The sequence below is a fragment of the Maritimibacter sp. 55A14 genome, assembly GCF_003122205.1.
Classification (GTDB): Bacteria; Pseudomonadota; Alphaproteobacteria; order Rhodobacterales; family Rhodobacteraceae; genus QEYE01.
Window position 1 is genome coordinate 54,372 of sequence record NZ_QEYE01000011.1, and the last position, 98,047, is coordinate 152,418.

The 98,047-nt window shown below is 67.1% G+C and carries 103 protein-coding genes, 1 other RNA gene and 2 pseudogenes (1 of these 106 running past the window's edge); 51 read left to right on the forward strand and 55 right to left on the reverse strand.

Annotated features, from left to right (window positions below; all coding sequences use genetic code 11):
* From DDZ14_RS11010 to DDZ14_RS11050, 9 genes are all read left to right on the forward strand, one after another.
* Positions 1-510, forward strand: the end of a protein-coding gene (locus DDZ14_RS11010) for a DUF4159 domain-containing protein (protein WP_109425030.1). Its footprint begins 2,256 nt before the window's first position; only the last 510 of its 2,766 coding nucleotides appear in the window; its start codon lies beyond the left edge, outside the window; its stop codon occupies positions 508-510.
* 2 nt (positions 511-512) lie between these two features.
* Complete coding sequence (locus tag DDZ14_RS11015; protein WP_109425031.1) at positions 513-2,591, forward strand: hypothetical protein; 2,079 nt, start codon at positions 513-515, stop codon at positions 2,589-2,591.
* A 91-nt stretch (positions 2,592-2,682) separates the two neighbouring features.
* On the forward strand, positions 2,683-4,131 hold the full coding sequence (locus tag DDZ14_RS11020) for an FAD-linked oxidase C-terminal domain-containing protein (RefSeq protein WP_109425127.1): 1,449 nt from the start codon (positions 2,683-2,685) through the stop codon (positions 4,129-4,131).
* Between the two features lie 96 nt (positions 4,132-4,227).
* Entirely contained in the window at positions 4,228-5,352 is a 1,125-nt protein-coding gene (locus tag DDZ14_RS11025; RefSeq protein ID WP_109425128.1) for an FAD-binding protein, read from the forward strand.
* 31 nt (positions 5,353-5,383) lie between these two features.
* Positions 5,384-6,667, forward strand: a complete 1,284-nt coding sequence (gene glcF, locus DDZ14_RS11030) for a glycolate oxidase subunit GlcF (RefSeq protein WP_109425032.1) — start codon at positions 5,384-5,386, stop codon at positions 6,665-6,667.
* 98 nt (positions 6,668-6,765) lie between these two features.
* The gene (locus DDZ14_RS11035) at positions 6,766-7,584 is read left to right on the forward strand and encodes a serine protease (protein ID WP_233252554.1); all 819 of its coding nucleotides are present in this window, start codon (positions 6,766-6,768) and stop codon (positions 7,582-7,584) included.
* A gap of 16 nt (positions 7,585-7,600) precedes the next feature.
* A complete protein-coding gene (locus tag DDZ14_RS11040; RefSeq protein WP_158275512.1) occupies positions 7,601-8,434 on the forward strand; it encodes a serine protease in 834 nt (277 codons plus the stop codon).
* A gap of 140 nt (positions 8,435-8,574) precedes the next feature.
* The gene (locus tag DDZ14_RS11045; protein WP_109425034.1) at positions 8,575-9,039 is read left to right on the forward strand and encodes an Hsp20 family protein; all 465 of its coding nucleotides are present in this window, start codon (positions 8,575-8,577) and stop codon (positions 9,037-9,039) included.
* 234 nt (positions 9,040-9,273) lie between these two features.
* Entirely contained in the window at positions 9,274-9,666 is a 393-nt protein-coding gene (locus DDZ14_RS11050) for a GFA family protein (protein WP_109425035.1), read from the forward strand.
* Between the two features lie 94 nt (positions 9,667-9,760).
* Here the strand turns inward: DDZ14_RS11050 and DDZ14_RS11055 are convergent, their stop codons facing one another.
* From DDZ14_RS11055 to ccoN, 10 genes are all read right to left on the reverse strand, one after another.
* Positions 9,761-11,236 carry an NAD-dependent succinate-semialdehyde dehydrogenase gene (locus DDZ14_RS11055; protein WP_109425036.1) on the reverse strand — a complete coding sequence of 492 codons (1,476 nt, stop codon included), beginning with the start codon at positions 11,234-11,236 and terminating at the stop codon, positions 9,761-9,763.
* Between the two features lie 75 nt (positions 11,237-11,311).
* Positions 11,312-11,473 carry a cbb3-type cytochrome oxidase assembly protein CcoS gene (gene ccoS, locus DDZ14_RS11060; RefSeq protein WP_109425037.1) on the reverse strand — a complete coding sequence of 54 codons (162 nt, stop codon included), beginning with the start codon at positions 11,471-11,473 and terminating at the stop codon, positions 11,312-11,314.
* 9 nt (positions 11,474-11,482) lie between these two features.
* Complete coding sequence (locus DDZ14_RS11065) at positions 11,483-13,663, reverse strand: heavy metal translocating P-type ATPase (RefSeq protein WP_109425038.1); 2,181 nt, start codon at positions 13,661-13,663, stop codon at positions 11,483-11,485.
* Between the two features lies 1 nt (position 13,664).
* Positions 13,665-14,129 (reverse strand): FixH family protein, encoded by a 465-nt coding sequence (locus tag DDZ14_RS11070; RefSeq protein WP_109425039.1) that lies wholly within the window; start codon positions 14,127-14,129, stop codon positions 13,665-13,667.
* On the reverse strand, positions 14,126-15,556 hold the full coding sequence (gene ccoG, locus DDZ14_RS11075) for a cytochrome c oxidase accessory protein CcoG (protein WP_109425130.1): 1,431 nt from the start codon (positions 15,554-15,556) through the stop codon (positions 14,126-14,128). The genes DDZ14_RS11070 and ccoG overlap by 4 nt, the downstream gene beginning before the upstream one ends.
* 100 nt (positions 15,557-15,656) lie before the next feature.
* Entirely contained in the window at positions 15,657-16,535 is an 879-nt protein-coding gene (locus tag DDZ14_RS11080) for a LysR family transcriptional regulator (RefSeq protein WP_109425040.1), read from the reverse strand.
* A gap of 363 nt (positions 16,536-16,898) precedes the next feature.
* The gene (gene ccoP, locus DDZ14_RS11085; RefSeq protein WP_109425041.1) at positions 16,899-17,771 is read right to left on the reverse strand and encodes a cytochrome-c oxidase, cbb3-type subunit III; all 873 of its coding nucleotides are present in this window, start codon (positions 17,769-17,771) and stop codon (positions 16,899-16,901) included.
* The gene (locus DDZ14_RS11090; protein ID WP_109425042.1) at positions 17,768-17,968 is read right to left on the reverse strand and encodes a cbb3-type cytochrome c oxidase subunit 3; all 201 of its coding nucleotides are present in this window, start codon (positions 17,966-17,968) and stop codon (positions 17,768-17,770) included. The genes ccoP and DDZ14_RS11090 overlap by 4 nt, the downstream gene beginning before the upstream one ends.
* 12 nt (positions 17,969-17,980) lie before the next feature.
* Positions 17,981-18,706: a cytochrome-c oxidase, cbb3-type subunit II gene (gene ccoO / locus DDZ14_RS11095; RefSeq protein WP_109425043.1), complete on the reverse strand. Its 726-nt coding sequence runs from the start codon at positions 18,704-18,706 to the stop codon at positions 17,981-17,983.
* Positions 18,707-18,717: 11 nt separating this feature from the next.
* The gene (gene ccoN / locus DDZ14_RS11100; RefSeq protein ID WP_109425044.1) at positions 18,718-20,319 is read right to left on the reverse strand and encodes a cytochrome-c oxidase, cbb3-type subunit I; all 1,602 of its coding nucleotides are present in this window, start codon (positions 20,317-20,319) and stop codon (positions 18,718-18,720) included.
* Between the two features lie 204 nt (positions 20,320-20,523).
* Between ccoN and DDZ14_RS11105 the strand changes: the two genes are divergently transcribed.
* Complete coding sequence (locus DDZ14_RS11105; RefSeq protein ID WP_109425045.1) at positions 20,524-21,363, forward strand: universal stress protein; 840 nt, start codon at positions 20,524-20,526, stop codon at positions 21,361-21,363.
* A gap of 339 nt (positions 21,364-21,702) precedes the next feature.
* Here the strand turns inward: DDZ14_RS11105 and fnrL are convergent, their stop codons facing one another.
* Positions 21,703-22,443, reverse strand: a complete 741-nt coding sequence (fnrL, locus tag DDZ14_RS11110) for a transcriptional regulator FnrL (RefSeq protein ID WP_109425046.1) — start codon at positions 22,441-22,443, stop codon at positions 21,703-21,705.
* A 61-nt stretch (positions 22,444-22,504) separates the two neighbouring features.
* Here fnrL and hemN point away from each other — a divergent pair, with 61 nt between their 5' ends.
* Positions 22,505-23,860: an oxygen-independent coproporphyrinogen III oxidase gene (gene hemN / locus DDZ14_RS11115; RefSeq protein WP_109425047.1), complete on the forward strand. Its 1,356-nt coding sequence runs from the start codon at positions 22,505-22,507 to the stop codon at positions 23,858-23,860.
* 11 nt (positions 23,861-23,871) lie between these two features.
* On the opposite strand, the gene DDZ14_RS11120 is transcribed toward hemN, so the two are convergent.
* The 5 genes from DDZ14_RS11120 to DDZ14_RS11140 all read right to left on the reverse strand — a co-directional run bounded on the left by DDZ14_RS11120 (position 23,872) and on the right by DDZ14_RS11140 (position 30,848).
* Positions 23,872-25,497, reverse strand: coding sequence for an ABC transporter ATP-binding protein (locus DDZ14_RS11120; protein ID WP_109425048.1), 1,626 nt, complete (start codon positions 25,495-25,497; stop codon positions 23,872-23,874).
* The gene (locus tag DDZ14_RS11125) at positions 25,494-26,606 is read right to left on the reverse strand and encodes an ABC transporter permease (protein ID WP_109425049.1); all 1,113 of its coding nucleotides are present in this window, start codon (positions 26,604-26,606) and stop codon (positions 25,494-25,496) included. Before DDZ14_RS11125 ends, DDZ14_RS11120 begins: the two co-directional genes overlap by 4 nt.
* Complete coding sequence (locus DDZ14_RS11130) at positions 26,603-27,694, reverse strand: microcin C ABC transporter permease YejB (RefSeq protein ID WP_109425050.1); 1,092 nt, start codon at positions 27,692-27,694, stop codon at positions 26,603-26,605. The genes DDZ14_RS11125 and DDZ14_RS11130 overlap by 4 nt, the downstream gene beginning before the upstream one ends.
* Positions 27,695-27,698: 4 nt before the next feature.
* Positions 27,699-29,585 (reverse strand): extracellular solute-binding protein, encoded by a 1,887-nt coding sequence (locus DDZ14_RS11135; RefSeq protein ID WP_369914913.1) that lies wholly within the window; start codon positions 29,583-29,585, stop codon positions 27,699-27,701.
* Between the two features lie 207 nt (positions 29,586-29,792).
* A complete protein-coding gene (locus DDZ14_RS11140) occupies positions 29,793-30,848 on the reverse strand; it encodes a cytochrome c family protein (protein WP_109425052.1) in 1,056 nt (351 codons plus the stop codon).
* Between the two features lie 140 nt (positions 30,849-30,988).
* Between DDZ14_RS11140 and DDZ14_RS11145 the strand changes: the two genes are divergently transcribed.
* Positions 30,989-31,822, forward strand: coding sequence for a prephenate dehydratase (locus DDZ14_RS11145; protein ID WP_109425053.1), 834 nt, complete (start codon positions 30,989-30,991; stop codon positions 31,820-31,822).
* Positions 31,823-31,828: 6 nt separating this feature from the next.
* Here DDZ14_RS11145 and DDZ14_RS11150 read toward each other — a convergent pair whose 3' ends face one another.
* Positions 31,829-32,305, reverse strand: a complete 477-nt coding sequence (locus DDZ14_RS11150) for an SRPBCC family protein (protein WP_109425054.1) — start codon at positions 32,303-32,305, stop codon at positions 31,829-31,831.
* Between the two features lie 39 nt (positions 32,306-32,344).
* The gene (nudC, locus tag DDZ14_RS11155) at positions 32,345-33,307 is read right to left on the reverse strand and encodes an NAD(+) diphosphatase (RefSeq protein WP_109425055.1); all 963 of its coding nucleotides are present in this window, start codon (positions 33,305-33,307) and stop codon (positions 32,345-32,347) included.
* A gap of 144 nt (positions 33,308-33,451) precedes the next feature.
* On the opposite strand from nudC, the gene DDZ14_RS11160 reads away from it, so the two are divergent.
* The gene (locus tag DDZ14_RS11160; protein ID WP_109425056.1) at positions 33,452-35,362 is read left to right on the forward strand and encodes a bifunctional 2',3'-cyclic-nucleotide 2'-phosphodiesterase/3'-nucleotidase; all 1,911 of its coding nucleotides are present in this window, start codon (positions 33,452-33,454) and stop codon (positions 35,360-35,362) included.
* A 4-nt stretch (positions 35,363-35,366) separates the two neighbouring features.
* On the opposite strand, the gene DDZ14_RS11165 is transcribed toward DDZ14_RS11160, so the two are convergent.
* Positions 35,367-36,242, reverse strand: coding sequence for an alpha/beta fold hydrolase (locus DDZ14_RS11165; protein ID WP_109425057.1), 876 nt, complete (start codon positions 36,240-36,242; stop codon positions 35,367-35,369).
* A gap of 176 nt (positions 36,243-36,418) precedes the next feature.
* Here DDZ14_RS11165 and ffs point away from each other — a divergent pair.
* The 5 genes from ffs (at position 36,419) to recR (ending at position 40,662) form a co-directional block, all read left to right on the forward strand.
* Positions 36,419-36,517, forward strand: an RNA gene (ffs, locus tag DDZ14_RS11170) — signal recognition particle sRNA small type.
* Between the two features lie 255 nt (positions 36,518-36,772).
* Positions 36,773-37,789, forward strand: coding sequence for a Hint domain-containing protein (locus tag DDZ14_RS11175; RefSeq protein WP_109425058.1), 1,017 nt, complete (start codon positions 36,773-36,775; stop codon positions 37,787-37,789).
* A gap of 105 nt (positions 37,790-37,894) precedes the next feature.
* Positions 37,895-39,670 carry a DNA polymerase III subunit gamma/tau gene (locus DDZ14_RS11180; RefSeq protein ID WP_109425059.1) on the forward strand — a complete coding sequence of 592 codons (1,776 nt, stop codon included), beginning with the start codon at positions 37,895-37,897 and terminating at the stop codon, positions 39,668-39,670.
* Between the two features lie 28 nt (positions 39,671-39,698).
* The gene (locus DDZ14_RS11185) at positions 39,699-40,043 is read left to right on the forward strand and encodes a YbaB/EbfC family nucleoid-associated protein (RefSeq protein ID WP_109425131.1); all 345 of its coding nucleotides are present in this window, start codon (positions 39,699-39,701) and stop codon (positions 40,041-40,043) included.
* Positions 40,044-40,062: 19 nt separating this feature from the next.
* Positions 40,063-40,662, forward strand: coding sequence for a recombination mediator RecR (gene recR, locus DDZ14_RS11190; protein WP_109425060.1), 600 nt, complete (start codon positions 40,063-40,065; stop codon positions 40,660-40,662).
* On the opposite strand, the gene DDZ14_RS11195 is transcribed toward recR, so the two are convergent.
* Positions 40,663-41,058: a hypothetical protein gene (locus DDZ14_RS11195; protein WP_109425061.1), complete on the reverse strand. Its 396-nt coding sequence runs from the start codon at positions 41,056-41,058 to the stop codon at positions 40,663-40,665.
* Positions 41,059-41,220: 162 nt separating this feature from the next.
* Between DDZ14_RS11195 and hemF the strand changes: the two genes are divergently transcribed.
* The 4 genes from hemF to DDZ14_RS11215 all read left to right on the forward strand — a co-directional run bounded on the left by hemF (position 41,221) and on the right by DDZ14_RS11215 (position 43,536).
* On the forward strand, positions 41,221-42,114 hold the full coding sequence (gene hemF / locus DDZ14_RS11200; protein ID WP_109425132.1) for an oxygen-dependent coproporphyrinogen oxidase: 894 nt from the start codon (positions 41,221-41,223) through the stop codon (positions 42,112-42,114).
* 68 nt (positions 42,115-42,182) lie between these two features.
* Entirely contained in the window at positions 42,183-42,842 is a 660-nt protein-coding gene (gene pgsA / locus DDZ14_RS11205) for a CDP-diacylglycerol--glycerol-3-phosphate 3-phosphatidyltransferase (RefSeq protein WP_109425062.1), read from the forward strand.
* 3 nt (positions 42,843-42,845) lie between these two features.
* Positions 42,846-43,091 carry a molybdopterin converting factor subunit 1 gene (gene moaD / locus DDZ14_RS11210; RefSeq protein WP_109425063.1) on the forward strand — a complete coding sequence of 82 codons (246 nt, stop codon included), beginning with the start codon at positions 42,846-42,848 and terminating at the stop codon, positions 43,089-43,091.
* 1 nt (position 43,092) lies between these two features.
* Positions 43,093-43,536, forward strand: coding sequence for a molybdenum cofactor biosynthesis protein MoaE (locus DDZ14_RS11215; RefSeq protein ID WP_109425064.1), 444 nt, complete (start codon positions 43,093-43,095; stop codon positions 43,534-43,536).
* 15 nt (positions 43,537-43,551) lie between these two features.
* Here DDZ14_RS11215 and DDZ14_RS11220 read toward each other — a convergent pair whose 3' ends face one another.
* From DDZ14_RS11220 to ubiA, 3 genes are all read right to left on the reverse strand, one after another.
* Positions 43,552-43,878, reverse strand: coding sequence for a hypothetical protein (locus tag DDZ14_RS11220; RefSeq protein ID WP_109425065.1), 327 nt, complete (start codon positions 43,876-43,878; stop codon positions 43,552-43,554).
* Positions 43,865-45,781, reverse strand: coding sequence for an OmpA family protein (locus tag DDZ14_RS11225; RefSeq protein WP_109425066.1), 1,917 nt, complete (start codon positions 45,779-45,781; stop codon positions 43,865-43,867). Before DDZ14_RS11225 ends, DDZ14_RS11220 begins: the two co-directional genes overlap by 14 nt.
* A 65-nt stretch (positions 45,782-45,846) precedes the next feature.
* Positions 45,847-46,827 (reverse strand): 4-hydroxybenzoate octaprenyltransferase, encoded by a 981-nt coding sequence (gene ubiA, locus DDZ14_RS11230; RefSeq protein WP_109425067.1) that lies wholly within the window; start codon positions 46,825-46,827, stop codon positions 45,847-45,849.
* A gap of 12 nt (positions 46,828-46,839) precedes the next feature.
* Between ubiA and DDZ14_RS11235 the strand changes: the two genes are divergently transcribed.
* The 3 genes from DDZ14_RS11235 to DDZ14_RS11245 all read left to right on the forward strand — a co-directional run bounded on the left by DDZ14_RS11235 (position 46,840) and on the right by DDZ14_RS11245 (position 49,519).
* Complete coding sequence (locus DDZ14_RS11235; RefSeq protein ID WP_109425068.1) at positions 46,840-47,571, forward strand: 16S rRNA (uracil(1498)-N(3))-methyltransferase; 732 nt, start codon at positions 46,840-46,842, stop codon at positions 47,569-47,571.
* Positions 47,568-48,083 carry a hypothetical protein gene (locus DDZ14_RS11240; RefSeq protein ID WP_146193127.1) on the forward strand — a complete coding sequence of 172 codons (516 nt, stop codon included), beginning with the start codon at positions 47,568-47,570 and terminating at the stop codon, positions 48,081-48,083. Before DDZ14_RS11235 ends, DDZ14_RS11240 begins: the two co-directional genes overlap by 4 nt.
* A gap of 65 nt (positions 48,084-48,148) precedes the next feature.
* On the forward strand, positions 48,149-49,519 hold the full coding sequence (locus DDZ14_RS11245; protein WP_109425070.1) for a glutamate--cysteine ligase: 1,371 nt from the start codon (positions 48,149-48,151) through the stop codon (positions 49,517-49,519).
* A 34-nt stretch (positions 49,520-49,553) separates the two neighbouring features.
* On the opposite strand, the gene DDZ14_RS11250 is transcribed toward DDZ14_RS11245, so the two are convergent.
* The 8 genes from DDZ14_RS11250 to DDZ14_RS11280 all read right to left on the reverse strand — a co-directional run bounded on the left by DDZ14_RS11250 (position 49,554) and on the right by DDZ14_RS11280 (position 54,864).
* Complete coding sequence (locus DDZ14_RS11250) at positions 49,554-49,916, reverse strand: DUF805 domain-containing protein (RefSeq protein WP_158275513.1); 363 nt, start codon at positions 49,914-49,916, stop codon at positions 49,554-49,556.
* Positions 49,917-49,983: 67 nt separating this feature from the next.
* Complete coding sequence (locus DDZ14_RS11255; protein ID WP_109425072.1) at positions 49,984-50,421, reverse strand: DUF805 domain-containing protein; 438 nt, start codon at positions 50,419-50,421, stop codon at positions 49,984-49,986.
* Between the two features lie 224 nt (positions 50,422-50,645).
* A complete protein-coding gene (plsY, locus tag DDZ14_RS11260; RefSeq protein WP_109425073.1) occupies positions 50,646-51,254 on the reverse strand; it encodes a glycerol-3-phosphate 1-O-acyltransferase PlsY in 609 nt (202 codons plus the stop codon).
* A 3-nt stretch (positions 51,255-51,257) separates the two neighbouring features.
* On the reverse strand, positions 51,258-52,538 hold the full coding sequence (gene pyrC / locus DDZ14_RS11265; protein WP_109425074.1) for a dihydroorotase: 1,281 nt from the start codon (positions 52,536-52,538) through the stop codon (positions 51,258-51,260).
* Between the two features lie 106 nt (positions 52,539-52,644).
* Complete coding sequence (locus DDZ14_RS19380; RefSeq protein ID WP_146193128.1) at positions 52,645-52,845, reverse strand: hypothetical protein; 201 nt, start codon at positions 52,843-52,845, stop codon at positions 52,645-52,647.
* Between the two features lie 101 nt (positions 52,846-52,946).
* Positions 52,947-53,399, reverse strand: a complete 453-nt coding sequence (locus DDZ14_RS11270) for a hypothetical protein (protein ID WP_109425075.1) — start codon at positions 53,397-53,399, stop codon at positions 52,947-52,949.
* On the reverse strand, positions 53,396-53,926 hold the full coding sequence (locus tag DDZ14_RS11275) for a hypothetical protein (RefSeq protein ID WP_109425076.1): 531 nt from the start codon (positions 53,924-53,926) through the stop codon (positions 53,396-53,398). Before DDZ14_RS11275 ends, DDZ14_RS11270 begins: the two co-directional genes overlap by 4 nt.
* Positions 53,923-54,864, reverse strand: a complete 942-nt coding sequence (locus DDZ14_RS11280) for an aspartate carbamoyltransferase catalytic subunit (RefSeq protein ID WP_109425077.1) — start codon at positions 54,862-54,864, stop codon at positions 53,923-53,925. The genes DDZ14_RS11275 and DDZ14_RS11280 overlap by 4 nt, the downstream gene beginning before the upstream one ends.
* 159 nt (positions 54,865-55,023) lie before the next feature.
* On the opposite strand from DDZ14_RS11280, the gene DDZ14_RS11285 reads away from it, so the two are divergent.
* The 6 genes from DDZ14_RS11285 (at position 55,024) to DDZ14_RS11310 (ending at position 62,412) form a co-directional block, all read left to right on the forward strand.
* Positions 55,024-55,809, forward strand: a complete 786-nt coding sequence (locus DDZ14_RS11285) for a uracil-DNA glycosylase family protein (RefSeq protein ID WP_109425078.1) — start codon at positions 55,024-55,026, stop codon at positions 55,807-55,809.
* Positions 55,806-56,441: a LysE family translocator gene (locus DDZ14_RS11290; RefSeq protein ID WP_109425079.1), complete on the forward strand. Its 636-nt coding sequence runs from the start codon at positions 55,806-55,808 to the stop codon at positions 56,439-56,441. The genes DDZ14_RS11285 and DDZ14_RS11290 overlap by 4 nt, the downstream gene beginning before the upstream one ends.
* A gap of 6 nt (positions 56,442-56,447) precedes the next feature.
* The gene (gene moaB / locus DDZ14_RS11295; RefSeq protein ID WP_109425080.1) at positions 56,448-56,990 is read left to right on the forward strand and encodes a molybdenum cofactor biosynthesis protein B; all 543 of its coding nucleotides are present in this window, start codon (positions 56,448-56,450) and stop codon (positions 56,988-56,990) included.
* Entirely contained in the window at positions 56,987-57,448 is a 462-nt protein-coding gene (locus DDZ14_RS11300; RefSeq protein ID WP_109425081.1) for an NUDIX domain-containing protein, read from the forward strand. Before moaB ends, DDZ14_RS11300 begins: the two co-directional genes overlap by 4 nt.
* 88 nt (positions 57,449-57,536) lie before the next feature.
* Positions 57,537-59,000: an efflux RND transporter periplasmic adaptor subunit gene (locus DDZ14_RS11305; protein WP_109425082.1), complete on the forward strand. Its 1,464-nt coding sequence runs from the start codon at positions 57,537-57,539 to the stop codon at positions 58,998-59,000.
* A gap of 1 nt (position 59,001) precedes the next feature.
* Entirely contained in the window at positions 59,002-62,412 is a 3,411-nt protein-coding gene (locus DDZ14_RS11310; protein WP_109425083.1) for an efflux RND transporter permease subunit, read from the forward strand.
* Here DDZ14_RS11310 and DDZ14_RS11315 read toward each other — a convergent pair.
* The gene (locus DDZ14_RS11315) at positions 62,391-63,218 is read right to left on the reverse strand and encodes a protein-disulfide reductase DsbD domain-containing protein (RefSeq protein WP_109425084.1); all 828 of its coding nucleotides are present in this window, start codon (positions 63,216-63,218) and stop codon (positions 62,391-62,393) included. The genes DDZ14_RS11310 and DDZ14_RS11315 overlap by 22 nt on opposite strands.
* A gap of 113 nt (positions 63,219-63,331) precedes the next feature.
* Between DDZ14_RS11315 and DDZ14_RS11320 the strand changes: the two genes are divergently transcribed.
* Entirely contained in the window at positions 63,332-63,907 is a 576-nt protein-coding gene (locus tag DDZ14_RS11320) for a YqgE/AlgH family protein (RefSeq protein ID WP_109425085.1), read from the forward strand.
* Positions 63,908-63,943: 36 nt separating this feature from the next.
* Here DDZ14_RS11320 and DDZ14_RS11325 read toward each other — a convergent pair whose 3' ends face one another.
* Complete coding sequence (locus DDZ14_RS11325; RefSeq protein ID WP_109425086.1) at positions 63,944-64,936, reverse strand: L-threonylcarbamoyladenylate synthase; 993 nt, start codon at positions 64,934-64,936, stop codon at positions 63,944-63,946.
* Between the two features lie 109 nt (positions 64,937-65,045).
* Between DDZ14_RS11325 and DDZ14_RS11330 the strand changes: the two genes are divergently transcribed.
* From DDZ14_RS11330 to DDZ14_RS11350, 5 genes are all read left to right on the forward strand, one after another.
* Complete coding sequence (locus DDZ14_RS11330; protein WP_109425087.1) at positions 65,046-66,761, forward strand: acyl-CoA dehydrogenase; 1,716 nt, start codon at positions 65,046-65,048, stop codon at positions 66,759-66,761.
* Positions 66,761-67,807 carry an MBL fold metallo-hydrolase gene (locus DDZ14_RS11335; protein WP_109425088.1) on the forward strand — a complete coding sequence of 349 codons (1,047 nt, stop codon included), beginning with the start codon at positions 66,761-66,763 and terminating at the stop codon, positions 67,805-67,807. Before DDZ14_RS11330 ends, DDZ14_RS11335 begins: the two co-directional genes overlap by 1 nt.
* Position 67,808: 1 nt before the next feature.
* Positions 67,809-68,246 (forward strand): DUF6173 family protein, encoded by a 438-nt coding sequence (locus tag DDZ14_RS11340; protein ID WP_109425089.1) that lies wholly within the window; start codon positions 67,809-67,811, stop codon positions 68,244-68,246.
* 93 nt (positions 68,247-68,339) lie between these two features.
* Entirely contained in the window at positions 68,340-68,474 is a 135-nt protein-coding gene (locus DDZ14_RS11345) for an aa3-type cytochrome c oxidase subunit IV (RefSeq protein ID WP_109425133.1), read from the forward strand.
* A 57-nt stretch (positions 68,475-68,531) separates the two neighbouring features.
* Positions 68,532-69,137: a hypothetical protein gene (locus DDZ14_RS11350; RefSeq protein ID WP_233252556.1), complete on the forward strand. Its 606-nt coding sequence runs from the start codon at positions 68,532-68,534 to the stop codon at positions 69,135-69,137.
* Positions 69,138-69,299: 162 nt separating this feature from the next.
* Here the strand turns inward: DDZ14_RS11350 and rpsU are convergent, their stop codons facing one another.
* Positions 69,300-69,506 carry a 30S ribosomal protein S21 gene (gene rpsU, locus DDZ14_RS11355; RefSeq protein WP_109425090.1) on the reverse strand — a complete coding sequence of 69 codons (207 nt, stop codon included), beginning with the start codon at positions 69,504-69,506 and terminating at the stop codon, positions 69,300-69,302.
* A 112-nt stretch (positions 69,507-69,618) separates the two neighbouring features.
* Between rpsU and DDZ14_RS11360 the strand changes: the two genes are divergently transcribed.
* The 3 genes from DDZ14_RS11360 to DDZ14_RS11370 are packed head-to-tail and all read left to right on the forward strand — an operon-like array spanning position 69,619 to position 72,130.
* Positions 69,619-70,329, forward strand: a complete 711-nt coding sequence (locus DDZ14_RS11360; RefSeq protein WP_109425091.1) for a COQ9 family protein — start codon at positions 69,619-69,621, stop codon at positions 70,327-70,329.
* Between the two features lie 18 nt (positions 70,330-70,347).
* On the forward strand, positions 70,348-71,205 hold the full coding sequence (locus tag DDZ14_RS11365) for a branched-chain amino acid aminotransferase (protein WP_109425092.1): 858 nt from the start codon (positions 70,348-70,350) through the stop codon (positions 71,203-71,205).
* 10 nt (positions 71,206-71,215) lie between these two features.
* Positions 71,216-72,130 (forward strand): NAD(P)H-quinone oxidoreductase, encoded by a 915-nt coding sequence (locus DDZ14_RS11370; protein ID WP_109425093.1) that lies wholly within the window; start codon positions 71,216-71,218, stop codon positions 72,128-72,130.
* A 20-nt stretch (positions 72,131-72,150) separates the two neighbouring features.
* Here the strand turns inward: DDZ14_RS11370 and DDZ14_RS11375 are convergent, their stop codons facing one another.
* A complete protein-coding gene (locus tag DDZ14_RS11375; protein WP_109425094.1) occupies positions 72,151-72,780 on the reverse strand; it encodes a ribonuclease T2 in 630 nt (209 codons plus the stop codon).
* Positions 72,781-72,912: 132 nt separating this feature from the next.
* Here DDZ14_RS11375 and DDZ14_RS11380 point away from each other — a divergent pair, with 132 nt between their 5' ends.
* Complete coding sequence (locus DDZ14_RS11380; protein ID WP_109425135.1) at positions 72,913-73,683, forward strand: DUF1013 domain-containing protein; 771 nt, start codon at positions 72,913-72,915, stop codon at positions 73,681-73,683.
* Positions 73,684-73,692: 9 nt separating this feature from the next.
* Here DDZ14_RS11380 and DDZ14_RS11385 read toward each other — a convergent pair whose 3' ends face one another.
* A complete protein-coding gene (locus tag DDZ14_RS11385) occupies positions 73,693-74,706 on the reverse strand; it encodes a hypothetical protein (protein WP_109425095.1) in 1,014 nt (337 codons plus the stop codon).
* Positions 74,707-74,801: 95 nt separating this feature from the next.
* Positions 74,802-76,430 (reverse strand): AMP-binding protein, encoded by a 1,629-nt coding sequence (locus DDZ14_RS11390; RefSeq protein WP_109425096.1) that lies wholly within the window; start codon positions 76,428-76,430, stop codon positions 74,802-74,804.
* A gap of 99 nt (positions 76,431-76,529) precedes the next feature.
* On the opposite strand from DDZ14_RS11390, the gene DDZ14_RS11395 reads away from it, so the two are divergent.
* The gene (locus tag DDZ14_RS11395; RefSeq protein ID WP_109425097.1) at positions 76,530-77,462 is read left to right on the forward strand and encodes a DMT family transporter; all 933 of its coding nucleotides are present in this window, start codon (positions 76,530-76,532) and stop codon (positions 77,460-77,462) included.
* Positions 77,459-78,112 carry a sulfotransferase family 2 domain-containing protein gene (locus DDZ14_RS11400; RefSeq protein WP_109425098.1) on the forward strand — a complete coding sequence of 218 codons (654 nt, stop codon included), beginning with the start codon at positions 77,459-77,461 and terminating at the stop codon, positions 78,110-78,112. The genes DDZ14_RS11395 and DDZ14_RS11400 overlap by 4 nt, the downstream gene beginning before the upstream one ends.
* A gap of 75 nt (positions 78,113-78,187) precedes the next feature.
* Here DDZ14_RS11400 and DDZ14_RS11405 read toward each other — a convergent pair whose 3' ends face one another.
* The 8 genes from DDZ14_RS11405 to DDZ14_RS11440 all read right to left on the reverse strand — a co-directional run bounded on the left by DDZ14_RS11405 (position 78,188) and on the right by DDZ14_RS11440 (position 86,539).
* Positions 78,188-80,383, reverse strand: coding sequence for a 3-hydroxyacyl-CoA dehydrogenase NAD-binding domain-containing protein (locus DDZ14_RS11405; RefSeq protein ID WP_109425099.1), 2,196 nt, complete (start codon positions 80,381-80,383; stop codon positions 78,188-78,190).
* Between the two features lie 15 nt (positions 80,384-80,398).
* A complete protein-coding gene (locus DDZ14_RS11410; protein ID WP_109425100.1) occupies positions 80,399-81,610 on the reverse strand; it encodes an acetyl-CoA C-acetyltransferase in 1,212 nt (403 codons plus the stop codon).
* Between the two features lie 33 nt (positions 81,611-81,643).
* Entirely contained in the window at positions 81,644-82,279 is a 636-nt protein-coding gene (locus DDZ14_RS11415; RefSeq protein WP_109425101.1) for a glutathione S-transferase family protein, read from the reverse strand.
* A 1-nt stretch (position 82,280) separates the two neighbouring features.
* A complete protein-coding gene (locus DDZ14_RS11420) occupies positions 82,281-82,493 on the reverse strand; it encodes a hypothetical protein (protein WP_109425102.1) in 213 nt (70 codons plus the stop codon).
* 73 nt (positions 82,494-82,566) lie between these two features.
* Positions 82,567-84,345, reverse strand: a complete 1,779-nt coding sequence (locus tag DDZ14_RS11425) for an acyl-CoA dehydrogenase C-terminal domain-containing protein (protein ID WP_109425103.1) — start codon at positions 84,343-84,345, stop codon at positions 82,567-82,569.
* 25 nt (positions 84,346-84,370) lie between these two features.
* Positions 84,371-84,769: a MerR family DNA-binding transcriptional regulator gene (locus tag DDZ14_RS11430; RefSeq protein ID WP_109425104.1), complete on the reverse strand. Its 399-nt coding sequence runs from the start codon at positions 84,767-84,769 to the stop codon at positions 84,371-84,373.
* Positions 84,770-84,918: 149 nt separating this feature from the next.
* Entirely contained in the window at positions 84,919-85,299 is a 381-nt protein-coding gene (locus tag DDZ14_RS11435) for a MerR family DNA-binding transcriptional regulator (RefSeq protein ID WP_109425105.1), read from the reverse strand.
* 76 nt (positions 85,300-85,375) lie between these two features.
* Positions 85,376-86,539 (reverse strand): putative manganese transporter, encoded by a 1,164-nt coding sequence (locus DDZ14_RS11440; RefSeq protein WP_109425106.1) that lies wholly within the window; start codon positions 86,537-86,539, stop codon positions 85,376-85,378.
* Positions 86,540-86,654: 115 nt separating this feature from the next.
* Between DDZ14_RS11440 and DDZ14_RS11445 the strand changes: the two genes are divergently transcribed.
* From DDZ14_RS11445 to DDZ14_RS11455, 3 genes are read left to right on the forward strand one after another with little or no spacing between them, the layout of a single operon-like run.
* Positions 86,655-87,110: a PaaI family thioesterase gene (locus tag DDZ14_RS11445; protein WP_109425107.1), complete on the forward strand. Its 456-nt coding sequence runs from the start codon at positions 86,655-86,657 to the stop codon at positions 87,108-87,110.
* Entirely contained in the window at positions 87,107-87,616 is a 510-nt protein-coding gene (locus tag DDZ14_RS11450) for a PaaI family thioesterase (RefSeq protein WP_109425108.1), read from the forward strand. Before DDZ14_RS11445 ends, DDZ14_RS11450 begins: the two co-directional genes overlap by 4 nt.
* The gene (locus tag DDZ14_RS11455; protein ID WP_109425109.1) at positions 87,609-88,955 is read left to right on the forward strand and encodes an MATE family efflux transporter; all 1,347 of its coding nucleotides are present in this window, start codon (positions 87,609-87,611) and stop codon (positions 88,953-88,955) included. Before DDZ14_RS11450 ends, DDZ14_RS11455 begins: the two co-directional genes overlap by 8 nt.
* Positions 88,956-88,966: 11 nt before the next feature.
* On the opposite strand, the gene arsC is transcribed toward DDZ14_RS11455, so the two are convergent.
* The 4 genes from arsC to DDZ14_RS11475 are packed head-to-tail and all read right to left on the reverse strand — an operon-like array spanning position 88,967 to position 91,161.
* A complete protein-coding gene (arsC, locus tag DDZ14_RS11460) occupies positions 88,967-89,320 on the reverse strand; it encodes an arsenate reductase (glutaredoxin) (RefSeq protein WP_199221334.1) in 354 nt (117 codons plus the stop codon).
* A complete protein-coding gene (locus DDZ14_RS11465) occupies positions 89,311-90,369 on the reverse strand; it encodes a quinone-dependent dihydroorotate dehydrogenase (RefSeq protein WP_109425110.1) in 1,059 nt (352 codons plus the stop codon). The genes arsC and DDZ14_RS11465 overlap by 10 nt, the downstream gene beginning before the upstream one ends.
* Positions 90,366-90,704: a DUF952 domain-containing protein gene (locus tag DDZ14_RS11470; protein WP_109425111.1), complete on the reverse strand. Its 339-nt coding sequence runs from the start codon at positions 90,702-90,704 to the stop codon at positions 90,366-90,368. The genes DDZ14_RS11465 and DDZ14_RS11470 overlap by 4 nt, the downstream gene beginning before the upstream one ends.
* A 31-nt stretch (positions 90,705-90,735) precedes the next feature.
* Positions 90,736-91,161, reverse strand: coding sequence for a hypothetical protein (locus DDZ14_RS11475; protein ID WP_109425112.1), 426 nt, complete (start codon positions 91,159-91,161; stop codon positions 90,736-90,738).
* Positions 91,162-91,264: 103 nt separating this feature from the next.
* Here DDZ14_RS11475 and DDZ14_RS11480 point away from each other — a divergent pair, with 103 nt between their 5' ends.
* Positions 91,265-92,035, forward strand: coding sequence for a helix-turn-helix domain-containing protein (locus DDZ14_RS11480; protein WP_109425113.1), 771 nt, complete (start codon positions 91,265-91,267; stop codon positions 92,033-92,035).
* A 7-nt stretch (positions 92,036-92,042) separates the two neighbouring features.
* Here the strand turns inward: DDZ14_RS11480 and DDZ14_RS11485 are convergent, their stop codons facing one another.
* A complete protein-coding gene (locus DDZ14_RS11485; RefSeq protein WP_109425114.1) occupies positions 92,043-92,369 on the reverse strand; it encodes an antibiotic biosynthesis monooxygenase in 327 nt (108 codons plus the stop codon).
* Positions 92,370-92,466: 97 nt separating this feature from the next.
* On the opposite strand from DDZ14_RS11485, the gene DDZ14_RS11490 reads away from it, so the two are divergent.
* On the forward strand, positions 92,467-93,045 hold the full coding sequence (locus DDZ14_RS11490) for an SOS response-associated peptidase (protein ID WP_369914908.1): 579 nt from the start codon (positions 92,467-92,469) through the stop codon (positions 93,043-93,045).
* Between the two features lie 129 nt (positions 93,046-93,174).
* On the opposite strand, the gene DDZ14_RS11495 is transcribed toward DDZ14_RS11490, so the two are convergent.
* Complete coding sequence (locus DDZ14_RS11495) at positions 93,175-94,041, reverse strand: halocarboxylic acid dehydrogenase DehI family protein (protein WP_109425115.1); 867 nt, start codon at positions 94,039-94,041, stop codon at positions 93,175-93,177.
* Positions 94,042-94,622: 581 nt separating this feature from the next.
* Here DDZ14_RS11495 and DDZ14_RS20140 point away from each other — a divergent pair.
* Together DDZ14_RS20140 and DDZ14_RS11505 are read left to right on the forward strand one after the other, a co-directional pair.
* Entirely contained in the window at positions 94,623-94,745 is a 123-nt protein-coding gene (locus DDZ14_RS20140) for a hypothetical protein (protein WP_255417503.1), read from the forward strand.
* Between the two features lie 32 nt (positions 94,746-94,777).
* Positions 94,778-95,683: a ketopantoate reductase family protein gene (locus tag DDZ14_RS11505; RefSeq protein WP_233252557.1), complete on the forward strand. Its 906-nt coding sequence runs from the start codon at positions 94,778-94,780 to the stop codon at positions 95,681-95,683.
* A 244-nt stretch (positions 95,684-95,927) separates the two neighbouring features.
* Here DDZ14_RS11505 and DDZ14_RS20260 read toward each other — a convergent pair.
* A pseudogene (locus DDZ14_RS20260) lies at positions 95,928-96,303 on the reverse strand (fumarate hydratase); the annotation flags it as partial.
* Here DDZ14_RS20260 and DDZ14_RS19695 point away from each other — a divergent pair.
* On the forward strand, positions 96,259-96,402 hold the full coding sequence (locus tag DDZ14_RS19695; RefSeq protein ID WP_158275514.1) for a hypothetical protein: 144 nt from the start codon (positions 96,259-96,261) through the stop codon (positions 96,400-96,402). The pseudogene DDZ14_RS20260 and the gene DDZ14_RS19695 overlap by 45 nt on opposite strands.
* Positions 96,403-96,499: 97 nt before the next feature.
* Here DDZ14_RS19695 and DDZ14_RS11515 read toward each other — a convergent pair whose 3' ends face one another.
* The 3 genes and pseudogenes from DDZ14_RS11515 to DDZ14_RS11525 all read right to left on the reverse strand — a co-directional run.
* Positions 96,500-96,751 (reverse strand): hypothetical protein, encoded by a 252-nt coding sequence (locus DDZ14_RS11515; protein WP_109425118.1) that lies wholly within the window; start codon positions 96,749-96,751, stop codon positions 96,500-96,502.
* A 152-nt stretch (positions 96,752-96,903) separates the two neighbouring features.
* Complete coding sequence (locus tag DDZ14_RS11520) at positions 96,904-97,122, reverse strand: hypothetical protein (protein WP_109425119.1); 219 nt, start codon at positions 97,120-97,122, stop codon at positions 96,904-96,906.
* Between the two features lie 5 nt (positions 97,123-97,127).
* Positions 97,128-97,877: pseudogene (locus tag DDZ14_RS11525) on the reverse strand (formylglycine-generating enzyme family protein); the annotation flags it as partial.
* Positions 97,878-98,047: the final 170 nt, after the last annotated feature.

Genomic DNA, 98,047 nt, shown 5'->3' on the forward strand with positions numbered 1-98,047 from the left:
GCGCGGCTCAACGCCTATCTGCGCACTGGTGGCATGATTCTCTTCGATACGCGGGACGCCAACATCGCCGGGGTGGGGAGCGGATCGCCGAATGGCCGGCGGTTGCAGGCGCTGGCCGCGCCGCTCGACATCCCGCCGCTGGAGCCGGTGCCGGGCGACCACGTCCTGACCCGCACCTTCTATCTGCTGCAGGAGTTTCCGGGCCGCTACAACGGCGCCGTCTGGGTGGAGGCCGCACCGCCGGACGCCGCCCGCGCCGAGGGCATGCCGTTCCGCGATCTCAATGACGGGGTGACGCCGGTGGTGATCGGCGGCAACGACTGGGCGGCGGCCTGGGCCGTGGACGAAAGCGGCCAGCCGAATTTTCCGGTCGGCCGCGGCTTCGCGGGTGAGCGGCAGCGCGAGTTCGCGCTGCGGTTCGGCGTCAATCTTGTGATGCATGTGCTGACGGGTAACTACAAATCCGACCAGGTGCATGTCCCCGCTCTGCTCGACCGGCTGGGGCAGTAGCGATGACGCGCGAGATCATATTCGATCCGCTTCTGGACCCGGTCGTTCTGGCTGCCGTGGTGCTGCTGGTGGCCGCGGGGATCGGTGTCGCGCTCTGGCGCGGGCTGCCGGGCTGGTGGCTGCGCGGGCTTGCCGGGGTGGCGCTGCTCGCCGCGCTGGCCAATCCGGCGCTGAAGGAGGAAGCCCGCGAGCCGCTTTCCGACATCGTGCTGGCGGTCGTGGATGAAAGCGCCAGCCAGGGCCTGTCGGACCGCCCGGACCAGACCGCCCGCGCCGTGGCAGATCTGGAGCGCCGGATCGCGGCGCGCGGCAATACCGAGTTGCGCCTGATCCGGGTGGGCGACGCGCCGCAGGGCACCGACGAGGGCACCTTGCTGATGTCGGCGCTGGCCGAGGCGCTGGCCGAGGAGCCGCATTCGCGAATCGCCGGCGCGCTTCTGATCACCGACGGGCATATCCACGATCTGGACCGCGCTCCCGAAATGCCCGCGCCGCTCCACGCGCTGCTGACCGGGCGCGAGGGCGACTGGGACCGGCGGCTGGTGGTGAAAAACGCCCCGGCCTTCGCGATCATCGGCGAGCCGGTCACGCTGACACTGCGGCTGGAGGATCAGGGCGCGGCACCGGCGGGCGGCGACGGCACGGCGGAGCTTTCCATCGCCATCGACGGACAGGAGCCGCAGGTCTTCACCGTGCCGGTGGGCCGCGACATGGATCTGCCGCTGACCCTGCCGCATGGCGGCATGAACGTGATCCAGTTTTCCACACCGGAAGCCCAGGACGAGCTGACCGCGCGCAACAATGCCGCCGTCGTCTCGATCAACGGGGTGCGCGACCGGCTGCGCGTGCTTCTGGTTTCAGGCGAGCCCCATGCCGGCGAACGGACCTGGCGCAACCTGCTGAAGTCCGACAGTTCCGTCGATCTGGTACATTTCACCATCCTGCGCCCGCCGATGAAGCAGGACGGCGTGCCGGTGGACGAGTTGTCGTTGATCGCCTTCCCCACGCGGGAGCTTTTCCTGGAAAAGGTGGATGAGTTCGACCTGATCATCTTCGACCGTTATCGGCAGCGCGGCATCCTGCCGATGATCTATCTCGACAGCGTCCGCAGCTATGTCGAGAAGGGCGGCGCGGTGCTGCTCTCGGCCGGGCCTGAATTTGCCGGGGCCGAAAGCCTCTGGCGCTCGCCACTATCTGAGGTGCTTCCCGCCGCGCCGACCGCCAATGTGGTGGAACGCGGCTTCCTGCCGCGCGTCTCGGATATCGGGGCGCGCCACCCGGTCACGTCGGGGCTGGAGGACTTCGCCCCGCGCGAGAGCGCTGCGGACGGCACGCCCGGCTGGGGCCGATGGCTGCGGCAGATCGAAGTCACGCCGGAGTCCGGCCATACCGTGATGACCGGTGCCGGCGAGCGTCCGCTCCTGCAACTCGACCGGGTGGGCGAGGGACGCATCGCGCTGCTGGCCTCCGACCACGCGTGGCTCTGGAACCGCGGCTACGAGGGCGGCGGGCCGCAGCTTGAACTGCTGCGCCGCCTGGCGCACTGGATGATGGGCGAGCCGGAACTGGAGGAGGAGGCGCTGCGCGCGACCGCGCAGGGCGGCATGATCACGATCACCCGCCGGTCGCTGGAGGACGGCGCGCGCAGCGTCACCCTGACCGCACCCGACGGCACCGAGCGCGAGCTGGCGCTGCGCGAGGAGGCGCCGGGGCGCCACTCGGCCACCTACGAGGCGCCGCAGATGGGGCTCTACCGCCTGGCCGACGAGACCCGCGAGACGGTGGTGGCCGTCGGTCCCGCCGCGCCGCGCGAATATGCCGAGACCATCGCGAGCGGCGCGCGGCTGGAACCGGTGCTGGACGCCGCGGGCGGCGGCATCCTGCGGCTCGAGGACGGCTTCCCGCAGTTGCGCGACGTGCGCGAAGGGCGCGTCGCGGCCGGGCGCGGATGGCTGGGCCTGACTCCGCGCGACGCCTATGTGACGGCGGATATCCGGGTCAGCCCGCTGCTGCCCGCGATCCTCTTCCTGCTCATGATTGCGGCGCTCAGCATCGCGGCCTGGCTGCGCGAAGGGCGCTGAGCGCGGCGCGAGTGCCGCCGCGCTCGCCCGAAATGGCTTGCCTTCTCATAATTGGTAATATAATTTTACCAAATATAGAAAGGAGCCGATGATGGACATGCCCGCCCCCGATCCCGCGATCCTGGCCCGGAAGGCCGAGATCGTGGAGCGTCTGAGCGCCCTCCTTCCCTCCGACGCCGTGATCCACGATCCCACCGAGACGCGCGCCTATGAATGCGACGCGCTGACCGCGTATCGCTGCCCGCCGCTGGCGGTGGTGCTGCCCGGCTCGACCGAAGAAGTCTCGAAGGTTCTGGCGGCCTGCCACGCGATGGGCGTGCCGGTGGTGCCGCGCGGGTCGGGCACGTCGCTGGCGGGCGGGGCGCTGCCCACCGCCGACAGCGTCATCCTGGGCGTGGCACGGCTGGCCGAGGTGCTGGAGACCGATTACGAGAATCGCTTCATCCGGGTCCAGACCGGGCGCACCAACCTCAGCGTCACCGGCGCGGTGGAAGAAGACGGCTTCTTCTACGCGCCCGACCCGTCCTCGCAGCTCGCCTGCGCCATCGCCGGCAATATCGCGATGAATTCCGGCGGCGCGCATTGCCTGAAATACGGCGTGACCACCAACAACCTGCTGGGCGTGACGATGGTACTGATGGACGGCACGGTGGTGGAAATGGGCGGCGCGCATCTGGATGCCGCGGGGCTCGATCTGCTGGGCGTGGTCTGCGGCTCGGAAGGGCAGCTCGGCGTAGTGACCGAGGCGACGCTGCGCATCCTGCGCAAGCCCGAAGGCGCGCGCCCCGTGCTGATGGGCTTCGATTCCTCGGAAGTGGCAGGCGCCTGCGTGTCGGACATCATCAAGGCCGGTGTCCTGCCGGTGGCGATCGAGTTCATGGACCGTCCCTGCATCCGTGCCTGCGAGGATTTCGCCCATGCCGGCTATCCGGATGTCGAGGCGCTGCTGATCGTGGAGGTCGAAGGCAGCGAGGCGGAGATCGATGCGCAGCTTGGCATGATCATGGAGATCGCCCGTCGCCACGATCCCGCGGAACTGCGCGAGAGCGGCTCGGCCGAAGAATCCGCCGCGATCTGGAAAGGCCGGAAATCGGCCTTCGGGGCGATGGGGCAGATCAACGACTATATCTGCCTCGACGGCACGATCCCGGTCTCCGAACTGCCCAGGGTGCTGACGGGTATCGGGGAGATGTCGCGGAAATACGGGCTGGGCGTGGCCAATGTGTTTCATGCCGGCGACGGCAACATGCATCCGCTGATCCTCTTCGATGCCAATGCGCCGGGCGATCTGGAAAAGGCCGAGGCGCTGGGCGCCGACATCCTGACGCTCTGCGTCGAGGTGGGCGGCTGCCTGACCGGCGAACACGGCGTGGGGGTGGAGAAGCGCGACCTGATGGGGACGCAATACGCACCGGCGGACATGGAGGCGCAGATGCGCGTGAAGGACGTGTTCGATCCGCGCTGGCTGCTCAACCCGCTCAAGGTCTTTCCGCTGGAGGCGAGTGCGTCGCGGCGCGCGGGTCTGCAGGACGCCGCGTGAACGCGGCGGCCCCGGGCGGGGGGCGCTGCCCCCCGGTCCCCGCCGAGGCGGGGCCTCCCCCCGGAGTATTTTCGGAAAGATGAAGGACAGGCGATGTTGAGCCCGGAAAGCGAAACGGATTTGGCGGAGGCGGTACGCGCGGCCAAAGGACCGCTGGCGATCCGCGGCGGCGGCACGCGGCGGCACGCGCCCGAGGGCTGCGATCCGCTCGAGACGCGCGGGCTGTCGGGCATCCGTCTTTACGAACCCGGTGCCTTGACCATGGTTGCCGGGGCGGGCACGCCGCTGGCCGAGATCGAAGCGATGCTGGAGGCCGAAGGACAGCGCCTGGCCTTCGAGCCGATGGACCATCGCGGGCTCCTGGACACCGAAGGCGTGCCCACCATCGGCGGCGTGGTGGCGGGAAATGTGTCGGGACCGCGCCGCATTCAGGTCGGTGCCTGCCGGGATTTCATGCTGGGTGTGCGTTTCGTCGACGGTACCGGCGCGGTGGTCAAGAATGGCGGGCGGGTGATGAAGAACGTCACCGGCTACGATCTGGTCAAGCTCATGACCGGAAGCCACGGCACACTGGGCGTTCTGAGCGAGGTGGCATTCAAGGTCCTGCCCGCGACAGAGATGACCGGTGTGCTTTTGCTGGAGGGACTGGACGACGACGGGGCGGTGAAGGCGCTTGGCGCGGCGCTCGGCTCGCCATTCGAGGTCACGGGTGCGGCGCATTTGCAAAAGGGAACGGACGGCGCGCCGGTGACCATGATCCGCCTGGAGGGGTTCGAGAAATCGGTGGCCTACCGAGCCGGTAAGCTGCAAGAGCTGCTTTCGGCGTTTGGCGATTTTACCGTCGAGACGGACCCCGAGCGTACCACCGCCGGGTGGAGATACATCCGCGACGTGGTCCCGTTCCACAACCGCGAGGGCGATGTCTGGCGGTTCTCGGTGAAGCCTTCGGATGCACCCGTGATCGGGGCTCGGCTGGGCGCGGCGGAGCTGATTTATGACTGGGGTGGCGGGCTGATCTGGGCCCTGTCCGAGCGCGGCGCGGATCTGCGCGCCGCGGCGGCGCCCTTCGAGGGCCACGCCACGCTGGTGCGCGCCGGGGCAGAGACGCGCGCGCGGCTGCCGGTCTTCCAGCCCGAACCCGCACCGCTGGCCGCGATCAGCGCGAGGCTGCGCACCCGCTTCGATCCGCGCGGCATTCTCAATCCCGGACTGATGGGCTGAGCCCCGCTGCCGCAACGACCAAGGAAAAGCGATGCAGACGAATTTCTCCCCCGAGCAGCTCAAAGACCCGGCCACCGCGCGGTCCAACGAGATCCTGCGCTCCTGCGTGCATTGCGGCTTCTGCACGGCGACTTGCCCGACCTACCAGGTGCTGGGCGACGAACTCGACAGTCCGCGCGGACGCATCTACCTGATCAAGGACATGCTGGAGAACGGCCGCCCCGCCGATGAGAAGACCGTCAAGCATATCGACCGTTGCCTGAGCTGCCTGGCCTGCATGACGACCTGCCCCTCGGGCGTGCATTACATGCACCTGGTCGATCACGCGCGCGAATATATCGAAGAGACCTATAAACGGCCCTGGAGCGACCGCGCGCTGCGCTGGCTGCTGGCGCGCATCCTGCCCTATCCCGCGCGCTTCCGCTTGGCGCTGCTGGGCGCCAAAATCGGCCGGCCCTTCGCGCAGATCATGCCCGATGCGCGGCTGCGCTCGATGCTGGAGATGGCGCCGAATACGATCCCGCCGGTCAGCCGCAACGACGATCCGCAGGTCTTTCCCGCCGAGGGAGAACGGCGGATGCGCGTGGCCTTGATGACCGGCTGCGCGCAGCGCGCGCTCAACACCGATATCAACGATGCCACGATCCGGCTTCTGCGCCGGCTGGGCTGCGACGTGGTCATCGCCGAAGGGCAGGGCTGCTGCGGGGCGCTGACCCATCACATGGGCAAGACGCGCGAGAGCCACGCGACCGCCGCGAAGAACATCCGCGCCTGGCATCGTGAACTGACCGGCGATGGGCTCGACGCGGTGGTCATCAACACCTCGGGCTGCGGCACCACGGTCAAGGATTACGGGCATATGTTCCGCAACGAGCCGCTGGCCGGGGAAGCGCGGGCGGTCGCGGAGATCGCGGTCGATGTGTCTGAGCTTCTGATTCGGCTCGACTTTCCCGAGGGTCCGGCGCGCGGCGTGCGGGTGGCCTATCATGCCGCCTGTTCGCTGCAACACGGCCAGCAGATCAAGAGCTATCCCAAGGACTTGCTGAAGCGCGCGGGTTTCGAAGTGGTGGAGCCCACGGATTCGCATCTCTGCTGCGGCAGCGCGGGCACCTACAACCTGATGCAACCCGCGATTTCCAGCCAGCTCAAGACCCGCAAGATCGAGACGTTGGTGGCAAAGGCGCCCGACGTGATCGCGGCCGGAAACATCGGCTGCATGATGCAGATCGGCGGCGGCACCGAGGTGCCGGTCGTGCATACCGTGGAGCTCCTGGACTGGGCCACGGGCGGGCCGCGGCCGCCGGCTCTGGGCTGACCCCGGCCCGCTCATTTTCACGACAGGGCCACAAAATGGCCAGATGATCCGTCTACCCCGGATGTCTGGTGGGCGCGCAGTATCATGGGGTAGGCGGCATGCGATTCATCGCGCTTCTGGTGGTGGGCATCTGGATGTACGCGGCGATCGGCCCCCTGCCCGCGGGCGAGGTTTCGGCCCTGCGCAAGCTCTCGACAGCCGACGACACGCGCGGCTGGGAAGGCGTTGGGCGCGTGGATATCGGCCGGCGCGGCTTCTGCACCGGCACCCTGATCGAGCCTTCGCTGGTGCTGACCGCCGCGCATTGCATGTATGACCGCGACAGCGGCAACCGCATCGACGACGCCGACATCACCTTCAAGGCAGGGTTCCGCGACGGCCGCGCCGAAGCGTATCGCGGCGCGCGGCGCGTGACGATCCATCCCGATTACGACTTCACCGGGTTCGACGACATCTCCCGTTCGGCCCGCGATCTGGCGTTGATCGAACTCGACCAGCCGATCCGCCAGCACGGCATCCCGCCCTTCGGCACCAGTGCCGCGGACCTGGGGATCGGCGCGAAGGTGGAGCTTGTGTCCTATGCGATGGAACGCGCCGAGGCGCCCTCGCTGCAGGAGGAATGCCATGTGGTCGGCCTCCAGCCGGGGCTTCTCATCCTCGATTGCGACGTGAATTTCGGCTCTTCCGGCTCTCCCGTCTTCGTGCGCCAGGGCGGTTTCAGCGAGGTGGTATCCGTCGTTTCCGCCAAGGGGGAGTGGCGCGACCGCAAGGTGGCGCTGGCCACCACCGTGACCGGGCCGCTTCAGGACCTGATGAAACTCCGCGAAAATCAGAGCGGGCTCCTGCATTCCGCGCGGCCGGGACGGGATGGGTTGTCGGGCCGGACGCAGAACGGCGCGAAGTTCATACGGCCGTGACCGCGGGGGGCTTGCGATGCAATTCGGATTCCTGATAGCGGCCGGCCTGTCCCTGGGCCTTCTGGCGGGCGGCATGGCGCGCGCTCAATCCGACGACACACTGCGCCGCATGACCTTGCGCCAGGATACGGCCGGCTGGGAGGCGATCGGCTATCTCGACCTCGCGGGCAAGGGCTTCTGCACCGGTGCGCTGGTGGCCAGCGACATCGTGCTGACCGCCGCCCATTGCCTGATGGACAGCCGCACCGGCAAGCGGGTCGATCCGACCGCGGTGAAATTCATGGCCGGCTGGCGCGATGGCGAGGCGATCGCCACGCGGCAGGGACGCGCCGCGGTGATCCATGCACGCTATGCGCCCGATAGCGGCACGATGATCGAGCGTGTGCGCCACGATGTGGCGCTGCTGCACCTCGCGGAACCTATCTCGGTCGCGCAGGCGGCGCCTCTGAGCCCCGAGGGCGGCGTGAGCCCGGGCGACAGTGTGACCGTGATTTCCTATGCCAAGGGGCGCGCGAAGGCGCCGTCGATGCAGCGCCGTTGCCGCGTGCTCGAGCGCCGGTCCGGCGTGATGGCAATGTCATGCGATGCCTATTTCGGCTCCTCCGGCGCGCCCGTCCTGTCGCTTCGCGGCGGCCGGGTGCGGGTCGTCGGCGTTATGTCGATGATCGCCCAGACCGCGCAGGGGCGACTTTCCTTCGGGATGGACGTGGAGCGCCCGCTGAGGGAGCTGCTTGCGGCGCTGCGCAGCGGGCGTGGCGTCTTCCCCGAAACTACCGCACCGGCAGCCAAACGGGTCAATCTGGACGGCGGCGCGAGGTCCAGTGGCGCGAAATTCCTGCGCCCTGAGTAGATGCCTCCGGGATCTTGAAATCGGAAAAATCCAACCCCAAATCAAGGCTGTCCGGGCGCCGCATAGGCGGGTCCGGGTGTCATACGGGCCCTGCCTTCGGGAGGGTCGCACATCACATCGCTCAAGAGGAGGATGCAAAAATGCGTACCGTTGATCTGTCACCGCTTTACCGCTCGACCGTGGGTTTCGACCAGTTCGCCGATCTTCTGGATCGGGTCTTCTCGAACGAGATTTCCCAGCCGAGCTATCCGCCCTTCAACATCGAGAAGACCGCCGATGATGCCTATCGCATTTCCATCGCGGTAGCCGGGTTCTCCGACGAGGATCTGAATGTCGAAGTGCGGGAAAACGCGCTGATCGTGTCGGCCCGGAAGACCGGCGAGGAGCAGGAGCGGACCTATCTGCACCGCGGCATCGCGGAGCGCGGGTTCGAGAAGCGCTTCCAGCTTGCCGATCATGTGAAGGTGACCGGCGCCCTGCATGAGAACGGGATGCTCCATATCGACCTCGCGCGCGAGATCCCCGAGGCGCTCAAGCCGCGCCAGATCGAAATCGCGTCCGCGAACGGGAGCAAGCGAAAGGCGCTGGGGTCCGCAGCTGCCTGAGCGGCCCCCATTCCGGGTGAAAGAGGTGACGCGCGGGGAAGCCCCCCGCGCGTTTTTGCGTCGTTGCCGCGTGTCCCACCCGGTCCCGCTGGGTCGGCACGATCGCCGGTAGGAAAACACGTCCGAAAAGAGGCCGGGCAGGTTTACTGAACGCCGTGAGCGTGCCGCACATTTGCAATGACCGTGCTGTTTGATGTTACCTTTCCGACCGCTTGATTCCGGAGGGGATGCAACATGGATCGGTTCACCGGCGGTTGCCTGTGCGGCAATGTCAGACTTGTGGCGTCGGGCCTCCCATACCGGGTCGGGCTCTGTCACTGCCTCGACTGCCGCAAGCATCACGGCGCGCTATTCTATGCGTCCGCTGTGTTCCCACGGGATGTGGTGACGATCGAGGGAGAAACACGCGACTACGCCGGGCGGTTCTTCTGCCCCCGCTGCGGCTCGTCCGTATTTGCGTGTAGCGGCGATGAGATCGAGGTGCATCTGGGCGCGCTGGATGCCCCGGATCGGCTGATGCCAACCTATGAGTGCTGGACGGTCCGCCGCGAGTCCTGGTTGCCGCCGTTTTCGCTCAGGCGGCGATACGACCGTGATCGCGACGCCACGGGTCGGTTCGAGGAGTAGGCCCTGATCGGGCGGCACCCGGTTCTCCCGCACATCCACGCGGGAGAACCTGATCTTGGTAAAGTCACTGAGATCGCGATGAAATTCCGCTATCTCAGATCGAGATGCAGAGATACTTCATCTCGGTGAACTCGTCGATGCCGTGGGTGGAGCCTTCGCGGCCCAGTCCGGACTGCTTGACGCCGCCGAAGGGCGCGACTTCGGTTGAGATCAATCCGGTATTGATGCCGACCATGCCGTATTCCAGCGCCTCGGCCACGCGCCAGACGCGGCTCAGGTCGCGGGCGTAGAAATAGCTCGCCAGCCCGAAGATCGTGTCGTTGGCCTGCTGGATCACGTCCTCTTCGGTGTCGAAGCGGAAGAGCGGCGCGACCGGGCCGAATGTCTCGTCATTGGTGACCATCATCTCGCGGGTGACGCCTGTCAGCACCGTGGGCTGGAAGAAGGTTCCGCCCTTCTCGTGCCGCTGCCCGCCGGTGACGAGCTTCGCGCCCTTCTCCAGCGCGTCGGCGATATGTTCCTCGACCTTCTTGACCGCGTCCTCGGTGATGAGAGGTCCGGCCGTCACGCCTTCCTCGAACCCGTCGCCGACCTTCATCTTTTGCACCGCGGCGGCCAGTTTCTCGGCGAAGGCGTCATAGACGCCCGCCTGAACGTAGATGCGGTTGGCGCAGACGCAGGTCTGCCCGTTGTTGCGGTATTTCGAGATCATTGCGCCTTCCACCGCGGCGTCGAGATCGGCGTCGTCGAAGACGATGAAGGGCGCGTTGCCGCCCAGTTCCATCGATGCCTTCATGATCTGGTCGGCGGATTGGCGCATCAGGATGCGGCCCACTTCGGTGGAGCCGGTGAAGGTGATCTTGCGCACCGCGGGATTGGAGCAGAACTCCTTGCCGATATCCGAGGATTTGGTGGAGGTGATGACCGAGAAGACGCCCTTGGGCACGCCCGCGCGTTCGGCCAGCACCGCCATTGCCAGCGCCGAGAGCGGCGTTTCGGCGGCGGGGCGCGCGACGAAGGTGCAGCCGGCGGCCAGCGCCGGGGCGACCTTGCGCGCGATCATCGCGTTGGGGAAGTTCCAGGGCGTGATCGAGGCGACGACGCCGATGGGTTGGCGCAGCACGACGATGCGCTTGTCGGGCTGGTGGCCGGGAATCGTCTCGCCATTGACGCGCTTGGCCTCCTCGCCGAACCATTCCACGAAGGACGCGCCATAGAGCACCTCGCCCTTCGCCTCGGCCAGCGGCTTGCCCATTTCGGCGGTCAGGATCGCGGCCAGGTCGTCGGCGTTCTCCACCATCAGCTCGTACCATTTTCGCAGGATCGCGGCGCGGTCCTTGCCGGTCCGGGCGGCCCAGCCCTTCTGGGCGTCGCGGGCGGCCTCGATGGCGCGGCGGGTTTCGGTCACGCCCATATCGGCGATCTCGATCAGCACGTCGCCGCGGGCGGGGTTGGTGACGGCAAAGCGGGCGCCGTCATCGGCATCGGCCCATTCGCCGCCCAGGAAGGCCTGCGCGCGCAGCAGGTCCGGGTCTTTCAGAAGTCCGGTAAGATCGGTCGAATCGAGCATGTGCAGTCCTCCCAGATAAGTTGGCGCATAAGTCCCATATCGGGTGGGAAGCTGCAAGCGGGCGCGCCCGGCGGCTCAGTCCTGCTTCGGTGCGTCGTCGTAGTCGGTGCGCAGGATGCGCTGCGCATCGCCGTCGGGATCGTCGAACTGGCGCGTGCGCAGCGCCCAGAAGAAGGCTGCCAGCCCGGCGCCGCCCAGCAGCAGCGATATGGGAATCAGGTAGCTCAGGATATCCATACAGCCATCCTAACGCAGACGCAGGGCGTTGAGCGAGACGGTGATCGAACTGGCCGACATCGCCAGAGCCGCGATCAGCGGCGTGGCCAGCCCGGCCAGCGCGATGGGCACCGCGATCACGTTGTAAAGCGCGGAGAGGGTGAAGTTCTCCTTGATGCGCGCCCGCGCCTGCCGCGCGGTGGTTAGGCAATCGGCCAGCGCGTCGAGGTCGCGGCCCAGGAGTACGATGTCGGAGGCCACGCGCGCCGCGTCGAGCGCGGAGGCCGGCGAGATCGAGACATGCGCGGCGGCCAGCGCTCCGGTATCGTTGAGCCCGTCGCCCACCATCAGCACCTTGTGGCCCTCGGCCTCGAGCGCCTGGACACGGGCGACCTTGTCCTTGGGCAGGGCGCCGGACTCGGCGATAGCGATGCCGAGCGCCTTTGCCGTCGCCTCGACCGCGGGCGCGCTGTCGCCGGAGATCAGCATCACCCGGCACCCGGCCGCGCGCAGCGCCGCGACGGCCTCTGCCGCGCCGGGCCGCAACGCGTCGGTGAAGTCGAAGCGCACCGGGTCGCGGTCGCCGATGCGCAGGAAGCTGGCGGTGCCCGGCCCGTCGGCGCCCCCGGTCCAGGCGGCGCGCCCGAAGCGCACGGGATGGTCGCCCCAGCGGCCCTCCACGCCATAACCCGGCACTTCGCGCAGCCCCGCGATTGCGGCGGGCGCCACGCCTTCGGCTTCGGCGGCGCGCCGCAGCGCCTGCGCCAGCGGGTGTGCGGATGCGGATGCCAGCCCCGCCGCGACCGCCAGATCGGTGCGCGCGTGATCCGCCGCACCCTGCATCTCCGGCTGGCCCAGCGTCAGCGTGCCGGTCTTGTCGAAAACCACCGTGTCGACTTCGGCGAGGCGTTCCAGTGCAGTGCCTGACTTGAGTAGCACGCCGCGGCGGAAGAGCCGCCCCGACGCGGCGGTGACGACCGCGGGCACGGCGAGACCCAGCGCGCAGGGGCAGGTGATGATGAGCGTCGCGATCGCCACATTGACCGACACGCGCAGGTCGCCCGACCAGATCATCCATGCGGCGAAAGCGATCAGTGCCAGCAGGTGGACGCCCGGCGCATAGGCGACCGCGGCCCGGTCGGCCAGTGAGGTGTACCGGGTCCGCGCGCTTTCGGCCAGCGCCACCAGATCGGCGATCTTGTGCAGTCGGGTATCGGCGCCGCGCGCCGTGACGCGCACGTCGAGCGGGCCGGTCAGGTTGACCTCGCCCGCGCTGACCGTGCTGCCTTCGCCGGCGAAGACGGGCAGGCTCTCGCCAGTCAGCAGGGCGCGGTCGATTTCGGAGGTGCCTGTCTCCACCACGCCGTCCACGGGCATCCGCCCGCCCGGACGCACGCGCACCAGATCGCCGGCGGAAAGCTCCGCGATGGGCGTGACCACCTCCCGCCCGTCAACGAGGCGCGTGGCACGTGGCACTTCGAGCGCCGCCAGTTCCTGCGCGGCCGAACGCGCGGCGGCACGGGTGCGGTAGTCCAGATAGCGCCCGGCCAGCAGGAAGAAGGTCAGCGCCAGCGCGGCGTCGAAATAGGCATGTTCGCCCGACATCGCGGTTTCATAGAGCGACATGCCCGCCGCCATCACGATGGCCACGGAAATCGGCACGTCCATGTTGAGCCGCCGCGCCGTGAGCGCGGTCAGCGCGTTGCGAAAGAAGGGCTGGCCGGAGAACGCCACGGCGGGCAGCGCGATCATCGCCGATATCCAGTGCATCAGGTCGCGTGTCGCGTCCTCCGCGCCCGACCAGACGGCGACCGAAAGCAGCATGACATTCATCATCGCGAAACCGGCGACTGCGAGGCGCATCAGCAATTCGCGCCCGGTGCTGTCGGAGTCGGTGGCGGAAATTGTGCCGGGGTCGAGCTCATGCGCCTCGAAACCCAGCCGGTCCAGAGCGGCGACCAGATCCGCCGCCGTGACATCCTCGGCGGCCTCCACCGCGGCGCGCTTAAGTGTCAGGTTCACGCGCGCCTCGCGTACGCCCGGCACGGCCTTCAGCCCGCGTTCCACGCCCGAAATGCAGCCCGCGCAATGGATCCCTGGAAGCGAGAGCATCAGCCGCCCTTCGGCCGCGCCGTCCCCGGTGCCCGCGACCGCCGCGCCCGTGGCGCAGGCCGGGCAGGCGGCGAGCGGCGTGCGCATGATTTCGGTCATCTCAGCGGCTCACGAAAATCTGGCGCCGCTGGCGGAATTCCGTGCCGTCGGCGGCGCGCGCCGTCACATGCAGCAGCCATTGTCCGTAATCAAGATCGAGCGCGGCGCTGTAGCGGCCATTCGCGCCGGAAAGCTCCGGCCACCTGTCGTCGCGGGCCTCGGTTGTTCGGCCGACAAGCACCTCCAGCGCCTGCACTTCGGCGGGCCGCCCGTCCGGGCCGTCAAAGCCGAGCGTCAACAGCCCGTCAGCATATTGCGTATCCAGCGTCCAGCCCAGCGCTTGCTGCGCGGCGAGCTTCTCGTTGAACTCCTGGCTGGCGACATAGCTGTTCTTGACCTCGAGCCCCGGAAAGGTGCTGATCGCATTCCACGCCATGACGACATTGACGGTGATGATGACAGCGAAGGCGGTCACGGCAATGGCCAGAACCTTGCGGCCCGTCAGCGGCTTTCCGGTATCCGTCATTGCGGCCTCCCGTTGAAATGGGTGTCCTGATAAGTGCGTTCACCATTGAGCGCATCGACGACCCAGAGCCGGATACCTGTGCGCTCCGCCTTTGCGATCGACGTGTTCGGCGGGGCGGTGACATATATGCGCTCCTGCCCGGACGTGTCGGCGGGCACGTAGACCAACTTGTCGTCCGTACCTTCCACGTCAACCGAAAACGGCTCGGGCGACGAGATCATGACATGGAAGGGCCGCGCCTCGCCATGCTTGTTGCGGATCCGGACATCGTAGCTGTTGCGGATCGACCCGTCGGAGAGCACGACATTGACCGGGTTGCGCGTCTTGGCCACGGTCATGTCGATATCGGGCCGTATGAAGAGCGCGACCACAAGCGCGGCGCCCACCCCCGCCCAGAGCGTGGTGTAGAGGATCGTGCGCGGCCGGAAGATGTGCTCGCGGATCGGGCGTGGCGGGTTGCCCTGACGCTCCCGCGGCTCGTCGCTGAGCGCGAGATAGTCGATCAGCCCGCGTGGCTTGCCGATCTTTTCCATCACGTCGTCGCAGGCGTCGATGCACAGCGCGCAGGTGATGCATTCGAGTTGCTGGCCGTCGCGGATGTCGATGCCCATCGGGCAGACATTGACGCAGGCCATGCAGTCGATGCAGTCGCCAAGCTGATCGGCGCCTTCGCCCTTGCGGTGCTTGCCGCGCGGCTCGCCGCGCCATTCGCGATAGGCGACGGTCAGGGTGTCCTCGTCCATCATTGCCGCCTGAATGCGCGGCCAGGGGCAGGCATAGATGCAGATCTGCTCGCGCATGAAGCCGCCGAAGACGAAGGTTGTCGCGGTCAGCAGGGCAATGGTGGAATAGGCCACGGGATGCGCGTCAAACGTCACCAGGTCGCGCGCAAGGGTCGGCGCATCGGTGAAATAAAAGACCCAGGCGCCGCCGGTGGCCAGCGCGATCAGCAGCCAGACGACGAATTTGGTGGTGCGCAGCCGCACCTTGCGGGCGTCCCATTCCTGTTTCCAGAGCCGCACGCGCGCGTTCCGGTCGCCCTCGATCCAGCGTTCCACGAGGATGAAGAGGTCGGTCCAGACGGTCTGCGGGCACGTATAGCCGCACCACACGCGCCCCAGCGCCGAGGTGAAGAGGAAGAGCCCCAGCCCCGCCATCACCAGAAGCCCCGCGATGAAATAGAATTCATGCGGCCAGATCTCGATCCAGAAGAAGAAGAAGCGCCGGTTCGCCAGATCGATCAGTACCGCCTGATCGGGCAGGTTCGGGCCGCGGTCCCACCGGATCCAGGGCGTCAGGTAGTAGATGCCCAGAGTCACCGCCATGATCACCCATTTGAGCGACCGGAAGGAGCCGGACACACGGCGCGGAAAGATCGGCTCGCGTGCGGCGTAGAGGCGCGGGGGGACTTTGTCGGAAACGGCCACGGTGGATTCTCCGGTCTTGCTGGCGTCGGCTGTGTTGTCGCAGCGAAGGACGCCGGCAACCTTGATACAGATCAAAACATGTACCGGCGATCCATGAATTCTAGCTTGACGCGGCCTGGCGCCGCAGCCACGAGGCAAAGGCGCGAAGCGATTTGCGCTGCACGCCGGGGCGGGTGACCAGCCAGTAGCCGCTGTCGGGGTGGTCGTCCTCGAAAAGCACCCGCAGGTGGCCCGCCGCGATGTCGGCATCCACGAAGGCGCGGGTGGTGGCCACGATACCCTGCCCCTGGCGGAGCCCCTCCAGCACCAGATGGCCGGGCATCTGCGTCAGGCTGGCGACCTTGCCGGTCGCCACGCCGTGGGTGCGCAGCCAGCTCGACGCCTCGTCGGTGCCCAGTTCCTGAAGCCAAGGATAGTCCAGCAGATCGGACGGGTCGCTGATCTGCCGTTCGCCCAGCAGGGCGCGCGCGCCGACGATCACGATATGCGTGGTGAAGAGCCGCTCGCATTCCAGCCCCTGCCAGCCGCCGCGCCCGAAGCGGATCGCCAGGTCGATGCCGCCGGGCTCCAGCCGGACGACATCGGGGGTGGCATTGACCATCAGGTCGATCTCCGGGTGCTGCGCGCGGAAATCGGCGAGCCGTGGCATCAGCCAGCTCGCTGCGAAGCTGGGGGTCATCGAGACATGCAGCGGCCGGTCCGCATCCGCGCCGGTCAGCGCGTCGATGGCGCGCGCCATCTCGGCGAAGCCATCGGTCACCGCCTCGGCCAGGCGGGTGCCGTCCGCGGTCAGCGCGACGCCGCGCCCGTCCTTTACCGTCAGCTTCACGCCGAGATGCGACTCCAGCGCCCGCAATTGCTGGCTGACGGCGGCGTGGCTGACATTGAGCGCCGCGCCGGCGGCGGTGATGCTGCAGGTCTCCGCCAGCGCGGCGAAGGCGCGCAGGGCGGAAAGCGGGGGCATGCGGAGCCAATCCATATGAAAGCCATCCTTACAGGTGCGAATTCTTCCTGACTCGCATCAACCGGAAGAAAGATCAATATTCACAGCATAAGGATCGAATAGAGGAATAGGAAAGATGCTCAATATCTACGCCAGAACTTTCATGACTGCCACTCGGACCGAGTCCCGTGAGCGCCCGGCACATCACCGCCCCCGCGCCGAGAGGGACACGCTGCGCGGCTCTGGCCAGTGGCCTTGGCCGCTGCATTTCGCCCGCGTCGACGGCGACCGTCGCTGATCGTGGCAGACAAAAAAGCACCGGCCCCCCTGTGAGTTGCGCGAACAGGGTCGAGGGCCGGTGCAGTATCCGCAGGTCGGGGCCCGCGGATGGGGGAAGTCCTACTCGGCCGCGGCCTCGCCGCCGCCAAGCTGGTGAACATAGGCCGTGACCTGCCGAATCTCGGCCTCCGAGAGACGCTGGTTCCACGCCGGCATCACGCCGAAACGACTGTTGGTCACCGTTTCTGTCAGGGTCGCGACATCGCCGCCATAGAGCCAGATCGCATCGCTCAGATCGGGCGCGCCGAAGGTCCGGTCGCCCTGGCCGTTCTCGCCGTGGCAGGCGGCGCAATTGTCCAAGAAGACCGTCTCGCCGTCGGAGGCGAGCGCCGCGTCATGCTCCTGCCCGGAGATCATCCGCACATATTGCACGACCTGGTCGATCTGCTCGCCTTCGAGGATCTCGCCGAAGGCCGGCATTTCGGAATAGCGTGCATCCGGGTTCTGCTCGTTCCGGATGCCGTTGGTGACGGTGTAATGGATCTCCTCCATCGTGCCGCCCCAGAGCCAGTCGTCGTCAAGCAGGTTGGGATAGCCCTTGGCCCCCGCGGCGCCCGATCCGTGGCACTGCGCGCACCAGGTCTTGAAGACCGCGGCGCCGCCGTTCGAGGCGTAGTTCTGAAGTTCGGGATCGGCCACGATCTCGGTCAGCCCGGCTTCGACGATCTTCGCGTCGAGCGGCGCGTTCATCTCCTCGAAGCGGGTGATTTCCTGGGCCACCTCCTCGCGGGTGGAATAGCCCAGCAGGCCGGGAGTCGCTTCGCTGATCAGCGGCCAGGCCGGATAGGCGATGGTATAGGCGATGCCCCAGACAATCGTACCGTAGAAGCACCACAGCCACCAGCGCGGCATCGGATTGTCGTATTCCTTGATGCCATCCCATTCATGGCCCGTCGTCGGGATGTCGTCGTGTTCCTCGGGTTTCTTGCTCATTTCCGCGCCTCCTCATGCTCGGCGCCATCGGCGCAGGCGGGTTTGTCTTCGTGCCGGAACGGGATGTTGGCGCTGTCGCGGTGCTGCTCCTTGCTGCCGGGACGCAGCGTGTAGAGCGTCACCCCGATGAAAAACAGCATCAGAAACAGCAACATCCAGCTATCGGCGAACTGGCGGAGGATCGAATAGGTTTCCATGATCCGCCCCCCTCAGCGACTGTCGACGGGCTGGAAGGTCGAGAAATCGACCAGCGTGCCCAGCATCTGGAGATAGGCGATCAAGGCGTCCATCTCGGTCAGTGCGGCCTGTCCGTCGAAATTGCCGACAACGGCGCCCGGATAACGTTCCAGCAGCCCGTCGGTATCGGCATCGGGATCGGCCTGGGCGCGGAAGTCGGCCTGAGCCACTCCCAGCATCTCGTCGGTATAGGGCACGCCCACCATGCGGTTGGTGCGCAGAACGTCGGCGATATGCTCGCCTTCGATCTTCCGGTTCAGCAGGAAGCCGTATTTCGGCATGACCGACTCCGGCACCACAGATTGCGGGTCGATCAGGTGATCGACATGCCACTCGTCCGAATAGCGCCCGCCCACGCGGGCCAGGTCCGGCCCGGTCCGCTTGGAGCCCCATTGGAAAGGATGGTCGTACATCGATTCCGCGGCGAGGCTGTAATGGCCGTAGCGTTCGACCTCGTCGCGCATAGGGCGGATCATCTGGCTGTGGCAGACATAGCAGCCCTCGCGGACGTAGATGTTGCGCCCGGCCATCTCCAGCGGCGAGTAGGGACGCATGCCCTTCACCTTCTCGATGGTGTTCTCCAGATAGAAGAGCGGGGCGATTTCCACGATGCCACCGATCGTGACAACCAGGAAGCTGAGCACCAGAAGAAGCGTCGCGTTCTTCTCGATGACCTTGTGTTTGCCGAGAATGGACATCCGTTTCTCCTTTACTCAGCCGGTGCCGCAACCGGCGCCGCCGCTTTGGCGGGCGTCGATGTGACGGTCTTCCAGAGGTTGACGCACATGATCAGCGCACCGGCGATGAAGAGCACCCCGCCCAGCGCGCGGACGACATACATCGGAAACTTCGCGCCCACGGTGTCGGCGAAGGCGTTGACCAGGAAGCCCTGGCTGTCGACCTCGCGCCACATCAGGCCCTCCATGATGCCGGTGACCCACATCGACGCGGCGTAGAGCACGATACCGATGGTGGCGAGCCAGAAGTGCCAGCTGACCATCGAGAGCGAGTAGAGCCGCTCGCGGTTCCACAGCTTGGGCACCAGGAAGTAGAGCGCGCCGAAGGTGATCATGCCGTTCCAGCCCAGCGCACCGGAATGCACGTGGCCGATGGTCCAGTCGGTGTAGTGGCTCAGCGAGTTCACCGCGCGGATCGACATCATCGGGCCCTCGAAGGTGGACATGCCGTAGAAGCCGACCGAGACCACCATCATTCGGATGATCGGGTCGGTGCGCAGCTTGTCCCAGGCGCCCGAGAGCGTCATCAGCCCGTTGATCATGCCGCCCCAGGAGGGCATCCAGAGCACGACCGAGAACACCATGCCCAGCGTCGAGGCCCAGTCGGGCAATGCGGTGTAGTGCAGGTGGTGCGGGCCGGCCCAGATATAGAGGAAGATCAGCGCCCAGAAGTGAACGATCGACAGTTTGTAGCTGAAGACCGGACGCTCGGCCTGTTTAGGAACGAAATAGTACATCATGCCCAGGAACCCGGCGGTCAGGAAGAAGCCCACCGCGTTATGGCCGTACCACCATTGCGTCATCGCGTCCTGTACGCCGGCGAAGACCTGCACCGACTTGGAGCCGAAGATGCTGACCGGGATGCTGAGGTTGTTGACCACATGCAGCATCGCGATGGTGACGATGAACGAGAGGTAGAACCAGTTCGCGACGTAGATATGCGGCTCCTTGCGCTTGATGAGCGTGCCCAGGAACACCGCCAGATAGGCCACCCAGACGATGGTAAGCCACCAGTCCACGTACCATTCCGGCTCGGCGTATTCCTTGGATTGCGTGGCGCCCAGCAGATAGCCCGTCGCGGCCAGCACGATCACGAGCTGGTAGCCCCAGAAGACGAACCATGCCAGGTTGCCGCCCCAGAGCCGCGCCGCGCTGGTGCGCTGCACGACGTAGAAGGACGTTGCGATCAGCGCGTTGCCGCCGAAGGCGAAAATCACCGCGCTGGTGTGCAGCGGACGCAGCCGGCCGAAGTTCAGATAGCCCTGCGCCCACTCGAAATTGAGCTGCGGAAAGGCAAGCTGGAATGCGATGAAGGTGCCCGCCAGAAACCCGACGACGCCCCAGGCCGCCGTGGCGATCACGCCATAGCGGATGACGCCGTCCATGTATCCGATTTCCGTTGCGGCCGGTTTCGGCTCATCCGTCCTGCGGAGAATCCACAGGAACAGACCGCCCGCCACCAGCATGATGGTCAGGGCATTGACCAAATATGCCAGATCGCGGGCGTAGTTGGCCGCGATTGCCGCCAGAAGGGCAATCACCGCCAACAGAGCGAGTTTGAGATAATCCCACATCGCGCGTCCTCTCGTTCTACAGTTCACACATGGCCGAATCGCGCCGGCACATGCAGTCTTTTCTTGCGGCGAACCTGAACCTAGGCCCGCGACCTGACCTTGATCCATGTCAAAACCGCGGGGGCGTCTCTTTGACCCACATCAAGGACGCGCGCCGCGGCCGGTGCATAGGCTGCCTTAACTCAAACTCGAGGAGCTTGGAGAATGGCGTTCAAGACAATTCTGACTGTGACGCTCGGGGATGCGGTGGACACGGACGCGCTCGATGCCGCCGTAGCGCTGACGCGTCGCGAGGAAGGACATCTCGATATCCTGTGCCTCGGCGTCGACCGGGTCCAGGTCGGGTATTATTTCGACACCGCCTCGCCGGCGTTGCTGGAGCAGGGCATCTCGCAGGCCCGCGAGGTCGCGCATGCCGCCAAGGCCAAGATCGAGGAGCGGCTGGAGGGCGAGGATATCGCCTGGTCGGTTCGCGCCGCGGTGGTGCAGATCGGCGCGATTGCCGAGGTCGTGGGCCGCACGGCGCGCTATTGCGATCTCGTGGTGCTGCCCAAGCCATATGGCAAGGAGGACGGCGAGACCGAGGCTGCGGCTGTGCTGGAGGCTTCGCTCTTCGAGGGGCGTGCCCCGGTTCTGGTCGTGCCCGGCGCGTTGGCGGGTGAGATCGGGCGCAAGGTCGTTGTGGGCTGGAACGAAAGCACCGAGTCGCTGGCTGCGGTGCGCGCGGCGCTGCCGGTGCTACAGGCTGCCGACTCGGTCGACGTGGCCATTATCGACCCCGAGGCCCATGCCGCCGATCGCAGCGACCCCGGCGCCGACCTTTGCCGGATGCTGTCGCGTCACGGCGTGGCGGTCGAAGCCTCGGTCCTGGCCAAGACCATGCCGCGCGTCTGCGACGTGCTGATGCGGCATGCGACGGACGAGGAAGCTGACCTGATCGTCATGGGGGCCTATGGCCATTCGCGCTTCCGCGAGGCGATCCTGGGCGGCGCGACCCGCGACATGCTGGCCGATGCGACCGTCCCGGTGCTGATGGCGCACTAGAGCGGTCTTTCTTCGCTCCGCCCCATATGGCCTTGCGCGGAGCCTCGTCCGTTGCCCCTGCGGAGAAACAGGGCCGCAACCCGCCGCGTGTTCGCCATCCCGCCCGGACGGGCTGGCGATGGGGTGACGTATGCGCAAAGCCTCGATCCAGGTTGGATGGGGCGGGATAAGGCGCGCCGCTGACATTCCGGTTCGCCATCCCGCCAGGTGGTTTTCGCGCGGCTCTTCGCAAACCTGCCAACGCCCGCAAGGGCCATCGTCACCGCTTCGGTTTCGGTATTCCGGGACGCGGTCGAGACCCGGCGCATGGGCAGGGCAGTCCGCCAGGCTGTGCCCCGTTCAGGACAGCACGCCGCCGTCGGTGTCGTCGCCCGTCTCGACCAGGAGGCGCTGGAAATCCGGCACCGTCACATGGCGATTGCCCTCGATCTGAATCACCCCGTCGCGCTTGAGCGCCGATATCTGGCGGCTCACTGTTTCCAGCGTCAGCCCCAGGTAATCGGCCATCGCCTCGCGCGTCAGCGGCAGGTCGTAGACTATGCACCCATTGGCCACCTTCATGTGTAGGCTGGCATCCCGGCGCCCGATTATTGCCAGCAGGCTCGCGATTTTCTCGCGCGCGGTCTTGCGGCCTAGGATAAGCATCCATTCGCGCGCGGCATCGAGCTCGTCCAGAGTTATTTCCAGCAGGCGCTGGCCGATCGACGGGGTCGAGGTGAGCAGTTCCTCGAAGGGCTTGCGGCGAAAACAGCACAGCGTGATCTTCGACATCGCCACCACGTCATAGGGCGCGACACTGCGACCGGGACGGCCCAGGAAGTCGCTGGGCAGCAGCAGCCCGACCATCTGGCGGCGCCCGTCCTCCATCGTGTGGCTAAGCGTGGCGATCCCGTCGACCACCGAGGCCACGAAGTCCATTTCGTCGCCGCCCCAGACGATGGTCCGGCCGGGCGCGAAATCGCGGTAGTACTTGATCCGGTCCAGGACATCGAGTTCCTGCGGCTCGCAGCGCGAGCAGACAGCACGATGACGGATCGGGCAATCGCCGCAATCCTTGGATCGCTCAGCCAGTTCGGCCATGGAGTCCCCAATTTGATCTTGATCAAGGATGATCTGCGCAACCGTGTCCAAGTTTAGGCGCATGAAACATGAATCGCAACTCGCCCGGCTGGGCCTCTTCGACGCCAAAGTGCCGCGGTATACGAGCTATCCCACGGCGCCCCATTTCTCGGCCGGGGTGGAAGGCGGGCATTTCAAGGGCTGGCTGGCCGCGGTGCCGGCGGGAAGTGCGGTATCGCTCTACCTGCATGTGCCATTCTGCCGCAGGTTGTGCTGGTTTTGCGCCTGCCGCACGCAGGGCGTGACGAACGAGTTGCCGGTACGGCTCTATCTGGAGACGCTGAAGAAGGAGGTTGCGGAGGTGCGCGCGGGGTTGCCGGACGACGTGCGCCTGAGCCGCCTGCACTGGGGCGGCGGTACGCCCACCATCCTGTCGTCGGAAATGATTGCGGATCTGGCCGGTACGGTCGCCGAGCATTTTCCGCTGGGCGAGTCGGCGGAGTTCTCGGTGGAGATCGACCCCAACGAGATCGACGCGCCGCGGCTCGATGCGCTGGCCGCCGCCGGGATGAACCGCGCCTCGATCGGGGTGCAGGATTTCGATCCGGAGATCCAGAAGGTCATCGGCCGAGAGCAGAGTTTCGAGATCACGCGCGACGCGGTGACGGAGTTGCGCGCCCGCGGGATACGCAGCCTCAACACCGACATCCTGTTCGGTCTGCCCTACCAGACCAACGCCCGAATCACCGAGAGCACCACCAAGCTCCTGGAACTGGAGCCGGATCGCGTGGCGCTTTACGGCTACGCCCATGTACCCTGGATGGCGCGCCGCCAGACGCTGATCCCGGCGCCCGCGCTGCCCTCGCCCGAGGCGCGGTTGCACCTCTTCGAGACGGCGCGCCGGCTCTTCGCCTGGGCGGGTTATCAGGAGATCGGCATCGACCATTTCGCGCGGCCGGGCGACGGGCTGGAGACGGCGCAGAAGGACGGCACGCTGCGGCGAAATTTCCAGGGCTATACCGACGATCAGGCGCGGGTACTGATCGGGCTCGGCGCCTCGTCGATTTCCCGCTTCCCCCAAGGCTACGCGCAGAACGCGCCCAAGACGTCGGAATATCAGGCGCGGGTGCGGGCCGGGGAATGTGCCACGACGCGCGGCCATGCCTTCCGCAGCGACGACGTGTTGCGCGGGCGGGTCATCGAGGCGCTGATGTGCCAGTTCCGCGCCGATCTGGACGCACTGGAGGCCGAATGCTGCGCCGCGCCTGGAAGTCTCGACGCGGTCGCCCGGACCGCGCTGGAGAAATTCCCCGGTGCGCTGGAAATGCCGGGAAGGGCGCTCGAAATACCGGTGGAGGGGCGGCCGCTGACGCGAATGATCGCGCGCTGCTTCGATGCCTATGATATGGACGCGAGCGGCCATAGCTCCGCGATCTGAAGCGGGGCGCGTCAGCCCGCCGCGGCGGGTTCCACCACGGGCTTGAGGTCGAAGGCCGCGGCCATCAGCGCGCGCGTGTAGACGGTCTGCGGCGCGTCGAAGATCGCGGCGCTCTGGCCGGCCTCGACGATGTCGCCCTCCTTCATGACGATCACCTTGTGCGCAAGGGCGCGGACCACGCGCAGATCGTGACTGATGAAGAGATAGGCCAGCCCGTATTTCCGCTGAAGCCGGCGCAGCAGATCGACGATCTGCACCTGCACTGTCATGTCGAGCGCCGATGTGGGCTCGTCGAGGACCAGCAGCCGGGGACGCAGGATCATGGCGCGGGCGATCGCGATCCGCTGCCGCTGCCCGCCGGAGAATTCATGAGGATACCGGTCCATCATGTCGGCGCGCAGTCCGACCTCCTCCAGCACTTCGGCGACCAGTTCACGGCGGTCGCGGTCCGGGTCGATGTTGTGGACGGTCAGCCCCTCGGCCACGATCTGGCCCACTGACATGCGCGGCGAGAGCGAGCCGAACGGATCCTGGAACACGATCTGCATGTCGCGCCGCAGGCGGCGCAGCTCCTTCGATTTCCAGCCCTGGATATTCTGCCCGGCATAGCGGATCGCGCCTTCCGAGGAGATCAGCCGCATGATGGCCAGCGCCAATGTGGTCTTGCCGGACCCGCTCTCGCCGACGATGCCCAGCGTCTCGCCCTCGCGCACATCGATGCTGGCGGCGTTCACCGCCTTGATATGGCCGACCACCCGGCGCAGGAAACCGCGATGGATCGGGAACCAGACCCGCAGATCCTCGGTGCGCACGACCTGCTGCGCGGTGTCCGGAACAGTGTCGGGTTTTCCCGACGGCTCCGCCCCGAGAAGTTTGCGCGTATAGGCGTGCTGCGGACTGTCGAAAATCTCGGCCGTGGGGCCGGATTCCACGATCTCGCCATCCTTCATCACGCAGACCCTGTCGGCGATGCGCCGCACGATGCCCAGGTCATGCGTGATGAAGAGCAGGCTCATGTTCTCGGCGCGCTTCAGCTCCGCCAGAAGTTCGAGGATCTGCGCCTGGATGGTGACGTCGAGCGCGGTCGTCGGCTCGTCGGCGATCAGCAGATGCGGCCCGTTGGCCAGCGCCATCGCGATCATAACGCGCTGCCGCTGCCCGCCCGAGAGCTGGTGCGGGTAGGATTTCAGCCGCGTCTCCGGCTCGTGGATGCCGACCTTTTCCAGAAGCTCCATGATGCGCCGCCGCGCCGCCGCGCCGCGCAGCCCCTGGTGCAACTCGATGCTCTCGCCGATCTGCTTTTCCAGCGTGTGCAGCGGATTGAGCGAGGTCATCGGCTCCTGGAAGATGAAGCTGATATCGTTGCCGCGGACCTGTCTGAGCCGTTCGCGCGGGGCGCCGATCATCTGCGCGCCCTCATAGGTGACCGAGCCCGACACCTGCGCGCTGGCTGGCAGCAGCGCCACGGTGGAGAGCGCCGTCACCGACTTGCCGGAGCCGCTCTCGCCCACCAGCGCCACCGTTTCGCCCCGCCGCACGGTGAAGCTGACGCTGCGCACGGCATGGGTCTCCTCGCCGTCCTGGTTGAAGGTGACGGCCAGGTCGCGCACGTCGAGAACCGTGTCCGCTTGGCTCATTGGAAGGTCTTTCTGGGATCGAACGCGTCGCGCACGCCTTCGAAGATGAACACCAGCAGCGACAGCATGATCGCGAAGGTGAAGAAGGCGGTGAAGCCCAGCCAGGGCGCCTGGAGGTTCTGCTTGGCCTGGAGCGTCAACTCGCCCAGCGACGGCGCCGAGGAAGGCAGCCCGAAGCCCAGGAAGTCCAGCGTGGCCAGCAGCCCGATCGTGCCGGTCACGATGAAGGGCAGCATGGTCAGCGTGGCGACCATCGCGTTGGGCAGGACGTGGCGGAACATGATGACGCGGTTCGACACGCCCAGTGCGCGGGCGGCGCGGACATATTCGAAATTGCGCGCGCGCAGGAACTCCGCGCGCACGACGCCCACCAGCGCAGTCCATCCGAAAAGCGCGGTCAGAAAGACCAGCAGCCAGAATCCACGCTCGACGATCGCGAAAACGATGATGATGACGTAAAGCTGCGGCGTGGCGCCCCAGATCTCGATCAGGCGCTGGAAGACGAGATCCAGCCAGCCGCCGAAGAAACCCTGCACCGCCCCCGCCGCGATCCCCACCAGCGAGGTGACGAGCGTGACCACCAGCGTGAAAAAGATCGAAAGGCGGAAGCCGTAGATCACGCGCGCCAGCACGTCGCGGGCGGTGTCATCGGTGCCCAGCCAGTGATTGGCATCCGGTGCCGAGGGCGCGGGGCCCGCGAGGTCGCTGGCCACGGTGTTGAAGGAATAGGGGATCGGCGGCCAGAGCAGCCAGCCCTTCTCGATCTCCGCGCCGTTCACCATGCCGTCCGCGGCATCCGCGATCAACCCTTCGGGGTCGTCGAAGCAGGATTCCAGCCCTCCAGTGACGATCAGGCATTCGACCTCGGGATCGGTGTAATATGCTTCAGTCTTGAAATCCCCGCCAAACGCCGTCTCGGGATAGAACTGGAAGATCGGCATCCGCCACTCGCCCCGGTAATTCACCAGGATCGGCTTGTCATTGGCCAGGAACTCGGCAAAGAGCGACAGCCCGAAAAGCAGGCAGAACAGAACCAGCGACCAGGAGGCGCGGCGGTTCTTGCGGAAATTCCGCAGGCGGCGTCGGTTGAGGGGGCTCAGCTCGATCATGTCTCGCGGCTTTCGAAGTCGATGCGCGGGTCGATCCAGACATACATCAGGTCCGAAAAGAGCCCGACGACCAGGCCCATCAGCCCGAAGATGTAGAGCGTACCGAAGACCACCGGATAGTCGCGCGCGACGGCGGCCTCGTAGCCAAGCCTCCCCAGCCCGTCGAGCGAGAAGATCGTCTCGATGATCAGCGAGCCGCCGAAGAAGACGCCCACGAAGACCGCCGGGAAGCCCGCGATCACGATCAGCATCGCGTTTCGGAAGACATGGGCATAGAGCACGCGGCGTTCCGCCAGCCCCTTGGCGCGGGCAGTCATCACGTATTGCTTCTTGACCTCGTCGAGGAAGCTGTTCTTGGTCAGGAGCGTCAGCGTCGCGAAGGCCGAAATGGTGGAGGCGATGACCGGCAGTGTGATGTGCCAGAAGTAGTCCGCGATCTTGCCCAGCAGCGACAGGTCCGCCCACTCGTCGGAGACGAGGCCGCGCAGCGGGAAAATCTTCCAGTAGGATCCGCCGGCGAAGAGGACCAGCAGGAGGATCGCGAAGAGAAAGCCGGGGATCGCGTAGCCCACGATGATCGCGCCGCTGGTCCAGGTGTCGAAGCGCGAGCCGTCATTCACCGCCTTGCGGATACCCAGGGGGATCGAGATCAGATAGGCGATCAGCGTCGACCAGAGCCCCAGCGAGATCGATACCGGCATCTTCTCCAGCACCAGGTCGATGACCGAGATGGAGCGGAAATAGCTTTCCCCGAAATCGAAGCGCAGATAGCCCCAGATCAAGTTGAGGAACCGCTCCAGCGGCGGCTTGTCGAAGCCGAACTGCACCTCCAGTTCGGCGATGAACTCCGGCGGCAGGCCGCGCGCGCCCAAATAGCCGCTGTCGCCATTGCCGCCCATGTCCATCGCCCCGGCCTCGTTGCCGCCGCCGGCGATGTTCTGGAAGACGTCGCCCTGGCCCTCCATCTGCGCGATGATCTGTTCGATCGGCCCGCCGGGGACGAACTGCACCAGGGTGAAGTTGATGATCATGATGCCCAGCAGAGTGGGGATCATCAGCAGCAGTCGTCTCAGAATATAGGCGCCCATCGGTTCAGAGCGCCCCCGCGGCCTTGAGCCTGGCGGCCGTCTCGGCGTTGAACCACCAGAAATCCAGATGCCCCAGCGCGAAAGGCGGCAACGGGTCGGGATGCTCGTACATGTCGTAATAGGCGACAGTGTGCACGTCCTTGAACCATTGCGGCACCCACAAGCGTTCGGCGCGCAGCACCCGGTCGAGCGCGCGCACCGCGGTGGTCAGCTCGTCGCGGCTCTCGGCGGATTTGACGACCTCGATCAGCCTGTCCACCGCCTTGGAACAGTAGCCGGCCTTGTTGAAAATGGACGTGTCCTTGCTCTCGCAGCCGAAATACTGCTCCAGCGAGCCGCCGGGCGTGCGGTCCATCGGGAAGTTTCCGACGATCATGTCGAAGTCGAAATCGCGCTCGCGGCGGGTCATCTGGGCGTTGTCGATGCGGTTGTGCCGCGCGTCAATGCCCAGCCGGCGCATGTTTTGCACGAAGGGGTTGAGCACCCGGTCGAAGGTCTGGCTGTCGTTGAGAAGCTCGACCCGCAGCGTCCGGCCCTGCGCGTCGCGCCGCAAGCCGTCATCGCCGACGATCCAGCCTGCCTCGTCCAGCAGCTTTGATGCCTTGCGCAGGTTGCGCCGGTCCACCTGCCGGTCGGCGTTGGAGACCGGCGCCATCACCGCGGGTTCCGTCAGGACGCCTTCGGGCAGCATATCGGCCATCGGTTCCAGGATCGCCAACTCACCCTCGGTGGGCAGGCCGCTGGCCGCCATTTCGCTGTTTTCCCAGAAAGAATGGATGCGCGCATAGAGCCCGTAGAAGAGCGTCTTGTTGGACCATTCGAAATTGAACATCAGCCCGATCGCCTGACGCACGCGGGGGTCCTGCAATTGCGGGCGGCGCAGGTTCAGGATGAAGGCCTGACCCGGCGCCAGCGTGCCGTCGGGAAGCTCCCGTTTGACCACATGGCCGTTCTTGAGCGCCGGGAATTCGTAGCCCGTCGCCCAGGAGAGCGACGACGCCTCGTTGCGGAAGGTGTAGGTGCCGCCCTTGAACCCCTCGAAGGCGGAGTTGTAGTCGGCATAGTACTCGATGCGCAGCGCCTCGAAATTGTAGCGGCCCTGGTTGATCGGCAGATCCCAGCCCCAATAGTCGGGATTGCGGCGATAGGTGACGGACTGACCCACATCGACCTCGCCCAGGATATAGGGGCCGGAGCCCACGGCAGGGTTCATGCTGGAGGCCTCGAAATCGGCGCCGGAGCCTTCGAAATGCGCCTTGGAAAAGACCGGCAGCCCCCCCACGAGCAGCGGCAGGTCGCGTTTGGGCGCGTTCTCGGCGAAGGTAAATTTCACCCGGTCGGGGCTCAGCGCCTCGGCCTTGACGACCTGCTTGCGCAGCACGGCGCGGAAGCTGGGCAGACCCTTGTCGCGCAGCAGCTCATAGGAATAGACCACGTCCTCGGCCGTCACCCTGGTACCATCGGAAAACCGTGCCTCCGGGCGCAGGGTGAAGGTGATCCAGGACCGATCCTCGGGGTATTCCAACCCTTCGGCCAGCAGGCCATAGGCCGCATCGACCTCGTCGGCGGTGGTTTGCAGGAGCGACTCGAAGAAGATCGAGGCCAGCGCCGCCGCGCGGCCCTTGGTCGTGTAGGGGTTCATCGAGTCGAAGGAGCCGAAGGCCCAGACCGACATTTCCCCGCCCACGGGCGCGTCCGGATTGACATACTCGAGATGCGCGAAATCGGGCGGGTATTTCAGCTCCCCGAAGGCCGAGATGCCATGCGCGCGGATGATCCGCTCCCCAGCCTGCAGGCCGGCCGCTGTCACGGCGAAGGCGGCCAGAATGCAGGCCAGCCAAAGGAGCGCCGTGCCGAATACCGCCTTCTCCGGCTGACTGCGGGACAGCATGGCGACCCGCGTTCGGTGCTGCGTCATATCCGAATAGGCCTCCGCCCCGGGGTTCGTGTTTCCTGCCGCGCGCCAGCCTAGTGCGCGACGCGCGCCGGTTTCAAGACGCGATTGCGTCATTGACGCGGATATGGGGCGCGGGGGGCGGGAAGCAAAACGGCCGCCCCGCTCGGGGACGGCCGGTGCATGTCGCAAGCCCTCGAAGGATCAGTTCGACAGGCTTTCGATATAGGCGATGACATCGGCGCGGTCCTGCTCGTCGGAGAGGCCTGCGAAGCTCATCTTGTTGCCGGAGGCGAACTCGCGCGGGTTCTCCAGCCAGGCGCTCAGCTTCTCGGGCGTCCAGGCGCCCTCGACGCCGGAAAGCGCGTCGGAATAGCTGAAGCCCTCCACCGAGGCCACATCGCGGCCCACCACGCCAACCAGGTGCGGCCCGACGCGGTTCTGTTCCTTGTCGGCCACATGGCAGGCCTGGCACTTGCGGAAGACCTTCTTGCCGGCATCCGGGTCGCCGTTCGCCACCATCGCGGCGAAACCCGAAGCCTCGCCCGCCGCGGCGGGCTCTTCCTCCGCTGCGTCCTCGGCCGCGGCGGCTTCCTGCTCGGCCGGTTCTTCGGATGCGGTTTCCTCCGCAGCGGGCTCCTCCGCCGCAGGCTCCTCAGCAGCAGGCTCGTCAGTGGCGGTCTCCTTGGCGGCCGGTTCTTCGGCTGCCGCTTCCTGGGCCGGCTCCGGCGGCGTGTAGTCGGGCGAATTCTGGATCAGGAAGGCGACCATTGCGGCCTGGTCCTTCGGCTTGGAGAGGCCCGCGAAACCCATTTTGTTGCCCGGCGCATAGGCTTTGGGGTCTTCCAGCCAGGCGGCCAGTTCTTCCGGCGCCCAATTGCCTTCTACCCCGGCCAGGGCGCTCGAATAGTCGAAACCATCGACAGACGCGATATCGCGTCCCACCACGTTGTGCAGATGCGGGCCGGTGCCGTTGTCGCCGTCCTCAACGCTGTGGCAGGCTCGGCACTTGCCCCAGGCCTTCTCGCCATCGGCGGGATCGGCGCTGGCCAGAAGCTCCGCGAACTCGGGGCCTTCCTCGGCTTCCGCCGTGCCGCCCTCGTCCTCGCCGGTTTCAATCACATAGGCGGCATGTTCCTCGCCGCCATGTCCGCCACCCGTGTGATAGAGCGTCTCCGACAGCCAGTTGCCCAGCAGGAATACCAGGAGCGCGCCGCAGAAGCCGCCGGTGATCTTTGTCATCGTCATTGTGTCGAACATGGCCCGTTCTCTTCATTCTGTCGTGGGCAAGCCCACCTGTCCCGTTCGGGATGATGTATCGTCTTCCACTGCCATCATGCAAGGTGTAGAAGGCGCGACCATATGCCCGAAAGCCGAAAAGAACGGCGGAGTTGCGCCAGATGACCAGAAAGATAGCCTTCCAGGGAGAACCGGGAGCCTACTCGCACCAGGCCTGCCGAGATGCACGGCCGGACATGAAGGCCGTGCCCTGCAAGACCTTCGAGGACGTGATCGACATGGTCCGCGACGGTACGGCGGATCTGGCGATGCTGCCGGTGGAGAACTCCACCTATGGCCGGGTGGCCGACATCCACAGGCTGCTGCCGGAGTCCGGCCTGCACATCGTCGACGAAGCCTTCGTGAGGGTGCATATCAACCTGCTGGCGCTGCCCGGCGCGACGCTTGACGGTATCGACCGCGCGATCAGCCACACGGTGCTGCTGGGCCAGTGCCACAACTTCCTGCGTGAACACGGCATCCACCGCGTGACCGGCGCTGACACCGCCGGATCGGCCAAACTGGTCTCTGAGCAGGGCGACGCGACGCTGGGCGCGCTTGCCTCCGAACTGGCCGGCGAGATCTACGGGCTGAAGGTTCTGGCACGGCATATCGAGGATCAGTCGAACAACACCACGCGCTTCCTGATCATGTCGCGCGAGCCCGACTTCAGCCGTCGCGGCGATGACGGGATGATGACCTCCTTCGTCTTCCAGGTGCGCAACATTCCGGCCGCGCTCTACAAGGCAATGGGCGGTTTCGCCACCAATGGCGTGAATATGACAAAGCTGGAAAGCTACATGGTCGGCGGCTCGTTCAGCGCGACCCAGTTCTATGCCGATATCGAGGGTCATCCCGAGGACGCAAACGTGCGCCTCGCGCTGGAGGAGCTGGATTACTTCACCTCCGATGTCAGCATTCTCGGGGTCTATCCCGCCGACCCGCGTCGCCACTAGGCGCGGTCAGATCAGACCTTCGGCGCGGCGGAAGCGTGTCTCGATCTCGCGGCCAAATTTGGCGACCCGCCGCTTGAATCGCTTGCTCAGCGAACTTTTGGCCAGCCGCGCCGATTGCAGCATCAGCCGCGCGGAGATGGATTTGGGCTTGATATCCAGGTCGATGCCGATCCGAGTGCGCTTGCGCGACAGGCCGACAAGATCGACGATGAAGACCGCCGTGAACCCGTCCGAGACAGCGAGAAAGCGCATTGCGGTCGGCGACTCGTAATCCACGAGTTCAGCGTTGATGCGGCGTTGCTTGCCGCGGATCGACACGCGCGCGTCCCAGACCATGCCGACGCCTTGTTCGGCGAGTGTGTCGAGCCGGGTGATCTCCGCCCCGTTGCGCAGGCCGAACCGCTCGAAGGTCTCGAAATCGGACACCTGTCCGAAGACGAACTCTATCGGCGCTTCAACATCTTCATGTGTCGTGAATCTCATTGCCTGTCCGGATTGCCCCGCGTTTTCATGCTTTACGTGTCAATCGAGCCTGTCCGCAAGCCAGTTATGAAGCAGGAAATGGGCAATGGCCCCTTCGCGCGCCGGGCTGATATCGGGATGTGCGCCGGCGAAACACGCGGCCAGTTCCTCCCTGCCGACCCAGCGCGCGTCCTGCAATTCGGTTTCGTCCACGGTGATCTCGCGGCTGAGCGCGCGGCCGTGGCAGCCGATCATCAGCGAGCTGGGATAGGGCCAGGGCTGGCAGGCCAGATAATCCACCGGGCCGACCTCGATGCGGGTTTCCTCGGCCACCTCGCGTCGCACCGCGGCCTCGATGGTCTCGCCGGGTTCCATGAAGCCCGCGAGCAGCGAATACATCCGTTCCGGCCAGTGGTGCGAGCGGCCCAGCAGGACCGAATTGCCATGCGTCACGAGCATGATGACCACTGGATCGGTGCGCGGGAAATGCTGCCCGCCGCAGGACGGGCAATGGCGCTGCCAGCCGGCCTGGGCGGGTTCGGATCGGGCGCCGCAGCGCGAGCAGAAGCGGTGCGACCTGTGCCACATGAAAAGCGCGCGCGCGGTGGCGGCCAGTTCGGCATCCCGCGCGTCGAGCCGCGCCATCGCGCTGCGCAGTTCCGCGAAACACCAGGCCTCGGGCAGGGCCGGGTGGCGCTGCACCGACGGGTCGAAGAAGGCGCGAAGCTGGTCCTCGTCGACCTCCGCCGGTTCCCAGCGCGAAATGTCGCGGGCGAAACGCGGGCCGTCCGCGTCGCGCCCCAGGAAGATCGGCGCGTCATGGGCTTCGGCGAATACCGCGTGGTCCGGGGCCACCCAGCCCAGCGCCGCCTCTCCTGCGAGAAGCGGCTTGCCGCGCCAGACCGGCAGGGCGCGCGCCGCGGGATCGGCCAGCAGCGCGGCCTGTGTCACGGCGTCGCCGCGCAACTCTGCCGCGCGGTCGAATCCCGAGCCGCCGAATGTCACAGTCTCCGCCAGTCTCATGCTGCCTCCCGCGGGCCTCTTTGGCACGGCACCGGAAAATAGGCAAACCCTTGCTGACCCTTCCATACGCAGTTGTTACCTTGATAACAAAAGCCGGCGAATCAACCTCAGGATGTTTCAACACGCCGGCGCCGGAGGCACGTCATCGCGCAGAACCCCTTTCCAGACCAGGCTGGTCCCGGGCAGGTCCATCTCCGGATTCTGGAGACGACGGATCTGCATGCGCATATCCAGTCCTATGACTATTTCCGCGACCGCCCCTCGGACACGACCGGATTGGCCCGTGTCGCGACGCTGGTGAGCCGTGCGCGGGCCGAGGCGCCGAACGTGCTGCTGGTCGATGACGGGGATTTCCTGCAGGGCAACCCGATGGGCGATCTCGCGGTCGAGACGCAAGCCGTGGAACGCGGCGGCCTGCACCCGGTGATCGAGGCGATGAACGTGCTGGGCTTTGACGCAGCGACGCTGGGCAATCATGATTTCAACTACGGGTTGGATTTCCTTCTGGGCGCGATTTCTGGAGCCGATTTCCCTGTGGTCACCGCGAATGTCGCGCGCGGCAGGCTGGCCGCGGACCCCTGCGCGGACGACACGCTAATAGCGCCCTATGTGCTGCTCGACCGGCAGGTGACGGACGGGGCCGGGCAGCGCCACGACCTTCGCATCGGCTTCATCGGCTTTGTGCCGCCGCAGATCATGGCCTGGGACAACCGGTTCCTCGCCGGCCGCGTGGAGGCGCGTGACATCGTCGGCGCGGCGCGCGCCTGGGTGCCGAGGATGCGCAGGGCAGGGGCAGATATCGTCATTGCGCTCAGCCATTCGGGCATCGGCCCGGCGGAGCAACAGGAGGGGATGGAGAACGCCTCGGTTCCGCTCGCGCGGGTGCCGGGCATCGACGCGCTGATGACCGGCCACAGCCACCTGGTCTTTCCGGGCGAGGATTTCGCGGGTCTCGAAGCGGTGGACCATCGCGGCGGAACGATCGCCGGCAAGCCCGCGGTGATGGCGGGCCGCTGGGGCAGCCATCTGGGAGTGATGGACCTGCTGCTGACGCGCGAGGGCGGGGCCTGGCGCGTGGCAGGGCATCACGTCGAAACCCGTCCCATCGCCGGCCCTGCCGGGCCCGGCGAAAAGACCGCGCCGGTACCCGCCGCGCCCGAAGTGATCCGAGCCGTCGCGGCGGCGCATGATGCGACGCTGGTACATATCCGGCAACCCATCGGCCGGACCGAGGTGCCGCTGCACACCTATTTCGCGCTGATCGGCCCCTCCCGTGCCGTGGATCTGATCGCCGAGGCGCAGTTGCGTCACGCCGCGCGGGCGCTCGAAGGCTCGCCCCTGGCCGGTCTTCCGCTGCTGGCGGCGGCCTCGCCCTTCAAGGCGGGCGGGCGGGGCGGACCGGGGCATTTCATCGACATCCCGCCGGGGCCGCTCGTGATGCGGCATGTGGCCGATCTCTATCCCTATCCCAACACGCTCTGCGTGCTCAGGTTGGACGGCACGGCGCTGCGCCTCTGGCTGGAGCGGGCCGCCTCGATCTTCAACCATGTCATGCCGGGGCAATGCGACGTGCCGCTGATCAACCCCGAGATGCCCAGTTACGATTTCGACACGATCCGCGGCCTGACCTACGAGCTCGACCTGAGCAGCCCCGCGACCTTCGACGGGCGCGGTGGTCCACGCGGTGCCGAGGCCGGACGCATCCGAGCGCTGCGGTTGGGCGGACGGCCGCTCGACCCGGCGCAGGAGGTCCTGCTGGTCACCAACAGCTACCGCACTGGCGGCGGCGGAAGCTTTCCCGGCGTCGGGCCCGAGCGGATCGTCCACATGTCGCAAATGCCGATCCCCGACGTGATCCTGCGCCATCTGGCCGAGATCGGGCCGGTGCGCGGCCCCGCGCCGGAGGGCTGGCGATTCCGACCGGTCGCCGGGGCGAGTGCAGTGTTCGAAAGTGGTCCCGGCGCGCTGGCCTATCTGGATGCGCCTGAGGCGCCGCTGCTGGAACAGGCGGGCAGCACGGATGGCGGCTTCCTGCGCTTGCGTCTCAGGCTCTGAGGGGTCAATCCACCAGCGCCGGCCAGAGCGCGCGGGCGCGCGGCGCGAATGCGCCGATATGGCCGATCTGCGACAGGCCGAACTCGACGGGACGCAGCAAGCGCTCCTCGATCGCGGCGGCGGGATAGAGCGAGGCAAGGCGGTGCACCGCCGCCGGCGGCACCATCACGTCGTCCTCCAGAGCGACGATCCGCAGCGGTGCGGTGATCGCCTTCCAGTCCGGCACCGGAAGCCTGCGGCCGATGTCGCGGCGGTAGAAGCCGCGCCGTGTGCACCAGCGCCGCCACTGCCAGTAGACCCCGCTGGGCAAGTTCGGCCCCAGCCCGAAGATCCGTCCGGGAAGATAGCCCGCCAGCGCCACGGCCGCCGCGCCGGGCCCATACCAGAAGAGCGTCGCAAGCGCCCGGTAGGGCCAGGGATGATCGCGCAGATGCACCGGGCCGCTGGCCACGGTGATGATGCGCGCCAGCCGTCGCGCCTCGGCATGGAACGGCATCATGTACCCGCCCACCGAATGGCCGATGGCCCAGACCGGAACGCCCGGCACCAGCCGTTCCAGCGCCGCCTGCGCAGCCGGCTGGTCGCGCAGCCCCCAATCGGCCATGGTCGCGCGCGACCGGCGGGCGGACCCCTTGGCCGACGCGCCGACGCCGCGGTAGTCATAGGTCAGCACCGCCATGCCGCGGCTTCGGCAGAGCCATTCGGCGAAGGGCTTGTAGAAACTCTGCGGCACGCCTGTCGCCCCGTGCAGCACGACCGCGGCGCGCGGCGTGCCACCGGGATGGTGGAGCCGGCCGGTCAGTTCCGCGCCCTCGGCGGGGAAGATCTGTACCTGCCCGCGGGGCGGGGTGCGGGTGGCGGGTGTCTGCGTAACTGTCATATCGGGGCTCCGGCAGCGCAATCCGACAAGCGCCGCGCCGGGAGGAGGTGCGGCGTTCCAGAATTATGTGGCGCGTCAGCGCCGCGCTTTCAACTCCGCCGCAACGGCCGGCGGCGATTTTGCGGGCCCCTATCGCTGCGGGTTGCGAATCCGCGCCGCTTTGCCTAGATAAAGGGCGAGAGGTTGGCGCGGGCAGGCGCCTCGCCAACCCGGTCAGGTCCGGAAGGAAGCAGCCGTAACGAGCCCCGCTTGGGTCGTTGTCCAGCCTCTCACCCTTTCCCTTCATTCTCCAGCCCGGTTTGCGGGCGCATCCGCCGCGACGACCTGCAATCGAGGCGCCTTGGCGTGACGCAGGATGCCCGCACTGGTTGCGGACACTCCGGCAATTTGGCGGGCGCGTGTGCAAAAATCCCACGCTTTCGCCGTGACTTCGGAAAATCAGAAAGAGAAATTGCGAGACCGGCCAGAGGCTTATAGGTTTCCCTTAAACCGGCCGAAGAATAAAAGCGCCGGGATATCGGGCAGGATTCATGGCGAACGTCAACGCGTTCAGCAGTGGCAGCTATGTCGTAACGGATAATGACAACGTCCGGATGGATATTCCGGGCGGCGGCGATGTCGTGATCGGTGCGCCGCCAGGCGGAAAAGTCGGCCGCTTCAAGATCGACTTCCGCAACAGCGACAACGCCGCCGACAAGGTCACCATCGACCTGACCAACTTCGCGCAGGACGGATTGCGGATCGACCTGCATCACTACGACCCGTCCGACGAGATCCAGTTCATCGGGCTGATCGATGCGCAGATCGACCCGGCCCATCCGGACGAACTGGCCTTCACCTTCGCGGGGCCGGGCGGCGAGGTTCTGACCGGCACGATCTTCGTCAAGGACGGCGGCGAGAAGGACCTGCTGCAGGACCCGCCGCCGATCATCTACGACAGCGTGTTCCAGGTGGTCTGCTTCGCCGGCGGAGCCCTGATCGAGACCGACGGGGGCCATCGCCGCGTCGAGGATCTGGCGGTGGGCGACATGCTCCGGACCCGCGACAACGGAATGCAGCCGCTGCGCTGGATCGGGCGCCGTGACCTGGACCGTGCCACTTTGGACGCCTGTTCCGACCTGCGCCCGGTGCGGGTACGACGCGACGCTTTCGGACCCGGACGCCCCTTTGCCGATCTCTGCCTGTCGCCGCAGCACCGCATCTTCCTCGACGACTGGCGCGCGGAACTGCTCTTTGGCGAGCCGGAACTGCTGGTCGCCGTCAAACACCTGCGCAACGACCGCGTTGTGGTCACGGATCACGCCGCGCCCGGTGTCAGCTACTTCCATCTGCTGCTCGACCGGCACGAGGTGATCTATTCGAACGGGCTGGAGAGCGAGAGCTTGCATCTGGGCGACATGGCGCAGGACGCCATCGGCGGGGATACACTGGACGAGGTGCTTCGGCTCTTTCCCGAAGCCGCCGGGATGGACCCGATGGCGCAGACGACCGCGTGCCCGGTTCTCAGGGGGTTCGAGGGGCGCACGCTTGCCGGCTATCCCGGCTGAGCGCGATCAGGGCATGTCCGTGCCGAACCAGGCGACCGGGCATCCCGCGCTTGCAGCGGGGGCATGCCGGATTTAGGTTTCATGGACAGAGAGGGAATCCCCGAGATGTCCGAAACAGCCGCGCCTGCCTATCAGGTGCTCGCCCGCAAGTACCGGCCCGCCAGTTTTGCCGACCTGATCGGGCAGGACGCAATGGTGCGCACGCTCAAGAACGCCTTCGCCACCGACCGGATCGCCCATGCCTTCATCATGACGGGCGTGCGCGGGGTCGGCAAGACGACCACGGCGCGCATCATCGCCAAGGGGCTGAACTGTACGGGCGCGGACGGGCAGGGCGGCCCGACAACCGAGCCCTGCGGTACATGCGAGCCCTGCCGGGCGATCGCCGAGGGCCGCCATGTCGATGTGCTGGAAATGGATGCGGCCTCGCGCACCGGGGTGGGCGACATCCGCGAGATCATAGAAAGCGTCCATTACCGGGCGGCGTCGGCGCGCTACAAGATCTACATCATCGACGAGGTCCACATGCTCTCCACCAGCGCGTTCAACGCGCTTCTGAAGACGCTGGAGGAACCACCCGAGCACGTGAAATTCATCTTCGCCACCACCGAGATCCGCAAGGTTCCGGTGACGGTGCTGAGCCGCTGCCAGCGCTTCGACCTGCGCCGGATCGAGCCCGAGGTGATGATCGCGCACCTGGAGGCCATCGCCGCGAAGGAGGGCGCCGAGATCGCCGCCGACGCGCTGGCGCTGATCACCCGCGCCGCCGAAGGGTCGGTGCGCGACGCGATGAGCCTTATGGACCAGGCGATCTCCCACGGCGCGGGCGAGACCGGGGCGGAGCAGGTCCGCGCGATGCTGGGCCTGGCCGACCGGGGGCGGGTGCTCGACCTCTTCGATCTGGTGATGCAGGGCGACGCCGCTGCCGCGCTGGCCGAGCTTTCGGCGCAATATGCCGACGGCGCCGACCCGATGGCGGTGCTGCGCGACCTGGCGGAAGTGACCCATTGGGTGAGCGTCATCAAGATCACGCCCGAGGCGGTCGAGGACCCCACCATCGGCCCGGATGAGCGCACGCGCGGCCGCGCCATGGCCGAGGCGCTGCCGATGCGGGTGCTGACCCGCGCCTGGCAGATGCTCCTCAAGGCGCTGGAGGAGGTCGCCCAGGCCCCGAACGCGATGATGGCGGCGGAAATGGCGGTGATCCGGCTGACCCATGTGGCGGAACTGCCCGCCCCTGCCGATCTGCTGCGCAAGCTCCAGGACACGCCGCCCCCGCCGCAGCCGCCCGCCGGCGGAGGCGGGGGGAACGCCCGCAGCGGCGCCGCGTCCGGCGCGCGTGGCTCTGACGCTGCGGGCCACGCCCCTGCCGGCACCGGCGCCCGCGCGCAGCGCGGCGGCGGGCCGCTGGCCGTCGCCACCCAGCCCGAGGCCGCCGATGCGCTGGCGCGCTTTGCGCGCTTCGACCAGGTGGTGGAGCTGATCCGTGCCAATCGCGATGTGCGGCTGCTGGTCGAGGTCGAGAACGATCTACGGCTGGCGCGCTATGCGCCCGGCCGGATCGAGTTCCAGCCAACGGAAACCGCCGCCCCCGACTTGGCCGCCCGTCTATCGCGTCAGTTGCAGACCTGGACTGGCGTGCGCTGGGGCGTCACCGTGGTGGGCGCGGGCGGCGGCGCGACCATCGCCGAGACCCGCGACGCCGAGGCCGACAGCCTGCGCGCCGAGGTCAGCGCCCACCCGCTGGTCGCCGCGGCATTGAAGACCTTTCCCGGCGCCACGATATCCGACATACGGCTGCCCGAAGCCTTCGAGGAGAGCGGCGTGACCGAGGCCCCGGATGAGGCCGACGACGATTGGGATCCATTCGAGGAAGGCTGATCCCCCAACCACTGAGAGGATGGACGAGATGTTCAAGGGACTGGGCCAGCTTGGCGACATGGGCAAGCTGATGAAACAGGCGCAGGAGATGCAGCAGAAGATGGCCGAGGTACAGGAAAGTCTCGACCGGATCGAAGTGACGGGGGAGGCGGGCACCGGCCTCGTCAAGGCCGTCGCCAGCGCCAAGGGCGAGCTCCGGTCGCTCGATATAGACCCGTCGATCTTCAATGCCGAGGACAAGGAGGTGGTCGAGGACCTGATCCTGGCCGCCGTCAAGGACGCCCAGGCCAAGGCGTCGGCCCGCAGCCAGGAGGAGATGGCCAGGGTCACCGACGGGCTGAATCTGCCCGAAGGCATGAAGCTGCCCTTCTGAGCGGCCGGCCGGCAGACGCATGAGCCAAGGAACCCGCGACATCGAGGAACTGATCGACCTGATGGCCCGGCTGCCGGGGTTGGGGCCACGTTCGGCCCGGCGCGCGGTCCTTCAGATGATCAAGAAGCGCGGCCAGGTCATGGCCCCGCTGGCCGAGGCGATGGCCACCGTTGCCGAGACCGCGCGCGAATGCGCCAATTGCGGCAATATCGGCACGGCGGAGATTTGCGATATCTGCCGCGCCGAGAACCGCGCCAACGGGCAGATCTGCGTGGTCGAGGATGTCGCCGACCTCTGGGCGATGGAACGTGGCGGGGTCTATGGTGGACGCTATCATGTGCTGGGCGGCACGCTTTCGGCGCTCGATGCGGTGGGGCCGGAGGAGTTGCGCATCCCCCGGCTGCTCGACCGGCTGGAGGAGGAGAAGGTCGAGGAGATCGTGCTGGCGCTGGGTGCCACGGTCGATGGCCAGACCACGGCGCATTACATCGCCGATCAACTCGAAGGCCGCGGCGTCAGCGTCACCTCGCTGGCGCAGGGCGTGCCCATCGGTGGCGAGCTGGACTATCTCGACGACGGCACCATCACGGCGGCGCTCAAGGCGCGCAAGGCGTTCTGATCAGCCGTCGCCGTATTTCGCGCGGCATTGCTGCGCGGCGACCTGGGCGCGCGGGGTCACGGCGCGCAGCCGCTCCGTGAGATCGCGGAGCTTGCGTTGCTCGCTCTCGCGGTCGATGGCTTCCGGCACGGTGCGGGTGCGCGGATAGGGATCGTGGCAGTAGTTCAGCCCGTAGAAGCTGCGATGCCCGTGCCCGTAGCCGCCGCAGAACGTGACGCGCGGGCCGTCGACGACCTCCTGCCGCTGCGCATAACCGCGGTCGAGATTGGCCTGCGTCTCGGCGATGAGCCGCTCCAGCGTGCGCACCTCCTCGGTCTCCGACGCGATGCAGCGTTGCAGCGGGCTGGCGCAGGCCGTCAGCGCCAGGAGCGGCAGGAGCAGGGCAAGGCGGATCATCGGGGCCTCCGGGCTGGCATGGATAACGAAAGAAACCGGCGCAAAAGATAGGGCTTCGGCCCAGCGAAGACCAGAGCGGCCTGTCGTCCGAGGATGGCGTCTTCGCTGTGGCTTGCAGCCGCCGGGTTTGCTAGATCGGGTCGCGTGACAATGGAGATCCCCATGGACAAGGACACCGCCGAGGCCGGCAAGACCCGCGCCAGCGTGTGGTTTCGCGCGCTGCGCGACGAGATCGTCGCGGCCTTCGAGGTGCTGGAGGACAGCCAGACGGAAGGGCCGCACGCCGATCTGCCGCCGGGCCGGTTCGAGGTCAGCGAGACGCGCCGCAAGGCCGAGGGCGGCGGCGATGCGGGCGGCGGATTGATGAGCGTGATGCGCGGCGGGCGCGTCTTCGAGAAGGTCGGCGTCAATGTCTCCACCGTCTATGGCACGCTGGGCGCGCGCGCGCAGCAGGCGATGGCGGCGCGCGGCGTACCGGGCATTGAAAGCGATCCGCGCTTCTGGGCCTCGGGGATCAGCCTGGTGGCGCATATGCAGAACCCGCATGCCCCGGCCGTCCACATGAACACGCGCATGTTCTGGACGCCCGGCGCGTGGTGGTTCGGCGGCGGGTCGGACCTGAATCCCTGCATCGAATATCCCGAGGACACCGCAGATTTCCACGCCGTGCTCAAGGCCCATTGCGACCCGCATGGCGCCGATCTCTATCCGCGCTTCAAGGCCTGGGCGGACGAGTATTTCTACATCCCGCATCGCGGCCGCGCCCGCGGCGTCGGCGGGATCTTCTTCGACGATCTCAACACCGGCGATTGGGAGGCGGATTTCGCTTTCACCCAGGATGCGGGCCGGGCCTTCCTTCCCGCTTTCCTGCCGGTGACCGAGCGCCGCCGCAACACGCCCTGGACCGAAGCCGACCGGGATGTGCAACTCGTCCATCGCGGGCTCTATGCCGAGTACAATCTCGTCTACGATCGCGGCACCAAATTCGGGCTGGAGACGGGCCACGATGCGAACGCTGTCCTGATGAGCCTGCCGCCGCTGGCGAAATGGATTTGACGAGGCTGTGATACCGGCGCCGAATCGCGGCCTTCCCTTGGCCAGAATCGGCGGGTAGAGAGAATGGCATGACCTGGACGTTTCCCAATACGCTGACCGTCCTGCGGCTGCTGGCCGCGCCGGGGGTGGCCGTCATGTTCCTTTATTTCCACCGCCCCTGGGCGGATTGGTTCGCGCTGGCGCTCTTTCTCGGCGCCTCGCTGACCGATTTCCTCGACGGCTACCTGGCGCGGGCCTGGAAACAGGAGAGCAAATTCGGCCGGATGCTGGACCCGATCGCCGACAAGGCGATGGTCGTGATCGCGCTGATGGTGATCGTGGGCTACTCCAGCATGTCGCCCTGGTTGGTGCTGCCCGCCACCGTGATCCTGTTTCGCGAGGTGTTTGTCAGCGGGCTGCGCGAGTTTCTGGGCGATACCGCCGGGACGCTGAAGGTCACGAAACTGGCCAAGTGGAAGACCACCGCGCAGATGGTGGCGATTGCGGTGCTGTTTGCACAGGGCGTGTTCGAGCACTATCTCTGGTCCAGCACCGCAGGTATGGATCAGCCAATGGTCGATGCCATCCTGACCGGGCAGGAGGAGGATCTGCATGGCCTGCGCTGGAAGCTGACCGGCATGGTGTGGAGCGGGCATGCGGGGCTGTGGCTGCTGTGGCTTGCGGCGGCGCTGACGCTGATCACTGGCATTGATTACTTCAGGAAATCGGTGCCTTACTTTAAGGATTGAGCTATGGATGTGCTCTATTTCGCCTGGGTGCGCGAGCGCATCGGGCACCCGAAGGAAAAGGTCGAGACCACGGCTGCAACCGTGCGCGACCTTGTCGAGGAATTGCGCGCACGTGAGGATCGCTACGATGCGGCTTTCGCCGACCTCTCGGCGCTGCGCGTGGCGGTGGATCAGGAGCTTGCCGATTTCGACGCCGACCTTTCGGGCGTGCGCGAGGTGGCGTTCTTCCCGCCGATGACCGGGGGCTGAGATGGTCGTCCGGGTGCAGGCCGAAGGCTTCGACGCGGGGGGCGAGCTGAACCGGTTCACCGCCGCCTGCGACGGCGCGGGCGCGGTGGTCAGCTTCACCGGCATCGTGCGCAACCGTGCCGGTGCGCCGCTCAGGGAAATGATGATCGAGCATTATCCGGGCATGACCGAAAAGGCGATCGCCGGGATCGAGGCCGAGGCCGTGGACCGCTGGTCGCTCGGCCGCAGCCTGGTGATCCACCGCTATGGCGCGCTCGCGCCGGGGGAGACGATCATGATGGTGGCCACCGCCGCGCGCCATCGCGCGGACGCGTTCCAAGCCGCCGAGTTTCTGATGGATTACCTGAAATCCCGCGCACCCTTCTGGAAGAAGGAGATCGGCCGGGACGGGGCCGAGTGGGTCGCCGCACGCGACGAGGACGAGGCCGCACTGGGCCGGTGGTAGACCGCGGCCGCCGCGTCAGCCGGCGTTGATGCGTTCGATATAGGCGCGCAGTTCCTCGGTCTCCTGCCGGGCCTCGCGCAGTCCTTCCATCGCCGCGCCCAGTTCTGCCTCGGTCTGGCCAAGCTGGCCGGTCAGTTCCGCCTCGCGCTGTTGCAGATAGGTGATCGCCTCGTCTCGCGTTTCCTCGGCCTGGTGCAGGTCAGAGGCCATGCGGTCCAGTTCCGCCATATCCGCGCCCGTGACCCGCGTGAATCGGTGGAACACCCAGCTTGCGAACCACCCCAGCGCGAAGGCGATGAAAAGGATGACGGCGGTCACGATCACGAATTCAGTCCTGTCCATCGCCCGTCTCTCCTGTCTCTTCGGTGGCATCGGCCTGGTCTGGCGCGTTCTCTTCGCTGTCCTGCGCGCCGCCGGGTTCGACCAGCACCACCTGCTTGAACTCGATCCGGCGGTTGGCCTCGCGCCCCGCCTCGGTGCCGTTATCGGCGATCGGCAGGGCCTCGCCATAACCCTGCGCGGTCATGTTCCGGGTCAACACGCCGCGTTCCAGCAGCGCGTCGAGAACTGCCTCGGCCCGCGCCTGGCTGAGGGCGAGGTTCATGGTTTCGCGGCCCTGGCTGTCGGTATGGCCGCCGATCTCCAGCCGCATCTCCACATCGGCGCAGGCTTTCAGGGTCTCCGCGATCCGGTCCACCACGGCCAGCGCGTCGCGGTCGATCGTGCTCTTGCCGGGGTCGAAGGTGATCTGGCGCGCGCGCAGGGCGGCGTCGATATCGGCCACGCATTCGTCCGCGGTCGGCAGGTTCGCCAGCGGGTCGAGCCGTTCCTCGTAGCGCACGGCGATGTCGTAGCGTTTCGAGTCGCCCAGCCGTTCGGAAAAGAGCTGCGTGATGCGCGCGCTGGTGTCGGGGCTGGTGGAGACGCCCCTCAGCCCGACATGGCCGGGGCGCACCGTCAGGCTGCCGCTGCGCAGTTGCGCCAGCGCCTCCAGCCCGGCCAGGACGCGCATCGGCCAGCCATCCGGCAGTTTCGGGTCGATCCGGGTCGTGTCGTGGATCTGCTGGGCGCCAAAGCGCGCCTTGGCGAAGCTGTTGACCGCATCCCGGAACGCCGCGTCGTTCAGGCGCCCGCGCAACTGCACCAGCCCTTCAGGGCTGCGGGTGGCGATGAATTCGTCGGTACCGCCATTGGCCCCGGTCTCCCGCTTCTCCGGCGGTTCGGGCAGCACCGCATGGAGCGAGAAGACCTCGGGCAGCGCGCTTTCCAGCGCGTGGGCGACATCGTCGAACCGGTCCCGCGGGGTGCCTTCGGGCGCGACCAGGCTGATATCGGCGTCCGAGAAGGTCAGCGACCCGCCGCCAAGTTCGGCTAGCGCGGCGATTGCCCGCACGGCGGCGTCGCCCCAGCGCGGCGACGGTACGCCCAGCCCGATCACGCAGCTTGCGCGGCCCTGAAGCCCGGCGTTGCGCGCCGCGGCAATGATCGCGTCGCGCGCCGCGGCGCTGTCTGCCGAGCAACTGTCGAAGCGCACGCCATCCCCACCCATCACGAAGCGCAGGGTGAAGGGTGTGATGACCGGCCGGGGCGCGGCGATGTCGAGCGATACGTCGAGCCCGTCGGGCGCCGCGTCGCTCAGCGCCGTCATCAGGCGGCGCTGGTCCTCGGGGCTGCCGGAAATCGCTGCCACCGCCACGCGTTTCGGGCTGACCGAGACCTTGGCGCTGGGCAGCATGTCAAGCGCGGTCATGGCAAAACCCACGGCGGTGTCCCAGCCTTCGGGCGCGCCGTGATCGGCGCTGTCGAGCATGTCGGTAACCTCGACCGCGCCGTTCAACCCCTTCAGCGCGGTCAGGATCCCTTGGCGATTCTCTTCGCCCGGCACCAGCCCGATGAGCGAGATACCCGGCCCATTGCGAAGGATTTCGATGGAATAGCGCGGCGGTTCCAGCCCTTCGGCCGGTGTCACGTCGGTGCGGTCGATTACCCGGTCCGCATCGACGGTCTCGCCCGCGACACTCAGCGCTGCGAAGCGGCGGGCCTCGTCGGGCGCGGTGCCGGTGACGGTCAGCCACAGCCCGTCGGCGCTGACCCTGGCCCATTCATGCCCGGCGGTGCGCAGCGCCAGCGACACGTCCCGCATCGACTGAGTCTCGATCCTGTTCACCGCATAGATGCCGATGCCGATGCTGACGAGCGCGGCGAGGACAAAGGGGACGAAACCGATCAGGAAGGTTTTCTTCATTTGCGCGGCGGCGCCTCGAATGGGTGGGTGGGCCTAGCTCTATCCAGTCGCCCGGCAAGGTGCAATCATACGATCAGCGCGGTGGCGAGAAACAGCACAGGGATCAGCCCGGCGTCGCGATTGGCGCGGAAGAGCCGCAGGCAGACCGCACCGTCGTCGATATCGAGTTGCCGAAGCTGCCACATCATGTGCCAGCCGAACGCCCATGCGCCGATCAGCGCCAGCGCGAGTTTCAGCGGATCGGCGCCCGCGGGAACCAGCGCCAGAAGGATAGCCGCGGTCATGAGCGTGACCGAGCCCAGCATGAAGCCGCGCAGCCAGCCGGTCGTGCTCTCGCCGAAAAGGCGCGCCGTGGACTTCACCCCGATCAGCGCGTCGTCCTCACGGTCCTGATGGGCATAGATTGTGTCATAAAAGAGCGTCCAGCACATCCCGGCCAGGTAAAGGATCACCGGCGGCCAGCCGAGCCCGCCGCTATGCGCCGCCCAGGCCAGCAACGCGCCCCAGTTGAAGGCGATGCCGAGGAAGACCTGCGGCCACCAGGTGAAGCGTTTGGCGAAGGGGTAGACCGCCACCGGCAGGAGCGACACGATCCCCAGCATGATCGCCGCGCGGTCGAAGGTCAGCAGGATGGCGAAGGCCACCAGTGCCTGCGCGACCAGCCAGACCAGCGCGCCCTTCACGGTGACCTGCCCCGACGGGATCGGGCGCGAGCGGGTGCGTGCCACCGATCCGTCGATGTCGCGGTCGGTGATGTCGTTCCAGGTGCAGCCCGCGGCGCGCATCAGGAATGCACCCAGGAAGCAGCCGGCGAAGATCCAGGCGTCCTCCCAGCGCGGCCCGGCGGGGTCGGCATTGGCGGCCAGCAGCAGCCCCCACCAGCAAGGCAGCAGCAACAGCCAGGCCCCGATCGGCCGGTCGGCGCGCGACAGCCGCAGATAGGGCCGCCAGGCGGCGGGCGCCAGATCGTCCACCCAGTTGCGGTCGGTCGCGTCGGCCACGCGGCCGGTCCCGGCGGGCTCTGGCCTTTGGTTCGGGTCGGTCATAAGGTCGGCCCCATGTCGGATACGCGTCCCAAGGTCAGGCTCTATGTAGAGCACCCGCTGGCGGCTCTGCAATCGGTTCCTGTGAACCGGGCGCAGGCGCATTACCTCTTCAACGTGATGCGGCTGGCTGAGTGCGCGGAGGTGGCGGTTTTCAATGGCCACGACGGCGAATGGCGCGCGCGTGTCGCCGAGACGGGCAAGCGCGGCGGGCGGCTCGACTGCCTCGCGCAGAGCGCGCCGCAGCGCGACCCGCCCGACCTGTGGCTGCTCTTCGCGCCGGTCAAGAAGGCGCGCACCGATTTTATCGTCGAGAAGGCCGCCGAGATGGGCGTGGCGCACATCCTGCCGGTGCAGACCGCTTTCACCAATTCCGAGCGCGTGCGGGAGGACCGGCTCCGGGCCCATGCCGTGGAGGCGGCGGAACAGTGCGGCGCAACCTTCGTGCCGGAAGTGGCGGGGCTTGAAAAGCTCGACCGGGTTCTCGCGGACTGGCCGCCGGATCGGCAACTGATGTTCTGCGACGAGGGGCGCGCGGGTTCCGGCGCCGCGCTGGCGGACGCGCGGCCTGGCCCCTGGGCGGTACTGATCGGGCCGGAGGGCGGCTTCAGCGCCAAGGAACGCGCGCGTCTCGCCGCGCTTCCCTTCGCGGTGGCGGTCGGGCTGGGGCCGCGCATCCTGCGCGCCGACACCGCCGCGGTGGCGGCGCTCACGCTCTGGCAGGACCGGCTGGGGGACTGGCGGTGAGCCTGGTTCGGCCAGAACTTCGCGCCCGGTTCCGGCACTGGGGCGAGCCGATGGCGGGCGCGGCGGTGGCGCTCTCGGGCGTCTGGCTGATCTGGCGCGGCACCGGCTGGATGACGCCGGCGCTGGGCGCGCTGCTGCTCGCCGGTGGTGCGGCCGCGGGATATGTGGCGCTGCAACGCGTGCGTTTCCGGGTGGCGGGCGACGGGCCGGGGATCGTGCGCGTGACCGAAGGACGGCTGGCCTATCTGGGGCCGCATCACGGCGGGGCGGTCTCGCTCCAATCGCTGGTGGAAATCGCGCTGGAGCCCGCGCCGGAGGGCCGCCTCTGGGTTCTCGCGCATAGTGAGGGGCCACCGCTGGTGATCCCGGTCAAGGCATTGGGGGCCGATGCGCTCTTCGATGCCTTCGCGGCTCTGCCGGGCCTCGATCCGGCGCGGCTGGCCCGCGCGGTGGACTGCCCGCTCCCATCACGTCTCGTCATATGGTCGCAGACGGTCCTGCCGAAGCCTTGACTTGCCCGGCCCGCCACGTCACCTGTGTGAGCCTGAAAAAAGCAGCAGATCGGAGCCCCATTCCCATGTCCATTCCACAGTCCGGTGGCGGTCCGATCGAGAACAAGGCGCAGCTTGCGGAATATCTGGCGGACGGCTGCAAGCCGAAATCCGACTGGCGCATCGGCACCGAGCACGAGAAATTCGGCTATTGCCGCGACACCCGCAAGCCGCTGCCCTATGACGGCCCGCGCTCGATCCGGGCGATGCTGGAGGGCCTGCGCGACCGTTTCGGCTGGTCCGCGATCGAGGAGGCGGGCAACATCATCGGGCTGGAGAAGGACGGCGCCAATGTCTCGCTGGAACCCGGCGGGCAGCTTGAGCTGAGCGGCGCGCCGCTGGAGACGATCCACGAGACCTGCGACGAGGTGAACGAGCATCTGCGCGAGGTCCGCTCGGTGGCCGAGGATATCGGTGCAGGCTTCATCGGGCTGGGGGCAGCGCCGGAATGGACCCATGACCAGATGCCGATGATGCCCAAGGGGCGCTACCGGCTGATGACCGACTATATGGGCCGGGTCGGCACACATGGCACGCAAATGATGTACCGCACCTGCACGGTGCAGGTGAATCTCGATTTCGGCTCCGAGGCGGACATGGTGCAGAAGCTGCGCGTTGCGCTCGCGCTCCAGTCCGTGGCGACCGCGCTTTTTGCCAACTCGCCCTTCTTCGAGGGCAAGCTCAACGGCCACAAGAGCTGGCGCTCGCGCGTCTGGCGCGATCTCGACGCGGACCGCACCGGGATGCTGCCCTTCGTCTTCGAGGACGGGTTCGGGTTCGAGGCCTGGGTCGAATACGCGCTCGATGTGCCGATGTATTTCGTCTATCGCGACGGGGTTTATATCGACGCGCTGGGCCAGTCTTTCCGGGATTTCATGGCCGGCAAACTGCCCGCGCTGCCGGGCGAGACGCCGACCCTGTCGGACTGGGCCGACCACCTGACGACGATCTTCCCCGAGGCGCGGCTGAAGAAGTTCATCGAGATGCGCGGCGCCGATGGCGGGCCGTGGCGGCGGCTCTGCGCGCTGCCCGCTCTCTGGGTCGGGTTGATGTATGACCAGGGTGCGCTGGATGCGGCCTGGGATCTGGTGAAGGGCTGGGACGCGGAAACGCGCGAGGCGCTGCGCGTGGCAGCGTCGGTCGACGGGCTCCAGGCCGAGGCGGGCGGGGTAAAGATGCACGCGCTGGCGCGTGAGGTGGTCGGCATCGCGGAGGCCGGTCTGGCTGCGCGGGCACGGCCCGGCGCCGGCGGGCTGATCCCCGACGAGACCCATTTCCTGAACGCGCTCAAGGAAAGCATCGAGTCGGGCCGCGTGCCCGCCGACGAATTGCTGGAGCATTATCACGGCGACTGGGGGGGCGATATCACGCGCATCTACAACGAATACAGCTACTGACGCGAGTTGCGGCCGGCCCGCCGCGCCGTCGAATTCAGCCGTGTTCGATCAGCAGGTCGCGCCTGAGATGGCGCAGGCGCGGATCTGGTCCGTGGCAGTTGGGGCCCGGCGTGCCGGGCGCTACGGCCAGCGCCGTCCAGACGCCGATGCCGACGCCCGGCAGCAGAACCAGAAGGCTGGCATGACCGGGCAAGCCCAGATCGCGGCAACGCTGCGCCAGCGCAAGAACCATCAGGACGCTGCCGGGCAGCGCCACCGCCAGGAAACCGGCGGCATCGTCCGTCGCCGCCGCAAGCGGCAGGACAATGAGCAGAAACGCCAGGCTCAGGAGCACGAAACTCTGTCGTTCGCGGCGCCCGTCGAGCCGCAGCAATCTGCCAAGCCAGGTCGTGTACATGCCTTCGCGTCCTTCCCCGCCAAAATCCTCCAAGTTCCGAGGCTCCTGCGCAAAGCTGAACGCCGGGTTAAGACCGGGAGCCTCCCGACGGCGGAATGCTGCTGCGGTGCATCTGGCGCGCGCTGTCGAGATCGGGCACCCGCAAGTCGTCGCCCCCAAGCGGGTCGGGCCCATAGCGGTTGGCGCCCTTCGTACCGGGAACGACGAAGAGCGCCAGCGCGAAGATCATTCCGACAATGGGCACCACGCTGATGAGGATGGCCCAGCCCGTCCAGCCGAAATCGCGGCAGCGCTGCGATCCCACTGCCCAGGACGACACGATGACGGGCAAGAAGAACAAGGCCCCCACGAAGACGAGAAACGCGCTCTGCGCGGCCTCGGCCATTGCGATGAAGACGGCCGGGACGAGAAGGACCGGGATCAGCAACAAGGCGAATAGAAGATAGCTCTTGCGGTTGCGGCGGCCCCGGAATGCAAAGATATCTTCGGTTACTGGTTTACTCATGACTCAACTCTTCTCCTTTTTCGTCCCGTCCCCGGGTTGGACCATAGCCGCGAAAGGGGCGAAATCTTGGAGACAGCGCGTCCCTCCCGCGGCTGTTTTGCGAAAACCTGAGCGTGTGTTTCCGTATCGTGGAAAGTATTAGGGTAGTCGCGTCTCGCGGCACAGGGAAAGTCAAACTGACGCGATCATTCATGGTTGCGCGATTTGCCGCCGGTAGCGGGTCTCTATCTGTCGCGGCCGATCCGGGGTTCGGTGCCGGCCAGCAAGCGGGAGATATTGGCGTGATGGCGGACCCAGACCAGCGCCGCCAATGCCAGTCCGAATACCACCGCCTGCGGCTGGCCCAGCCACCACAGCCAGACCGGCGCCGAGGCCGCGGCGACCAGCGCGGCCAGCGACGAGAAACGCAGCAGCGCCGCCGTGACGGCCCAGGTGGCGCATGCGGTCAGCCCGGCCGGCAGGCTGAGCGCCAGAAGCGTGCCCAGGAAGGTGGCCACCCCCTTGCCGCCCTTGAAGCCCAGCCAGACCGGGAAGCAATGGCCCAGAAAGGCGCTGACCCCGGCAAGCTGCGCGGCATCCGCGCCCCAGAGCGCCGCCGCGGCCAGCACCGCGATTGCGCCTTTGCCGGCATCCAGGACCAGCGTCAGGAAGGCGGCAAGCCTGTTGCCGGTACGCAGCACATTCGTCGCTCCGATATTGCCCGATCCGATGCTGCGCAGGTCGCCCAGCCCGAAGATCCGTGCGAAGACCAGGCCGAAGGGCACCGCGCCCAGCAGATAGGCAGCCAGCGCCACGAGCGCGAGCGTCAGCGGATCGGTCACGATCTGCGGCATGGCCTAGCCTTCCCGCGCATAGACCTCGACGCCGCCCACGAAACTGCGCAGCACGCGGCCCTGCATCCGGGCGCCATCGAAGGGCGTGTTCTTGGATTTCGAGTTCAGCTTGAACCGGTCCAGGATGAAGGGTGCATCGGGATCGAAGAGCACCAGGTCGGCGGGCGCGCCGACCGCAAGCTGGCCGCCCGGCAGGCCCAGCCGGCGCGCGGGGTTGAGCGAGAGCGCGCGGAAGAGCTGCGGCAGCCCCAGCGCGCCCGCGTGGTAGAGCCTCAGGCTCGCGGGCAGCAGCGTCTCCAGCGCCACGGCGCCGCTCGCGGCTTCCTCGAAAGGCAGGCGTTTGGATTCCTCGTCCTGCGGCGTGTGCATCGACGAGATGATGTCGATCGTGCCGGAGGCCACGGCCTCGACCATCGCCAGCCGGTCGTCTTCAGACCGCAGCGGCGGCTTGACCTTGAAGAAGGTGCGGTAGTCGCCGACATCGAGTTCGTTGAGCGTCAGGTGGTGGATCGAGATGCCTGCCGTAACGTCGAGCCCCGCCGCCCTGGCCCGTTCCAGCGCGGGCAGGGCGCGGGCGGTGGTGATCTGGTCGGCGTGGTAGCGCACCCCGGTCATCTCGACCAGCGCCAGATCGCGCTCCAGCCCCATGCGTTCGGCCATCGCGGAGACCGCGGGCAGCCCCCGGAGCGAGGCGAACTTGCCCGAGGTCGCCGCCGCGCCGCATGACAGGCCGGGCTCCTGCGGATGGGCCACGACCAGCGCGCCCAGCCCCTGCGCATAGGTCATGGCGCGGGTCAGTACGCGCGGCTCGGCGACCACGTGGTCGCAATCGGTGAAAGCCACCGCGCCCGCATCCATGAGAAAGCCGATTTCGGTCATCTCCCGGCCCGCGCGGCCCTTGGTCAGCGCGGCCATCGGGTGGAAACGGACCGGCGTCGCCTCGTTGCCGCGGCGCAGCACGAATTCCAGCGTCTCGGGGCTGTCGATGGTGGGGTTGGTGTCGGGGCGGGTGACCATCGTCGTCACGCCGCCCGCCGCGGCGGCCATGCCAGCGGTGCGGAAGCTTTCCTTGTGACGCTCGCCCGGCTCGCAGACCTTGACCCCGATATCGACGATGCCGGGGGCCAGGCACTTGCCCGCGCAGTCGATAACCTGCGCCCCCTCCGGCGGTGTCACCGAACCCCGTGCCGAGATCGTGCCCCCGGCGATCAGCAGGCTGCCGGTCTCCTCCGTCCCGGCCTCGGGGTCGATCAGGCGGGCGTGGGTCAGAAGGATCGGGGTCATGGCGTGCGGCCTCCGGGTTGGCTTGCCCCCTGTTGCCCGGATGCGACCGGCTTCACAAGTGAAAGCCGCGTGCCGGATGGGGGAGGGGCGAAGCAGCGGCGCGGCGTCATGCAACCCGTCCCGTGATGTCGTGTATCAGCGCCAGAACCTCGTCGGCATCTGCGGTCCGCTCGAAGCCGATGCGCCGCGGCGGGGTGCGGCGCCGCTCAATCTTCGCAAACCGGATCGCGGGCGGCGTGGTCGCCTCGCGCCCGGACAAGAGAATATCCTCTATCTCTTGCGTACCGTTCCATCGGTCCCAACTCATGCTGCCACCCGGACCATCGCCACGGTCAGCGCCATGATCGCCAGGGGCGACAACATCGCGATCCGGCATGACATTTCAGGGGTTTTCAGCTCTTGCATTGCTCACTCTTGCCTCGATCCCGCGGCGGCGCGAATGCGCGCCTCAACGGCCTCGCGTTCCGCCTGATACTTGATCAGGTGTTTGTCACCCGCGCGCGTCACAACTTGAACCGCACTGCCAAGGCCCCGCACCGTTGCGATCTCCGCAAATTGCACCGCCCGCGTCTGCGGCCCCAAAAGCCGCCGATCGGTCAGGTCCCACCGCGCCTGCAACTCGTCCGAGGCCACGTAGAACGCCCGCACCGCAATCGCCGCGAGGCCGCCCACGGCTCCGGTCCATACATGCGGATTGCCCATCGCCCACAGGATCGCCATCCCCACGGCCATCGCCGCCGCGGCCAGCCAAGCATTAGCGCGCCAGTAGGTCGCCCGATCGGGGCGAAAGCTTTCCAGCACCCGCTCGCCATCGGCCAGCGGCGTGGTGGGTGTCATCGAATGAATGAGCCCCTCGCTCATGACCCTCCCACGAGCACGAGCACCAGAACCGCCACAGCGATCAAGAGCGCCACAAGCGCCAGCGCCGCCCGTCGCATGCCGCGCGGTGCCTCGCCCGGCACGCCGGTGCCCGACACCGAGCCATGTGCACCACCTGCCGGAAGGGGGGCGAAACTTACAGGTGCCATGTCCTCCTCGAATCGCCCCACAAGGCGCAGCGCGTCGCCTACGCGCAAGGTCATCGCCTGACCGGAGAAGGCGCGTGAGGGCAGAATCAGCACCCGCCCCGTCAACCCGTCAAGCTGCCCGCGCATGCCCTCAAGCTCCGCCTCGGAAACCCCGTGCCCCTCTTCCAGATAGTTTGAGAGCGGCATGTCCTGCAAATCCTCCAGATCGAACAGCTCGATCTCCTCGGTGCGCAACGTGCCTTGGGCGCCCAGCGCCTCCAGCACCTTTTCGTCCTCCAGGGGCGCGCCCCGTTTCTCCACCACGGCAAAGACCCGCACCACATGCGCCTCATGCGCGGGGATATCGAGCGGCATGCTCATGCCGCGCGCCGCGCCCGCATGCCGCGCGCCAGCAGGTCCATCGCCGCCATACGCACGGCGACGCCCATCTCCACCTGCTCCTGGATCACAGAACGGTTGATGTCGTCGGCCAGCGTGCCGTCGATCTCCACCCCGCGGTTCATCGGGCCGGGATGCATTACGATCGCGTCGGGTGCAGCATAGGAGAGTTTCTCGGCATCCAGCCCGTAGCGGTGGTAATATTCCCGCTCCGACGGGATGAAACCGCCATCCATCCTCTCGCGCTGGAGCCGCAGCATCATCACCACGTCCACGCCGTCGAGCCCGGCGCGCATGTCGTCGAAGACCTCGACGCCGAACTCGGCCACCTGCGCAGGCATCAGCGTGGGCGGGCCGACGAGCCGGACACGGTTCTCCATCTTTCCCAGCAGAAGGATGTTGGAGCGCGCGACCCGGCTGTGTGCGATATCGCCGCAAATCGCGATGGAGAGCCGGTGCAGCCGGCCCTTCTCGCGCCGGATGGTCAGCGCGTCCAGGAGCGCCTGCGTCGGGTGTTCGTGGCGCCCGTCGCCCGCGTTCAGAACCGCGCAGTTGACCTTTTCGGCCAGCAGGTTGACCGCGCCCGATTGCGGGTGGCGGACCACCAGCAGGTCGGGATGCATGGCGTTCAGCGTCATCGCCGTGTCGATCAGCGTCTCGCCTTTCTTGATGCTCGACGCCTGCATCGCCATGTTCATCACGTCCGCGCCCAGCCGCTTGCCCGCCAGTTCGAAACTGGCCTGGGTGCGGGTCGAGGCCTCGAAGAACATGTTGACCTGGGTGAGGCCCGCCAGCGCGTCGCCATGTTTGGCCGCGCCCCGGTTCAGGTCCACATAGGTTTCCGCGAGATCGAGAACGGAGAGGATATCGGCCTGGCTGAGCGGCTCGATCCCGAGCAGGTGGGGTGCGCTGAAACTCATGGTGCCTCTCCCGATGTCGCCCGCCTTATAGGGGGGCAGGCGCGTCCGGACAAGGGTTCAGCCCGCCGCCTGCCGGATGCTGCGCGCGTGCCCCCGCAGGGCGCGGCGGCCCTGTCGAGGGGCATTTACCTTCGCCGCAGGCGCGCCTAGCTTACCGGCATGGAGTCGGGCTTGGATTTTCACGACATGAAGGCCCTGCTGGAATGGCAGGTGGAGATGGGCGCGACCGAGGCGATCGGCGAGACGCCCGTCAACCGCTATGACGTACCCGGCGAGGCGCCGAAACCGAAAGCTGCGGCCCTGGCGGCGGCGCCCGCATCCGCTGCGCAGGATGGCCCCGACCCGGTGGAGACGGCGCGCCGCATGGCGGCGGGGGCGACCGATCTGGAGGCGCTGCGGGCGGCGGTTGCGGCCTTCGATCTCTGCGATCTCAAGCGCGGCGCGCGCAACACGGTCTTCGCCGACGGCAACCCGCATGCGCGGGTCATGGTGATCGGCGAGGCCCCCGGCCGCGACGAGGATATCGCGGGCCTGCCCTTCGTCGGTCGCGCGGGCCGGCTTCTGGACCGGATGTTCGCCGCTATCGGCCTGTCGCGCGGCGGAGAGGGGGCAGAGGCGCTATATATCACCAATATCATGCCCTGGCGGCCGCCGCAGAACCGCGAGCCCGCGCCGGTGGAGATCGCGATGATGCTGCCCTTCGTGGAACGTCACGTCGCGCTCGCCGCGCCCGAGGTGATTGTGCTGATGGGCAACACCGCCTGCCAGGGAATGCTGGGGCGCAAAGGCATCACCCGGCTGCGCGGCACCTGGACAGAGGCCGCCGGGCACCCCGCGATGCCGATGTTCCATCCCGCCTACCTGTTGCGCAACCCGGCTGCCAAGCGCGAAGCTTGGGCCGATCTGCTGGAGATCCGGGCGCGGCTGGCAGAGGGCGCGGAATGAGCCTGCCGGTCGATGGCGTGACCCTGCTGGCCTTCGTGCCGGCGGCGTTGGCGCTCAACTTCACGCCGGGGGCGGACATGATGTTCTGCCTGGGCCAGGGGCTGCGCGGCGGGGCACGCCCGGCGGCGCTGGCCAGCGCCGGCATTTCGGCGGGTTCTATGATCCATGCCGCACTTGCGGGGCTGGGCCTGGGCGCGGTGGTCGCGGCGCACCCGGTGGCTTTCGACGCGATCCGCTGGGCGGGGGTGTGCTATCTGCTCTGGCTGGCCTGGGGCGCGTTGCGCCACGGGTCCGCGCCAGAGGGCGACGCCGCACCGCGCCCACGCCCGGCGCACGCCTTCCGCGACGGGCTGGCGGTGAACCTGTCCAACCCGAAGGTGATCCTCTTCGTGCTGGCCTTCATCCCGCAATTCATCGACCCGGCCCGCGGCGCTGTACTGGCGCAATTCCTGATTTTCGGGGGCATCATCGCGCTGGGCGGGTTCTTCATCAATGCTGGCGTGGGCGCCTTTGCCGGCGGCGCCGGGCGGCTGCTGGCGGGATCGCCGGGGGCGGGCCGCTGGCTCGGCCGGATCAGCGCCGGCATTTTTGGCGCGCTCGCCCTGCGCCTGGCCCTGAGCGAGAGGAGCTGACCGCGCATGTCCCGCATCGGCGAAAGCCGCCCCTTCATCCCGGTCCGCATCGCGGTGCTGACCGTTTCGGACAGTCGCGACCGGGCCACGGACCGCTCCGGCGACCTGCTGGAGGAGCGGATCACCCGCGCCGGGCATGTTCTGGCCGCCCGTGCCATCCTGCGCGACGAACGCGCCGAGATCGCCGCGCAGCTTCGCGCCTGGTGCGCCGATGACGGCATCGACGCGATCCTGACGACCGGCGGCACCGGGCTGACCGGGCGCGATGTGACGGTGGAGGCCCATCGCGACGTCTATGAGAAGGAGATCGAGGCCTTCGGCACCGTCTTCACCCATGTCTCGATGGCCAAGATCGGCACCTCGGCGGTGCAGTCGCGCGCTTGCGGGGGCGTAGCGCAGGGCACCTATCTCTTCGCGCTGCCGGGCAGTCCGGGCGCCTGCAAGGACGCTTGGGACGAGATCCTGGAACGTCAGTTCGACTATCGCCACATGCCCTGCAATTTCGTCGAGATCATGCCGCGGCTCGACGAGCATTTGCGCCGGAAATGATCGAAGGCTTCCGCCCGATCGGCCTGCAGCCCGAAACGGTTCGGTGGCGCGCCGCGCTGGTTCTGGCCGGGGATGCGGCGGGCCGCGCGTTGTTGCAATTGCGTGATGACCGGCCCGATGTGCCCGGCGCCGGCTGCTGGAGCTTCTTCGGCGGCGCGGTGGAATCGGGTGAGGGACTCGTTGCCGCCGCCCGCCGCGAGTTCGCCGAGGAGACGGGCGTTACCCTGCCGGCCGATGCTTTCCGCCCGCTGGCCTGCTGCGCGGCGGTGTCGCGCGGGGACGGTCTGCTGCATGTCTTCGCCGCCACCCGGCCAATTGAGCCCGCCGAGATCGTCTTGGGCGAAGGCGCGGGATTCGCCTTCCTGACGCGGGCGCAATGCCTGGATTTCCCGCTTGTGCCGCAGATCAGACGCATTCTTCTGGAAACTTCGACGGAAACCGGCTGGCCGCTCGTTTGATTGCTGCATGCTGGACCCGTTGCCCGGCGGTGTTATCCTTGTCGATGTGGCACGCATCCGCGCGCCTTGGCCCGGAGTGTATCATTCCATGCGTTTCATAAGGCGCAGTCTTGTCGGCCTGTTTCTGCTTGGCGCGACGCTGGGCCTCCTGGCCGTGGCCGGGCAAATGGTCACGACCGCGCTGCGCGACAGCCTGGCGGACAAGCCGGCGGGCGGTGAGGCGCGCGAGCGCGTCTTCGCCGTCAACGTGATCGTGGTGGAAAGCAGCGACATCCAGCCGGTCCTGTCGGCTTTCGGCGAGATCCGCTCGCGCCGGAGGCTGGAATTGCGCGCCTCTGCCAGCGGTACCGTCGTGGAAATCGCGCCCGAGATGGTCGATGGAGGCGCGGTGACGGCGGGTCAGATTCTGCTACGGATCGACCCGGCGGACGCACAATCGGCGGTCGATGTGGCCGGGACCAAGCTTTCGGAGGCCGAGGCCGAGCTTGACGACGCGGGGGCGGCGCTGGTTCTGGCACGCGACGAGTTGGAGGCCGCGCGGCGGCAGGCCGCGTTGCAGGAACGTGCCCTCGCACGCCAGCGCGACTTGCGCGACCGGGGCGTGGGCACCGAGGCCGCAGTCGAAGCCGCGGACCTGACTGTCTCGGCTGCAGAACAGGCGGTGCTGGCGAAGCGGCAGGCGCTGGCAGACGCCGAAACCCGCGAATCCCGCGCCCGCACGGGCCTGGCGCGCGCGCGTATCGCACTGGCCGAAGCCGAGCGCGGGCTGGCCGACACCGAGCTGCGCGCCGAATTCGACGGCGTTCTGGACGCGGTGAGCGTGGTCGAGGGCGGGCTTCTGTCCGACAACGAGCGTGTGGCCGAGCTGATCGACCCGCTGGCGCTGGAAGTGGCCTTCCGCGTCTCGACCCTGCAATATGCGCGGCTCCTGGGTGAGGACGGGCGGCTTTCGGCGGTGCCGGTACGCGCCAAGCTCGACATCAGCGGCGTGGACATCACCGCGCGCGGCCATGTCTCGCGCGAGAGCGCGGCGGTGGGTGCCGGGCTGACCGGGCGGCGGCTCTATGCGGTCCTCGACCGCGAGAGCGCGCGCGGCCTGCGGCCGGGCGATTTCGTCACCGTCGAGATCGACGAGCTGGTTCTGACCGATGTCGTCCGCCTGCCCGCGACTGCGGTAGATTCCGAGAGCCGCGTTCTGGTGCTGGGTGCGGATAACCGGCTGGAATCCCGTGCGGTTTCGCTGCTGCGCAAGGAGGGCAACAGCGTGATCCTGCGCGCGCCGGGGCTCGACGGCGCCGAGGTGGTGGCAGAACGCACCCCGCTCATCGGCGAAGGCATCCGGGTGGAGGCGATCCGCCCCGGCCGCCCGCAGGAGGCCGCCGCTTCGCCCATGATCGTGCTGAGCCCCGAACGCCGCGCGCGGCTGATCGCCTTCGTCGAAGCCTCCGACCGGCTGCCGGAGGCCGCGCGCGCGCGGCTCATCGCGCAACTGAACGCCGCGCGGGTGCCCGCCTCGGTCGTCGAGCGGCTCGAAGCCCGGATGGGCGGCTGAGATGGCCGTCTCGCGCCCGCTGCAGGCCGCTTCCGGGCTGCTGTCCTATTTCGCCCGCCACCGCACTGCGGCCAATCTTCTTCTTGTGCTGCTGATCGCGCTGGGCGTGGCCGCCGCGCCGCGGATGCGGGCGCAGTTCTTTCCCGATGTGGTGCTCGAATCGATCATCGTCTCGGTGGTCTGGGAGGGCGCAGGCGCCGAGGACGTGGATGCCGGCATCGTGGCGCTGATCGAGCCCGTACTGCTGGGCGTGGAGGGCGTGATCGACACCGATTCCACATCCAGGGAGGGGCGCGCGAACCTCGACATGGAATTCGAGCCCGGATGGGACATGTCGCGCGCCCTCGACGAGGTTCAGGCGGCGATCGACACGATCACCGAGTTTCCCGAAGAGGCGGAGGAGCCCGTCATCCGCCGCCGCGCCTGGCGCGACCGGGTTACGGACGTGATCATCACCGGGCCGGTGCCGGTCGAACAACTCGGCCGTTTCGCCGACGAGTTGGTGACGCGGCTCTACGCGGCGGGCGTCACACGCACCGGCATCAGCGGGGTCGCGGCGCCCGAGACGGTGATCGAGGTGCCCGAGGCCGCGCTGGTGGAACATGGCGTGAGCCTGTTGGAGATCGCACAGGTCGTCGGCGCCGAGGCTGAGGTCGACCCGGCCGGCGACGTGGGCGGCGGCACCGCGCGGGTGCGCACCGGCATCGCGAAACGCTCGGCCGATGAGATCGCGGATATCGTCATCCGGTCCAACCCCGACATGTCGGAACTGCGCGTGGGCGACATCGCGCGGGTCCGCGTCGACGGGCCGGATCGCGACAAAGCCTATTTCGTCGGCGGCATGCCCGCGGTGTCGCTGCGGGTGGACCGCTCGGCGCAGGGCGATGCTATCGCGATCCAGCGAACCGTGGAGGAGGTCGCGGCCGGGATGCAGGCCACGCTGCCCGAGGGCGTGCGCATCGACCTGATACGCACCCGCGCCGAGGCGATATCGGATAGGCTGAAAATCCTGCTCGACAACGGGTTACTGGGCCTCGCGCTGGTGGTCGGGCTGCTCTTCATGTTCCTTAACGCCCGCACGGCCTTCTGGGTGGCGGCCGGGATCCCGGTGGCAATGCTGGCCACCGTGGCGATGATGTATGCCTTCGGGCTGACCCTGAACATGGTCTCGCTCTTCGCGCTCATAATCACGCTGGGCATCGTCGTGGACGACGCCATCGTGGTGGGCGAGCACGCCGATTTCCGTGCCCGCCGGCTGGGCGAAGCGCCGGTCGTTGCGGCCGAGAACGCGGCGCGGCGCATGGCCGCCCCGGTCTTCTCGGCCACCCTGACCACGGTCATCGCCTTCTTCGCGCTGGTGTCGATCGGCGGACGATTCGGCGATCTGATCGCCGACATCCCCTTCACGGTGATCGTGGTGCTGACGGCCTCGCTGATCGAGTGTTTCCTGATCCTGCCCAATCACATGAGCCACGCGCTGGCCCACAGCGCGAAGGAACACTGGTACGACTTGCCTTCGCGCGTTGTGAACCGGGGCTTCTCCTGGTTCCGGCGCGTGGTTTTCCGGCGGTTGATCGCGCTCGTGATACGGCTGCGCTACCCGATTCTGGCGGGTGTCGTGCTGGTGCTGGCCAGCCAGGTGGTTCTGCTGATCCGCGGGGACGTGCCCTGGCGTTTCTTCAACGCGCCGGAACGCGGCTCGGTCAGCGCGGATTTCGCGATGGTCAACGGCGCCACGCGGGCCGACACGATGGAGATGATGCGCACCCTGCAGGAGGCGACCGAGGCCCTGGGGCGGCGTAACGAGGAAGAACATGGCCGCAACCCGGTGGCCTATGCTCTGGCGCAGGTCGGCGGCAATACCGGGCGCGGGCTTGCCGGGGCGGACACGAAGGATGCGGACCTGCTGGGCGGGCTGGCGATCGAATTGATCGACGCCGATTTGCGGCCCTATTCCTCCTTCGAGTTCGTGGCCGCGCTGGAGGACAGCACCGCCCGCCACCCGCTGCTGGAATCCCTGAGTTTCCAGCGATGGCACAGCGGGCCGGGCGGCAGCAACCTTGAGGTGCAGATCTACGGCGCCGACAGCGCGACGCTGAAACAGGCGGCGGTTGCGCTGAAATCCATGATGGGGCGGTTTCCGGAAGTTTCCGGCCTTGTGGATGATCTGCTCTACGACAAGGAGGAGCTGATCCTCGACCTCACCCCGCAGGGCCAGGCGCTGGGCTTCACCATCGACGGGCTGGGCCGCGTCCTGCGCCACCGGCTAAACGGCATCGAGGCCGCGACCTATCCCGAAGGTCCGCGTTCGGCCGAGATCAGGGTTGAGATGCCCGAGGGCGAACTGACCGCCGATTTCCTGACCCGCAGCATGATGCGCACGCCCGGCGGCACCTATGTGCCGCTTGCCGATATCGTGACCGTCACCTCGCAATCGGGCTTCTCGACCATCCGGCGCAACAAGGGGCTGCGGGTCGTGACCGTGGACGGCTCGATCTCCGAGGACGATCCCAGGCGCGCGGCCGAAGTGCAGGAGGCGCTGCGCGACACGGTACTGCCGGCAATCGAACGCGATTTCGGCGTGGCCACGATGATGTCGGGGCTGGCGGAACAGGAAAGCGAGTTCCTGGCCGACGCGCGCACCGGTTTCATTCTGTGTCTGATCGGCATCTACCTGGTCCTGGCCTGGATATTCGCAAGCTGGACGCGGCCCGCGGTCATTATGGCGATCATCCCCTTCGGCCTCGTGGGCGCGGTCTGGGGGCATTACGTCTGGGACGTGCCGCTTTCCATGTTCTCGGTCGTCGGGCTGATCGGCATGACCGGCATTATCATCAACGATTCGATCGTGCTGGTGACGACGGTTGACGATTACGCCCGGAATCGCGGGCTGATCCCTGCGATCATCGACGCGACGGCGGACCGGCTGCGGCCGGTGCTGCTGACCACGCTGACGACCGTGCTGGGGCTTGCGCCGCTGCTCTACGAATCCTCGCAGCAGGCGCAGTTTCTCAAACCTACGGTGATCACGCTCTGCTATGGGCTGGGTTTCGGACTGGTGCTGGTCCTGCTGGTGGTGCCGTCGCTTCTTGCGGTGCAACTCGACCTGAAACGGCAGCGCCTCGCGCTGGTCCGGCTGCTGCGCGCGCAGGGCGTACCGCGTGCGCCGCGGCTGCTGGTGGCAGGCGCCGGGGCGGGGGCACTGGCGCTTTTCGCCGGAACGCTGGGCGCGGTTCTGACCACCGGCGCTCTGCCCGGCCCGCTGGCCGGACTGGCGGGGCAGGCGTCGCCGGTCATCGGGGCGCTCATGGTCTATCTGGCCGGACTGGCGGCGCTTTGTCTGCTGGCGTATGGGCTGGCGCTGGCGGCGGGCGCTTGGCGCCGGCGGGATCACTCGGCAGGGCAGCCCTGAATATCGACCGCCTGCCGGTCGCCCAGCAGGGTCAGCCGCAGGCGCGAGCGGTCCAGCACGATGCCGCCTTCGGCATAGCTCACGAACTCGGTCTCCGCGACGAGCGTGCCGCCTTCGCGATGCGTCTCCGCCTCGCCCACCCAGATATCCGGATCGGCCAACTCGAAGACGACGGTTTCCTTCGGTCCGCCCAGCGGGGCCACGCCAATGCGTGCCGTGATACGGAGCCCGTTCTTGATCGGCGTGATCCGGCAGGTGGCACCGCTGACGCCCGCGGCGGTGGCAGATACCGGCTGGTCGGCGAGCGCGCGCCGGATCCGCGGATCCTCGACCCCCGCGGTGCCCAGATCGGTGTCGAGCCGCAGCGTGACCGGCATGCAGATATCCTCGCACACACCCAGCTCGATGCGGGCCTCGACATGGATGGGCACATCGTCGTCGCGCGGGGTCATTTCCAGCGGCAGCAAGAGTTCGCCGGTGTAGCCGATGCTTTGCAGCCCGTTCGTCCGGTAGGCAAAGGGGCGCGGCCAGCGGGCGGTGACGCGCGCGAGGTTTTCCGAGCCCTCCCAGGAGAAGCTGGGCGGGATGCCGCCTTCGCCCGGCACGCGCCAATAGGTCTTCCAGCCCGGCGCCAGCGTCAGCCGCAGCGCCGTGATATGTGTGCCGTCATCGCGTCGCCAGCCGGGCAGCATGCTGGCCTGCACTGCGTCCTGCGGATGCAGCGCGCCATCGACCGCTGGGGCGGCGGACGGCAGGGCGGACACGGCCAGCGCGAGGCCGGCGAGCAGGTGGAACCGGGCTTTCATACCGCAAGCATAGGCGCGCGCATGGGGAAGGAAAATAACATTTGGGCGATGTTTGCGAGTGATGCCATCGCGCAGCACTTGCGCTGCGCGTCGCATCGCCCCATCCTTTTGTCATGAGCGAGACAAACGAATTTCCGACGCTGGACGGCCAGTTTCTGATCGCGATGCCCGGTATGGGCGATCCGCGATTTGAGCGCAGCGTCATATTCGTCTGCGCCCATTCCGCCGAAGGGGCGATGGGGCTGATCGTCAACAAGCCCGCGCCGGACCTGCGCTTCAGCGACCTTCTGGAGCAGCTGGAAATCCCGGCAGGGCGCGACACATCGGCAATCCGCGTGCATATCGGCGGGCCGGTGGAGCATGGCCGGGGATTCGTGCTGCACTCCAACGAATACAGCTCCCCCGCCTCGACCCTGCGGGTGGACGACCGATTCGGCATGACCGCGACGCTCGATATACTTGAGGACATCTCGCAGGGGCAGGGGCCGCGCGCCTGCCTTCTGGCGCTGGGCTATGCCGGTTGGGGTCCGGGCCAACTCGAGGCCGAGATTCAGCGCAACGGCTGGCTGACCTGCGATGCCAGCCCCGATATCGTCTTTGGCCTTGCGGATCACGAGAAATGGGGCGCGGCGCTGGAAAGCATGGGGATCAGCCCCAGTTTCCTGTCATCCGATGGCGGCACGGCGTAGGCGTCGCCCGAAATCTTTCGCATCGTCCTGCCTGGTCTACAGCGATGACGCCGCATCCGGGCGCGGCGCGGCGGCGCGGCGCAGCCGGTCGTTGATCGCGCGGCCCAGCCCGTGATCGGGGATCGGAGAAACGGCCACAGATGTGACGCCCTCGGCTGCCGCCCGTGCGTCGATCTCGCGCAGCGCCGCGAAGAGACCGGCCGCGGCCTCCACCAGATCGCCGCCGGGCGAGAGGTTGATCGCCGCGTCTTGCGCCTCAGGACCGAAACCCAGCAGCAACTCGCCGGGGCGGGCCGCGTGGGCTTCAAGCCGCAACGCCACGCCGGGCGCGTAATGCGAGGTCAACTGTCCGGGGGCCTCGGGCCGGTCCGGATCGGCGGCAGCGAGGCGCAGCGGCGCGCCCAGCGCCGCCTCCAGCGCCTCCGCCGGGAGCCCGCCGGGACGCAGCAGACGGGCCGGGCCGCCACCGGTGGCCACGATGGTCGATTCGACCCCGACCTCGCAGGCCCCGCCATCGACCACCGCCGCGATCCGGCCATCGAGCCCGGCCAGGACATGCGCCGCGGTGGTCGGGCTCACCCGTCCCGCGGGGTTGGCGGACGGCCCCGCGAGCGGCCCGCCGAAAACGCGCAGGAGATCCCGCGCGACCGGGTGGGCGGGCATGCGCAGCGCCACGGTGGGCTGGCCGGCGGTGACCAGATCGCTCAGTCCGGCCTCGGGCCGGAGGCGCAGCACCAGGCTCAGCGGACCGGGCCAGAACGCCTGCGCCAGCCGCTCCGCGTCGCCGTCGAACACGGCCAGCGCGCGCGCGGCGTCGGTATCGGCCACATGCACGATCAGCGGGTTGAACCGGGGCCGCCCCTTGGCCTCGAAGATTGCCGCCACGGCTCGGTCGTTGCGCGCATCGCCACCCAGCCCGTAGACGGTTTCGGTGGGAAAGGCGACCAGCTCTCCGGCGCGCAGTAGCTCTGCCGCGCGCGCCAGTCCGGCGGCGTCGGGGGCGAGGGTCTGGGTGCGGGATGCGGTCATTTTGACGTGGCGTTCGGGTTGCGGTGACGGCGGGCGGCGCTCAAAACCGTGTCTTGGCAGCAGATGCCATAGCTTGTTATGCGATGTATTGCCAGAACGGGAGGATCAGATGCCGTATCGCGCGCCGGTTTCGGACTACAAGTACATTTTCGATCATGTCGTGGGTCTGGACCGTGTCGCTGAGACCGATCTCTTCGCGGAGGCCTCCGCCGATGTGACCGACGCGATCCTGACCGAGGCCGCGCGGCTGGCCGACGAGGTTCTGGCCCCGCTCCAGCGCAATGGCGATCTGCATCCCGCGAAGCTGGAGAACGGCGTCGTGCGCACCTCGCCGGGATTCGCGGAAGGCTATGCCGCCATCGCCGAGGGTGGTTGGGTCGGCATGTCCGCGGACCCTGAGCACGGCGGCATGGGCTTGCCGCAGGCACTGACAACCGCGGTCAACGAGATGATGTCGGGCGCTTGCCTGTCCCTTCAGCTCAACCCGCTGATGACGCAGGGTCAGATCGAGGCCCTGGAACATCACGCCAGCGCCGAGCTCAAGGCGCTCTACCTGCCGCGCATGACCTCCGGCGCGTGGTGCGGCACGATGAACCTGACCGAACCGCAGGCGGGTTCGGACGTGGGCGCGCTGCGCACCAAGGCCGTACCCAATGGCGACGGCACCTATGCCATATCGGGCCAGAAAATCTACATCAGTTGGGGCGACAACGACTTTACCGAGAATGTCTGCCACCTGGTGCTGGCGCGGCTGCCCGACGGGGTGCCGGGCACCAAGGGGATCAGCCTCTTCATGGTACCCAAGCGCATCCCCACCGAGGACGGCGAGCCCGGCACGGCCAATTCGCTTCGGGTGGTGTCGCTGGAACACAAGATGGGTCTGCACGGATCGCCCACCTCGGTGATGGAATACGACCGCGCCACCGGCTGGCTGGTGGGCGAGGAGCATGGCGGCATGAAGGCGATGTTCACGATGATGAACAATGCGCGCCTGGGCGTGGGTGTGCAGGGCATCGGCGTGGCCGAGGCCGCCTGTCAGCACGCGCTGGCCTATGCCGCCGAGCGCAAGCAGGGCAAGACCCCGGTGGAGGGCGGCGCGGGCACCATCGTCGACCATGCGGATGTGCGCCGCATGCTGATGACGATGAAGGCCCAGACCTTCGCGGCACGCGCCATCGCGCTCGACTGCGCGGTGTCGATCGACCTGGCGCGGGCCACTGGCGCGGCGGATCAGGCCGCGCGCGCGGCGCTCCTGACGCCGATCGCCAAGGCGTTCGGTACCGATACCGGGATCGAGGTCTCCTCGATCGGCGTTCAGGTACATGGCGGCATGGGCTATATCGAGGAGACCGGTGCCGCGCAGTTCAGCCGCGACGTGCGCGTGACCGCGATCTACGAGGGTACGAACGGCATTCAGGCGATGGACCTGGTGGCGCGCAAGATGATGGATGGCGGCGCGGCGGCTATGGCGCTTCTGAACGAGGTGGACGCCACGGCGCAGGCGGCGGGCGGCGCGTCCGGCGCGGCGCTGGCTGCGGCGGCTGGGATGCTGCGCGAAACCACCGAATGGCTGGTCTCGCAAGGCGATCTCAATGACCGTTTCGCCGGTGCGGTGCCTTATCTGCGGGCCTTCGCGCTGGTCCTGGGCGGGCATTACCATCTGCGTGCGGCTGCGGCCGAGGGTGACGGCGGGTCGGGTCGGCGGGCGGCGCTGGCCGGCTTCTTCATCCGCCGGATGCTACCCGAACATGTCGGGCTTTGCGCCGCGGTGCGCGAAGGCGCGGGCGGGCTCTACGACATGTCGCTCGAAGACCTTACCGCGTGATGGATGGCGGGCTGAACCCGATCCGCTACCCCGTCGAGGCCCCGCCGGCGGAGGGCGCGGCCGTGGAACTGGCCGAGGGTGTGCTGTGGATGCGGCTGCCGCTGCCGATGGCGCTCGATCATGTGAATGTCTATGCCCTGCGCGAGGACGATGGCTGGACCGTCATCGACACGGGCTTCGCCAGCCGGCGGAGCCGCGAGATCTGGGGCCGGATCATGGCCGGGCCGCTGGAGGGCCGCCCGGTGACGCGGGTGATCGCCACCCATCACCACCCCGACCATATCGGCCTGGCCGGCTGGATGCAGTCGGAGTTCGGCGCCGAACTCTGGACCACGCGGACGGCCTGGCTTTTCGCGCGGATGCTGATGCTGGACGAACAGGACCGCCCGGCGCAAGAAACCCTGGCCTTCTGGCGCAGCGCCGGGATGGACGCGGAGATCTACGCGCAGCGTGCAGCGGAACGCCCCTTCAACTTCGCCGATATCGTGGCGCCGATGCCGCTGGGCTTCCGCCGTATCCGGCAGGGCGACAGCGTGACGATGGGCGGGCGCGTCTGGGACGTGCATATCGGCAACGGCCACGCGCCCGAACACGCGACCTTCTGGTGCCGCGATGCGCCGCTGGTGATTGCCGGGGATCAGATCATCGCCTCGATCTCGCCCAATCTGGGGGTCTATGCGACTGAGCCGGAGGCCGATCCGGTGGCCGAGTGGCTGGAAGCCTGCACGCGCCTTTCGGCTCTGGCGCGGGAGGATCACCTGGTGCTGCCGGGCCACAAGCTGCCCTTCACCGGACTGCCGGTGCGGATGCGCCAGCTCATCGACAACCACCACGGCGCGCTGGCCCGGCTGCTGGACCACCTGGACCGCCCGCGCAGCGCGGCCGACTGTTTCGCACCGCTCTTCAAGCGCGAGATCCGCGCGGGCGAATACGGCCTGGCGCTGGTTGAATCGGTGGCGCATTTGAATCATCTTCTGCAAACGGGCCAGGCCGTGCGCGAACGCGGTGCGGACGGCGCCTGGCTCTGGCGGCGGAAGGAGGGCTGACATGAGTGCGAAGACGGACGGCGCGATGCCCGATGCGCATGCGGTCCATTGCGACCCCTGCGACGGGGACGGGGCCGAGACACGCCCGCTGCCCTCCAAGGTGGCCAGGAAACCGGTGGAGCAGAAATCCCCCGCCGAATGGGCCTATGAGCGGCTGATCCTCTATATCAAGGCGTTCGAGGAGCAGCTCGACAACGAGCACGAGGTGGCGATGGGCTTCACCGGCGGCGATGCCGGCGTGTTGCGGATCGAGGGTATGGGGCATTTCGCGCCCGATATCGTGACCTTCTACGGCTCCGACGCGAGCGGGGCGAAGACGCAACTCGTACAGCATGTCAGCCAGCTCAACGTGATGCTGCGCGCGGTGCCCAAACAGGCCGACCGGCCCGAGCCCGCGCGGATCGGATTCCGCCTCGCCGCAGACCTGGATGATGACTGACCGGGCGCGGCATTTCTTGCCCGTGACAGGCCCGTCGGATTGGTATATCTCCTTTCCGAGTTCCAAAACCACCCCGATGAAGAGGACGAAATCATGGCTGAGCACAAGCATGGCTCGATGAACGTAACCGAGCACGAGAAGACCTTCGAGGGCTTCGTCCGCGCAGTCGTCTATGTCTGCACGTTTGCGCTGGGCGTGCTGATCTTCCTGGCTATCTACAACAGCTGAGATCGCGGCGCCGGCGCCCGGCCGGTCCGGGGCCTCAGGACGGACGGAAACCCACGGATGCGGATCCTGCCGGCATTGATGTTCGCGATCCCGGTTCTGCTGGCGGCCTGCGCAGAGCCGAAATGGGCATCCACCAAGGACGTGCAGGCGGCGATGTACCGCCATCCCGGCCCGTCCACGATCGCGCTCATGACGATGATCCGCACCAGCACCGGCACCGGTGGGCATTCGGCGCTGCTTATCAACGGCACGCAGCGGGTGATTTTCGACCCGGCGGGCACCTGGTGGCATCGCAACGTGCCCGAACGCAACGACGTGCTCTACGGTATCCGTCCGATCATGCTGGACTTCTACCTCGATTACCATTCGCGCACGACCTATCACACGGTGGTGCAGACCGTGGAGGTCGCCCCGGAGGTCGCGCAGCAGGCGATCTCCGTGGTTGAGGCGTATGGCGCGGTGCCCAAGATGCAATGCTCGCTTTCGGTCACGCGCATCCTGGCGCAGCTTCCGGGTTTCGAGAGCGTAGGCGGCTACTGGCACCCGCACAAGACAATGGCGGATTTCGCGAAACTGCCCGGCGTGACGACCTACAAGGTCTTCGACACCGATGCCGACGACAACCACCGCTTGCCGGGCAACCAGGTGGCGGCGGCGAACTGACCTCGGCGGCGGCGCCTGGCGCGCGCGATGGATGCCTTCGGCGAGGATATTTTTGAGCAAGAAGAATGGCCGGGGGCAACGCAAAACCCCCGAAGCCTGCGCCACGGGGGTCTGGTGTTTTTCGGCGGGCGCGCCCGCCGGTTCGCTGCCGTCAGGCGGGCCTCAGAGCAGACCTTCGCGCTGCGCCTTCTTGCGCGCAAGCTTGCGCGCGCGGCGGATCGCTTCGGCTTGCTGGCGTGCCTTCTTCTCGGAGGGTTTTTCGTAATGCTGCTTGAGCTTCATTTCCCGAAAAACGCCTTCACGCTGAAGTTTCTTCTTCAGCGCACGCAAAGCCTGATCGACGTTATTGTCGCGAACCGATACCTGCATGTGGTGTCACCACCTTTCCGTGTTAGAGTTGCATGAACTGCAGGAGGTGGCCGTATAGCAAGCGACCGCTATCTTGTCCAGCACCCAGAGTTTCGCCAGACCCGGAGGCCCCATGACCGATCAGACCGAGCCCGGAGACATCCTTGAGGAGGCGCGCGAGAAGCTTCTCGACGCGGCGCTGCCGCATGTGGCCTTCGACGGCTGGGGGCAGGCCAGTTTCGATGCGGCGCGCGCCGATGCCGGGCTCGACCCGGCGCTCGCGCGGGCCGCCTGTCCGCGCGGCGCGGTCGATCTGGCGCTGGCCTTCCACCGGCGCGGCGACGCGCGGATGCTTGCCCGGCTGGCGGAGGCCGATCTTTCGCAGATGCGGTTCCGCGACCGGATCGCCGCGGCGGTGCGCTTGCGCCTGGAGGCGGTGGAGATGGACAAGGAGGCGGTGCGCCGGGGCGCCACGCTCTTCGCGTTGCCGGTCCATGCCGCGGACGGCGCGGGCGCGATCTGGGGCACGGCGGATGCGATCTGGACCGCGCTGGGCGACATGTCGACCGATTACAACTGGTACACGAAGCGCGCGTCGCTCGCGGCGGTCTATTCCTCGACGGTGCTCTACTGGCTGGGGGATGATTCGCCCGGCCATGAGGCAACCTGGGCGTTTCTCGACCGGCGGATAGAAAACGTCATGTCCTTCGAAGGATTCAAGGGAAAATTTCTCAACTCGCCGCTTGGGCGCATCATCGAGAAAGGGCCACTCAGGCTGCTTGACCGCGTCGCCGCGCCCGATCAATCCTTTCGCGAAACCGCGCCGGGATGGACCCGGCGCTAGAGCCGGGAGGGCGAAGAGATGGCGGTCGGCAAGGAAATCCGGACCTGGTACGAGGGCAAGTGGCACGAAGGCAACGCGCCGATCATCGGGGCGGCGGACCATGTGGCCTGGCTGGGCAGCCAGGTCTTCGACGGCGCCCGGCAGTTCGAGCGGGTGCGTCCCGATCTGGAATTGCACAGCGCCCGGATCATCAATTCCGCCCGCGCCATGGGGATGGTGCCGCCGGTCGATGCCGATACGGTGCACGGGCTGATGGAGGAAGGCTGCAAGCATTTCGATCCGGACGCCGAACTCTACCTGCGGCCGATGATGTGGTCGCGCGAGGGCACGCCGGGGATCATCGACATAGACCCCGACAGCACCGGTTTCGCGGTTTGCATCGAAACACTGCCGATGCCGCAGCCGGGCGACTATTCGCTGACAGTCTCACCCTTCTGCCGGCCGCGGCCCGACATGGCGATGACCGAGGCCAAGGCCGGGTCGCTCTATGCCAATAACGGGCGCATCATGGCCGAGGCGCGGGCACGCGGCTTCCACAACGCGCTGTCGCTGGATATCGAGGGCCATGTCGCCGAGACCGCCTCCACCAATATCTTCATGGTGCGCGACGGTGAGGTGCTGACCCCGGTGCCCAACGGCATGTTCCTCAACGGGCTGACGCGCCAGCGGGTCATCAAACTGCTGCGCGCGGAGGGCTACACGGTGACTGAAGCCAGCCTGACGGTGGAGGATTTCCGCGCCGCCGCCGAAATTTTCGCGACCGGCAACATCGCCAAGGTCATGCCCGTCGCGCGGCTCGACGACCGGGTTCTGGAACCCGGCCCGGTCGCCGCACGGGCCCGCGCGCTTTACTGGGATTACGCCCATAGCGCCTGAGGAACCCGCCATGACCCTGCCCGAGACGATGCGCGCCGTGGAGATCCGCAAGCCGGGCGGGCCCGAGGCGCTGCGGCCCACCGAGCGGCCCGTGCCGCGGCCCGGTCCGGGGCAGGTCCTGATCCGGGTCGCCTATGCCGGCGTCAACCGGCCCGACGCGTTGCAGCGCGCGGGCGCCTACGATCCGCCGCCGGGGGCCTCGGACCTGCCAGGGCTTGAGGCCGCGGGCGAGGTCGCCGCCGTGGGGCCGGGCGTCACCCGCTGGGCGGAGGGCGACGCGGTCACTGCGCTGCTGCCGGGCGGCGGATATGCCGAATACGCGCTGACCCACCAGGACCATGCGCTGCGCCTGCCCGAGGCCATGACGCCGGACCGCGCGGCGGCGCTGCCCGAGACCTTTTTCACGGTCTGGAGCAACGTCTTCATGCGCGGCCGTTTGCGCGCGGGAGAGACATTCCTGCTGCATGGCGGCACGTCGGGGATCGGCACCACGGCGATCCAGCTTGCCCATGCCTTTGGTGTTCGGGTCTTCGCCACTGCCGGGACGGCCGAGAAATGCGCGGCCTGTACCGGGCTCGGCGCGGCGCGCGCGATCAATTACCGCGACGAGGATTTCGTGGCGGCGCTGGCGGATGACGGGCGTCTGGTCCAGATCGCCTTCCTTTCGGGTCCCGAGGCCAGCCTGAACTTCGCCCAGATCATGGTGCGGCGGCTGACGGTCACGGGCTCCACCCTGCGGCCGCAGAGCGATCTGGCCAAGGCGCGGATCACGGCGGAGCTTGAGCGCGCGGTCTGGCCGCTGCTCGACGCGGGGCGGGTGGCGCCGGTGATGGACAGCGAGTACGCGCTGGAGGACGCGGCCCAGGCCCATGCGCGGATGGAAAGCTCCGCGCATATCGGCAAGATCGTGCTGAAGGTGGGGTGAGCCGGGGGCGCGCGGCGCGGCTACCGCACCACCTCCATCATCACGTCGCCCTGCCGGCAGTCGCGTCGCGCGGCGCGGCCGCAGGGTCGCGGCTCCAGATCGCGCGTCAGGCAGATCCGCACCTCGGCGATGCGGCCCGATCTGCAGGTCACTGTGACCATGTCGGGCGCGAGGCCGGGATTGGCTTCCAGGAACGCCTCCTCCACCACATGGGCGGGCAGGCGGATGGGGCGCTCCAGCCGGCGGAAGATGTCGGGCCGGGCGATTCGCCCATAGGCGCGGCGCGAGAGGTCGAAATACGCCTCTGCCGTCAACCCGGTGCAGCGGCCGTGCTTTTTCCACTGGTGCCAGGCCAGCCCGCCGGAACCCATGATGTCGGCCATCGCGGCGGTCTGCTCGTGCGAGGGGCTTCGCGCGGTGCCGCGGCAGAAGCTGGGCCAGCCGGTCTCGAATTGCGGCCAGAGCCCGTGCAGGGTGAAGCCGTGATCGTGGCGTGCGTCGCACTGGTCGGCGCCACGCGCATCGCCCTCGGTGGCGCACCAGGCAGGCGTCCAGCTCAGCGCCATGACGTAATAGTCGAAGATGCCGGGCCTTTCGCCCTCGGCGCGGGCCGGTGCGGCCAGCAACAGAAACAGCATCAAGGCGCGCATGATTCCCCCTTTGCATCCGCGTGGAAGCGAGACTATATACATGCCAATTCCCCGCAATCGAGGAAACGCACCCCAGGGTGCAGCCGATTTCCCGGCGCGGACGCGATGTATCTTCAGAAAGGGGTCCCGCATATGGCCTATCCGATCATGGCAAAAGCCACAGCCGTCTGGCTGGTCGACAACACCACGCTGAGCTTCAAGCAGATCGCCGATTTCTGCGGTCTGCACGAGCTCGAGGTCCAGGGCATCGCCGATGGTGAGGTGGCGGCCGGGATCAAGGGTTTCGATCCCATCGCCAACAGCCAGCTCGACCAGGAGGAGATCGACCGGGGCGAGAAGGACGTGGCCTACAAGCTCAAGCTCAAGCACAACCCCGCCGCCGCGGGCGAAGAGAAGCGGCGCGGGCCGCGCTATACGCCGCTCTCCAAGCGGCAGGACCGTCCGGCAGCGATCCTTTGGCTGGTGAAATTCCATCCCGAACTGACCGACGCGCAGATCTCCAAGCTGGTGGGCACCACCAAGCCGACGATCCAGACGATCCGCGAGCGCACGCATTGGAACATCAACAACATCCAGCCGATCGACCCGGTGGCGCTGGGCCTGTGCAAGCAGGTGGAACTGGACGAGGCGGTGCGTAAGGCCGCTGCGAAGAAGTCCAAGGAAGGCGCGCTGATGTCCGACGAGGAGCGCCGGCGCCTGGTGTCCACCGAGCAGTCGCTGGGTATGGAGTCGGAGCCGAAAATCCCCTCCAGCATCTCGGGGCTGGAGACATTCACGCTCGGCGGCTCCGATGACGACGAGGAGGAAAAGAAGCCCCGGCATGTGGATGCCGACACCCTCTTCAACCTGCCCGAGAGCAGCGACGACGACGAGGATGACGACGAGGACGAAAACGGGCGCTGAGGCGCGCGCTCACGGCTCGCAGATGCCCTGAAGGCCGATCCAGTCATTGTCCGACAGCAGCCGCGGCGGGGTCTTGCCGCGGAAGGGATCGGCCTCGATCATCTCCAGCGTCGTCTCGCCTGTAGCGTCCAGTGCATAGGCAAAGGGCGTCGAGGGCACACCGGCGGCGGCCAGCCGGTCCAGAAAAGCGGTTGTGCCTATGGCCTTTGCAGGTGCGGTCAGCACCCGGCCGGCATGGGCCGCCAGTGCCTCGCGCGGCAGATTGCCGGTGGTCAGGAGTTTCAGCGTCGCAAGCGCGCCGGCCTCGTGCAGGAGCCGCGCAAGCGGGTCGCCCGCGCCGTAGCGCATGGCCTCCTGAACCGCATGGGCCGCAGCAACTTCCGGCCCCTCGTGATCTTCCACCAGCGCGGCGTCGAGCAGGATCACCCCACCGGGCAGATGCGCGCTCCCCGGCACGCCTTCGCGCAGCACCACGAGCCGCGCGCCCCCCAGACCGAGGCGTGTCTCGAGGCGCTTGAGGGCGGCCAGACCCAGCCGCGTGCGGCAGGGCTTGCCGGTCAGCGCCGTCACCTCGTCCAGCACTTGCCGCCCGATCTGCGCGCGCGTCGCCGGCGGCACCACGCCGGCAGTGTGCCGCACCAGCGCATCGGGCAGCCAGAAGACCGCCAGCGCCGCGATCGCCGCCGCGAAAAGGCCCAGCACGGTGAGCCGCAGCCGCCCCGGCCGCGGCCGGCGGCGGGCGATGGCGCCGCGCACCCGCTCGATGGCCTGGATCATGGCGGTGTCTTCCAATTCCAGCGTCTCGTCGTCCTCAGGACCGGGGGCGTAGAGCGCCGGACGTGTGCCGGGATTGAGCCGGCTAACGGCGGGCAGGGACCAATGCGTCAGCGCGACGGCGTTCTGGTCGCAGATCACCAGCGACGCGTCGCCAAAGGCGACGATCACCTCGCGCCGCTGTGCGCCGCCGGCCGCACGCCAGAGCCCCTGGCATTCCAGCCGGTCATATTCGCTGAGCGCCGTCATCTGCCCGTTCGCGCCCGTTCCTGCCAGATGTTGTTATCTGGCAGGGATCATAGCGCAGCACTTGCGCCCGCTCAACGGCGTACGGGCAGGCCGCGCTACATATCCCTAGCGATGCTGCGCAACTCGAATTTCTGGATCTTGCCGGTAGAGGTCTTGGGCAATTCGCGGAACACGATCTTCTTGGGCGTCTTGAACCCGGCGAGCCGTTCGCGGCAGAAGGCGATCAGTTCGGCCTCATCCGCAGTCTTGCCGGTCTTCAGTTCCACGAAGGCGCAGGGGACCTCGCCCCACTTCTCGTCGGGCTTCGCGACCACGGCGCAGATCGACACCGCCGGGTGGTGCATCAGCGCGCCCTCCACCTCGACGGAGGAGATGTTCTCGCCGCCCGAGATGATGATGTCCTTGGCGCGGTCGGCGATCTTGATATAGCCGTCCTCGTGCCGGTAGGCGATGTCGCCGGAGTTGAAATAGCCGCCCCGGAACGCCTCTGCCGTGGCTTCGGGGTTGCGGTAATAGCCTTTCATCACGCAATTGCCGCGCATCGCAACCTCGCCCAGCGTCTCGCCATCGCGGGGCACGGGGTTGAGGTCGGCATCGCGTACGGTGACGTCCTCCATCATGGGCATCGACACGCCGGTGCGCGCCTTGATGGCATAGCGTTCCTCGTCAGGCAGCCCGTCCCAATGCTCGCGCCGCCACAGGCATTCGGTGACATGGCCGTAGGTTTCGGTCAGCCCGTAGACCTGCGTGACGGAGAAGCCCAGCGGTTCGATCGCGCGCAGCGTTGCCGCCGGGGGCGGCGCGCCGGCGGTGAAGACCTCGACGACATGGCCGAAGTCGCGGCGGTCCTCGTCGGCGGCATTGACAACGGCGTTGAGCACGATGGGCGCGCCGCCGAAATGCGTCACGCCCTCGTCCGCGATGGCGTCGTAGATGTTTTTGGCAGTGACGTCGCGGCAGCAGACGACCGTGCCGCCCACCAGCGGCATCATCCAGGTGTGGCACCAGCCGTTGCAATGGAAGAGCGGCACGATGGTCAGGAAGACCGGGTGGATCACCATGCGCCAGGAGACCACCGTGCCCATCGTCATCAGATAGGCGCCGCGGTGACAGTAGACGACACCCTTGGGCCGCCCGGTGGTGCCTGAGGTGTAGTTGAGCGCCAGGCTCTCCCATTCGTCTTCCGGCATGACCCAGGCGAAGTCCGGGTCGCCGCCTGCCAGCAGGTCTTCGTACTCGGTGTGGCGTCCGCCGGGCGCAAAGCCCGCCTCGCGGTCGGCCACCTCGACGATCTGCGGGCCGGGGCCGTCCATCAGCGCGACCGCGGCCTCGGCCATATCCAGCAGGCTGCTGTCCACCAGTGCCACGGAGGCGCCGCCATGCCCGAAGATATAGGCCACTGTGTCGGGCTCCAGCCGCGTGTTGATCGTGTTCAGGATCGCCCCCGTTGCGGGCACGGCGAAGGTCGCCTCCGCCTGGGCGGGGATGTTTGGCAGCAGCGTCGCGACCACATCGCCGGGCTTCACGCCCATGCCCGTAAGCGCTGAGGCCAGCCGCGAGACCCGCGCGTGGTACTCCGCATAGCTGCTGCGGCGGCTGCCATAGACCAGCGCCGGCCTGTCGGGGAACACGTCGGCCGCCCGGGCGAGATGCGACAGCGGCGTGAGCGGCACGAAATTCGCCGCCGTCTTGTCCAGCCCGCCTTCATCCGGCAACCATCCCATCGGCTTCTCCCCCCTTGGTTCAAGTTTGTCGCAAAGCGGAAAGAATATTGCGCGAGGCGCTGATGTTTGAAAAGAGCAAATAGGGAAGGGAGGTGGCCGATGAAGGCGCAGGACGGAACACGGCCGGTACTGGCGGCGGCTCATATCCTCGCCGCGGTCACGATTCTGGGGCTGATCGACAATTTCGTGCGCCTGATCGCGGCCGAAGCGGGGCTCTGGCAGTTCCACCTCACGCGCTCGATGATGGTGGCGGCGGTTCTGCTGGCGGGCGTCCGGCTGGCCGGCTGGCGGCTGCGGCCGAAATCCTGGGGGCCCGTCCTGCTGCGCTCGGCCTGCCTATCGGGGGCGATGGTGCTCTACTTCTCGGCGCTTGTGATGATGCCGATCGCCGAGGTCGCGGCCGGGCTTTTCACTTCGCCAATTTTCGTGCTGCTGATCTCGGTCCTTGTGCTGGGGCTGCGGGTCGGCATCTGGCGGGTGCTGGCGGTGGGGCTGGGCTTTGCCGGCGTGCTTCTGGTGCTCCGGCCCGAGGCCGGATCCTTCTCGGCGCTGACGCTGCTGCCGGTGGGCGCGGGGCTGCTCTATGCGATCTCGGTCGTGGTCACGCGGCGGGGCTGCGCGGACGAGACGGTGATGACGCTTCAGGCCGGGTTCTTCGGGGGGCTCGCGCTTTGGTCGGTGCTGGGCGCGGTGGTCGTGAACCTGATCCTCGCCCAGCCGGGCGAGGCGTTCTTCAGCCGCCCGCTGGTTTGGCCCAGTTCGGCCTTCCTCTTCTGGACCACGGTGCAGGCCGGGGGATCGCTGGTCGCTCTGGGGCTGCTCACCCGCGGCTACCAGATGGCCGAGCCGAGCTATCTGGCGGTCTTCGAGTACTGCTTCCTGATCTCCGCGGGCGGTTTCGCCTGGGCTTTGTGGGGCGAGACGCTGGCGCCCACGGCCTATGCGGGGATCGCGCTGATCGTGGTCTCCGGCGTTGTCATCGGCCTGCGCAGCAACGATGCCGGCGTCGGCCGGCAGGCGGTCGAGCCATGATCGTCTCACGCGGGCGGCGTTATATCTTCGTGCATGCGCCCAAGACCGGCGGCACCGCGCTGGCCTTCGCGCTGGAAGGGCGGGCCAAGGCCGACGACATCCTGATCGGAGACACGCCAAAGGCGGTGCGGCGACGCAAGCGCCTGAAATCCACGCAAGGCGCGGGGCATCTCCGGAAGCATTCGCGGCTGGCCGATATCGAGGGGCTGGTCAGCCCGGCCGAGATCGACACCTTCTTCGTGCTGATGCTGGTGCGCAATCCCTGGGACCGGATGGTGAGCTATTACCACTGGCTGCGGGCCCAGCGTTTCCAGCACGAGGCGGTGGCGCTGGCGCAGTCGCTGGAGTTCTCCGCCTTCCTGCGCCACCGGCATACCGCAGCCTCGATCCGCGCCGCGCCCTATGCGTCCTACGTCACCGGATCGGACGGGACGGAGCGCTGCGATCTTTTCTGCCGGATCGAGCATTTCGAGCGCGACATTGCGCCCTTCGAGGCGCATCTGGGCTTCGCGCTCACCCCGCTTGAGCGCATCAATGCCTCGGACCGGCGCGCCGATTGGCGCGGCTACTACAGCGACGCGGACGCGGCTTTCCTGGAAGACCTCTGCGCGCCGGATATCGCGCGCTTCGGATACCGTTTCGCGGGCTGAGGCCGGGCGCGGCGACGAAAAACGCCCGGGCGGCGGGGGCCGTCCGGGCGTTGAAGCATCTGGCCGGCGACCGGCTCAGGCGGCGGCCTTGCCTTCGCCGTAGCGACCGTAGAAGCTGTCGCCGCTCTTCGCCATCTCGCGCAGCAGGTCGGGGGTGGTGAAGCGCGCGCCGTGGGCCTTGGTCAATTCGGCGCAGATCGCCGCGGCCGTTTCGGCGCCCAGCATGTCGAGCCAGCTGAACGGCCCGCCAGACCAGGGCGCGAAGCCCCAGCCCAGGATGGCGCCGACATCGCCTTCGCGGATGTCTTCCAGAACGCCGTCCTCCAGCGCGCGGACGGCCTCCAGCACCTGCGCGAAGAGCAGGCGGTGCTGCACATCCTTGACATCGGGCTGCTGCGCGGTCGGCGGGAATTTCTCCGCCAGCCCGGTCCAGAGCCCCTGTCGCTTGCCTTTCTCGTCGTAGCTGTAGAAGCCCGCCTGCGCCTTGCGGCCCAGCCGCCCCTCGTCGGCCATCCAGAAAAGCACCTCGTCCACGGCTTCATCCGGATAGGCGTCGCCCATCGCGGCCCTGGTGGCCTTGGCGATCTTGACGCCCAGGTCGATGGATGTTTCGTCCACCAGTTGCAGCGGCCCCAGCGGCATGCCCACCCGCCGCGCGGCGTTCTCCACCAGCGCCGGTTCGACGCCCTCGGCCAACATGCGGATGCCCTCGTTGATATAGGGGATGATGCAGCGGTTGGCGTAGAAGAAGCGCGCGTCGTTGACGACGATCGGCGTCTTGCGGATCTGCCGGACGAAATCGAGCGCCTTGGCCACCGCCCGCGCGCCGGTTTCGCGGCCCTTGATGATCTCCACGAGCATCATCTTCTCCACCGGCGAGAAGAAATGGATGCCGATGAATTGCTGCGGCCGTTTGCTTGCCTTGGCCAGATCGGAAATCGGCAGGGTGGAGGTGTTGGTGGCGAAGGTGCAGTCCTCGCCCACGACCGCCTCGGCCAGCGCCGTCACCTCGGCCTTGACGCCCGGTTCCTCGAAGACCGCCTCCACGATCAGGTCGCAGCCCTTGAGCGCGGCATAATCGGTGGTCGCTGTGATGCGGGCCAGCAAGGCCTCCTTCTTCTCCGCCGTGGCCTTGCCGCGCTTGATGCCCTTGTCCATGTAGTCGGCGCTGTAGGACTTGCCGCGATCCGCGGCCTCCTGCCTGGCGTCGATCAGCACCACCTCGATACCGGCCTGCGCGGCGACCAGCGCGATGCCCGCGCCCATCATGCCCGCGCCCAGAACGCCCAGCTTGGCGACCTTCTCGTCCGCCACATCGGGCCGGTTCGCGCCTTTCTCCAGCGCCTCCTTGTTGATGAAGAGCGAGCGGATCATGGCGCTCGACGAAGGGTTCATCAGTACATTGGTGAACCAGCGCGCCTCGATCTTGAGGGCGGTGTCGAAGGGCACCAGCGCGCCTTCATAGACCGCGCTGAGCAGCGCCTTGGCCGCCGGATAGACGCCTTGCGTGCGGCCGTTCACCATCGCCGAGGCGCCCACGAAGGTCATGAAGCCTTGCGGATGGTAGGGCGCGCCGCCGGGCATCTTGTAGCCCTTCTCGTCCCAGGGTTTCACGATGTCGGCGTCCTTGGCGGACAGCACCCAGTCGCGCGCCGCGGCCATCGGGTCGTCCGAGACCTCGTCGATCAGCCCGGCGGATTTGGCCCTTTTCGGGTCGCTCAGCTTACCTTCCAGCAGGAAGGGCGAGGCCGCCATCGCGCCCATCTTTCGCACCAGCCGAGTGGTGCCGCCAGCGCCGGGGAAGATGCCGACCATGATCTCGGGAAGGCCGATCTTGGCCTTCGGGTTGTCGGCTGCGAAGATACGGTGGCAGGCGAGCGGGATCTCCAGCCCGATGCCCAACGCGGTGCCCGGCAACACGCAGGCGATGGGCTTGCCGCCCTTGTTCTTGTCGTCCATGCCGGCGCGCTCGATCTTGCGCAGCACGCCGTGCATCTTCATCACGCCCTCGAAGAGCCCGCGCGCCGGCTCGTCGCCTGCGTCGTCGCGCATCTTGGCGATGACGTTCAGGTCCATGCCGCCCGCGAAGCTGTCGGGCTTGCCGGAAGTGATGATCACGCCCTTTACCGCCTCATCGGCCAGTGCGGTGTCGATATGCGCCTCCAGATCCGAGAAACCCTGGAGCGACATGACGTTCATGGACTTGCCTTTGACGTCCCAGGTGATCGTGGCGATGCCGTCGGCGTCCTTTGCATACGTGAAATCGGTCATTGGTCCTGTCTCCCCTTACACGCGCTCGATGATCGTGGCCGCACCCATGCCGCTGGCGACGCAGAGCGTGGCGAGCGCGGTGCCCTTGCCGGTACGTTCCAGCTCATCGAGCGCGGTGCCGATGATCATCGCGCCGGTGGCGCCCAGCGGGTGGCCCATCGCGATGGCCCCGCCATTCACGTTGAGCTTGTCGTGATCCACGTCGAAAGCCTGCATGAAGCGCAGCACGACCGAGGAGAACGCCTCGTTTACCTCGAAGAGGTCGATGTCGCCGATCTTCATGCCGCTCTGGCGCAGGATCTTCTCGGTCACCGGGACCGGGCCGGTCAGCATGATCGTGGGATCGGTGCCGATCTTGGCGGTGGAGCGGATGCGGGCGCGCGGCTTGAGGCCGTATTTCTCGCCCAGAGCCTTGCTGCCGATCAGCAGCGCCGCGGCGCCGTCCACGATGCCCGAGGAGTTGCCGCCGTGATGCACGTGCTCGATCTTTTCCAGATGCGGGTATTTCATCAGCGCCAGCTTGTCGAACCCCGGCATCACCTCGCCCTGATCCTTGAAGGCCGGTTTCAGCGCGCCCAGCGCCTGCATGTCGGTGCCGGGGCGCATATGCTCGTCGCGGTCGAGGATCGGCAGGCCGTTCTGGTCACGCACGGTGATGACCGAGTTGCCGAACCGGCCATCTTCCCAGGCGGCAGCGGCGCGTTTCTGGCTTTCCACCGCAAAGGCGTCGCAATCGTCGCGCGAGAAGCCGAATTCGGTGGCGATGATGTCGGCGGAAATGCCCTGCGGCACGAAATAGGCTTTCATGGCCAGGCTCGGATCCACCGCGATCGCCGCCCCGTCCGAACCCATCGGAACGCGGCTCATCATCTCCACGCCGCCGGCGACATAGGCATCTCCCGCGCCGCCGCGGACCTGGTTGGCCGCCAGGTTCACCGCGTCGAGCCCGGAGGCGCAGAAGCGGTTGATCGACAGGCCCGGCACCGTCTCGTCGAAATCCGAGGCCAGCACGGCGGAGCGCGCCAGGCAGCCGCCCTGTTCCATGACCTGCGTGACATTGCCCCAGATCACGTCCTCGACCGCCTTGGTGTCGAGATTGTTGCGCGACTTGATGGCGTTCAGCACCTCCGCGGACAGCCGCAGGCTGGTCACTTCGTGCAGGGCACCGTCCTTGCGGCCCTTGCCGCGCGGGCTGCGAACTGCATCGTAGATATAGGCGTCGGTCATTTGGGTCTCCTCCGAGAGTGGTCGGTGTATCGGTCAGGCCCGGTCGCTGGGATGGCCGGGCATCAGTTCATAAGGGTGCTTCCAGCCGGGCAGCTCGGATATTCGCGTCAGCCAGGCGTCGATATGGGGCCAGTCGGCGCGCTCGAAGCCGAAGGGCTCGGGGTAGTAGAGGTAGCCGCAGCAGGCCAGGTCGGCGATGGTGGGGGCGTCGGTGGCCAGCCACTCGCGCTTGGCCAGCTCGCCCTCCAGTACCTTGAGCGCGGCCTGAACCCGGCCCGACAGGAAGGTGATTGCCTCGGCCGGGCGCTTCTCAGGCGGCAGGAAATTCATCAGGAAACGCAGCGGCCCGGCCTGGCCGCTCATTTTCGAGTTGTCCCAGAGCACCCAGCGGAGCACCTCGCGCCGCGCCTCGGCGCTCTTGCCGCCGAACTTGCCGGTCTTGGAGGTGATGTAATCCTGGATCATGCCCGACTGGCTGAGCACCAGGTCGCCATCGACCATCACCGGCACTTCGCCCATCGGGTTCAAGGCGCGAAACTCGGGGGTGCGCGTCTCGCCGTTGAAGAAATCGACGAAGACGGGCTCCCATTCCAGGTCCGCCAGCGTCAGCGTGATCGCGGCCTTGTAGGCGTTTCCGCTCTCGCCGAAGCAATGGAGCTTGATCGTCATCTCAGGTCTCCTCCTGCGCATGCTCGGCGGCAAAGAGGCGCAGCCGGTGGATGAAACGGTCGCGGTCGGTGATGTGGTCGAGTTCCTGCAGCAGGAAGGTGATCACCATGTCGTGGCTGAGACCGCTGTCGCGCGCCACGCGGCGCAGGACGCGATGGGCTTCCTCGGTCATGGCGGCCGGATAGCGGCGGGTCAGTCTCAGGCTCTTGGGCATGTCGCGCGGCTCCTTCGCTGTCGTGGCGCGCCGCCTCTGACCGGGCGGGGCGGTTTCTCCTGCAAGGCTGCGCTCAGAACGCTTCGGCGTCGAGGGCCATCACGGTTTCTTCACCGGATTGGATGCGCGCCAGGTGCATGCCCGTCGCGGGAAGCTGGCGCGCCATGTAGTAACGGCCGGTGGCGATCTTGGTTTCGTGGAAGGCGGTGTCGTCCGCGCGGGCCTCCAGCGCCTCCATCGACGCCTTGCCCATCCTCGCCCACATCAGCCCCAGGCAGACATGGCCGAAGAGATGCATGAAGTCGTAGGAGCCCGACAGCGCCGCGTTCGGGTTCTTCATGCCTTGCTGCATGAAGTACATGCCGGCGGCCTGCAGGTCCTTCGAGGCGGCCTTCAGCGGGTCGAGGAAGCCGTTCTTCAGCGCGGTGTTGCCCTCGTTGTCCTTGATGAAGCCCTTGACCATGTCGAAGAAGGCCATGACGTGCTTGCCGCCGTCCTGTGCGAGCTTGCGGCCCACCAGATCGAGCGCCTGCACGCCGTTGGCGCCCTCGTAGATCATGGCGATCCGGGCGTCGCGGGCGAACTGCGACATGCCGTGTTCCTCGATATAGCCGTGCCCGCCATAGACCTGCTGCGCGCCGATGGTGCATTCGAAGCCCTTGTCGGTCAGGAAGCCCTTGATCACCGGGGTCAGCAGGCTGATCAGCCCTTCGGCATCGTCGTCGCCCGCACGGTGCGACTGGTCGATCAGCATCGCGCCCCAGAGGATGAAGGCACGCGCGCCTTCGGTGAAGCTCTTCTGGTCCATCAGATTGCGGCGCACATCGGGATGCACGATGATCGGGTCGGCGGGACCGTCGGGGTTTTCATCGCCGGTCACGGCCCGGCCCTGCAGCCGGTCCCTGGCGTAGAGAACCGCGTTCTGATAGGCCGCTTCGGCCTGTGCGAGGCCCTGCATGCCGACACCGAGACGCGCCTCGTTCATCATGGTGAACATGGCCCGCATGCCCTTATGTTTCTCGCCGAGCAGCCAACCGGTCGCGCTATCGTAGTTCATCACGCAGGTGGAGTTGCCGTGGATGCCCATCTTCTCTTCGATGTTGCCGCAGCTCACGCCGTTGCGCTCGCCCGGGGTGCCGTCGTCCCTGACCAGGAATTTCGGCACGATGAAGAGGCTCACGCCCTTGATGCCGTCGGGGCCGCCGGGAATTTTCGCCAGCACAAGGTGGATGATGTTGTCGGCCAGGTCATGCTCGCCGGCCGAGATGAAGATCTTCTGTCCGGTGAGCCGGTAGCTGCCATCATCCTGCGGTTCCGCCTTGGTGCGCATCAGGCCCAGATCGGTGCCGCAATGCGGCTCGGTCAGGTTCATGGTTCCGGTCCATTCGCAGCTGACCATCTTCGGCAGATAGGTGGCCTTCTGCTGGTCGCTGCCGTGGACGAGGATCGCCGAGGCGGCGCCGTGGGTCAGGCCCTGATACATGGCGAAGGACTGGTTCGCGGCGGCGAACATCTCCAGCGTCGCGATGCCCATGACATAAGGCATGTTCTGGCCACCGAACTCCTCGGGCAGGTCAAGGCCGGTCCAGCCGCCCTCGCGCACCTGATCGAAGGCCGCCTTGAAGCCCTTGGGCGTGCGCACCACACCGTTCTCGAACACGCAGCCCTCGGTGTCGCCGACCACGTTCAGCGGTGCCAGCACTTCGGCATTGAGCTTGCCGCATTCCTCGAGCACGGCCGAGGTGAAATCGGCCTCCAGCTCCTCGTAGCCGGGAATGTCGACCTTGGACACGTTCAGAACGTCGTGCAGGACGAATTGGATGTCACAGGTCGGGGCGGTGTAGCTGGGCATCGGTATTTCTCCCTTGATGGCGGTCTTACTGGGCTGCGGCCGGCTGCTTGAGCGCGGCGATCATCTGCTCGCCCCATTTGAGCTGGTCCTTCAACTCGTCGATCGCCTCGTCCAGTTCGGCGCGCTGGCGTTCCATGTCGGCCAGCCGCTCGCAGGCGATGTCATAGGTGCGGGTCAGTTGCGTGATCTGCTGATCGTCCGTGTCGTAGAGGTTCAGCAACTGGCGGATTTCCTCCAGACTGAATCCGAAGCGCTTTCCACGCAGGATCAGTTTCAGCCGCGCGCGGTCGCTCTTGGTGAAGAGCCGCTTCTGGCCTTCGCGCAGCGGGAACAGCAATTCCTTGGATTCGTAGAATCGCAATGTGCGCGGGGTCACGCCAAAAGCATCGCACATTTCACGGATCGTCATATGCTCTTCTGTCATGTCTCTCACTCATCAGATGGCGGATATCGGCTTCGCGCCGTCTTCTGAGGGCGAATTTCGCTACTCGGACTACACCATGCAAGAGCAAGTTGACGTTTACGTAACTATAACGTTACGTCACTTTGGCCGGCGACCGCAGGGGCGGCCCGTCAGGGCTTCCGATCATGCGAGTCCGCAGTGTGATCCCGCAATTTCCGGAGGTCGTCGATCGCGTCCTGGATCTGCGCCTTGCGCGATTCGAGTTCCGCGAGCTGACGGTCGGCCAGTTCGATCCAGGCCTCCATCTGCACGCGGTTCTCCGGATCGGCGTCGTAGAGTTCCAGCCATTGGCGGATCTCCTCCAGACTGAAGCCGAAGTGGCGGCCGCGCAGGATCAGTGTCATGCGCGCGATCTCGCGGGGGCCGTAAATGCGCGAGCGGCCCCGGCGTTCGGGGAAAAGCAGTTCAATATATTCGTAGTGACGCAATGTGCGCGGGGTGACATCGAATTTCGCGCACATCTCCTTCAAGGTCAGGTGGGGGGCAGGCATGATTGTGAACCAGTACGTGAAAATTACGTAACGTCACGACTCAGCCTGCCCCATCCCGTGAGTGTTTTGAAGCCCCTTAGTTCATGAAGCCGGGGGCGAGCAGGTAGAAGCCATAGGCCACGATCAGCGCGGGCACGGCGGAATAGATTGTCGCGATGACAGCGGCCCTCGGGTTGAGCGCGATCGCAGGGAAGAGCGCGTCGCCATCGTTGGAGATCGCGTTGCCGATCAGCGCGGCAAAGGGGATCACCCCGTTGATGTAGAGCGTCGTGACAAGCACCTGCGGCCCGCATCCCGGAATGAAACCGATCAGGATCGCGATCAGAGGCAGCACGGGCGCCACGGACGAGAACAACGCCTCCAGATCCACGCCGGTGAAGGTCACCACATAGTCGTAGGCCAGGTAGGCGGCGATCACCCAGACCGATATGAAACTCGTCTCCTCGGCCATACGGGTTACGGGCGAATCTTTCTGGTTGGTCATCGCCTGAAGCGGCGAGGTTGCCCAGATGAAAAGCCCGAGGGCCGTGCCGGTCAGCCCGACCGCAAGCGCGATGGTATCGTAAGGGGCGGTCACCTCGATCATCAGGATTTGCGCGATGCCGAAGGCGAGGCCGGGCGCGGCGAATGCCAGATAGGCCAGATCCTTCGGTCGGGTGCGCCCGATGAGCGGCGCGAGTTCGCATGCGGAGCCGTTGGCACGCAGATCGACGGTAGAAATGCGGTCGACGATCCAGCCCGACAGGATGCCCACGGTAAAGGACAGCGGCAGCACCACCAGCGCCGCGTCGGGCCGGGTGGCGATCAGCAGGAAGGCCGCGTCGCCCATCGTGGCGGTCAGCGTGGCAACGACCGCGCCGAAGCCGACATGGCCGGAACTGTAGGCCGCGACCACGACCACGGCGCCGCCGCAGCCGGGTGTCGCGCCCATCAGCGCGGCGATCGGCACCTGCCAGCCGCGCGCCTGGCTGAGCACGGTGCCAATATCGAAACGGAAGAGCCGTTCGGTCCCGTAAAAGAGCAGCAGCGTCGCCGCGACGAAGGCGGAGACCTGCACATAGGCGTCCACCATCAGCCCGCGGGTCAGGCTGCCGAGTTCGCCCGGCCAGACGGCCAGCGTCAGCAACGTCATGGCGACGATGAGGCGGCGCAGCCGGAACGGCCCGAGCCGGTCGGTCGCGGTGAATTCCGTCGGGGTAACGACGGTGGAGACAGTGGAAACGTCGGCTGTACTGGTCATATCGTTCCGGATTTGCAATTGCGAACCATTCTCATTCGCAGAAGTTAGCACTTGCGGAGCGGAAATCAAGCCCCAATAACGTGGACCCTGCCGACACCACCCTTCAGAGGCGCGCATGGCCGAAATTGATCCGTCGAAGAACGCGAAACTGGCCCGCCAGTTCATTCAGGCGATCCCGCATTCCCGTGCGCTTGGCATGGAACTGGAAAAGCTCGGAAATGGCGAGGCGGTGATCTCGATGCGCTGGGACGAGCGGCTGGTCGGCGATCCCAAGACCGGCGTGATCCACGGCGGCGCGGTCTCGGCGCTGATGGACACCTGCGGCGGGGCGGCGGTGATGGCACATCCCGACGGCCCCGACGGCACGGCGACGCTCGATCTGCGCATCGACTACATGCGCGCCGCGACACCGGGGCAGCGCATCACGGCGCATGCCGTCTGCTACCATGTCACCCGCAGCGTGGCTTTCGTGCGCGCCACGGCGACCGACGAGGATAGTGCCAATCCCGTCGCCGCGGCCACCGGCGCCTTCACGCTCGAACGCCGTCAGCGCCGGGAGGGCGGGGCATGAGCCGCGCCCGCCCAGAGCCCGTGCAGGTCGTCAAGCAGCGCCGCGACGCCGCGCTGACCGCCCTGGTCGAGGGCGTGCCCTATGCCCGGTTCCTGGGCATCCGTTTCGACCGCCGCGGCGACGAACTGACGGCGATGCTGCCCTTCGACGAGGCGCTGATCGGCAACCCGATGCTGCCGGCACTGCATGGCGGGGTGACCGCGGCCTTCCTGGAGTTCACCGCGATCATAGAGCTGAGCTGGTCGCTGATCTGGGAGGACATGGAGGCCGGGCGGCTCGACCTGGACAATCTGGAGGCCGAACCGCTGCCGCGCCTGCCCAAGACCATCGACTTCACTGTGGACTACCTGCGCACCGGGCTGCCGCGCGACGCCTATGCGCGGGCGCGGGTGAACCGCTCCGGGCGGCGCTATGCCTCGGTCCATGTCGAGGGTTGGCAGGACAACCGCTCGCGGCTGTTCGCGCAGGCCACCGGCCATTTCCTGATGCCTGCCCGCGATGGCTGACAGCTCTGCCGAGGCGGAGGTGGAGGTCGCGCTCGGCCCGCTGACCCATCGCCGCGTGCTTCATATCGCGCTGCCCATCGTGCTCTCCAACGCCACGGTTCCGATCCTGGGCGCGGTCGATACCGGCGTCGTCGGGCAGTTGGGCGAGGCCGCGCCGATCGGCGCGGTGGGTATCGGCGCGATCGTCATCACGGCGCTATACTGGATATTCGGTTTCCTGCGCATGGGAACCTCCGGGCTTGCCGCGCAGGCGCGCGGGCGGCGCGACCGGGCGGAACTTTTGGCGTTGCTCACCCGCACGTTGCTGATCGGCGGTGCGGCGGGCTGCGCGCTGGTCGCCCTCCAGGGGCCGATCTTCTGGGGAGCCTTCCGCCTCTCGCCGGCCACGTCCGAGGTCGAGGCCCTGGCCCGCGACTACATGGGCATCCGCATTTTTTCGGCCCCCGCGGCAATCGCGCTATTCGGGGTCACGGGCTGGCTGATCGCGCTGGAACGCACCCGCGCCGTGCTGGCGCTGCAACTCTGGATGAACGGGGTCAACATCGGGCTCGATCTGGTCTTCGTGCTGGGGCTGGGCTGGGGGGTGAGCGGCGTCGCGCTGGCCACGCTCATCTCGGAATGGTCGGCGCTGGGCCTGGGGTTCTGGCTCTGCCGCGAGGCGCTGGGCGATCCGCGCTGGCGCGACTGGGCGCGGGTCTTCGACGCGCCGCGGTTGCGCCAGATGGTTTCGGTCAACACCGACATCCTGATCCGCACGCTGCTGCTGGAAGGCGCTTTCGTCTCGTTCCTCTTCTTCGGGGCGGATTTCGGCGACGTGACGCTGGCGGCCAACCAGATTCTGATCCAGTTTCTGCATGTCACGGCGCATGCGCTGGACGGCTTCGCCTTCGCGGCGGAGGCCCTGGTAGGCCATGCGCTGGGCGCCCGCGCCCGCGCCGCGCTGCGCCGGGCCGCGCTTCTCACCAGCTTCTGGGGGCTGGTGACGGTCACGCTGCTGGCCGCGGGCTTCGCGGCGCTGGGTCCCTGGATCATCGACGTGATGACCACCGCGCAGCCCGTCCGGCTGGAGGCGCGCGGCTATCTGGGATGGATGATCCTGGCGCCCTTCGTGGGCATAGCGGCCTGGATGTTCGACGGCATCTTCATCGGCGCGACGCGCACCCGCGACATGCGCAACATGATGCTGGTGTCCTTCGTCGCCTATGTCGTGGCGGTCGCGGCGCTGGTGCCGGTCTTCGGCAATCACGGGCTCTGGGCGAGTCTTCTGGTCATGTTCGCTGTGCGCGGGGTCACGCTGGGCCTGAAATACCCCGCGCTGGAAGCCGCCGCCGAGACCTGAGTCGGGGCGGATCAGAGAATTGGCAGCACGGCCTCGGGCGGGCGGCCCAGCGCCGCCTTGCCGTTGGCGAAGACGATGGGCCGCTCGATCAGGATCGGATGGGCGACCATGGCGGCGATCAGATCGTCCTCGTCGGCATCCTCGCTGAGCCCCAGATCGGTGAAGAGCTTGTCCTTGATCCGCATCATGCCCACCGCCGGCACGCCCAGCAGGGTCATCGCGGCGCGGATCTCCGCGGCGCTCGGTGGCTGCTTGAGATAGAGCCGCACGTCGATCGCCACCTCGCGCGTCTCCAGCAACTCCAGCGTCTGCCGGGATTTGGAGCATCGCGGGTTGTGCCAGATCGTCACTGGTGTCACAGCCATTCCTCCCTTCCCGTGCCCACGGCTTCGGACACATTGCAGTATCCCGCCTGCGCCAGCAAGCGGTCCAGCCCCCGCGCCACCTTCGCGGGGAGAGATATGCCGTCATAGACCATCGCGGTGTAGAACTGCACCGCCGATGCGCCGGCGCGGATCTTCGCGAAGGCGTCCTCGGCCGATCCGATGCCGCCTACGCCGATCAGCGGCATTGCGCCCTCGGTAAGCTGCGAGAGCCGCGCCAGCACGCGGGTAGAGCGCTCGAATAGCGGCCGGCCGGAGAGTCCGCCGGCCTGCGCCGCCTGCGGGTCGGTCAGCCCGTCGCGCGACAGGGTGGTGTTGGTGGCGATGATCGCGTCAATGCCCGCGCCTTGCGCCACTTCAGCGATCTCGGCCAGTTCGTCCCCCGACAGGTCGGGGGCGATCTTAAGGAAGACCGGTAGCGGGCGGGGCAGGTCGGCGCGGGCCTCCATGACGCCACGCAACAGCGCGGTCAGCGCCGCGCGGCCCTGAAGGTCGCGCAGCTTCTCGGTGTTGGGCGAGGAGACGTTGACGGTCGCGAAATCCACGTACGGGCCGGCGATGCGCAGAACACGGGCGAAATCGGCGGCCCGGTCGGCGCTGTCCTTGTTGGCGCCCAGATTGAGGCCGACCACGCCGTCCTTCGGTCGCCGCGCCAGCCGCGCGGCGATCGCCTCGGCGCCGTCATTGTTGAAGCCGAAACGGTTGATCGCGGCGCGGTCGGGCGTCAGCCGGAAAAGTCTCGGCCGCGGGTTGCCGGGCTGCGCGCGCGGCGTCGCAGCGCCGACCTCGATAAAGCCGAAGCCCGCGCGCAGAAGCGGTGCCACGGCTTCGGCGTTCTTGTCATAGCCCGCCGCGAGCCCCACCGGGTTGGGCAGCGGCAGCCCCGCCAGCGTCGTGGCCAGACGGGCCGAGGTGACGGGGCCGGGCAAGGGCAGAAGCCCGCTTCGCAACGCGCGGATCGAGAGCGCGTGCGCGCGTTCGGGGTCGAGCCGGTGCAGCGCGGCCAGCCCGAGGCGTTCCAGCAGGCTCACTGGATCTCCTCCGGCAAGACATGCCCTGCCGGGCCCAGCGGCAGCGGCTTCGACCACAGGACATCCGCGAGCCGCAGCTTGCGGTAGAGATGCGGAAAGTCCTCGCCGTCCCGCGACGGCTCCCATTTCAGCGCGCCGCCCAATGGGGCGCTCTCGACGGCGGCGAGGGTCAGGCCGTCCTCGCCCGCGAAATGTTTCGCGGCGGTCGCGGCCAGTTGCCCGGCGGTCGAGAAATGGACGTAGCCATCGGCCAGGTCGACCGGCGCGCCGGCGGTCTCGCCTTTGGATTGCAGCGCCGCCCATTCCGGGGCGCGGAGTATCTTGTAGATCAGCATGCGCCGGACATGGCCCGGCGCGCGCGGCGGGTCAAGCGCCCTTCGCACCGGGCCGGGCCGTCATCCGCCGCACGCCATGCACCTGCCCAAGTCCGAACGCGGCCACGCCTGCGGCGACGGTCAGGGTGACCCAGAACCCGGCCGCGGTGAACGCACCAGGGGCCGCAGCGATCAGGGCGAGACTGCCCAGAACCCAGAGCGCGTCCGCCGCCGAGATCGCCTGCACATGCGCCGCAGGTGGCACAGGACGCAAGCCGGTATGGGCGACGAGCCCGGCAAAGATCAACAGCCCCGCCCCCAGCATGCGCAGCGCGGGCGCGGTCCAGTCGGGCGGCGCGCTCAAGAGAAGCGCCGCCAGCGGTGCCGCGGCCAGAAGACAGGCCAGCCCGCAGGCGGCGGAGGAAGCGGCGTTCAGCTTGAGCCAGAAGCGGGCTGTGCGGGGGGAGGGATCGTGCATCTTTCTGCTCCGTGATGGTGACGGGGGCTTGATGCCAGTCCGCTCTGTATGAAATCAATTACCTTGCAGGTCATGCCCGACCTGTCCCGTTGCGGAGCCGCCGATGTCCGAGACCGCCTTTCCTGCGATGCTGCGCGACTGGCGCAGGCGCGCCCGGTTCAGCCAGCTCGATCTGGCCCTGGAGGCAGGTCTCTCGCAGCGCCATCTGAGCTTCCTGGAAACCGGGCGGGCGCGGCCCGGTGCCGAGTTGGTGCGACGGCTGGGCGCGGCGCTGGGCATGCCCGCGGCGGAGCTTGCCGCGCTCACCCGCGCGGCGGGCTACGCGCCCCCCGGCGGCGCGAATTGGGGGGCGGAGACGCGCGCCGCGCTCGATGCCGCGGTGGGGCATGTGCTGGACGGGCACGCGCCCTATCCGGCGGTGGCGATGGACTGGATGTGGACTGTCAGCCGCGCGAATGCCCCGGCGCTGGCCTTCTTTTCCCGGCTCGGGCTGGGGGCGGAGCGCAATCTGCTGCGTGCCGTCCTCGCGCCGGGGCCGCTGCGAGAGCGCATGGAGAACTGGGAGGAGACCGCCGCCGCGCTGCTGCGTCTTATCGCACTGGAGATCGCCCGCCGTCCGAACGACCCGGCGGGCCGCGCCTTGCTGGAGGAGTTGCGTTCCCTGGCCGGGAAGGCGGTGCTGGAGGGGACCGCCCAATCCGCACGTCCCGCGCCGGTGATGAGCCTGACGATCCGGCTGGGGGAGGCGCGGCTGTCGCTGCTGAGCATGATCGCCACCATCGGCATGAGCCACGACGCGATGATCGACGATCTGCGGATCGAGACGCTGTTGCCCGCGGACGCGCAAACCCGCGCCTGGTTCGAGGCGCTCTGACCAGCAGTCAGCCCGAAGGTGCGGCGTGAAGGGACTGTACCTCGTCGAAGACTTCAAGTTCCGGCGGGCCGAGATAGAGGTCGCCCTGGGGTTTCGCGTCCTTGTGGGCAGCGCGAAACGCCTCGGACCGGGTCCAGGCTTCGAAGGCGGCGCGGGTGGTCCAGAACGTATGCGAGGCGTAGAGCGTGTGATCGGCCTGCGGCTCGCCCTTCATCAGGTGGAAGGACACGAAGCCAGGCACGTCCTGCAAATGGCTGTCGCGGGTCTTCCAGACGGTCTCGAACTCCGCCTCGCGGCCGGATTTGACCTTGAAACGGTTCATGGTCAGGAACATGGCGCGGCCTCCCTCCTGCCTACGGGTCTTCAGATAGCCCGTGCCCGGCAGTATACCAGCCCTTCCGTTCCCCGGCACCCGCCGCTAGCGTGGCGCCATGTGCGGACGTTTCGCAATCACCTTGCCGGACGAGGCGGTGGCCCGGCTCTTCGCCGCGACCCCTTCCAACGACCTGCCGCCGGTGCCGCGCTACAATGTCTGCCCGACCCAGGACGTGGCGGCGGTGACGAGCGCCGGCGCGGCGCGGCGGCTCAGACCCATGCGCTGGGGGTTCCTGCCGCACTGGTACAAGTGCCCGACAGACGGCCCGCTGCTGATCAACGCACGCGCCGAGAGCATCGCGAAGAAGCCCGCCTTCCGCGACGCCGCCAGCGCCCGGCGTTGCCTGATCCCGGCCTCTGGCTTCTTCGAATGGACAAAAGATGCGGAAGGCAAGCGCCTGCCCTGGTACATCCACCCCGCAGAGAGCGACGCGCTGGCCTTCGCCGGCATCTGGCAGGACTGGGAGGCCGAGGGTGTCCGCCTGACCACCTGCGCCATCGTAACCACCGCAGCGAGTACGGCGCTCTCGGCCATTCATCACCGGATGCCAGTCGTGGTGGCTCCGGATGACTGGCCGCTCTGGTTGGGAGAGGCGGGGCATGGGGCCGCCCGGTTGATGCGGCCTGCGCCGTAGGACGCGCTGGCCTTCCACCGGGTCTCGGCGCGCGTCAACTCCAACCGTCCCGACGATGCGGAGTTGATCGAGCCGGTCGGTGAGGGAGACGCGGCGTGACCGCGCCAGCCGCGCCACCTCAGCCGCGCGTCAGCCGCGCGCGAGTTGCGCCTGGAAGACAGCGATATTGGCCACAAGACCCGGCAGCAGCCACTGGAAGAGTTGAACGACGCGCGCCACCTCACCCGGTGCCGCGTCGCGCTCGGCGGCCTCGCGCAGCATCTCCGGCGTCAGCCCGGCGGGGTTGGGCAGGGCGCGCGCCAGCGCCACGGCCTCGTCATGGATCGCCTGGGTCACGGTGGCATAGCTGGCGTCGGCGATCCGCGGGCGCAGGCCGGCCCAGGCGACGTGCAGATACGTGGGCCAGCGGGCCAGGGCGCGGTAATCGGTATTTACGAAGGGAAGGCCCAGCACCGTCTGCATGTCGGTGTAGAGTGCGCGGGTCTCGGGCTCGGCGTGATGCGGCTCCATCAGGACGAGCGGCGCCGGGCTGGGTCGGCCGCGCGGCGTGATGCAATTCACCTCGGAAGTCTCCGACAGGCTCTCGCCTTCGAGCAGCAGCCGCGCCAGCGTGGCGATCAGCAGATAGGCCATGTTGCCTTCGGCGAAGATCTCCTGGGCGGCGGCGATGCTTTCGATCTCGCGCGGCGCATAGCCACGGGCCTGCAACTCCGCCGTCAGGGGCGGTGTGGACAGTATCGTGACATGGGCCTCGGATCGCTCGCGCAGGCGCTGGCGGGCCGCGCCGAATTCCTCGGAGGCACAAAGGGGCCTGAGCCCGGACCAGAGCACGTCCCAGAAGGCGGGGTAATGGGCGAAGGCCATCGTCACGACCCCCATCCATGGCACCCCGAGTACGGCCTTGGTGTCTTCGTAGCTGTCGCGGACCGGCCCGGTGGCGAGGTATTCGGGCAACGGGTGGATCGCGGGGATCGGGTCTGGCTTCCGGCGCTGCATGGGTGGGGTCCTGACAATCGGTTTCACGCTACACGGCCTGCGGGGCGCACCCGTGGTGCCGCCAGCGCCGACCTTCGCAAACTTACCCGCTCCGGTGGAACTGGCAAGGGGCGCCGACGATCGGGGATCGTGGCCGGGAATTACTGAAGCGGCAGCCGCAGCGAAGCTAACCGGCCTGTTTCAGCGACGCGAAAGGTTCATAGGTCGGGTTTCCAATCCATTTGTTAAGCTTATCTTATTAATTCGTTAATTTTGGAAGATTGCCTGGGTGTTTGATCCCACGGTTTGATGGTGTGATCCTTTCGCAGGAATGGAAGGAAGCACTATGGGACAAGTTCGTCATGGCAGCGACACGACCACGCACGCCGTCAGAGCTGCAATACAGCGATCGCAGGCTTCGCTCGCGCAGCTGAGTCGGGAGTTGGGGATCAACCCCAAGACGGTTGCAAAGTGGCGGACGCGGGCGACGGTCGAGGATCTGAAGACCGGGCCCAAGGAGCCGCGCTCCACGGTCCGGACCGAAGCGGAGCGGTCCGCGTGATCGGAGCACAGGGCCTCGAATATTTGTATAGGATAACAAGATGAACGATATCGCCACGAAACCTGCACTGTCAGTTCCCGAGCCGCTGAACCTGATCGACAACAACTGGATCCCGTCGCGGACTGGCAAGGTTCGTCCTGTCGTTTCCCGCGCACGCCCGTGACCATTGGCGTATAACGTCGAAGGAGAAGTCACATGAGAATCGCAGTGATGGGGGCGGGTGCGGTCGGCTGCTACTACGGGGCCATGCTCGCGCTTGCCGGTCACGAGGTGGTGCTTGTGGGGCGCGCCGCTTTCGTTGACGCGGTCTCGCGGGATGGCCTGATCCTGGAAAAGGATGGAAAGCGTCTGGTTGCGCAGGTCGAGGCCAGCAGTGATCCTTCTGCGATCGCGGGTGCCGGCATGGTGATGATCTGCGTGAAATCCGGGGATACCGAAGAGGCCGGGCGCCAGATCGCACCCTATCTCGATCCAACTGCCCGCGTGCTCAGCCTGCAAAACGGCGTCTCCAATGCCGAAATGCTCAACGGCATCCTCGGGCGGCCGGTGCTGCCCGTGGTGGTCTATGTTGCCAGTCGCATGAATGGGCCTGACATTGTGCGCCACGAGGGCCGCGGCGATCTGGAATTGTCGGGACAGGGCGCGGAGGACGTGGCCGGTATCCTCAACGCGGCCGGCGTCGAGACGCGCGTTTCCGAAGACGTGATGAGTTCTCTCTGGGCCAAGCTGGTTGTGAACTGCGCCATCAATCCGCTCTCGGCGATCACCGGGCTTCCCTACGGGAAAATGGCCGCGCAGGAGGGCGTTCCGCAACTGATGGAGGATATCGCCCGCGAAGCCCTTTCCGTCGCCCAGGCGGAAGGCATTTCCGTGTCCGATGCGGTGTTCGAGACGATCCGGACTATTCCGGTCTCGATGGCCGGTCAGGTCTCGTCGACGGCACAGGACCTCGTGCGTGGCAAGCCGACCGAGATCGACTTTCTCAATGGGGAAATCGTGGAACGGGCCACGAAACTTGGCATCGACGTGCCGATCAATCGCACTTTGACCTTGCTGGTGAAATGCGCCGAACGCGGAAATGCGAATGACCGGAAAACCTAAGCAGGCAGCCAGCGACCGTTTCTGACGGTTGGCGAAATGCCGCGAAACAAGACGAAGGTCGAACAATGAAAGTTGAACATATCGCGGCCTTCTCAAGTGGCGAGCTTGGCAGTAATCCGGCGGGCGTCGTCATCTGCGACGAACTGCCCGAACCGACGGCGATGCAGAAGGTCGCCGCGGACGTCGGTTATTCCGAATCCGTATTTGCCGCATCCGTCGGGGACGCGTGGCGGGTGCGCACCGCGAAACGGGTTTTGTTCCCTGATCCGCCGCCCTTGGCCGATATGTGTACCTCGACCGTATCGCCCGCGACCATCTCGACCTGCAGTACGGCGGGGGCATTGTCGCTTGTGTTCTGGCGCTGCCCGGACGGATCCGCGACCACGGAGGCCCGCAAGGGGTTGCCTTCCAACAAATAGGCGCGACGCACGCCGATCGCGACATGCACATTGGCAACCCCGGTATCCTGGCAGAGGGTCTGTGCCCGGTCGCGGCCATGCGTGAGTTTACAGAATCTGAGCAATTTCACCCTTTGCGGCCGGGCTTGGTTCCCGTTGCCAGGCGCGCGTCATCGCTTGCACGAAATCGCGCGGGTGACGGACCCTGAAATCGTCCGCGATATCGGCATCGCAACACTCAAAGGCGAGGTATCGAGCAAGCCGGCGCTTGAATTGGCCGGAATTTTCAAGGTGCAACTGACCAAAGGGACGCCGGCCTGAGGACGCGATCCGAGGGCCGTGGCCAACAAATCCTCAAACGGGCCGACGCCACAACGGACCTCGTCACCGCTTCGGTTCGGGCTGTCGAAACCTGGCCCTAGCGCCGCCGGACATAGTTGAACAGCGCGGTGATCGCGATGAGCGCCCAGAGGATCTCGATCATGATCGCCCCGGCATTGGGCCGGTAGTAGAGCGAGGCGAGGATGAAGAGTGACCCGGCGAGATTGGCCAGGTTGAAGGACGGCCGCTCCCCCGCCACCCAGCCGCGGGAGACCGCCAGATAGGCCCCGGCGATCATGAAGGAGCCGAGGATGCCGAGATAGTCGAGGGCCGTGAGGTCCGAGAGCATGGCCGGATTTATGGCCCTGCCGGGGCCATGCTGCAAGCGGGTTGTCCAAGGGGGGGCGGTAAGGGCTGCGTTGTCGCGCGCGGGCACCGGGTACTGCGCGGGCAGAGCCGTTGATCAGATGTTCTCTCCTTCTGTGATGGCTTCAACACTCATCACATTGGCACATTGCGATGCCGCCGGGAGGGGGCATCCACGCCATCAACAAAGCCGCCCTGCGGATCAAACCGCAGCGTCAAGGTCACACTGCCAACCTTGGCTCCGGTGCCGATCAACTCAAGTTCATAAACGTCGCTCAAATTCGTCGGGTGGCCAGTGAATTCGAAGATGCCGTACTGCCCCTCGACAGTCGCGTAATCTGAATATCTACCCATTTTCTCTACTCCAATTCTCTTACAATGCGAAATCCGGTCGTTCTCGATCTGCCGGTCTCTTTAGCTGAGCCCCGGTTTGCGGGGCGTGCGTACTCTCTACTTCTTCCGTATGAGCCGCCCTTGATGACGTGCTGGCATCCGCTGGCTTTCTTAGCTTCCGCCAGATAGGCGCTTGATGTCGGCAGGCCAAGATGCGTACTGCTCCAGCACGACATGGTCGGTTCCAACACATTGCCTGCCATATGACGAAGACCCCACGCATTGGCGGCGTCGAGCATATCAACCGGGACGGGCATTTTGCGGTTGTTCGGGTCTGAATAATACCTTTCGCCTTTTTCACGAAACTTGTATTCGCTTCCGTCTGCGTGGCGAAAAATGGCGATATTGGCTTGATCCAGCGTTAGCGTATCACCCTGGGCAAACCGGGTGCGTGTACCCGCCCGGGCGGCATACTCCCACTCAGCCTCCGTCGGCAAACGATAGGCAGACGTGCCGGTCTTTTGGTTCAACCAAGCAACGTATTCCTGCATATCAAGGTAAGAAACATCTATCACCGGATGCCGTGGGCCATCGGCGTAGTAGTAGCCGCCTCCGAACTTCAGAATTCTTGGGTCTGGCGTGTGGGAGCAGCCCCCATCAGTCACGCAAACCATCCACTCTTTACGGGTCACCTCGTTGCGCCCCATGGCAATCGGTATGTCGATGATCACCTCATGCTCAGGCCCTTCTTGCTCCATGCCTGACCTGCCCCTTTTTTCAGGGCCACTCGTAAGTCGAGCTTGTTCCCCTTTTGTGTGCCATCATTCGGCGGCATGAGCAATGGGCGCAGGCGCGGAGCCATCAGGTAGCTCAAGCGGCTGCGCCCATTGCGTCTTGTCGAAGGGGCGCGCGGCTGCGAACTCCTCCGGGGTCTGATACTTCAGGC

Bases quoted from the DNA above. Each gene is read 5' to 3' on its own strand.
- DDZ14_RS11015 (WP_109425031.1), top strand. From the start codon at position 513: ATGACGCGCGAGATCATATTCGATCCGCTTCTGGACCCGGTCGTTCTG.
- DDZ14_RS11020 (WP_109425127.1), top strand. From the start codon at position 2,683: ATGGACATGCCCGCCCCCGATCCCGCGATCCTGGCCCGGAAGGCCGAG.
- glcF (WP_109425032.1), top strand. From the start codon at position 5,384: ATGCAGACGAATTTCTCCCCCGAGCAGCTCAAAGACCCGGCCACCGCG.
- DDZ14_RS11035 (WP_233252554.1), top strand. From the start codon at position 6,766: ATGCGATTCATCGCGCTTCTGGTGGTGGGCATCTGGATGTACGCGGCG.
- DDZ14_RS11040 (WP_158275512.1), top strand. From the start codon at position 7,601: ATGCAATTCGGATTCCTGATAGCGGCCGGCCTGTCCCTGGGCCTTCTG.
- DDZ14_RS11045 (WP_109425034.1), top strand. From the start codon at position 8,575: ATGCGTACCGTTGATCTGTCACCGCTTTACCGCTCGACCGTGGGTTTC.
- DDZ14_RS11050 (WP_109425035.1), top strand. From the start codon at position 9,274: ATGGATCGGTTCACCGGCGGTTGCCTGTGCGGCAATGTCAGACTTGTG.
- DDZ14_RS11055 (WP_109425036.1), bottom strand. From the start codon at position 11,236: ATGCTCGATTCGACCGATCTTACCGGACTTCTGAAAGACCCGGACCTG.
- ccoS (WP_109425037.1), bottom strand. From the start codon at position 11,473: ATGGATATCCTGAGCTACCTGATTCCCATATCGCTGCTGCTGGGCGGC.
- DDZ14_RS11065 (WP_109425038.1), bottom strand. From the start codon at position 13,663: ATGACCGAAATCATGCGCACGCCGCTCGCCGCCTGCCCGGCCTGCGCC.
- DDZ14_RS11070 (WP_109425039.1), bottom strand. From the start codon at position 14,129: ATGACGGATACCGGAAAGCCGCTGACGGGCCGCAAGGTTCTGGCCATT.
- DDZ14_RS11080 (WP_109425040.1), bottom strand. From the start codon at position 16,535: ATGGATTGGCTCCGCATGCCCCCGCTTTCCGCCCTGCGCGCCTTCGCC.
- ccoP (WP_109425041.1), bottom strand. From the start codon at position 17,771: ATGAGCAAGAAACCCGAGGAACACGACGACATCCCGACGACGGGCCAT.
- DDZ14_RS11090 (WP_109425042.1), bottom strand. From the start codon at position 17,968: ATGGAAACCTATTCGATCCTCCGCCAGTTCGCCGATAGCTGGATGTTG.
- ccoO (WP_109425043.1), bottom strand. From the start codon at position 18,706: ATGTCCATTCTCGGCAAACACAAGGTCATCGAGAAGAACGCGACGCTT.
- ccoN (WP_109425044.1), bottom strand. From the start codon at position 20,319: ATGTGGGATTATCTCAAACTCGCTCTGTTGGCGGTGATTGCCCTTCTG.
- DDZ14_RS11105 (WP_109425045.1), top strand. From the start codon at position 20,524: ATGGCGTTCAAGACAATTCTGACTGTGACGCTCGGGGATGCGGTGGAC.
- fnrL (WP_109425046.1), bottom strand. From the start codon at position 22,443: ATGGCCGAACTGGCTGAGCGATCCAAGGATTGCGGCGATTGCCCGATC.
- hemN (WP_109425047.1), top strand. From the start codon at position 22,505: ATGAAACATGAATCGCAACTCGCCCGGCTGGGCCTCTTCGACGCCAAA.
- DDZ14_RS11120 (WP_109425048.1), bottom strand. From the start codon at position 25,497: ATGAGCCAAGCGGACACGGTTCTCGACGTGCGCGACCTGGCCGTCACC.
- DDZ14_RS11125 (WP_109425049.1), bottom strand. From the start codon at position 26,606: ATGATCGAGCTGAGCCCCCTCAACCGACGCCGCCTGCGGAATTTCCGC.
- DDZ14_RS11130 (WP_109425050.1), bottom strand. From the start codon at position 27,694: ATGGGCGCCTATATTCTGAGACGACTGCTGCTGATGATCCCCACTCTG.
- DDZ14_RS11135 (WP_369914913.1), bottom strand. From the start codon at position 29,585: ATGCTGTCCCGCAGTCAGCCGGAGAAGGCGGTATTCGGCACGGCGCTC.
- DDZ14_RS11140 (WP_109425052.1), bottom strand. From the start codon at position 30,848: ATGTTCGACACAATGACGATGACAAAGATCACCGGCGGCTTCTGCGGC.
- DDZ14_RS11145 (WP_109425053.1), top strand. From the start codon at position 30,989: ATGACCAGAAAGATAGCCTTCCAGGGAGAACCGGGAGCCTACTCGCAC.
- DDZ14_RS11150 (WP_109425054.1), bottom strand. From the start codon at position 32,305: ATGAGATTCACGACACATGAAGATGTTGAAGCGCCGATAGAGTTCGTC.
- nudC (WP_109425055.1), bottom strand. From the start codon at position 33,307: ATGAGACTGGCGGAGACTGTGACATTCGGCGGCTCGGGATTCGACCGC.
- DDZ14_RS11165 (WP_109425057.1), bottom strand. From the start codon at position 36,242: ATGACAGTTACGCAGACACCCGCCACCCGCACCCCGCCCCGCGGGCAG.
- DDZ14_RS11175 (WP_109425058.1), top strand. From the start codon at position 36,773: ATGGCGAACGTCAACGCGTTCAGCAGTGGCAGCTATGTCGTAACGGAT.
- DDZ14_RS11180 (WP_109425059.1), top strand. From the start codon at position 37,895: ATGTCCGAAACAGCCGCGCCTGCCTATCAGGTGCTCGCCCGCAAGTAC.
- DDZ14_RS11185 (WP_109425131.1), top strand. From the start codon at position 39,699: ATGTTCAAGGGACTGGGCCAGCTTGGCGACATGGGCAAGCTGATGAAA.
- recR (WP_109425060.1), top strand. From the start codon at position 40,063: ATGAGCCAAGGAACCCGCGACATCGAGGAACTGATCGACCTGATGGCC.
- DDZ14_RS11195 (WP_109425061.1), bottom strand. From the start codon at position 41,058: ATGATCCGCCTTGCCCTGCTCCTGCCGCTCCTGGCGCTGACGGCCTGC.
- hemF (WP_109425132.1), top strand. From the start codon at position 41,221: ATGGACAAGGACACCGCCGAGGCCGGCAAGACCCGCGCCAGCGTGTGG.
- pgsA (WP_109425062.1), top strand. From the start codon at position 42,183: ATGACCTGGACGTTTCCCAATACGCTGACCGTCCTGCGGCTGCTGGCC.
- moaD (WP_109425063.1), top strand. From the start codon at position 42,846: ATGGATGTGCTCTATTTCGCCTGGGTGCGCGAGCGCATCGGGCACCCG.
- DDZ14_RS11215 (WP_109425064.1), top strand. From the start codon at position 43,093: ATGGTCGTCCGGGTGCAGGCCGAAGGCTTCGACGCGGGGGGCGAGCTG.
- DDZ14_RS11220 (WP_109425065.1), bottom strand. From the start codon at position 43,878: ATGGACAGGACTGAATTCGTGATCGTGACCGCCGTCATCCTTTTCATC.
- DDZ14_RS11225 (WP_109425066.1), bottom strand. From the start codon at position 45,781: ATGAAGAAAACCTTCCTGATCGGTTTCGTCCCCTTTGTCCTCGCCGCG.
- ubiA (WP_109425067.1), bottom strand. From the start codon at position 46,827: ATGACCGACCCGAACCAAAGGCCAGAGCCCGCCGGGACCGGCCGCGTG.
- DDZ14_RS11235 (WP_109425068.1), top strand. From the start codon at position 46,840: ATGTCGGATACGCGTCCCAAGGTCAGGCTCTATGTAGAGCACCCGCTG.
- DDZ14_RS11245 (WP_109425070.1), top strand. From the start codon at position 48,149: ATGTCCATTCCACAGTCCGGTGGCGGTCCGATCGAGAACAAGGCGCAG.
- DDZ14_RS11250 (WP_158275513.1), bottom strand. From the start codon at position 49,916: ATGTACACGACCTGGCTTGGCAGATTGCTGCGGCTCGACGGGCGCCGC.
- DDZ14_RS11255 (WP_109425072.1), bottom strand. From the start codon at position 50,421: ATGAGTAAACCAGTAACCGAAGATATCTTTGCATTCCGGGGCCGCCGC.
- plsY (WP_109425073.1), bottom strand. From the start codon at position 51,254: ATGCCGCAGATCGTGACCGATCCGCTGACGCTCGCGCTCGTGGCGCTG.
- pyrC (WP_109425074.1), bottom strand. From the start codon at position 52,538: ATGACCCCGATCCTTCTGACCCACGCCCGCCTGATCGACCCCGAGGCC.
- DDZ14_RS19380 (WP_146193128.1), bottom strand. From the start codon at position 52,845: ATGAGTTGGGACCGATGGAACGGTACGCAAGAGATAGAGGATATTCTC.
- DDZ14_RS11270 (WP_109425075.1), bottom strand. From the start codon at position 53,399: ATGAGCGAGGGGCTCATTCATTCGATGACACCCACCACGCCGCTGGCC.
- DDZ14_RS11275 (WP_109425076.1), bottom strand. From the start codon at position 53,926: ATGAGCATGCCGCTCGATATCCCCGCGCATGAGGCGCATGTGGTGCGG.
- DDZ14_RS11280 (WP_109425077.1), bottom strand. From the start codon at position 54,864: ATGAGTTTCAGCGCACCCCACCTGCTCGGGATCGAGCCGCTCAGCCAG.
- DDZ14_RS11285 (WP_109425078.1), top strand. From the start codon at position 55,024: ATGGAGTCGGGCTTGGATTTTCACGACATGAAGGCCCTGCTGGAATGG.
- DDZ14_RS11290 (WP_109425079.1), top strand. From the start codon at position 55,806: ATGAGCCTGCCGGTCGATGGCGTGACCCTGCTGGCCTTCGTGCCGGCG.
- moaB (WP_109425080.1), top strand. From the start codon at position 56,448: ATGTCCCGCATCGGCGAAAGCCGCCCCTTCATCCCGGTCCGCATCGCG.
- DDZ14_RS11300 (WP_109425081.1), top strand. From the start codon at position 56,987: ATGATCGAAGGCTTCCGCCCGATCGGCCTGCAGCCCGAAACGGTTCGG.
- DDZ14_RS11305 (WP_109425082.1), top strand. From the start codon at position 57,537: ATGCGTTTCATAAGGCGCAGTCTTGTCGGCCTGTTTCTGCTTGGCGCG.
- DDZ14_RS11310 (WP_109425083.1), top strand. From the start codon at position 59,002: ATGGCCGTCTCGCGCCCGCTGCAGGCCGCTTCCGGGCTGCTGTCCTAT.
- DDZ14_RS11315 (WP_109425084.1), bottom strand. From the start codon at position 63,218: ATGAAAGCCCGGTTCCACCTGCTCGCCGGCCTCGCGCTGGCCGTGTCC.
- DDZ14_RS11320 (WP_109425085.1), top strand. From the start codon at position 63,332: ATGAGCGAGACAAACGAATTTCCGACGCTGGACGGCCAGTTTCTGATC.
- DDZ14_RS11325 (WP_109425086.1), bottom strand. From the start codon at position 64,936: ATGACCGCATCCCGCACCCAGACCCTCGCCCCCGACGCCGCCGGACTG.
- DDZ14_RS11330 (WP_109425087.1), top strand. From the start codon at position 65,046: ATGCCGTATCGCGCGCCGGTTTCGGACTACAAGTACATTTTCGATCAT.
- DDZ14_RS11335 (WP_109425088.1), top strand. From the start codon at position 66,761: ATGGATGGCGGGCTGAACCCGATCCGCTACCCCGTCGAGGCCCCGCCG.
- DDZ14_RS11340 (WP_109425089.1), top strand. From the start codon at position 67,809: ATGAGTGCGAAGACGGACGGCGCGATGCCCGATGCGCATGCGGTCCAT.
- DDZ14_RS11345 (WP_109425133.1), top strand. From the start codon at position 68,340: ATGGCTGAGCACAAGCATGGCTCGATGAACGTAACCGAGCACGAGAAG.
- DDZ14_RS11350 (WP_233252556.1), top strand. From the start codon at position 68,532: ATGCGGATCCTGCCGGCATTGATGTTCGCGATCCCGGTTCTGCTGGCG.
- rpsU (WP_109425090.1), bottom strand. From the start codon at position 69,506: ATGCAGGTATCGGTTCGCGACAATAACGTCGATCAGGCTTTGCGTGCG.
- DDZ14_RS11360 (WP_109425091.1), top strand. From the start codon at position 69,619: ATGACCGATCAGACCGAGCCCGGAGACATCCTTGAGGAGGCGCGCGAG.
- DDZ14_RS11365 (WP_109425092.1), top strand. From the start codon at position 70,348: ATGGCGGTCGGCAAGGAAATCCGGACCTGGTACGAGGGCAAGTGGCAC.
- DDZ14_RS11370 (WP_109425093.1), top strand. From the start codon at position 71,216: ATGACCCTGCCCGAGACGATGCGCGCCGTGGAGATCCGCAAGCCGGGC.
- DDZ14_RS11375 (WP_109425094.1), bottom strand. From the start codon at position 72,780: ATGCGCGCCTTGATGCTGTTTCTGTTGCTGGCCGCACCGGCCCGCGCC.
- DDZ14_RS11380 (WP_109425135.1), top strand. From the start codon at position 72,913: ATGGCCTATCCGATCATGGCAAAAGCCACAGCCGTCTGGCTGGTCGAC.
- DDZ14_RS11385 (WP_109425095.1), bottom strand. From the start codon at position 74,706: ATGACGGCGCTCAGCGAATATGACCGGCTGGAATGCCAGGGGCTCTGG.
- DDZ14_RS11390 (WP_109425096.1), bottom strand. From the start codon at position 76,430: ATGGGATGGTTGCCGGATGAAGGCGGGCTGGACAAGACGGCGGCGAAT.
- DDZ14_RS11395 (WP_109425097.1), top strand. From the start codon at position 76,530: ATGAAGGCGCAGGACGGAACACGGCCGGTACTGGCGGCGGCTCATATC.
- DDZ14_RS11400 (WP_109425098.1), top strand. From the start codon at position 77,459: ATGATCGTCTCACGCGGGCGGCGTTATATCTTCGTGCATGCGCCCAAG.
- DDZ14_RS11405 (WP_109425099.1), bottom strand. From the start codon at position 80,383: ATGACCGATTTCACGTATGCAAAGGACGCCGACGGCATCGCCACGATC.
- DDZ14_RS11410 (WP_109425100.1), bottom strand. From the start codon at position 81,610: ATGACCGACGCCTATATCTACGATGCAGTTCGCAGCCCGCGCGGCAAG.
- DDZ14_RS11415 (WP_109425101.1), bottom strand. From the start codon at position 82,279: ATGACGATCAAGCTCCATTGCTTCGGCGAGAGCGGAAACGCCTACAAG.
- DDZ14_RS11420 (WP_109425102.1), bottom strand. From the start codon at position 82,493: ATGCCCAAGAGCCTGAGACTGACCCGCCGCTATCCGGCCGCCATGACC.
- DDZ14_RS11425 (WP_109425103.1), bottom strand. From the start codon at position 84,345: ATGCCCAGCTACACCGCCCCGACCTGTGACATCCAATTCGTCCTGCAC.
- DDZ14_RS11430 (WP_109425104.1), bottom strand. From the start codon at position 84,769: ATGACAGAAGAGCATATGACGATCCGTGAAATGTGCGATGCTTTTGGC.
- DDZ14_RS11435 (WP_109425105.1), bottom strand. From the start codon at position 85,299: ATGCCTGCCCCCCACCTGACCTTGAAGGAGATGTGCGCGAAATTCGAT.
- DDZ14_RS11440 (WP_109425106.1), bottom strand. From the start codon at position 86,539: ATGACCAGTACAGCCGACGTTTCCACTGTCTCCACCGTCGTTACCCCG.
- DDZ14_RS11445 (WP_109425107.1), top strand. From the start codon at position 86,655: ATGGCCGAAATTGATCCGTCGAAGAACGCGAAACTGGCCCGCCAGTTC.
- DDZ14_RS11450 (WP_109425108.1), top strand. From the start codon at position 87,107: ATGAGCCGCGCCCGCCCAGAGCCCGTGCAGGTCGTCAAGCAGCGCCGC.
- DDZ14_RS11455 (WP_109425109.1), top strand. From the start codon at position 87,609: ATGGCTGACAGCTCTGCCGAGGCGGAGGTGGAGGTCGCGCTCGGCCCG.
- arsC (WP_199221334.1), bottom strand. From the start codon at position 89,320: ATGGCTGTGACACCAGTGACGATCTGGCACAACCCGCGATGCTCCAAA.
- DDZ14_RS11470 (WP_109425111.1), bottom strand. From the start codon at position 90,704: ATGCTGATCTACAAGATACTCCGCGCCCCGGAATGGGCGGCGCTGCAA.
- DDZ14_RS11475 (WP_109425112.1), bottom strand. From the start codon at position 91,161: ATGCACGATCCCTCCCCCCGCACAGCCCGCTTCTGGCTCAAGCTGAAC.
- DDZ14_RS11480 (WP_109425113.1), top strand. From the start codon at position 91,265: ATGTCCGAGACCGCCTTTCCTGCGATGCTGCGCGACTGGCGCAGGCGC.
- DDZ14_RS11485 (WP_109425114.1), bottom strand. From the start codon at position 92,369: ATGTTCCTGACCATGAACCGTTTCAAGGTCAAATCCGGCCGCGAGGCG.
- DDZ14_RS11490 (WP_369914908.1), top strand. From the start codon at position 92,467: ATGTGCGGACGTTTCGCAATCACCTTGCCGGACGAGGCGGTGGCCCGG.
- DDZ14_RS11495 (WP_109425115.1), bottom strand. From the start codon at position 94,041: ATGCAGCGCCGGAAGCCAGACCCGATCCCCGCGATCCACCCGTTGCCC.
- DDZ14_RS20140 (WP_255417503.1), top strand. From the start codon at position 94,623: ATGAACGATATCGCCACGAAACCTGCACTGTCAGTTCCCGAGCCGCTG.
- DDZ14_RS11505 (WP_233252557.1), top strand. From the start codon at position 94,778: ATGAGAATCGCAGTGATGGGGGCGGGTGCGGTCGGCTGCTACTACGGG.
- DDZ14_RS11515 (WP_109425118.1), bottom strand. From the start codon at position 96,751: ATGCTCTCGGACCTCACGGCCCTCGACTATCTCGGCATCCTCGGCTCC.
- DDZ14_RS11520 (WP_109425119.1), bottom strand. From the start codon at position 97,122: ATGGGTAGATATTCAGATTACGCGACTGTCGAGGGGCAGTACGGCATC.